Annotated in this window: 99 protein-coding genes, 3 tRNA genes and 1 pseudogene (2 of these 103 running past the window's edge); 61 read left to right on the forward strand and 42 right to left on the reverse strand. The window is 70.7% G+C overall.

From position 1 onward, the window contains the following. Positions 1-1078, reverse strand: the 5' portion of a protein-coding gene (locus KA711_09165) for a zinc-dependent alcohol dehydrogenase family protein (protein MCM0609150.1). 47 nt of this gene lie to the left of the window's left edge; the window shows 1078 of its 1125 coding nt (coding positions 1-1078); its start codon is at positions 1076-1078; its stop codon lies beyond the left edge, outside the window. A 94-nt stretch (positions 1079-1172) separates the two neighbouring features. Here KA711_09165 and KA711_09170 point away from each other — a divergent pair, with 94 nt between their 5' ends. Then, on the forward strand, positions 1173-2051 hold the full coding sequence (locus KA711_09170; GenBank protein MCM0609151.1) for a MaoC family dehydratase N-terminal domain-containing protein: 879 nt from the start codon (positions 1173-1175) through the stop codon (positions 2049-2051). A 204-nt stretch (positions 2052-2255) separates the two neighbouring features. On the opposite strand, the gene KA711_09175 is transcribed toward KA711_09170, so the two are convergent. The 3 genes from KA711_09175 to psd (KA711_09185) are packed head-to-tail and all read right to left on the reverse strand — an operon-like array spanning position 2256 to position 5264. Then, entirely contained in the window at positions 2256-3146 is an 891-nt protein-coding gene (locus KA711_09175; protein ID MCM0609152.1) for a UDP-2,3-diacylglucosamine diphosphatase, read from the reverse strand. 47 nt (positions 3147-3193) lie between these two features. Further along, the gene (locus tag KA711_09180; GenBank protein ID MCM0609153.1) at positions 3194-4375 is read right to left on the reverse strand and encodes a galactosyldiacylglycerol synthase; all 1182 of its coding nucleotides are present in this window, start codon (positions 4373-4375) and stop codon (positions 3194-3196) included. 1 nt (position 4376) lies between these two features. Next, positions 4377-5264 carry a phosphatidylserine decarboxylase gene (gene psd, locus KA711_09185; GenBank protein MCM0609154.1) on the reverse strand — a complete coding sequence of 296 codons (888 nt, stop codon included), beginning with the start codon at positions 5262-5264 and terminating at the stop codon, positions 4377-4379. Between the two features lie 75 nt (positions 5265-5339). Between psd (KA711_09185) and KA711_09190 the strand changes: the two genes are divergently transcribed. Then, on the forward strand, positions 5340-7001 hold the full coding sequence (locus tag KA711_09190; GenBank protein MCM0609155.1) for an aminotransferase class III-fold pyridoxal phosphate-dependent enzyme: 1662 nt from the start codon (positions 5340-5342) through the stop codon (positions 6999-7001). 28 nt (positions 7002-7029) lie between these two features. Here KA711_09190 and KA711_09195 read toward each other — a convergent pair whose 3' ends face one another. Continuing rightward, positions 7030-7650, reverse strand: a complete 621-nt coding sequence (locus tag KA711_09195) for a hypothetical protein (GenBank protein MCM0609156.1) — start codon at positions 7648-7650, stop codon at positions 7030-7032. 136 nt (positions 7651-7786) lie between these two features. Between KA711_09195 and KA711_09200 the strand changes: the two genes are divergently transcribed. Continuing rightward, positions 7787-9019, forward strand: a complete 1233-nt coding sequence (locus tag KA711_09200) for a glycosyltransferase family 1 protein (GenBank protein MCM0609157.1) — start codon at positions 7787-7789, stop codon at positions 9017-9019. Positions 9020-9503: 484 nt separating this feature from the next. On the opposite strand, the gene KA711_09205 is transcribed toward KA711_09200, so the two are convergent. The 9 genes from KA711_09205 to KA711_09245 all read right to left on the reverse strand — a co-directional run bounded on the left by KA711_09205 (position 9504) and on the right by KA711_09245 (position 21423). Next, positions 9504-9695, reverse strand: a complete 192-nt coding sequence (locus tag KA711_09205; protein MCM0609158.1) for a type II toxin-antitoxin system HicA family toxin — start codon at positions 9693-9695, stop codon at positions 9504-9506. Beyond that, positions 9692-9970, reverse strand: coding sequence for a DUF1902 domain-containing protein (locus KA711_09210; protein ID MCM0609159.1), 279 nt, complete (start codon positions 9968-9970; stop codon positions 9692-9694). Before KA711_09210 ends, KA711_09205 begins: the two co-directional genes overlap by 4 nt. Positions 9971-10358: 388 nt before the next feature. Continuing rightward, positions 10359-10433, reverse strand: a tRNA-Arg gene (locus tag KA711_09215). A gap of 8 nt (positions 10434-10441) precedes the next feature. After that, positions 10442-14719, reverse strand: a complete 4278-nt coding sequence (locus KA711_09220) for a translocation/assembly module TamB domain-containing protein (protein ID MCM0609160.1) — start codon at positions 14717-14719, stop codon at positions 10442-10444. A gap of 9 nt (positions 14720-14728) precedes the next feature. Beyond that, positions 14729-16627 carry a BamA/TamA family outer membrane protein gene (locus KA711_09225; GenBank protein ID MCM0609161.1) on the reverse strand — a complete coding sequence of 633 codons (1899 nt, stop codon included), beginning with the start codon at positions 16625-16627 and terminating at the stop codon, positions 14729-14731. Next, entirely contained in the window at positions 16624-17796 is a 1173-nt protein-coding gene (locus tag KA711_09230) for a VWA domain-containing protein (protein ID MCM0609162.1), read from the reverse strand. The genes KA711_09225 and KA711_09230 overlap by 4 nt, the downstream gene beginning before the upstream one ends. Positions 17797-17874: 78 nt before the next feature. Then, complete coding sequence (locus KA711_09235; GenBank protein MCM0609163.1) at positions 17875-19938, reverse strand: S9 family peptidase; 2064 nt, start codon at positions 19936-19938, stop codon at positions 17875-17877. A 25-nt stretch (positions 19939-19963) separates the two neighbouring features. Then, positions 19964-20560: a GNAT family N-acetyltransferase gene (locus KA711_09240; protein ID MCM0609164.1), complete on the reverse strand. Its 597-nt coding sequence runs from the start codon at positions 20558-20560 to the stop codon at positions 19964-19966. An 8-nt stretch (positions 20561-20568) separates the two neighbouring features. Further along, complete coding sequence (locus KA711_09245; GenBank protein MCM0609165.1) at positions 20569-21423, reverse strand: MoxR family ATPase; 855 nt, start codon at positions 21421-21423, stop codon at positions 20569-20571. Positions 21424-21501: 78 nt separating this feature from the next. Between KA711_09245 and KA711_09250 the strand changes: the two genes are divergently transcribed. The 6 genes from KA711_09250 (at position 21502) to KA711_09275 (ending at position 28438) form a co-directional block, all read left to right on the forward strand. Beyond that, entirely contained in the window at positions 21502-22155 is a 654-nt protein-coding gene (locus KA711_09250) for a cytochrome c4 (protein ID MCM0609166.1), read from the forward strand. Between the two features lie 291 nt (positions 22156-22446). Further along, positions 22447-22926 (forward strand): (2Fe-2S)-binding protein, encoded by a 480-nt coding sequence (locus tag KA711_09255; protein ID MCM0609167.1) that lies wholly within the window; start codon positions 22447-22449, stop codon positions 22924-22926. Between the two features lie 40 nt (positions 22927-22966). Next, the gene (locus tag KA711_09260) at positions 22967-25318 is read left to right on the forward strand and encodes a xanthine dehydrogenase family protein molybdopterin-binding subunit (protein ID MCM0609168.1); all 2352 of its coding nucleotides are present in this window, start codon (positions 22967-22969) and stop codon (positions 25316-25318) included. A 31-nt stretch (positions 25319-25349) separates the two neighbouring features. Beyond that, a complete protein-coding gene (locus tag KA711_09265) occupies positions 25350-26129 on the forward strand; it encodes an FAD binding domain-containing protein (protein ID MCM0609169.1) in 780 nt (259 codons plus the stop codon). A gap of 40 nt (positions 26130-26169) precedes the next feature. Next, on the forward strand, positions 26170-27063 hold the full coding sequence (locus tag KA711_09270) for a MoxR family ATPase (GenBank protein MCM0609170.1): 894 nt from the start codon (positions 26170-26172) through the stop codon (positions 27061-27063). Between the two features lie 178 nt (positions 27064-27241). Further along, a complete protein-coding gene (locus KA711_09275; GenBank protein ID MCM0609171.1) occupies positions 27242-28438 on the forward strand; it encodes a VWA domain-containing protein in 1197 nt (398 codons plus the stop codon). Here the strand turns inward: KA711_09275 and KA711_09280 are convergent. Genes KA711_09280 through KA711_09290 form a run of 3 tightly spaced genes read right to left on the reverse strand, consistent with a single transcriptional unit; the run spans position 28430 to position 31307 of the window. Continuing rightward, positions 28430-29314 (reverse strand): DMT family transporter, encoded by an 885-nt coding sequence (locus KA711_09280; GenBank protein ID MCM0609172.1) that lies wholly within the window; start codon positions 29312-29314, stop codon positions 28430-28432. The genes KA711_09275 and KA711_09280 overlap by 9 nt on opposite strands. Then, positions 29311-29841, reverse strand: coding sequence for a methylated-DNA--[protein]-cysteine S-methyltransferase (locus tag KA711_09285; protein MCM0609173.1), 531 nt, complete (start codon positions 29839-29841; stop codon positions 29311-29313). Before KA711_09285 ends, KA711_09280 begins: the two co-directional genes overlap by 4 nt. After that, a complete protein-coding gene (locus KA711_09290) occupies positions 29838-31307 on the reverse strand; it encodes a DNA-3-methyladenine glycosylase 2 family protein (protein MCM0609174.1) in 1470 nt (489 codons plus the stop codon). Before KA711_09290 ends, KA711_09285 begins: the two co-directional genes overlap by 4 nt. 218 nt (positions 31308-31525) lie before the next feature. On the opposite strand from KA711_09290, the gene KA711_09295 reads away from it, so the two are divergent. Beyond that, positions 31526-32929, forward strand: coding sequence for a phosphomannomutase/phosphoglucomutase (locus tag KA711_09295; protein ID MCM0609175.1), 1404 nt, complete (start codon positions 31526-31528; stop codon positions 32927-32929). Between the two features lie 118 nt (positions 32930-33047). Beyond that, the gene (locus KA711_09300; GenBank protein MCM0609176.1) at positions 33048-34322 is read left to right on the forward strand and encodes a 3-deoxy-D-manno-octulosonic acid transferase; all 1275 of its coding nucleotides are present in this window, start codon (positions 33048-33050) and stop codon (positions 34320-34322) included. Positions 34323-34329: 7 nt separating this feature from the next. On the opposite strand, the gene KA711_09305 is transcribed toward KA711_09300, so the two are convergent. From KA711_09305 to KA711_09320, 4 genes are all read right to left on the reverse strand, one after another. Beyond that, positions 34330-35673, reverse strand: a complete 1344-nt coding sequence (locus tag KA711_09305) for a TolC family outer membrane protein (protein MCM0609177.1) — start codon at positions 35671-35673, stop codon at positions 34330-34332. 75 nt (positions 35674-35748) lie between these two features. Then, positions 35749-36078: a sulfurtransferase gene (locus KA711_09310; GenBank protein MCM0609178.1), complete on the reverse strand. Its 330-nt coding sequence runs from the start codon at positions 36076-36078 to the stop codon at positions 35749-35751. A gap of 16 nt (positions 36079-36094) precedes the next feature. Then, on the reverse strand, positions 36095-36769 hold the full coding sequence (locus tag KA711_09315) for a protein-L-isoaspartate O-methyltransferase (GenBank protein MCM0609179.1): 675 nt from the start codon (positions 36767-36769) through the stop codon (positions 36095-36097). 42 nt (positions 36770-36811) lie between these two features. After that, the gene (locus KA711_09320) at positions 36812-37564 is read right to left on the reverse strand and encodes a TetR/AcrR family transcriptional regulator (protein MCM0609180.1); all 753 of its coding nucleotides are present in this window, start codon (positions 37562-37564) and stop codon (positions 36812-36814) included. Between the two features lie 154 nt (positions 37565-37718). On the opposite strand from KA711_09320, the gene KA711_09325 reads away from it, so the two are divergent. After that, positions 37719-38576: an undecaprenyl-diphosphate phosphatase gene (locus KA711_09325; protein MCM0609181.1), complete on the forward strand. Its 858-nt coding sequence runs from the start codon at positions 37719-37721 to the stop codon at positions 38574-38576. Between the two features lie 34 nt (positions 38577-38610). Here KA711_09325 and trmB read toward each other — a convergent pair whose 3' ends face one another. Then, complete coding sequence (gene trmB / locus KA711_09330; protein ID MCM0609182.1) at positions 38611-39330, reverse strand: tRNA (guanosine(46)-N7)-methyltransferase TrmB; 720 nt, start codon at positions 39328-39330, stop codon at positions 38611-38613. A gap of 59 nt (positions 39331-39389) precedes the next feature. Between trmB and KA711_09335 the strand changes: the two genes are divergently transcribed. From KA711_09335 to KA711_09355, 5 genes are all read left to right on the forward strand, one after another. Continuing rightward, positions 39390-39463 (forward strand) — tRNA-Gly (locus KA711_09335). A 97-nt stretch (positions 39464-39560) separates the two neighbouring features. After that, positions 39561-40472, forward strand: a complete 912-nt coding sequence (locus tag KA711_09340; protein ID MCM0609183.1) for a GGDEF domain-containing protein — start codon at positions 39561-39563, stop codon at positions 40470-40472. After that, positions 40469-41329 carry a MipA/OmpV family protein gene (locus tag KA711_09345; GenBank protein ID MCM0609184.1) on the forward strand — a complete coding sequence of 287 codons (861 nt, stop codon included), beginning with the start codon at positions 40469-40471 and terminating at the stop codon, positions 41327-41329. Before KA711_09340 ends, KA711_09345 begins: the two co-directional genes overlap by 4 nt. Further along, positions 41326-42060: a hypothetical protein gene (locus tag KA711_09350; GenBank protein ID MCM0609185.1), complete on the forward strand. Its 735-nt coding sequence runs from the start codon at positions 41326-41328 to the stop codon at positions 42058-42060. The genes KA711_09345 and KA711_09350 overlap by 4 nt, the downstream gene beginning before the upstream one ends. Positions 42061-42118: 58 nt before the next feature. Then, entirely contained in the window at positions 42119-42934 is an 816-nt protein-coding gene (locus tag KA711_09355; protein ID MCM0609186.1) for an HpcH/HpaI aldolase/citrate lyase family protein, read from the forward strand. Positions 42935-43030: 96 nt separating this feature from the next. On the opposite strand, the gene KA711_09360 is transcribed toward KA711_09355, so the two are convergent. Beyond that, positions 43031-44515 (reverse strand): NAD-dependent succinate-semialdehyde dehydrogenase, encoded by a 1485-nt coding sequence (locus KA711_09360; protein MCM0609187.1) that lies wholly within the window; start codon positions 44513-44515, stop codon positions 43031-43033. Between the two features lie 123 nt (positions 44516-44638). On the opposite strand from KA711_09360, the gene KA711_09365 reads away from it, so the two are divergent. From KA711_09365 to KA711_09380, 4 genes are read left to right on the forward strand one after another with little or no spacing between them, the layout of a single operon-like run. Further along, positions 44639-44908, forward strand: a complete 270-nt coding sequence (locus KA711_09365; protein MCM0609188.1) for a type II toxin-antitoxin system prevent-host-death family antitoxin — start codon at positions 44639-44641, stop codon at positions 44906-44908. Next, on the forward strand, positions 44884-45300 hold the full coding sequence (locus KA711_09370) for a type II toxin-antitoxin system VapC family toxin (GenBank protein MCM0609189.1): 417 nt from the start codon (positions 44884-44886) through the stop codon (positions 45298-45300). Before KA711_09365 ends, KA711_09370 begins: the two co-directional genes overlap by 25 nt. A gap of 24 nt (positions 45301-45324) precedes the next feature. After that, positions 45325-47949 (forward strand): alanine--tRNA ligase, encoded by a 2625-nt coding sequence (gene alaS / locus KA711_09375; protein ID MCM0609190.1) that lies wholly within the window; start codon positions 45325-45327, stop codon positions 47947-47949. A gap of 40 nt (positions 47950-47989) precedes the next feature. Then, a complete protein-coding gene (locus KA711_09380) occupies positions 47990-48172 on the forward strand; it encodes a hypothetical protein (GenBank protein MCM0609191.1) in 183 nt (60 codons plus the stop codon). Positions 48173-48229: 57 nt separating this feature from the next. On the opposite strand, the gene KA711_09385 is transcribed toward KA711_09380, so the two are convergent. Further along, positions 48230-51094, reverse strand: a complete 2865-nt coding sequence (locus KA711_09385; protein MCM0609192.1) for an Rne/Rng family ribonuclease — start codon at positions 51092-51094, stop codon at positions 48230-48232. Positions 51095-51836: 742 nt separating this feature from the next. On the opposite strand from KA711_09385, the gene KA711_09390 reads away from it, so the two are divergent. From KA711_09390 to KA711_09415, 6 genes are read left to right on the forward strand one after another with little or no spacing between them, the layout of a single operon-like run. Continuing rightward, the gene (locus tag KA711_09390) at positions 51837-52772 is read left to right on the forward strand and encodes an RluA family pseudouridine synthase (GenBank protein MCM0609193.1); all 936 of its coding nucleotides are present in this window, start codon (positions 51837-51839) and stop codon (positions 52770-52772) included. 9 nt (positions 52773-52781) lie between these two features. Next, positions 52782-53441 carry an HAD-IA family hydrolase gene (locus KA711_09395; protein MCM0609194.1) on the forward strand — a complete coding sequence of 220 codons (660 nt, stop codon included), beginning with the start codon at positions 52782-52784 and terminating at the stop codon, positions 53439-53441. A 20-nt stretch (positions 53442-53461) separates the two neighbouring features. Beyond that, positions 53462-53872: a Rieske (2Fe-2S) protein gene (locus KA711_09400; GenBank protein ID MCM0609195.1), complete on the forward strand. Its 411-nt coding sequence runs from the start codon at positions 53462-53464 to the stop codon at positions 53870-53872. Next, entirely contained in the window at positions 53869-54939 is a 1071-nt protein-coding gene (locus KA711_09405; protein ID MCM0609196.1) for a S49 family peptidase, read from the forward strand. The genes KA711_09400 and KA711_09405 overlap by 4 nt, the downstream gene beginning before the upstream one ends. A 6-nt stretch (positions 54940-54945) precedes the next feature. After that, positions 54946-55833, forward strand: a complete 888-nt coding sequence (gene psd / locus KA711_09410) for a phosphatidylserine decarboxylase (GenBank protein ID MCM0609197.1) — start codon at positions 54946-54948, stop codon at positions 55831-55833. A gap of 10 nt (positions 55834-55843) precedes the next feature. Further along, positions 55844-56743, forward strand: coding sequence for a DMT family transporter (locus KA711_09415; protein ID MCM0609198.1), 900 nt, complete (start codon positions 55844-55846; stop codon positions 56741-56743). Between the two features lie 35 nt (positions 56744-56778). Here KA711_09415 and KA711_09420 read toward each other — a convergent pair whose 3' ends face one another. The 4 genes from KA711_09420 to KA711_09435 all read right to left on the reverse strand — a co-directional run bounded on the left by KA711_09420 (position 56779) and on the right by KA711_09435 (position 61101). Continuing rightward, complete coding sequence (locus tag KA711_09420) at positions 56779-57570, reverse strand: class I SAM-dependent methyltransferase (protein MCM0609199.1); 792 nt, start codon at positions 57568-57570, stop codon at positions 56779-56781. A gap of 41 nt (positions 57571-57611) precedes the next feature. Beyond that, positions 57612-59264: a long-chain-fatty-acid--CoA ligase gene (locus tag KA711_09425; GenBank protein ID MCM0609200.1), complete on the reverse strand. Its 1653-nt coding sequence runs from the start codon at positions 59262-59264 to the stop codon at positions 57612-57614. Between the two features lie 190 nt (positions 59265-59454). Beyond that, positions 59455-60822, reverse strand: coding sequence for an 8-oxoguanine deaminase (locus KA711_09430; GenBank protein MCM0609201.1), 1368 nt, complete (start codon positions 60820-60822; stop codon positions 59455-59457). A gap of 63 nt (positions 60823-60885) precedes the next feature. Beyond that, positions 60886-61101 (reverse strand): 4-oxalocrotonate tautomerase, encoded by a 216-nt coding sequence (locus KA711_09435; protein MCM0609202.1) that lies wholly within the window; start codon positions 61099-61101, stop codon positions 60886-60888. A 301-nt stretch (positions 61102-61402) separates the two neighbouring features. Here KA711_09435 and KA711_09440 point away from each other — a divergent pair, with 301 nt between their 5' ends. From KA711_09440 to KA711_09455, 4 genes are read left to right on the forward strand one after another with little or no spacing between them, the layout of a single operon-like run. Further along, positions 61403-62800, forward strand: coding sequence for an ethanolamine ammonia-lyase subunit EutB (locus KA711_09440; protein MCM0609203.1), 1398 nt, complete (start codon positions 61403-61405; stop codon positions 62798-62800). A gap of 9 nt (positions 62801-62809) precedes the next feature. Beyond that, positions 62810-63616 (forward strand): ethanolamine ammonia-lyase subunit EutC, encoded by an 807-nt coding sequence (gene eutC, locus KA711_09445; GenBank protein ID MCM0609204.1) that lies wholly within the window; start codon positions 62810-62812, stop codon positions 63614-63616. Further along, positions 63613-64548 carry a UDP-3-O-acyl-N-acetylglucosamine deacetylase gene (locus tag KA711_09450; GenBank protein MCM0609205.1) on the forward strand — a complete coding sequence of 312 codons (936 nt, stop codon included), beginning with the start codon at positions 63613-63615 and terminating at the stop codon, positions 64546-64548. Before eutC ends, KA711_09450 begins: the two co-directional genes overlap by 4 nt. 13 nt (positions 64549-64561) lie before the next feature. Beyond that, positions 64562-64747, forward strand: coding sequence for a hypothetical protein (locus KA711_09455; GenBank protein MCM0609206.1), 186 nt, complete (start codon positions 64562-64564; stop codon positions 64745-64747). A gap of 6 nt (positions 64748-64753) precedes the next feature. On the opposite strand, the gene KA711_09460 is transcribed toward KA711_09455, so the two are convergent. Next, positions 64754-65911 carry a trypsin-like peptidase domain-containing protein gene (locus KA711_09460; protein ID MCM0609207.1) on the reverse strand — a complete coding sequence of 386 codons (1158 nt, stop codon included), beginning with the start codon at positions 65909-65911 and terminating at the stop codon, positions 64754-64756. 60 nt (positions 65912-65971) lie between these two features. Here KA711_09460 and KA711_09465 point away from each other — a divergent pair, with 60 nt between their 5' ends. From KA711_09465 to KA711_09500, 8 genes are all read left to right on the forward strand, one after another. Then, the gene (locus KA711_09465) at positions 65972-66721 is read left to right on the forward strand and encodes a Nif3-like dinuclear metal center hexameric protein (GenBank protein MCM0609208.1); all 750 of its coding nucleotides are present in this window, start codon (positions 65972-65974) and stop codon (positions 66719-66721) included. A 23-nt stretch (positions 66722-66744) separates the two neighbouring features. Continuing rightward, positions 66745-67707 carry a 4-hydroxythreonine-4-phosphate dehydrogenase PdxA gene (pdxA, locus tag KA711_09470; protein ID MCM0609209.1) on the forward strand — a complete coding sequence of 321 codons (963 nt, stop codon included), beginning with the start codon at positions 66745-66747 and terminating at the stop codon, positions 67705-67707. A 303-nt stretch (positions 67708-68010) separates the two neighbouring features. Then, entirely contained in the window at positions 68011-68631 is a 621-nt protein-coding gene (gene petA / locus KA711_09475) for a ubiquinol-cytochrome c reductase iron-sulfur subunit (protein MCM0609210.1), read from the forward strand. 65 nt (positions 68632-68696) lie between these two features. After that, positions 68697-70097, forward strand: coding sequence for a cytochrome bc complex cytochrome b subunit (locus KA711_09480; protein MCM0609211.1), 1401 nt, complete (start codon positions 68697-68699; stop codon positions 70095-70097). Positions 70098-70117: 20 nt separating this feature from the next. Continuing rightward, positions 70118-70897 (forward strand): cytochrome c1, encoded by a 780-nt coding sequence (locus KA711_09485; protein ID MCM0609212.1) that lies wholly within the window; start codon positions 70118-70120, stop codon positions 70895-70897. Positions 70898-71056: 159 nt separating this feature from the next. Further along, positions 71057-71668 carry a glutathione S-transferase N-terminal domain-containing protein gene (locus tag KA711_09490; GenBank protein MCM0609213.1) on the forward strand — a complete coding sequence of 204 codons (612 nt, stop codon included), beginning with the start codon at positions 71057-71059 and terminating at the stop codon, positions 71666-71668. A gap of 34 nt (positions 71669-71702) precedes the next feature. Then, positions 71703-72203, forward strand: coding sequence for a ClpXP protease specificity-enhancing factor (locus tag KA711_09495; GenBank protein MCM0609214.1), 501 nt, complete (start codon positions 71703-71705; stop codon positions 72201-72203). Positions 72204-72262: 59 nt separating this feature from the next. Next, positions 72263-72338, forward strand: a tRNA-Thr gene (locus tag KA711_09500). 25 nt (positions 72339-72363) lie between these two features. Here the strand turns inward: KA711_09500 and KA711_09505 are convergent. Next, entirely contained in the window at positions 72364-72642 is a 279-nt protein-coding gene (locus KA711_09505; protein ID MCM0609215.1) for a hypothetical protein, read from the reverse strand. A gap of 72 nt (positions 72643-72714) precedes the next feature. Here KA711_09505 and KA711_09510 point away from each other — a divergent pair, with 72 nt between their 5' ends. The 4 genes from KA711_09510 (at position 72715) to KA711_09525 (ending at position 79341) form a co-directional block, all read left to right on the forward strand. After that, entirely contained in the window at positions 72715-73779 is a 1065-nt protein-coding gene (locus KA711_09510) for a M23 family metallopeptidase (GenBank protein MCM0609216.1), read from the forward strand. 150 nt (positions 73780-73929) lie between these two features. Continuing rightward, a complete protein-coding gene (gene secA, locus KA711_09515) occupies positions 73930-76680 on the forward strand; it encodes a preprotein translocase subunit SecA (GenBank protein ID MCM0609217.1) in 2751 nt (916 codons plus the stop codon). Between the two features lie 10 nt (positions 76681-76690). Further along, the gene (gene argJ, locus KA711_09520; GenBank protein MCM0609218.1) at positions 76691-77920 is read left to right on the forward strand and encodes a bifunctional glutamate N-acetyltransferase/amino-acid acetyltransferase ArgJ; all 1230 of its coding nucleotides are present in this window, start codon (positions 76691-76693) and stop codon (positions 77918-77920) included. A 101-nt stretch (positions 77921-78021) separates the two neighbouring features. Then, positions 78022-79341: an MFS transporter gene (locus tag KA711_09525; protein ID MCM0609219.1), complete on the forward strand. Its 1320-nt coding sequence runs from the start codon at positions 78022-78024 to the stop codon at positions 79339-79341. A gap of 9 nt (positions 79342-79350) precedes the next feature. On the opposite strand, the gene ugpQ is transcribed toward KA711_09525, so the two are convergent. The 5 genes from ugpQ to ugpB all read right to left on the reverse strand — a co-directional run bounded on the left by ugpQ (position 79351) and on the right by ugpB (position 84502). Continuing rightward, positions 79351-80124: a glycerophosphodiester phosphodiesterase gene (gene ugpQ / locus KA711_09530; protein MCM0609220.1), complete on the reverse strand. Its 774-nt coding sequence runs from the start codon at positions 80122-80124 to the stop codon at positions 79351-79353. Continuing rightward, positions 80117-81184 (reverse strand): sn-glycerol-3-phosphate import ATP-binding protein UgpC, encoded by a 1068-nt coding sequence (locus tag KA711_09535; protein MCM0609221.1) that lies wholly within the window; start codon positions 81182-81184, stop codon positions 80117-80119. Before KA711_09535 ends, ugpQ begins: the two co-directional genes overlap by 8 nt. Before the next feature lie 16 nt (positions 81185-81200). Then, a complete protein-coding gene (ugpE, locus tag KA711_09540) occupies positions 81201-82079 on the reverse strand; it encodes a sn-glycerol-3-phosphate ABC transporter permease UgpE (GenBank protein ID MCM0609222.1) in 879 nt (292 codons plus the stop codon). Continuing rightward, positions 82076-82960, reverse strand: coding sequence for a sn-glycerol-3-phosphate ABC transporter permease UgpA (gene ugpA, locus KA711_09545; protein ID MCM0609223.1), 885 nt, complete (start codon positions 82958-82960; stop codon positions 82076-82078). Before ugpA ends, ugpE begins: the two co-directional genes overlap by 4 nt. Before the next feature lie 189 nt (positions 82961-83149). Continuing rightward, positions 83150-84502, reverse strand: a complete 1353-nt coding sequence (gene ugpB, locus KA711_09550) for a sn-glycerol-3-phosphate ABC transporter substrate-binding protein UgpB (GenBank protein ID MCM0609224.1) — start codon at positions 84500-84502, stop codon at positions 83150-83152. A 295-nt stretch (positions 84503-84797) separates the two neighbouring features. Here ugpB and KA711_09555 point away from each other — a divergent pair, with 295 nt between their 5' ends. From KA711_09555 to KA711_09570, 4 genes are all read left to right on the forward strand, one after another. Next, positions 84798-88739, forward strand: a complete 3942-nt coding sequence (locus KA711_09555) for an FAD/FMN-binding oxidoreductase (GenBank protein ID MCM0609225.1) — start codon at positions 84798-84800, stop codon at positions 88737-88739. Between the two features lie 7 nt (positions 88740-88746). Beyond that, positions 88747-89172, forward strand: a complete 426-nt coding sequence (locus KA711_09560) for a DUF971 domain-containing protein (protein MCM0609226.1) — start codon at positions 88747-88749, stop codon at positions 89170-89172. A gap of 20 nt (positions 89173-89192) precedes the next feature. Beyond that, on the forward strand, positions 89193-89948 hold the full coding sequence (locus KA711_09565) for a class I SAM-dependent methyltransferase (GenBank protein MCM0609227.1): 756 nt from the start codon (positions 89193-89195) through the stop codon (positions 89946-89948). A gap of 74 nt (positions 89949-90022) precedes the next feature. Then, positions 90023-90388, forward strand: a complete 366-nt coding sequence (locus KA711_09570; protein MCM0609228.1) for a TIM44-like domain-containing protein — start codon at positions 90023-90025, stop codon at positions 90386-90388. 40 nt (positions 90389-90428) lie between these two features. Here the strand turns inward: KA711_09570 and rfbC are convergent, their stop codons facing one another. The 6 genes from rfbC to galE all read right to left on the reverse strand — a co-directional run bounded on the left by rfbC (position 90429) and on the right by galE (position 96408). Further along, the gene (gene rfbC / locus KA711_09575; protein ID MCM0609229.1) at positions 90429-90998 is read right to left on the reverse strand and encodes a dTDP-4-dehydrorhamnose 3,5-epimerase; all 570 of its coding nucleotides are present in this window, start codon (positions 90996-90998) and stop codon (positions 90429-90431) included. A 2-nt stretch (positions 90999-91000) separates the two neighbouring features. After that, positions 91001-91882, reverse strand: coding sequence for a glucose-1-phosphate thymidylyltransferase RfbA (rfbA, locus tag KA711_09580; GenBank protein ID MCM0609230.1), 882 nt, complete (start codon positions 91880-91882; stop codon positions 91001-91003). A 28-nt stretch (positions 91883-91910) separates the two neighbouring features. Then, positions 91911-92807, reverse strand: a complete 897-nt coding sequence (gene rfbD / locus KA711_09585; GenBank protein ID MCM0609231.1) for a dTDP-4-dehydrorhamnose reductase — start codon at positions 92805-92807, stop codon at positions 91911-91913. A gap of 87 nt (positions 92808-92894) precedes the next feature. Further along, positions 92895-93956: a dTDP-glucose 4,6-dehydratase gene (rfbB, locus tag KA711_09590; GenBank protein ID MCM0609232.1), complete on the reverse strand. Its 1062-nt coding sequence runs from the start codon at positions 93954-93956 to the stop codon at positions 92895-92897. Continuing rightward, complete coding sequence (locus KA711_09595) at positions 93953-95356, reverse strand: mannose-1-phosphate guanylyltransferase/mannose-6-phosphate isomerase (GenBank protein ID MCM0609233.1); 1404 nt, start codon at positions 95354-95356, stop codon at positions 93953-93955. Before KA711_09595 ends, rfbB begins: the two co-directional genes overlap by 4 nt. Before the next feature lie 38 nt (positions 95357-95394). Then, the gene (gene galE, locus KA711_09600) at positions 95395-96408 is read right to left on the reverse strand and encodes a UDP-glucose 4-epimerase GalE (GenBank protein MCM0609234.1); all 1014 of its coding nucleotides are present in this window, start codon (positions 96406-96408) and stop codon (positions 95395-95397) included. Positions 96409-96702: 294 nt separating this feature from the next. Between galE and KA711_09605 the strand changes: the two genes are divergently transcribed. The 12 genes and pseudogenes from KA711_09605 (at position 96703) to KA711_09660 (ending at position 109848) form a co-directional block, all read left to right on the forward strand. Beyond that, positions 96703-97248, forward strand: coding sequence for a hypothetical protein (locus KA711_09605; protein ID MCM0609235.1), 546 nt, complete (start codon positions 96703-96705; stop codon positions 97246-97248). Between the two features lie 33 nt (positions 97249-97281). After that, positions 97282-98832: a ubiquinone biosynthesis regulatory protein kinase UbiB gene (gene ubiB, locus KA711_09610; GenBank protein MCM0609236.1), complete on the forward strand. Its 1551-nt coding sequence runs from the start codon at positions 97282-97284 to the stop codon at positions 98830-98832. Between the two features lie 85 nt (positions 98833-98917). Next, the gene (locus tag KA711_09615) at positions 98918-99301 is read left to right on the forward strand and encodes a zinc ribbon domain-containing protein (GenBank protein MCM0609237.1); all 384 of its coding nucleotides are present in this window, start codon (positions 98918-98920) and stop codon (positions 99299-99301) included. A 15-nt stretch (positions 99302-99316) separates the two neighbouring features. Further along, a complete protein-coding gene (locus tag KA711_09620) occupies positions 99317-99964 on the forward strand; it encodes a DUF502 domain-containing protein (GenBank protein MCM0609238.1) in 648 nt (215 codons plus the stop codon). 138 nt (positions 99965-100102) lie between these two features. After that, positions 100103-101890, forward strand: coding sequence for an aspartate--tRNA ligase (gene aspS, locus KA711_09625; protein ID MCM0609239.1), 1788 nt, complete (start codon positions 100103-100105; stop codon positions 101888-101890). Positions 101891-101908: 18 nt separating this feature from the next. Then, complete coding sequence (nudB, locus tag KA711_09630) at positions 101909-102370, forward strand: dihydroneopterin triphosphate diphosphatase (protein ID MCM0609240.1); 462 nt, start codon at positions 101909-101911, stop codon at positions 102368-102370. A 19-nt stretch (positions 102371-102389) separates the two neighbouring features. Further along, complete coding sequence (locus KA711_09635) at positions 102390-103217, forward strand: endonuclease/exonuclease/phosphatase family protein (GenBank protein MCM0609241.1); 828 nt, start codon at positions 102390-102392, stop codon at positions 103215-103217. Further along, the gene (clsB, locus tag KA711_09640; protein MCM0609242.1) at positions 103214-104506 is read left to right on the forward strand and encodes a cardiolipin synthase ClsB; all 1293 of its coding nucleotides are present in this window, start codon (positions 103214-103216) and stop codon (positions 104504-104506) included. The genes KA711_09635 and clsB overlap by 4 nt, the downstream gene beginning before the upstream one ends. A 36-nt stretch (positions 104507-104542) precedes the next feature. Next, the gene (locus KA711_09645; protein ID MCM0609243.1) at positions 104543-105601 is read left to right on the forward strand and encodes a ligase-associated DNA damage response exonuclease; all 1059 of its coding nucleotides are present in this window, start codon (positions 104543-104545) and stop codon (positions 105599-105601) included. 206 nt (positions 105602-105807) lie between these two features. Further along, positions 105808-107523, forward strand: a pseudogene (locus tag KA711_09650) (cisplatin damage response ATP-dependent DNA ligase). A gap of 176 nt (positions 107524-107699) precedes the next feature. Continuing rightward, positions 107700-108188 carry a Cache 3/Cache 2 fusion domain-containing protein gene (locus tag KA711_09655; GenBank protein MCM0609244.1) on the forward strand — a complete coding sequence of 163 codons (489 nt, stop codon included), beginning with the start codon at positions 107700-107702 and terminating at the stop codon, positions 108186-108188. A 502-nt stretch (positions 108189-108690) separates the two neighbouring features. Next, a complete protein-coding gene (locus KA711_09660; GenBank protein ID MCM0609245.1) occupies positions 108691-109848 on the forward strand; it encodes a cellobiose phosphorylase in 1158 nt (385 codons plus the stop codon). Positions 109849-109862: 14 nt separating this feature from the next. Here the strand turns inward: KA711_09660 and KA711_09665 are convergent, their stop codons facing one another. After that, complete coding sequence (locus KA711_09665; protein ID MCM0609246.1) at positions 109863-110630, reverse strand: MBL fold metallo-hydrolase; 768 nt, start codon at positions 110628-110630, stop codon at positions 109863-109865. A 200-nt stretch (positions 110631-110830) separates the two neighbouring features. On the opposite strand from KA711_09665, the gene KA711_09670 reads away from it, so the two are divergent. Continuing rightward, positions 110831-112693: an acetylglucosamine transferase gene (locus tag KA711_09670; protein ID MCM0609247.1), complete on the forward strand. Its 1863-nt coding sequence runs from the start codon at positions 110831-110833 to the stop codon at positions 112691-112693. A 10-nt stretch (positions 112694-112703) separates the two neighbouring features. Next, positions 112704-113939: the 5' portion of a type I secretion system permease/ATPase gene (locus KA711_09675; protein ID MCM0609248.1), read on the forward strand. 1017 nt of this gene lie beyond the right edge of the window; the window shows 1236 of its 2253 coding nt (coding positions 1-1236); the start codon lies at positions 112704-112706; its stop codon lies beyond the right edge, outside the window.

The following is a 113939-nucleotide window of genomic DNA, read 5'->3' on the forward strand; positions in this document are numbered from 1 at the left end:
CGAGGCCGCGGTTGATGTCGCCGAGCGCGAGCTGCTCGCCCATCAGCCGATGCACCGGCAGCTGGCCGCGGCGGTACATCTCGATGTAGCGCGGCAGGTCGCGCGCGGGCACGCCCGAGCCGAGGTAGCTGCCGCGCAGCGTGCGCTCTTCGGCCACCATCTGCACGGGCGGCAGCGCGAAGCGCCGGTCCGGGTGTGGCAGGCCCGAGCTGATGGTGCTGCCGCCGCGCCGCGTGATGGCCCAGGCCAGCTCCATGGCGGCGATGGCGCCGGCCATCTCGAAGGCGCAGTCGACGCCGCCGTTCGTGGCCGAGCGCACCTGTGCGGCGGCATCGGGGTCGCGCGCGTTCACGGTGAGCGTGGCGCCCAGCTCGCGGGCCAGCGCCAGCTTGTCGTCCGACAGATCCACGGCCACGATCTCGCGCGCGCCGCTGGCCACCGCCGCCAACAGCGCCGAGAAGCCCACGCCGCCGAGTCCGACGACCGCGGCCGTGCTGCCCGCGGGCAGCCGCGCCGTGTTGAACACAGCCCCGGCGCCGGTGAGCACCGCGCAGCCGAAAAGGGCCGCCTCGGCGGGCGACAAGGACGCGTCCACCCGCACGCACGAGCGCCGCGACACCACGCACTCTTCGGCAAAGCAGCTCACGCCGACGTGGTGGTTCAGCGGCTGCCCGTTCAGGCGCAGCCGCCGCATGCCGCCCAGCAGGGTGCCGGCGCCGTTGCTGGCCGCACCGGGCTCGCACAGCGAAGGCCGGCCTTCCTGGCAGGGCAGGCAGCCGCCGCAGCTGGGCATGAAGACCATGACCACGCGGTCTCCCACCGCCAGGTCGTGCACGCCAGGGCCGAGCTGCAGCACCTCGCCGGTCGATTCGTGGCCGATCACCATCGGCAGCGGCCGCGGCCGGTCGCCGTTGATCACCGACAGGTCGCTGTGGCACAGCCCGGCCGCCAGCACGCGCACGCGCACCTCGCCGGGGCCGGGATCGTCGAGCTCGATGTCGCGGATCTTCAACGGCCGGCTCTCGGCATACGGGGCGGGCAGGCCCATGGTCTCGAGCACGGCGGCGCGGATGGTCATGTCGGGTCTCCTGATCGGCTTGTGGCCCGAGTCTAGGCAGGCTTGGCGCGGGCCGGTGGCAAGATGCCGCGCTGCGCTGCGGCGCCCCTCACCCATGACCATCCCGCCATCCACCGACGATCTCGCCACCTCGCTGGCCCACTGGCGCCAGTGGGTGGGCCGCAGCGAACACCGCCACGACACGGTGACGGCCGCCCCCCTGGCCGGCCTGGCTGTGCTGCTGGACCGCGACGATGCCGTGCCGGCCGCCGGCCAGGCCATCGCTTCGCTGGCGCACTGGCTGTACTTCCTGCCGCGGGCCCGCCAGGGCGAGATCGGCCCCGATGGCCATGCCCGCCGCGGCGGCCTGCTGCCGCCCGTGCCCTTGCCGCGCCGCATGTGGGCCGGCGGCCGCTTCGAGTTTCACCAGCCGCTGTGCGTGGGCGACGCGATCACGCGCGAGTCGCGCATCACGCGCGTCGACGCCAAGGCCGGCCGCAGCGGCACGCTGGTGTTCGTGACGGTGCGGCATGAGGTCTCGGGCCCGCGCGGCCTGGCCCTCACCGAAGAGCACGACATCGTCTACCGCGAGTTGCCCGCGCCCGGCTCGCCGCTGCCGCCACCGCAGCCCGCGCCCACCGACGCCACTTTCGAGCGCGAGATCGTGCCCGACCCCGTGCTGCTGTTCCGCTACAGCGCGCTCACTTTCAACGGCCACCGCATCCACTACGACCGCGCCTACGTCACCGGCGTCGAGGGCTACCCGGGCCTCGTCGTGCACGGCCCGCTTGTTGCCACGCTGCTGCTCGATCTGCTGCGGCAAGCGCAGCCCGCCGCGCGCATCACCCGCTTCGCCTTCACCGCCATGCGGCCGCTGTTCGACATCCACCGCTTCCACGTCTGCGGCCGAGCGCTGGCCGATGGCCGCGTGGCGCTGTGGGCTCGCGACTTCGAGGGCGCGCTGGCCATGCAGGCCGAAGCCCACACCGAGTGAGGAGCAGGCCGCTCGACGGCATCACTGTGCCGGCGGCTCGCCGCGCAACTCGGCCCGGGCCTGGCGCCACCCACAACGCGCGGCGATGCGCCGGGTCGACGGCGGGTTCCCTGTGGACGGGGCAGCAGTGGGCTGACATGGCGTGCGGCGTCTCGGGTGCGAGACGCTTGGTGCCTCCGATCGCCCCGCTGCTGCAGCGACGGCTCAAGAAGCCACGATGACCGTCTCAGGCTCGACAGCGCCAGTGGCCACGGGCTCGGCGCCGGCCTTCGCGGCCCGCCCGCGGGCCGACCAGTCGAGGATCTCCAGCCGCCCGTCGCCGTGCTCCACCAGCGCCGTGAGGCTCTCGACCCAGTCGCCGTCGTTGCAGTACAGCACGCCGTCGATCATGCGCATCTCGGCATGGTGGATGTGGCCGCAGACGACGCCGTGCACGCCCTTGGCGCGGGCCTCGCGGGCCACCGCGGTTTCGAAGTCGCCGATGAAGCTGACGGCGCGCTTGACCTTCAGCTTGAGGTACTTGCTCAGGCTCCAGTACGGCAGGCCCAGGCGTGCGCGCAGCGAATTGAAGTGGCGGTTCAGTCGCAGCGTCAGTTCATAGGCCGAGTCGCCCACGTAGGCCAGCCACTTGGCACACTGGATCACGCCGTCGAAGTAGTCGCCGTGGGTCACCCAGAGCTTGCGGCCATCGGCCAGCTCGTGGATGGCCTCTTCGACGACATCGACGCCGCCGAAGTTGTGGTTCAGGTACTTGCGCGCGAACTCGTCGTGGTTGCCCGGCACGAACACCACCCGGGTGCCCTTGCGCGCCTTGCGCAGCAGCTTCTGCACGACGTCGTTGTGCGCCTGCGGCCAATACCAGCTGCGGCGCAGCTGCCAGCCGTCGATGATGTCGCCCACCAGGTACAGCGTCTCGCAGTCCACGGTGCGCAGAAAGTCCAGCAGCGCGGTGGCCTGGCAGCCGGGCGTGCCCAGGTGCACGTCGGAGATCCACGCGGTGCGCACCGAGATCCGTTCGCCGCGGTCGCCGGGTTCGTCGTCCGCTGCGGCGGGCAGGGGCTGGGCGGCGAGGGCGGCAATGTCATCACGGCGCATGCGGGCATGCTGAGGCCTGTGCGCGACGCCGCTGTGACTCGCTCGCGTCAGGCCGATGACGCGGCCTCTCGCGCGGGGGTCGGCGGGGCCTCGCGCAGGATGCGCTCCAGGATCTGCGGCACTTCGAACACGGCTGCGTTTCGCTGCGCCTGCACCCGCTGGCGGTACGCGGGCAGCTCGGCCAGCAGCTGCGGCACGGCCTCGTCGACCTCGGCAAAGCGCCGCAGCACCAGGCCCAGGCCGTGCTGCTGCACCCACTCGGTGTTCCAGCGTTCCTGCGGCATCGTCCAGGCGTTGCGCGTGGTGATGACGGGCAGGCCCTGTGACACCGCCTCGCTCAAGGAACCCGGGCCGGGCTTGCCGATGAAGAAGTCGCAGCGCCGCATCCAGCGCGCCACCTCGGCGGTGAAGCCCACCACCACACGCGGGGCGCGCGCCGGCTGCGCCCGCAGGGCCGCGGCCAGCGATTCGTTGCGGCCGCACATCAGCACCAGCGGCGTGTCGGGCAGGGCGCGGGCGATGCGCGTCATCACACGCGAGCCGGTGCCGCCGAAGAGCACCAGGCCGGTGGGCGTGTGGTTGTCGAGGCCGACCATCGCGCGCTCGGCGCTCCGATCCGAGCTTCGGTCGCCCAGTGGCGCGGCGTGGAACTCGGGCCGCAGCACCATGCCACTGGCGCGGTGCACGCGCCCCGGCGGCAGGCCGGCGGCCAGGGCCTGCTGCACCGCGTGCGCGGTGCCGCACACCAGGTGCTGCGCCACCGTGGGCTCGATCCAGAACGCCGGCGGGTGATCGGCCATATCCGTCATCACCGTCACGAAGGGCACGCCCGGGCGCGCCTGCGCCAGGCTGTCGTGCAGCGCGCGGTTGAAGTTGGGCACCAGCGACACCACCAGGTCGGGTGCGGTGCGGTGCCAGTGCGCGGCCAGGCGTTGCACCAGGGATTGGTGCGCCAGACGGATGCCGGCCTGCAGCAACTTCAGCTCCTGCGCCAAGCCGAGCGTGAAGCCGCTGGCCAGGCGTTTGTTGTACAGGTCCTCGGGCTCGAAGCCGAGCGTGCGGCGGAACAGGGCGGTGGGGTCCAGCACCTCGGTGAGGTTCACGCGCCGCACCGTCCACGGCCGGCCCTGCTCGCGCATCACCTGCTCCAGCGCCAGCGCTGCCGCGCGGTGGCCGCCGCCGGCGTTGAACCAGACGAGGTCGACGCGGGGGGTGGTGTCGGAGTTCATCTCAGTCGCTGCAGGCCGGCAGCGTCATCAGCGCCTGGCCCATGCGCACACGCGCACCCGGCTCCACACCGTCGGCCAGCGCAAAACCCGGGGGCGCGAAGACAATGATCGTGGAGCCGTGTTCGAACCAGCCGAGCTCCTCGCCCTTCTTCACCAGTGCCTGGCAGGGCAGTTCGGCCGGGCCGCCGTAGCGCAGGTGCAGCCGCAGGTTCAGGAAGTGCAGCCGAAGGCTGGCCACCAGGATGGCCGCCACCGGCACCACCGCCAGCCGGTGGCCCTCAGCGCCACCCCCCAGCCGCATGTTCAGCACCGCCCGCTCGTTGCGGCAGAACAGCCGCTCGACGCGCTTGAGCGCAATCGGATTCACGTTCCAGGTGTCGCCGCTGATGTAGCGCACATGCTCGACCAAAGCGTCGGCCGGCGCGTGGAAGCGGTGGTACATCGACGAGGTCAGGCGCAGCGTGAGGTAGCTGCCGCCCTCCCAGGCCGTGGCTTCGGCGGCGCTGCCGAGCAGCTCGTGCAGCGGATAGGGCATGCCCTTGGCCTGCAGCACCTGGCCCTGCTGCACGTGGCCGCAGGCGCCGACGATGGCGTCGCAGGGGCTGGCCAGCACCTCGGAGCGGGTGTCGATGGGGCGTGCGCCGTCCTTCAGTTCGCGCGTGAACACCTCGTGCAGGCTGTTGAAGCGCGTCTTCTTGGCCTCGGCCAGGTCGAGCTCGGTGAACAGGCGCCACACCGCCACCGAGCACTTCACGAGCCAGGGCTGGCGCAGGCCACTGAACCAGCCCATGAAGTGCGTCAGCGCGTGGCGCGGCACGCGGTTGGTGAGCAGGAAGTTGAGGTCTTCCTGCAGCAGCAGTCTGTCGCGGAGTCGTCGTGTGGCGTTCATCGTGTTGTCTTGGCTTCGACACGACCATGCTGCCTGCTGCATTCGACGGGCTCACGACGAAGCCATGACGCCACCATGACCGATCCGCTCACCCTGACCTGGCTCGCCGCCGCCGCCGCCGCCGTGGCTCTGGTGCCACGGGCGCACCGCCGGCTGCAGCTGTCGCTGGCCAAGCACCCGTCGCTCACCGGCCACTCGCGCATGGCGCAGCGTGTGGCGCGGCTGCTGCCGGGTTATGCCTACGACGAGGCGCGCTTCTTCGCCGCCGACGAGGCACCGGCCGAGGTGGTGGCCCAGCGCCGCGCCGGCTTCGGCCACCTGGTGGCCACGCTGAACAGCCGCCATGCGCAGAGCGCGGCGATGACGAAGCGGGCGCGCCCGGCCATCAGCGACCTGCAGTTCACCGGCGCCTACCGCGTGCCCTTCCAGTTCAGCCCCTACCTGCGCGAGCGGCTTGCACTCGGCAGCTTCGTGCAGCGCAGCGACGGCATCACGATCACCGACCTCGACGGCGAGGTCTTCATCGACCTGACCGGGTCCTACGGCGTCAACCTCTTCGGGGCCGACTTCTACAAGGCCTGCATGGCCGAGGGCCTGGCGCGCACGGCCGATCTCGGCCCGGTGCTCGGCCACTACCACCCGGCCGTGGCCTGGAACGCCGAGCAGCTGAAGGCCATCAGCGGGCTCGATGAGGTGAGCTTCCACATGAGCGGCACCGAGGCCGTGATGCAGGCCGCGCGATTGGCGCGTTATCACACCAAGCGCACGCACCTCGTGCGCTTCAGCGGCGCGTACCACGGCTGGTGGGAAGACGTGCAGCCCGGCCCCGGCAACCCGATGCCGCCAAAGAACGTCTACACGCTGAAGGAACGCGACGCCGACACGCTGCGTGTGCTGCGCACCCGCAAGGACATCGCCTGCGTGCTGGTGAACCCGCTGCAGGCGCTGCACCCGAACAAGGCCGCGCCGGGCGACAGCAGCCTCATCGACAGCGGCCGTGCGGCGGCCTACGACAAGGCGGCCACGGTGGCGTGGCTGAAGGAACTGCGCGAGGTGTGCACGGCGCGCGGCATCGTGCTGATCTTCGACGAGGTCTTCATGGGTTTCCGCCTCGGCGTGGGCGGCGCGCAGGCCTACTTTGGCGTGCAGGCCGACATGGTGACCTACGGCAAGACGCTCGGCGGCGGCTTCCCGGTGGGCGTGGTCTGCGGCAAGGCGCACCTGATGAAGCGCTACCGCGAGGAGCGCCCCGCCGACATCTGCTTTGCGCGCGGCACCTTCAACGCCCACCCGGCGGTAATGGGGGCGATGCAGGTGTTCCTGGAGCGGCTGCACAGCGCGCCCGTGAAGGCCATGCTGGCCGACCTGGACGCCACCTGGGACGCGCGCGCTGCCCGGCTGAACGCTCAGCTCGTCGAGGCCGGCGTGCCGGTGCGCGTGGCCAACCTCGCCAGCGTGTTCACCGTGACCTACACCGAGCCCAGCCGCTACAACTGGATGCTGCAGTTCTACCTGCGGCGCGAGCGGCTGCTGCTCAGCTGGGTGGGCAGCGGGCGGCTGATCTTCAGCCACAACTTCAGCGAGGCCGAGTTCGACGAGGTCTGCACGCGCTTCGTGGCGGCGGCGCAGGCCATGCAGGCCGACGGCTGGTGGTGGCGCGGGCCGGCGGCCAGCAACGAGGCCATCCGCCGGAGCGTGCTGCGCGAGGCCCTGGCCCGGCGCCTGAGCAGGGTCTGAGCGCCACGGCCCCAGCGGGCCTGGGCGCTCAGCGCGGGCTGCGCACGTGGTGCATGGGGTCGAGCAGTTCGCCGCGCAGCAGCGCCAGCGGCGCGTGGCGGTAGAGCAAGGCGTCGTGGAAGGGATCGGTGAGGATCTTCGTCGCCCAGGCCAGGCCCTCGGTCACGCTGCTGATGAAGAAGAGCTGCACCGTGCGGAACAGCAGCCCGGCCACGCCCAACGCGAACCAGGCCATGCCCACGTCGCGCAGCCAGCCCTGCCAGCCTTGCTCGGCGGAGGCCGGCTCGATCAGCCCGCCCAGCGAGGGCGTCAGCCACAGCACCACCGGGATCGCCAGCCACGCCGCATGCAGCACCACCTTGCGGCGCAGGTTGTAGCCCACCTTGATGGCCTCCTTGTGCTCGAAGCTGGCGTCATTGACGTGGTCGTGGCCCTTGGGCTCGAAGAAAAAGTGGCCTGACTGACGCGTCGTCATGCCGATGCCCCAGCCGATGAGCGCGGCCAGAGCGGGATCGAAGAACACCACGGCATAGGCGATGAGGAAACTCAGCGCGCTCACGAAGTGCAGTGACTGGTTGATGCGGCTTTGGTGGTAGTAGCGGTGGTCGTCCCAGCGCTGGGTTTTGACGGTGTCGAAGAAAGCACTCATGGCATCGCACTCCAAGTCGGTGGAACGGTGTCGGGATGGTGACCGTCGGTGGTGAAACCGGGGTGACGCTTTGATGTCGGCGAGGCGTCACCCTGCCTGTCATCAGGCTGTTGCGCAAGCGACTCACGATGCGCACATGACAGCGCCCCGCGACGACGAGCTCACCGTGGATGCCTACCTGCCGTCGAGGCGCTCTTTGCGCGTGGCCGTGGTCACCGAGACCTGGCCGCCCGAGGTCAACGGCGTGGCGACGACGGCCGCGCGCGTCGTGGCCGAGCTGCGCGAGCGTGGTCACGAGCTGCAGGTGCTGCGCCCGCGTCAGCAGCTCAGCGACACCGCCGCCGACGAGCCGGGCTACGCCGAGGTGCTGATGCGGGGCCTGCCCATCCCGCGCTACCCGCAACTGAAGATGGGCCTGCCGGCGCGCCGTGCCCTGCTGCGCCAGTGGGGCCTGCGACGGCCCGATGTGGTGCACATCGTCACCGAGGGCCCGCTGGGCTGGAGTGCGCTGCAGGCGGCGATGGCCTTGGGCCTGCCGGTGGTGTCGGACTTCCGAACCAACTTCCAGGCCTACAGCCGCCATTACGGCGTGGCCTGGCTGCAGCGGCCCATCATGGGCTACCTGCGCAAGTTCCACAACCGCACGGCCTGCACGATGGTGCCGACCGAAGCCCTGCGTGCCGAGCTGCTGGCCGAGGGTTACGCGAACCTGCGCGTGGTCTCGCGCGGCGTCGACACCGGCCTCTTCAACCCTGCGCATCGCAGCGAGGACTTGCGGCGGCAATGGGGTGTCGGTCCCCTGGACATGGTGGCCGTGCACGTGGGCCGCATCGCGCCGGAGAAGAACCTGGAGACGCTGCTCGCCGCCCACGCGGCCATGCAGCAGCGCGACCCGCGCGTGAAGCTGGTGTTCGTGGGCGACGGGCCGGCGCGCATGGCGATGCAGCAGCGCTGCCCGCAGGCGCACTTCGCCGGCCTGCAGCGGGGCCTTGCGCTTGCCGCGCACTACGCCAGCGCCGACGTGTTCTTGTTCCCCAGCGTCACCGAGACCTGGGGCAACGTGCTGCCCGAGGCCATGGCCAGCGGCCTGGCGGTCCTGGCCTTCGACTGCGCCGCCGCCGCCCAGCTGGTGCACCACGGCCACAACGGACTCCTGGCGCGTGTCGGCGACGAAGCCGGTTTCTGCGCCACCGCGGCCCGGCTGGCCGGCGCGCTGGGCGAGGCGCGCGCGCTGGGCGCCGGGGCGCGGCAGGCGGCGCTCAAGCTCGACTGGGGCCGCATCGCACGCGAGGTCGAGGCCGAGTACCTGGCGGCCATGGCCGCCGCGCCACAGCCTCGGGCTGCGGCCTTGGCGGCTCGCGCCATCTGAGCCAGCAGCGCCACAAGTTCCGCGGGCATCTTGATCTTTGTGCTCTCCCCGGCAGGGAATGAGGAATCAGTAGAGAACAAGTAAATCAACAACTTGCGCTAGATGTTGTCCCACGGGCGGGCCACAAGTCCCATGAAGTGCCTCTCTTGAATTTCGAGTGGGTGGATTCGGGTGGGTCAAGGGCGGGCGAAGCCCGGCGCAGCGGACCCTTGACGCGGCCGAATCCGCCTCTACGCTCCAGGACTCGGGCCAGGCAAAGCCTTGCGGCGCCTGGCTCCCGAGCCCGTCCGGCGGCGAGGACCCCCCCGCCCTCGGGGGCGGGGCTGGGGGTGGGGGATGTCCATACAGGCGACGTCTTCGGGACTCGGTCGGCCCCCAGGCTACCCACTCAAATCTCAGGAGAGCCTGTAAGGGGCACCAGAAATCGCGGGATTATTCGCGCGCAAAAGCCCGCCGGAGCGGGCTCCGGGCTCGCAGACCAGGGTCAACCGAACTTGTGGTTGATACCAGCCTGCTTCATGATTTCGTTTGCGGTGTGTCTGGACGCGCAGTTAAACGGCACCGTCTGGTTTCGCTTGCCGTTGGTCCAGATTTCGTGAGAGCCCTTGCCATTGCACTTGAAGCGATAGTCGTGGGCCTTTAGCTGCTCAATCACAGCCTTGTAGAACCCATTCATGCAGCACAAAGAACTGAGTCCGACATGCGGATATCAGTCTTTGCGCGGGCATGCTGCCCATCCATTGCTATCTCGAGCAAGTGCGAGGTGGCCCCGATGACTTCTTGCCGCAACTCGTCCAGGGTTGGGGCCTCGACCACGAGGCCATCAAGGTCGCGGCTGCGAGCAACGAAAACGCCCGCCTCGTCGTCCTTCATGACATCAACACGCACCACGACGGTCCCGCCGGCGCGGGCGAACAGCTTCCAGCCTGGAAGGCCAGCCCTGTACTTCATCTGCGTCTCCGGTTAGGGGGTAGAACCACTAGGACCCATCCTGGGGCCTGACGTTCTCTACAGGGCTAGGGACCAGCCCCTAGAGACAGGCGATCCTACACCTCGACACCCTAGGAGCGTGGGGGGGGGACTGTGGTTTCATCCAGGGATCCGCGATGCGCCGGCTGTGCTGGGCAGATGTCAGATGGTCGTCATCTGAACGCTTTCACCGCGCTTGTCCATCATGGCTGAACGTCCGGCTCCGACTTGGTGAGCCTCGGGCACGGAACACTTTGCCAGCAGGCTGGTGATGGCTTCATTGCGCGCGACCTAGCGGTACGGAAGGCTGTCCACCGTCATGGTGTTGGGTATGCGTCCCGGGTGAACAAGATCTCCAGACAGTCAGACATGGTCCCCCCGGCAGGAATCGAACCTGCATCTGGCGCTTAGGAGGCGCCCGTTCTATCCATTGAACTACGGCGGGTTGACGAGCTATGGCACGGCCGGCTGGCGCGGCGTGACGGTGGATTTTCTCATGGCTGCATCGGCCGGCGTCTCCTGGAAGCGCCAGGTCCAGATGGCGTCCAGCGAGTTCTCCAGCCCGCTCTGCGCCCGCAACGTGAAGCGTTGCGCGACGCGGTAGGTGAGCTGCCAGGTGCCGGTGGTGGCGTTGACGCCGCGCTCATAGCCCAGGTACCAGCGCCGCGAGAGCTGTTTGCCGAGGATGATCACCGTCTCGCGCACGTCGCTGTCGCCCTGGCGCAGGCTCAGGTCGTCGATGCCCAGGCGGCTCATCAGCTGATCGGTCGGCGCCGTGCCTTCGCCGGCCAGCAGGGCGACCGCCGCGCGCTGCAGCAGGGCGGTGTCGTTGCGCCCCAGGCCGTCGGGGGCGCGGCCGAGCATCAGCCAGGAGAGCTTCTCGGTCTCGCCCATCTCGGGCTCGGAGAAGAGGCGCACGCGCGGCGCCAGCGCGGTGCCGCTGACGGCCACGCCCACCCGCAAGTCGATGTTGGGCCGCAGCGCCAGGATGTCCAGCCGCGGCTCCTCGGGCGGCCCCGCGAAGCTGAGGATGCCGCGCTCGATCACGAGTTTCTGGCCGTAGGCCGCGTAAGTGCCCTGCTCGGTGCGCACGCTGCCGTTGATGGCCAGCCGGCCTCCCGGCGTGCTGAGCTTAAGTTCGCCGCGCAGCCCGGTGTCGAGGCCGCGGCCGCGCACGCGGAGCCGCTCGCCAAGGTCGAGTTCGAGCTTGAGCGCGAAGTTCCGCCGCACCGTCGCTTCCTCGCCCACTGCCGGCTCCTCGTCACCAGGGCGGCGCACGGTCACATCATCGTCCAGCGAGGGCGCGTCGCGTCGACTGGCGTCGTACAAGCCCTCGTCGAGCCTGAAGCGGCCGTCGAGCTGCCCGCGCTCGTGGGACAGCTGCAGCACGGCGTCACCGCTGACCACGGCGTTGCGGTCGACGCGGCCGATGACGCGGAAACGCCGGGCCTCCACCGCGAGCCGGGCCCGGGGCTGGCGGTTCAGCTCGGCCTCGCCGGTGATGCTGAGCGTGCCTTCGCCGCCTTTCAGGCTGAGCCGATCGATGCGCGCGCGGTCGCCGTCGAGCCGCACGGCCAGAGTGCCGTCGCTGACGCTGACGCCCTGCAGCAGGTTGCTCACGCTGATGCGCTGGCCGCTCATGTCGCCCGTCAGGCGCGGCTGGCCCAGCGTGCCCGACAGGCCCGCCTGCAGACTGAGCTCCCCGGCCAGCCGCCAGCCTGCCGGCACCCAGGGGCCCCAGATGCCGATGTCGGCCACGCGGGCCAGCAGCGTGCCGCTGAGCGCGGCCCAGCCGGGTGGGTGACGGCTCTGCGGCGTGGTCTGCACGACGACGCTGCCCGAGACCTCGCCGAGGCTGCTGCCGCGGAACAGCGGCGTCAGCGTCCAGCGCCCGTCGCGTGCCGTCATGCCCAGGCGCACGTCGGTCAGGCCCAGGCGCAGCAGGCCCTCGCTGCTGTCGATGTGCAGGTCCCCGTCGCGGCGTTCGAACACCAGGTCGGCCTCAAAGCGCTCGCCGGCACGCACGTCGACCGACGCGGACAGGCGCAGGTCACCGTTCCAGGCGATGGTCGGTTCCAGGCGTCGCAGCAGCGGGGCCAGCCGGAAGGCTTCGATGTCAGCACGCAGGCGCAGGTCCTGGCGCCCCGCGCCGAGCAGCAGTTCGAAGGCGTCCCAGCGCAGCGCCAGCGCATCTCCCAGCTGCAGCCGGCCGGCCTCGGCGCGCACGGCCTGCAGCGTGTAGCCGGGGTCAAAATCCAGCGTCGCGTCCAGGCCCGCGGACTGCACCCAGGGGGCCACCAGTGCGCTGTCGGCATCGCTGCCATCCCAGGCACCCAGGGCCAGGCGCTCGATGCGCGCCTGCCAACGCCCGCCGCCGTCGGTGCGCTCGCGCCAGCCGCCCCGCGCCACGAGCTGGGCGCGGGTGCCTGCGTCGCGGCCGGCCCCGATCAGCTTCATCAGCGCAGGTGGCGGCTGCATCGGGGCGGCGGCACGGATGTCGATGCGATGGTCGCTCAGGGTGCCGGCGACGTCGACGCGCAGGGAGTCGGCGCGCTGCAAGCCGGCCGCTGAGCGCAGTTCCAGGCCCGTGAGCTCGGCCCCCGCTGCGATCGATTGTTCCTTGGCGGTATCGAGCTGCCACTGCGCGCGGCCTCGGGCCAAGGTCAGCGGCCCGAGCTGCAGCTGCGACAGGCGTGCGGTGCCCGTCGTGCGCAGTGCGGGCCAACGGCCTTCGGCACCCAGTGTCACCGTCAGGCTGCCCCGTCGCGGCGCCCAGGCCTGGGCGCCGGGCAGAAGTGCAAAAAACGGTGCCAAGGTCGGCAGTGCCTCGGCCCGAAGTTCGGCGTTCCAGCGGTCGTTGCGCCCGTCGCCCAGGGGGTCAAGCCGCCCTTGGAGGCGCAGCTGGTTGCCGCCGGCTCGGAGCTCGGCCCGCAGCAGGGTAGTGCTGGCTTCGGCGCCGCGCCCCTGGTCGAGCGTGACGTCGGCCGTCAGCGGCACGCCGGCCAGCAGCGAGTCCTGCAGGCGCACGCGGCCGCTGCCGGCCAGTCGCTGCATCAGCTCCAGCGCGGGCAGCGCGGCGGCGTCGGCCGGCAGCCGGCCATCGAACTCCCAGCCACCCGACAGCCGGTGCGGGCCGCGGCGCCAGGGTGCGTCAGCGGCGCCCGGCCACCAGATCGTCGGATCAAGGTCGATCGTGCTGCCGGTGGTGGCCAAGGTCCAGTCGGCACGGGGGCCGCTGCGCGACAGCCGCAGCTGGGCATCGGCCTGCGCGGCGCCGGTGGCCGCGCGCAGGCGTTCGATGTCGAGCCGGTTACTGTCGGCCTCGCCGCTGGAGCTCAGGCGCACCGCCTGCGGCGCACCGTCGAGCTGGCCGGTGAGATCGAAGGTCCACCGCACGGCCCGCGGTGTCGGCGCCGCCGCCGCGGCCGGGTCGGGCGAGGGCAGCCCCGACAGGCGCAATTCCAGCGGGCCCGACAGCGTCATCGCCGGGGCGCGCGAGTCCAGCCGGCCAGGCGTGACCTTGTCGAGCTGGGCCTGCAACTCGAGCATCGGGCCTTCCCACAGCGCCTGCAGCTGCACCCGGCCCGAACTGCGGCTGCCATCGTTCAGCAGCGCCTCGGCACGCACCAGTTCCAGGCGGTCGTGGCGGGCGGGGTTGCCGCTCAGATCGGCCGTCAGCTTCGCGATCGGCAGGCGGCTTTGCTGCCAGCTGCCGGGCGCGCTGTTGGTCAACGCGATGCGGGCCGACGCGGGGGCGTCACGGCCGGCCAGCCGCAGCAGCGCCTCGCCGGACAGCCGCGTGCGCGGCGCACGGGCGTGCAGGGCCGAGAGGTCGAGCTCGCGCGTGCTCAGCGCCAGCTGCTCCAGCGGCCAGGCCTTGAGCGGGCGCAGCGTTGCGCTGAGCTGGGCCTCGGGGCCGGGGCGGCTGGCGGTGGCCGGTCCCTGGAGCCGCGCCGACAGGGTGGTGCGGACCACATCCCCACCCAGGCTGATCCGGGCCGTCCACGGCGGCAGGGTGCTGCCCGGGGCCGGCGCCACGGTGGCTTGCACGTCCAGCGGCAGGGGCGCGGCGGTGCCGATGTGGGCACTCAGATCGAGCAGCGTGCCGGCCCAGTTGCCGGTCAGCTGCCCGATGCGGTGGGCGCCACCCGGCTGTGCATCGAGCACCACGCCCTGCAGCGCCAGCGCCGTGGCGGCCGGGTGCGCGTCGACCTGCAGCCTGCCGATGCGCGCGCGCGCGAGCTCCAGCGCCAGCGGCGGCGCGATGTGCGATGGCAGCGTGACAGGCTGCGGCCCCGGCGGACCGGTGGTGATCTGCACCTCGCCTATGGCGAGATCGTCGACGGTCAGCCCCAGCCACGCCTGTGCGCCGGGCCGCCAGCGCCAGTGCAGCGCGCCAGCCTCCAGCCGGCGCAACTCGACGCTGGCGCGACCCTGGCTCCATTCGACGCGCAGCCTCTCGGCGTGCCAGTGCTGGCCCAGAAGTGCACCCTGCCAACCCTCCACCTGCACCCCGGGCAGCTGCTTCAGCAGCCAGCGCGTGCCGGCCTCGCTCTGCAACACCCAGTGCAGGCCGGCGGCGACGCCGCCGAGCACCAGCAGCGTCAGCGCCAGCACCCAGGCCAGCGGCACGCCCAGGGAAGCCGCCGTGAGCCAGGGCCGCGCGTGGCCGCTGGCGCGCAGTGCAGCCGGGTCGCGGGGCGCCTTGGACGTGGGCGGCGCGTCGTTCACGGCATCCCTCTAGAACGCGATGCCGATGCTGAAGTGCAGCCGCGGCTGGCTGCTGCCTTCGGGCCAGGCGAGGTCGACGCGCAGCGGCCCCACCGGGCTGCGCCAGCGCACGCCCAGGCCATAGCCCCACACCGGGTCGAGCTGCGCGAAGCGGCTGGCGGCGTTGCCGCCGTCGATGAACACCGCGCCCCACAGCGAGGGCATGCTGTCCAGGAACGGGCGCGCGATCTCGAGGCTGGTGGTCAGCAGCGCTTCGCCGCCGCCCACGGCGCCATCGACCACCGGGCCCAGCGAGCGGAAGCTGTAGCCGCGCACCGACTCATCCCCACCCGCACGCCAGCGCAGCGACTCCGGCACCACCATGCCGGACCCCAGGAACACACGGCCCAGCTCCAGGCGTGCCTGCGCATACAGGGCGCGGCCGAGCGGTCGGTACACGGTGAGCCTGCCGTAGGCGCGGCCAAAGGTGCCCTTGGTGGCGTTGGTGCCGTCGCTGAGGCCGATGCCGAGCTGGGCCGACAGGGACTCACCGGTGGTGGGCAGCACGATGCTGTCGAGGCCCCGCCAGCCGCCGTGGAAGTTGAGCGACACCGCCGATGCGTCGCTCCGGTCGCCTGCGTCGGTGTGGCGGCTGGAGCGCTCCCACTCGACGAAACCGAGTCGTTCGACGCGCTGCGTGTCCTGCGTGCGGCCGAGTCGTACACGCTGCGACAGCACCACGTCGCTGTCCGATCGGAGCCGTTCGACCGCGGCGCCCAGCAGGTTGCGGTAGAGCTTTTTGTCGGGACGTGTGCTGATCTCGCCGTCCCAGGCCTGCCGCTTGTCACCGACCTCGATGCGCAGCGTGCTCGACAGTGGCAGCCCCAGCGGTCGGCGAAGTTGCTGCTCAACCGAGAAGCGTGCCCCGGTGTTGGCACTGACACCGACGCCGAAGGTGTAGCTCTGCAGCGGCGTCTCGCGCAGGCGCACCGCCACCGTTGCGGCCTCGGCCTGGCCCGGGTCGGTGTCGAGCGTGACGGCCACCGTCTCGAACAGGCCGGACTTCTGCAGGCGCTCCTGGAAGTCCAGCAGCAGGGCCTCGGTGACCGGTGCGCCAAGGGAAGCGAACGCAAGGTTGCGCACGGTGTCGGCATCCTGCGCCACCAGGCCCTCGATCTGCAGCTTGCCCAGGCGGTACAGCGGTCCGCTGTCGGCCACCAGGAACAAGCGCACCTCGTGGCTGTCGGGATTGACGGCCGCACCGGTGCCGGCCCACACCGCGGCGGCGTAGCCGGCGCTGCGCAGGCGTGACAGCGCCACCGCCTTGGCATCGGTCCAGGCGGTGTTGCGGAAGCCGGCGCCAACGGGCAATTCCCAGCCGCTGCGCAGCGCTTGCAGCAGATCCAGGCCCTGGGCGTCACCGGCGCTGGCGGCACGTTCCAGTGCGCCCTCGACCTCGAGCGTGACGCGGGAGATCCGGGCCTGAACGCCGGGCTCGACGCGCATGTGGACGAAGTCGGGCCGACCGCCGTCGGCGCCGGGTGCCCGATCGATGCGCACCACGGGCGCAAAGTAGCCCTCGGTCTGGAGGAGCTCGCGCACCTGGTTCCGGCTGGCGTCGACCAGGCGTGTCCACTCGGTGTCGTCGATCGCCGATCCGGCCAGCGAGCCGAGTCGCACGAGATCGAGGTGGCGTTCCAGCAGCGCCTTCAGCGGCGCCGGTGCGTCGACCTGCGGGCGCGCGCCCACCAGGGGCGACTGCTGCATGTCTTCCTGCCCGGTTCGCGGCACCGCGCCGGCGGTCGGCCCGGCAGCCAGCGGCTCTGCCGGGGTGCTGGCGCACCCGGTGAGCACGAGCGCCGCCAGCACCACGGCCGCGAAGCACCCCAGGCACGACCCGGCGGTCTGGCACCCGCTGGCTGGCCTCATTTGCTCAGCAGGCGCATCGCGCCCTCGAGCCCGGCCAGCGTGAGCGGGAACATGCGCTGGCCCACGAGTTGCTGCACGATGGCGATGCTTTGCCGGTAGCCCCACACGCCTTGCGGCTCGGGGTTGATCCAGGCGTGGTGCGGGAAGGCGTGCGTCAGCCGCTGCAGCCACTCGGCGCCCGGCTCCTCGTTGTTGTATTCGACGCTGCCGCCGGGCTGCAGGATCTCGTAGGGGCTCATCGTCGCGTCGCCCACGAACACCAGCTTCCAGTCGCGGTTGTAGGTGCGCAGCAGATCGTAGGTGGCGGTCTTCTCGCTGAAGCGGCGGCGGTTGTTCTTCCAGACGAAGTCGTAGACGCAGTTGTGGAAGTAGAAGAACTCGATGTGCTTGAACTCGCTCTTGGCGGCGCTGAACAGCTCCTCCACGCGGTGCACGTGCTCGTCCATGGTGCCGCCGACGTCCATCAGCAGCAGCACTTTCACCTTGTTGTGGCGCTCGGGCTGCATGCGGATGTCCAGCCACCCGGCGTTGGCGGCCGTGCCGCGGATGGTGCCGTCGAGGTCGAGTTCCATCTCGGCGCCCTCGCGGGCGAAGCGCCGCAGCCGGCGCAGCGCCACCTTGATGTTGCGCGTGCCGAGTTCCTTGGTGTCGTCATAGTCGCGGTACGCGCGCTGGTCCCACACCTTGACGGCGCTCTTGTTGCGGCTGCCGCCCTGGCCGATGCGGATGCCCTGCGGGTTGTAGCCGTGGGCGCCAAAGGGGCTGGTGCCACCGGTGCCGATCATGCGGTTGCCGCCTTCGTGGCGCTCTTTCTGCTCTTCGAAGCGCTTCTTCAGCGTCTCCATCAGCTCGTCCCAGCCCATCTTCTCGATGGCGGCCTTCTGCTCGGGCGTGAGCTCCAGCTCCAGCGTCTTGCGCAGCCACTCCAGCGGCACGTCCTGCGTGAAGTCGGTGAGCAGCTCCACGCCCTTGAAGTAAGCCGAAAACGCGCGGTCGAACTTGTCGAACTGGGACTCGTCCTTGACGAGCACGGTGCGCGCGAGCACGTAGAACTCGTCGACCGAGGGGCCGATGACGCCGGCCTGCAGCGCCTCAAGCAGCGCGAGGTACTCGGTCACCGACACTTTCAGCCGGGCGGCGCGCAGCGTCTGGAAGAAGTCGATCAGCATGGTCGGGCGTCCGTGAGGCCGATTGTGGGGCAGGGCGCTGGTGCCACAGCGGTGGCGACGCACCCGCGTTGACCCGAATCAGCGTGCGCGCTTCGTCCGCCCGCCGCCGCGGACGTGGCCCGGGTCGTGGGCGGCCAGCCAGCCGAAGAACTCCTCATGCCAAAGCCGGCTGTTGCGCGGCTTGAGGATCCAGTGGTTCTCGTCGGGGAACCACAAGAGCCGGGCGTCCACCCCCAGCGCCTTCAGCGTGTGGTAGTAGGCCAGGCCCTGGGCGTCGGGCACGCGGTAGTCGAGCGCGCCGTGGATCACGAGGGTGGGCGTGCGGAAGTTCTTCGCGAAGGCATGCGGGCTCTGGCCGTGCACGCGGGCCATGTCGTCCCAGTACCAGGCGCCCAGTTCCTTGGCGTGCCAGAGGTAGGCGTCGTCGGCGAACATGCCCACCCAGTCGTAGCAGCCGGCGTGGCACACGTAGGCCTGGTAGCGGCCGGGCTTCACATGGCCGTTCATCCAGGCCACCATGTAACCGCCGTAGCTGCCGCCGCAGGCGAACACGCGCTGGCGGTCGCCCCAGGGCTTCTTCAGCAGCCAGTCGGTGGCGGCCTCGATGTCCTGCAGCTCGAGCTCGCCCCAGCGGTGCGTGATGCTGTCGAGGAAGGCGTTGCCGAAGCCCGAGCTGCCGTGGTAGTTGACGCTGGCCACCACGTAGCCCTGGGCCGCGAAGACCTGCGTGTTCCAGCGGTAGTGCCAGTTGTCGCCAGGGCCGGTGTGCGGGCCGCCGTGGATGTTGTGCATCACCGGGTGCTTCTTCCTGGGGTCGAAGCCCGGCGGGTAGGTGAGCCACATCTGCACCGGATCACCCAGCGCGCCCTGGACCCACACCTCCTCGACCTTGCCGAAGGCCCATTGCGCCAGCCGCTCGTCGTTGAAGCGCTCGAGGCGGCGCGGCGCCTCGCCCGGCACGTGCGCGTGCAGCCGCGCCGGGTGCAGCGCGCTGTCGGCCAGCGTCACCAGCGTGCCGGCGGCCTTGTCGTAGGCGCCCAGCCAGCCGCCGGCCACCACGATCTCGGCGCGGCGGTCGGCGAGGTCGAAGCGCCACAGGTGGCGGCGGCCCTTCTGCTCGGCCGGCAGCAGCACGGCGCTGCCGTCGGCCTCCCAGGTGAGCGGGGCCTGCACGGCGTGGTCCCACTCGGCGCTGACCACGTCCCAGCGCGGTTTCGCACCGCGTTCGAGCACCGCCAGTTGCTCGGGCATCGTGTGCTTGCGGCCCACGTGCTGCGCCGTGAAAGCGACGCGGCGGCCGTCGGGGCTGTAGCGCGGGGCGCCGAAGTCCCAGGCCGCGTCCTGCGCCAGCGTGGCGAAGCGGCCGGTCTTCAGGTCGAGCTCGACGAGCGCGTGGCGGCCGTCGCCGCGCTTCTCGGGCGCCGGGTCGAAGCAGAACACGAGGTGGCGGCCGTCGGGCGAGACGTCAAAGTGGTCGACGTCCGGGTCGGCGCGCGGCAGCTCGTAGGGCGTGCCTTCGAACAGGTCGCGCACGGTGCCCGGCCTGCGGCTGTTTCCATCGGCGCCGAGCGTGAGCAGGTGCAGGTGCACGACGCGGCCCATCGGCATGTTGTGGTCCCAGTGGCGGTACTGGGCCTCGCTGGTGGCGTAGCCGGTTTCCTTGCGTTCGCTGAATGCCTTGTGGCGCGCGGCCTGCGCCTTGGCGCCCTTGAGCCCGGGCCACACCCAGCTCAGGAACACGAGCCGCCGGCCATCGGGCATCCAGCGGAAGCCCTCCACGCCCGTCGCCACGGTGGCGGCGCGGCGTGCCTCGCCGCCGTCGGGTGCGATCACGTACAGCTGTGGCGTGGCGTCCTTGGCCTCTTCCTGCTCGCGCTGCGCGGTGAAGGCGATGAGGTCGCCGCGCGGGCTCCAACGCGGGGCGCCGTCCTTGTCGCCGCAGGCCGTCAGCGGCCGCGGCTCGCCGCCGAGCGTGGACAGCAGCCACAGCTGCGTCGAGCCCTTGTTCTCGTCCATCGAGTAGCGCGTCAGCGAGGCCACGGCCTGCGCGCCGTCGGGGCTCAGGCTGGGGGCGCCGAGGCGCTCGATCTGCCAGAGGTCGTCGACCGTGATCGGCCTGGGCTTCCTGCTCTTGGTGGCCATGGCTGGCTTCGGGGTTGGGGCGCGCTCAGTCGCGCGGCTTGATGAGTTGCCAGTCGAGGTGGGAGCGCACCGTGGGCCACTCGGCCGCGGTGATGCTGTAGACGGCGGTGTCGCGCAGCGTGCCGTCGGGGCCGATCTGGTGCGCGCGCAGGATGCCGTCGAGCTGCGCGCCGAGCCGCTCGATGGCGCGGCGGCTCTGCGTGTTCAGGCGGTGCGTGCGGAACTCCACCGCGATGCAGTGCAGCGTCTCGAAGGCATGGCCCAGCAGCAGCCGCTTGCACTGCGTGTTCAGCGGCGTGCGCTGGGCGCTGCGCGCGGTCCAGGTGCTGCCGATCTCGACGCGGCGGTTCTTCGCGTCGATGTGCATGTAGGTGCTCATGCCCACCACGGTGCCGGCGGCATCGAGCACGGTGTAGGGCCGCATCGAACCGGCCTCGGCCAGCGCCAGGCGGCGCTCGATCTCGGCGGCCATGCCCTCGGGCGAGGGCACGGCGGTGTACCAGAGCCGCCAGAGCTCGCCGTCATGCGCCGCGCGCACCAGCGCGTCGTGGTGCTCGCGCGCCAGCGGCACGAGCGTGGCATGCGGGCCGCCGAGCGTGACCGGTTCAGGCCAGCCTCTCACCGCCTGCCTCAGCGATTGTGTTTCTGCATGAACACGAGCTTCTCGAACAGCGTCAGGTCCTGCTCGTTCTTCAGCAGTGCGCCCACCAGCGGCGGGATGGCCACCTTGTCGTCCGACGACTGCAGTGCCTCGAGCGGGATGTCTTCCGCCACCAGCAGCTTGAGCCAGTCGAGCAGCTCGCTCGTGCTCGGCTTCTTCTTCAGCCCGGGCAGGCCGCGGATGTCGAAGAAGGTCTTCATCGCGCGCGACAGCAGCTCGCGCTTGAGGCCGGGGAAGTGAACGTCGACGATCGCCTGCATCGTCTCGGCGTCGGGGAACTTGATGTAGTGGAAGAAGCAGCGCCGCAGGAAGGCGTCGGGCAGCTCCTTCTCGTTGTTGCTGGTGATGAACACCAGCGGCCGGTGCCTGGCCCGCACGAGCTCGCGCGTCTCGTAGACGTAGAACTCCATGCGGTCGAGCTCGCGCAGCAGATCGTTCGGGAACTCGATGTCGGCCTTGTCGATCTCGTCGATCAGCAGCGCCACGGGCTGCTCGGTCGTGAAGGCCTGCCACAGCACGCCCTGCACGATGTAGTTGCGGATGTCGCGCACCTTGGCGGCACTGTCGGCGTCCGGCAACTGGCTGTCGCGCAGCCGGCTCACGGCGTCGTACTCGTACAGGCCCTGCTGCGCCTTGGTGGTGCTCTTCACATGCCATTGCAGCAGCGGCATGCCCAGCGCCTGCGCCACCTCTTCGGCGAGCATCGTCTTGCCGGTGCCGGGCTCGCCCTTCACCAGCAGCGGCCGCTTCAGCGTGAGGGCGGCGTTGACGGCCAGCATCAGGTCGGGCGTGGCGACGTAGCGTTCGGAGCCTTGGAATCTCATCGGTTCAGTATAGGCGGCCCCCCTATAATCAATGACTGTCCCGAGTCGATCCTTCGCGAAGTACGAGTGCTGCCCGTGATGACCAAGCTTGCCGCCCCCTTCTTGCTGGCCCTGGCCGGTGTGCTCGCCACCTCAGCCCAGGCCCAGGACGTGAAGCGGGGCGAACTGCGCGCCGCGCAGTGCATCGGCTGCCACGGCATCCCGGGCTACCAGTCGAGCTTCCCCGAGGTGCACCGTGTGCCCAAGATCTCGGGCCAGAACGCGGCCTACATCGTCGCCTCGCTGCAGGCTTACGCCAAGGGCGAGCGCCGGCATCCGACGATGCGCGCCATCGCCGGCATGCTCACCGAGCAGGAAATGGCCGACCTCGGCGCCTTCTACGAGCAGCATGGCGCTTCGATGCTCAAGCCCGTCGCCGAGACCCCGGCGCGCCAACCCAGCCCGGCCGTGCAGGCCCTGCTGACCAAGGGTGCCTGCGCGTCGTGCCACGGTGCCAACTTCAACAAGCCGATCAGCGGCGTCACGCCCAAGATCGCCGGTCAGCACGCCGACTTCCTCTACGTGTCGCTGCGCGCCTACACCGTCCAGGATAACCCGAACATCGGCCGTGCCAACGGCATCATGTCCGCGCAAGTCAAGCCCTACACCCGGGCCGAACTGCGGCAGCTGGCCGATTACATCGGGACGCTGCCCGGCGATCTGCGCGTGGTGCCCCAGGCCCGCTTCCGCTGAACCGCGGCGCCGGTTCGGCCCCCCCCCGCGCTTCGCCTGCACGCCGCGCGCCGCCTCCGGGTGGCCACGGCCTTGTCATTTTTCGAGCCGGGCTGGCGCGCTGCTGCGTCGCTCCCGCCCAGCCACGCTGCCGCATGGCATGTTGGTGAAAGCCCTCCTAGGGTAATCGCCAGCGTGACGACACCGCGCGCCATGACGAGTATCGGGCGCTTCGATGGCTCCGGCCAGGGCCTGAAGCGCCCAGGACGGCTGCCGTCGGGCAGACCCACACCACACCAGGAGACGACGCCCATGAGCAGCCCGCTCACCCTTACCGTCAACGGCAGCACCGTCACGCGGGATGTCCCACCCGAGACGCTGCTGGTGGAGTTCATCCGCGAACACCTGCGGCTCACCGGCACCCACGTGGGCTGCGACACCGCCCAGTGCGGCGCCTGCACCGTGCACCTCGACGGGCGCGCGGTCAAGAGCTGCAACATGTTGGCCCACGAGGCCGCCGGCTCCCGGGTCAGCACCATCGAGGGCCTGGAGGCGGCCGACGGCAGCCTGCACCCGATGCAGGCCGCGTTCAAGTCCTGCCACGGCCTGCAGTGTGGCTTCTGCACCCCAGGCATGGTGATGAGCGCTGTGGACCTGGCCACGCACCACGGCTGCCACAGCGAGGGCCAGGTGCGCGAAGCGCTGGAGGGCAACATCTGCCGTTGCACCGGCTACCACAACATCGTCAAGGCGGTCATCAAGGGCGCCGCCGACATGAAGGCCACGGCCTGACACCCACCCCGACACCGCAAGCGACCAGGAGCACCGCACCATGAACGCACGCCAGGGTTTTGTCGGCCAGTCCGTCGAGCGCCGCGAAGACACGCGCTTCCTCACCGGCCGCGGCCAGTACACCGACGACATCACGCTGCCGGGGCAGACGCACGGCGTCTTCCTGCGCAGCCCACATGCGCACGCGCGCATCAAGTCCATCAGCACCGCAGCCGCCGCCAAGGCGCCCGGCGTGGTGGCCGTGTTCACCGGCGAGCCCTTCAAGGGCGTGGGCGGCCTGCCCTGCGGCTGGCTGATCAACAACCTCGACGGCACGCCCATGAAGGAGCCCAAGCACCCGGTGCTGGCCGACGGCAAAGTGCGCTATGTCGGCGACCGCGTGGCGCTCATCGTCGCCGAGACGCTGGCCCAGGCCCAGGCCGCGCGCGACCTGATCGAGGTCGAGTACGAGGTGCTCGCACCGGTGATCGATACCGCCAAGGCCACCGCCATCGCGTCGAACGTGCACGACGAGGCGCCGGGCAACCTTTGCTACCACTGGGGCATCGGCGACAAGGACGGCACGGCGGCGGCGTTCGCCAGTGCGGCGCATGTGACGACCCTCCACTTCCGCAACAACCGGCTCATCCCGAACGCGATGGAGCCGCGCTGCGCCAACGCCAGCTACAACAGCGCCGCCGACGAGTACACGCTGTACGTGAGCAACCAGAACCCGCACGTCGAGCGGCTGCTGATGTGCGCTTTTGTGCTGGGCATCCCCGAGCACAAGATGCGCGTCATCGCCCCTGACGTGGGCGGCGGCTTCGGCAGCAAGATCTACCTCTACGGCGAGGAGACGGCGCTGGTGTGGGCCAGCAAGCAGATCAGGCGCCCGATCAAGTGGACGGCCGAGCGCAGCGAGGCCTTCCTGTCGGATGCCCACGGCCGGGACCACGTCACGACGGCGCAGCTGGCACTCGACAAGGACGGCCACTTCCTGGGTCTGAAGGCCGACACCACCGCCAACATGGGAGCCTACCTGTCCACATTTGCCAGCTGCATCCCGACCATCCTGCACGCCACCCTGCTGGCCGGCCAGTACAAGACGCCCAAGATCTGGTGCGAGGTGAAGGCCGTGTTCACCAACACCGCACCGGTGGATGCCTACCGCGGTGCCGGCCGCCCCGAGGCCACCTACCTGCTCGAGCGCATCGTCGAAACCGCGGCCACCGAGATGGGCATCGACCCGGCCGAGATCCGCCGCCGCAACTTCATCACCAGCTTCCCCTACGCCACCCCGGTAGGCCTCACGTACGACATCGGCGACTACAACGCCACGATGACGCGCGCCATCGAGCTGGCCGACGTGGCCGGCTTCGCGGCGCGCAAGGCCGCGAGCGTGGCCAAGGGCCTGAAGCGCGGCATCGGCTACGCGGCCTACATCGAGGCCTGCGGCATCGCGCCGTCGAGCGTGGCGGGTGCGCTGGGCGCCCGTGCGGGCCTGTTCGAGGCCGGCGAGGTGCGCGTGCACCCCACGGGCAAGGTGACGGTGTTCACCGGCAGCCACAGCCACGGCCAGGGCCACGAGACCACCTTCGCGCAAGTGGTGGCCGATCGCCTGGGCATCCCGATGGAAGACGTGTCCATCGAGCACGGCGACACCGGCAAGATCCTCTTCGGCATGGGCACCTACGGCAGCCGCTCGCTCGCCGTGGGCGGCACCGCCATCGTCAAGGCGCTGGACAAGATCATCGCCAAGGGCAAGAAGATCGCCGCCCACCTGATGGAAGCGTCGGACAGCGACATCGTGTTCGAGGACGGCCTCTTCAAGGTGGCCGGCACCGACAAGAACGTGCCGTTTGCCAGCGTCTCGCTCACGGCCTACGTGCCGCACAACTTCCCGCACGACAAGCTCGAGCCGGGCCTGAACGAAAACGCCTTCTACGACCCGAGCAACTTCACCTACCCCGCCGGCACCTACATCTGCGAAGTCGAGATCGACCCCGCCACCGGCAAGACGACGATCGAGCGCTTCACGGCCGTCGATGACTTCGGCAACGTCGTCAACCCGATGATCGTGGAAGGGCAGGTGCACGGCGGCCTGGCACAGGGCATCGGCCAGGCCATGCTCGAGCACGGCGTGTACGACAACGACAGCGGCCAGCTGCTCAGCGGCAGCTACATGGACTACGCCATGCCGCGTGCCGACGACGTGCCCGGCTTCACCGTCGAAACGGCCAAGGGCACGCCCTGCACGCACAACCCGCTGGGCGTGAAGGGCTGCGGCGAGGCTGGGGCCATCGGCAGCCCGCCGGCGGTGATCAACGCCATCTGCAACGCGCTCGGCGTGAAGGACGTGCCGATGCCGGCCACACCGCACACGGTGTGGAAGGCCGCCCACGGCAAGCTCTGAACGCACCCGCAGCACACAAGGAGAAGACACCATGCAGAGCTTCCAATTCAGCAAGGCGAAGAACGTGGCCGAGGCCAAGGCCGCGGCGGCCTCGGGCGCCAAGATCCTGGCCGGCGGGCAGAGCCTGCTGCCGTCGATGCGCCTGGGCCTGGCGGCACCCGAGGCGCTGGCCAGCCTGGCCGGCATCGCCGAGTTGAAGGGCATCACGGTGGGCGGCGGCGTCGTCAAGATCGGCGCCATGACCACGCACGCCACGGTGGCCGCGAGCGCCGAGGTGCGCGCGGCTATCCCGGCGCTGGCCGACCTGGCCAACCACATCGGCGACCGGCAGGTGCGCAACCGCGGCACCATCGGCGGCAGCCTGGCCAACAACGACCCGGCCGCGTGCTACCCGGCCGCCGTGCTGGGCCTGGGCGCCACCGTGCACACCGACCGCCGCGACATCGCCGCCGACGACTTCTTCGTCGGCCTGTACACCACGGCGCTGGCCGAAGACGAGGTCATCACCGCGGTGAGCTTCCCGGTGCCTGAGAAGGCGGGCTGGCAGAAGTTCAAGCAGCCGGCCTCGCGCTTCTCGATCATCGGCGTGTTCACGAGCAAGGGCCCGAAGGGCGTTCGCGTGGCCGTCACGGGCGGAGGCAACGGTGTGTTCCGCGCCAGCGCGCTCGAGGCCCAGCTGGCTGGCAACTACAGCGCTGCCGCGCTGGCGGGGGCGACGGTCAGCGCCGATGGGCTCAACAGCGATCTGCACGGCTCGGCCGAGTACCGCGCGGCGCTGATCCCGGTGCTGGCGGCACGTGCCGTCGGCTGACGGCAGCTGGACCGGCTCGCCGTTGGCTGAAGCCGCCCCACTGCCGGCCAGCATCGACGAGGTCGGACAGGCGCTCGCCTCGCAGGACTACGTGGCCGACCGCCGGTTGGCCACCGTCGTCTACCTCGCGCTCAAGCTGGGCCGGCCGCTCTTCCTGGAGGGCGAGCCCGGCACCGGCAAGACGGAGATCGCACGCACGCTGGCCGCCGCGCTGGGCCGGCCGCTGATCCGCCTGCAGTGCCACGAGGGCCTGGATCTGGCCGGCGCCGCCTACGAGTGGAACTACGCGCGGCAGATGCTCGAGATCCGCCTCGCCGAGGCCGCGGCAGAAGACCGTGCAGCCCTGGCCGCGCGTCTCTTCACCGACGCCTTCCTCGTCAAGCGCGCGCTGCTCGACGCCATCGACCCCTTGCGCCCGGTGCCCCCGGTGCTGCTGATCGACGAGCTCGACCGCGCCGACGAGCCCTTCGAGGCCTTCCTGCTGGAGGTGCTGGCCGACTTCCAGATCACCATCCCCGAGATGGGCACGGTGAAGGCGATCACGCCGCCCATCGTGGTGCTTACCAGCAACCGCACGCGCGAGGTGCACGACGCCGTGAAGCGGCGCTGCCTGTACCACTGGGTGGGCTTTCCGGATGCCGCACGCGAGCTCGAGATCATCCGCCGCCGCGTGCCCGGCGCGTCCGAGCGCCTCGCGCGCGAGATCGTGGCCTTCGTGCAGCGGCTGCGCGAGATCGAGCTGCACAAGCTGCCGGGGGTGGCCGAGACGATCGAGTGGACACGCGCGCTGCGCGAGCTGGACACCGTCGTGCTCGATCCCGAGGTGGTGCAGAACACCTTGGGACTGCTGCTCAAGTATCAGGATGACATCGCGCGGGTGGGCGCCGACGAGGTGGCGCGGCTGATCGAGCAGGCGCGTACGGCGGCGTCGTGAGGCGTGGCGTGGGCTCCCTTCGACAGGCTCAGGGCGATCGGAAAACCGGGCTCAGCCCGAACGGAGTGGGGTGCGGAGGTGGGGCTTCGACAGGCTCAGCCCGAACGGGGTGGTGTGCAGGCCCTGAACACCCACCGCCGTTCGGACTGAGCTTGTCGAAGTCCCTTCGAGCACCATGATCCCCTCTGGCCAAACCCCCGGCCGCCTGGCCGAGAACGTGATGCACTTCGCGCGCGTGCTGCGCAGCGCCGGCCTCAGCGTGGGCACCGACCGCGTGCAGCTCGCGCTGCAGGCCCTGCCCGTGGCCGGCCTCGAAGGCAAGGCCGACTTCCACGCCGTGCTCTCGGCCTGCTTCGTCAGCCGCCACGAGCAGCAGACCCTCTTCGACCAGGCCTTCACCCTCTACTGGCGCGACCCCGATCTGGCCGGCCGCATGCGCGCGCTGCTGCTGCCGCGCGTCAACACCAACACGCCGCCGCCGGTGAAGGAGAACCGCCGCCTCGGCGACGCGCTCTTTCCCAGCAGCCGCGACGCGCCCGCCAAGGCGCCGCCGCCGGCCGAGATCGAGCTCGAAGCCACGCTGACCTCGAGCGCGCAGGAGCGGCTGCAGAAGGCCGACTTCGAAACCATGAGCACGGATGAATTTCGCGCAGCCCTGCGCCTGCTCACACGCCTGAAGCCGGCGATGGCGCCGCTGCCCACGCGCCGCCGCGAGGCCAGCCCGCGCCCCGGGCGGCTGGACGTGCGCGCCACGCTGCGTGCCGCCGGTCGCGTGGGCGGCGACTACCTGCCGCTGCGCCACAGCGCGGTGCGCGAGGTGGTGCCGCCACTGGTGGTGCTGGCCGACATCTCCGGCTCGATGGCGCGCTACTCGCGCATGCTGCTGCACTTTGCGCATCTGCTCGGCCAGGCCGGGCCGCGCGTGGAGACCTTCGTCTTCGGCACGCGCCTGACGCGCCTCACACCCCTCTTGCGCCAGCGCGACCCCGACGTCGCCGTGGCCCAGTGCACCGCCAACGTCAAGGACTGGTCCGGCGGCACACGCATCGCGCACAGCCTGCACGACTTCAACCGCCTCTGGGCGCGGCGCGTGCTGGGCTCGCGCGCCACCGTGCTGCTGGTCAGCGACGGCCTCGAGCACGAGGCCGCCGACGACCTGGCCTTCGAGATGGAGCGGCTGCACAAGAGCTGCCGCCGCCTGGTGTGGCTGAACCCGCTGCTGCGCTTCGAGGCCTTTCAGCCGCGCGCGCGCGGTATCCGCGCCATGCTGCCGCACGTGGACGACTTCCGCCCGGTGCACAACCTGGCGAGCCTGGCGCAGCTGGTCGATGCCCTGGCCAAGCCGCCGCCCCAGCGGCGCGTGCCTTCAGCGTAGCGGCCAGCGCAGCAGCCCGGTCGCCAGCGCCGTGCCCAGCAGGATGACGGCGCAGCCCACGAGCATGGTGCCGGTGGGCACCTCGCCGAGCGCGAGAAAGCCCCACAGCAAGGCGAAGGCCGGGATCAGGAAGGTCACGCTGGTGGCGGTGGCCGCGCCGGTGCGGGCGATCAGGCGGAAGAACAGCACATAGGCCAGCCCGGTGCACAGCAGCGACAAGGCGATCGCCGCTGCCCAGGCCGTGGCGCCGGGGTTGACCGCCGGCCACCACAGCACGGCCGGCACCACCAGCGCCAGCGTGGCGGCGGCCTGGCTGCCCGCGGCCACGGCCAGTGGCGGCAGGCCTTGCAGCCAGCGCCGCGACATGTTGGCGCCGAGTCCGTACAAGGCAGTCGCGGCCAGGCAGGCCGCCACGCCGATGGCCGCGCTGACGCCGTGCGCGCCGGCGGTGAGGTCGGCCTTGCCCCAGCCCAGCCCCACGACCCCGGCCACGCCGATGGCCAGCCCGAGCCAGCGCGAGGCACTCAGCTGGTCCTTCAGCCACAGCCAGGCGATGAGCGCGCCCCAGATCGGCACCGTGGCGTTGAACACCGACAGCAGCGCCGTCGTCAGCGCCAGCGCCGCCACCGCGTACAGCAGGAAGGGCAACGCCGAGTTGACGATGCCGATGCCGGCGATGGCGCGGCCGTGCGTGCGCCAGGCGCCGCCCTGCTGCTTGAGCAGCATCAGCGGCACCAGCAGCAGCGCCGCACCGGCCACGCGCACGAAGGCCAGCGCCACCGGGCCGAACTCGGCCGCCCCCAGGCGCATGAACAGGAAGCTGGCGCCCCAGATGGCGCCCAGGAGCAGCAGGTCGACGATGTCGCGGCGCGTCATGGGCGGGCTCGTGCAGCGGGTTGAACCGCCACGCCCTCCAGTTGCAGCAGCCAACGCTTGCGCTCCAGCCCGCCGGCGTAGCCCGTGAGCGCGCCGTCGCGGCCCAGCACGCGGTGGCAGGGCACGATCACGCTCAGCGGGTTGCGCCCCACCGCGGCGCCCACCGCGCGCGCCGCCTGCGGCTTGCCCAGGGCGCGCGCGATGGCGCCGTAGTCGGTGCTGCCACCGGCCGGAATGGCCCGCAGCTCACGCCACACCGCCTGCTGCCAGGGCGTGCCGGCGGCGTGCAGCGGCAGCGTGAACTCGCGCAGCTTGCCGGCGAAGTAGGCACTCAGTTGCTCGGTGGCCGCACACAGCCAGCGCTGCCGCCCGTCCACCGGCACGGCCAGCGCGCCGGGGTGGTGGGCCTGGCCGTCGAACCAGGCGCCGGCCAGGCCCTGGGCGGTGGCGGCCAGGGTCAGCGGGCCGAGTGGCGTGGCCAGGCGGCTTTGCGCCTCGAAGGCGTGGGCCAGGTGCTGCGGGTTCATGTCAGGACCTCGATGTCTTGCCACAGCCGCATCACGGCGTAGGCGCGCCAGGGGCGCCAGGGTTCGGCTTGCGCCAGGAGCTCGGCCCGGTCGCGTGTACCAAGGGCGTTCATCAGGCCGATGTCGGCCACCGGCCAGGCATCGGGCCAGGCCAGCGCGCGCATCGCGATCACCTGCGCCGTCCAATCGCCGATGCCGGGCAGGGCGACGAGCGTGGCCAGCGTGTCGTCGACCGAGGCGCCGGGCTCGAGCCGCAGCCGGCCCTCGACCAGCGCCTGCGCCAGCGCCTGCAGTGCCTTCACACGTTGGCGCACGATGCCCAAGGTGCCGATGTCTTCGGCACGGGCCGCGGCGATGGTGGCCGCGCTGGGGAACAGCCGTGTCAGCCCCTCGAAGGGCGTGGCCACCGGCTCGCCGAAGCGCTGCACCAGCCGCGCCGCCAGCGTGCGCGCGGCCTTCACGGTGACCTGCTGGCCGAGGATGACGCGGGCTGCCGTCTCGAAGGCGTCCAGCGTGCCCGGCAGGCGCAGCCCCGGGCGCGGCGGCAGCGGCAGTTGCGCCAGCACGGGGTCGATGCGCGCCGGGTCGGCGTCCAGGTCGAAGGCGTGGCGGACGCGGCGGATCACGGCGCCCAGCACCGGGCTCAGGTTGCTGCTGGTGCGCAGCCGAAGTTCGTCGCGCCCGGGTTGGAGCTGCACCTCGATCCAGCCGTGGCGCGGCGCCGCACCCTCGGCCGCGGGCCAGGCCAGCGTGCGGCGCAGCAGGCCACGCGCCACGTCGACCTGCTCCACGCCTTCGAGCTGGCGCCGTGCAAAGAAGCCGAACAGCGCCTCGGCATCCAGCGGCGGGCGGTAGGCCAGGCGCAGGCCCTGCGCGGTGCCGCCCGCGGGCTGCTCGCGCCGCAGCTGGGTGGGCTGCAGGCGGTAGTGCTCGGCAAACGCCGCATTGAAGCGGCGCAGGCTGGCAAAGCCACTGGCCAGCGCCACCTGCGTGACGGGCAGCGCCGTGTCGGTGAGCAACTGCTTGGCCAGCAGGAGCCGCTGCGTCGTCAGATAGGCCCCCGGCGAGACACCATGTGCGGCGGCGAAGATGCGGCGCAGGTGGCGGTCGGTCACGCCCAGGCGATCGGCCACCTGCGGCAGCCGCATCGGCTCGCCGGCGTGCACGGCGTGCTCGATGGCGCGCGCCGCGGCATCGGCCAGCGTGGCCGAGCTGTCCATGGCCGACAACCCCGGCGCGATCTCGGGCCGGCACTTCAGGCAAGGCCGAAAGGCCGCGGCTTCGGCGCGCTCGCGCGTGGCGAAGAAGCGGCAGTTCTCCAGGCGCGGCGTGCGCACGCGGCACACCGGCCGGCAGTAGATGCCGGTGCTGGTGACGCCCACGAACAAGCGCCCGTCGAAGCGCGCATCGCGGGCCTTGAGCGCGAGGTAGGCCGAGTCGGCGTCGAGGGCGGCGTCTGCAAGCATGACGCCATTGTCGCCACCGGCGCGCCGCCGACTCGCCGTTTCCGGACCTGTCAGCCGATGCCTCGCCAGCCCGCTGCCTGCGTGCCGCCGCCGTTCAGTGCGGCGACAACAGCTTCGGCCCCACGATGCCCAGCACGATGAGCCCCACGCAGCCGATGCGCGCAGGGCCGCCCTTCCTACAATCGTCCGACCCCAGGCCACCAACCCACACCCCGCCCATGCGCATCGACCCGAGCATCTTCAAGGCCTACGACATCCGCGGCATCGTCGGCAGGAACGTCGACGAGGCCTTCGCGGAGCACCTGGGCCGCGCCTTCGGCAGCCAGGCGCGCGCCGCCGGAGAAAAGGCCGTGGCCGTGGGCCGCGACGGGCGCCTGTCAGGCCCCGGGCTGGCCGCGGCGCTGGTGCGCGGGCTGCAGAGCACGGGCCTGGACGTGGTCGACATCGGCCCGGTGACGACACCGATGCTTTACTACGTCGCCGCCACCCGCGGCCGGCACGGCTGCACCAGCGGCATCCAGGTCACGGGCAGCCACAACCCGAAGGACTACAACGGCTTCAAGATGGTGATGGCCGGCCGCGCCATCTACGGGGAAGACATCCAGCAGCTCAAGCGCCGCATCGAGGCCGAGGACTACACCGTGGCCCGGGGCCGCAGTGCGCGCATGGACATCGGCGCCGAGTACGCCGCGCGCATCACCGGCGACTGCCGCCTGGCCCGGCCCATGAAGGTGGTGGTCGACAGCGGCAACGGCATCCCCGGCGCCAGCGCGCCGGGCATCCTGCGCGCCTTGGGCTGCGAAGTGATCGACCTGTACAGCCGGGTCGACGGCGACTTTCCCAACCACCACCCCGATCCCAGCAAGCCCGAGAACCTCGAGATGCTCAAGGCCGTGGTGCACGCCACCGGCGCCGAGATCGGCCTGGCCTTCGACGGCGACGGCGACCGCCTGGGCGTGGTCACCGCCGGCGGCAACATCATCTACCCCGACCGCCAGATCATGCTGTTCGCGCGCGACATCCTGGCGCGGCACCCGGGCGCGCAGATCATCTACGACGTCAAGTGCAGCCAGCGTCTGCCGGCGGCCATCCGCGAGGCCGGCGGCCGGCCGCTGCTGTGGAAGACCGGCCACTCGCTGATCAAGGCCAAGCTCAAGGAGACCGGCGCGCCCTTTGCCGGCGAGATGAGCGGCCACCTGTTCTTCGGCGAGCGCTGGTACGGCTTCGACGATGCGATGTACACCGCGGCGCGGCTGCTGGAGATTCTCTCGCGCCACGCCGACCCCAGCGCCTTCCTCGATGCGCTGCCCACGAGCTACAGCACGCCCGAGCTCAACGTGGCCTGCGCCGAAGGCGAGCACCACGCCGTGGTGGCGGAGCTGCTGGCGCGTGTGGCCGATGGCCGGCTGGCTTTCGCGGGCGGCGAGGTCGGCACCATCGACGGCCTGCGCGTCGACTTCGCCGACGGCTTCGGCCTCATCCGCGCCAGCAACACCACGCCGGTGCTGGTGCTGCGCTTCGAGGGCCATACGCCCGAGGCGCTGCAGCGGATCCAGACCCAGTTCATGCAGGTGCTGCGGAGCGTGAAGCCCGACGCCACCGTGGGCGCCTCGGCGCACTGAACTTGGCTCCCGCTCACACCGGGCCACCCGCAGGGCTGCGCCAGGCTCAGCCCGGACGAGCTGCTTCCGTTCGCCCTGAGCTTGTCGAAGGGCCGCGCTGAGCTTGTCGAAGCGCCCGATGACCGAAGGTCTCGCCCGGGGGTTCTACACCCTGGCCTTGCGGCTGCTCACCCCGGCCTACCTGCTGCGCCTGTGGTGGCGGGGCCGGGCCGAGGCCGGCTACCGCGAGCACCTGGCCGAGCGCCTGGGCTTCGGCCCCGCCGAGCCCGCAGGCCGGCTGTGGCTGCACGCCGTGTCGCTCGGTGAGACCCGGGCCGCCGAGCCCTTGATCGCCGCGCTGCGCGAGCGCGAACCGGGCTTGCGCCTGCTGCTCACGCACGGCACGGCCACCGGCCGCGCCGCTGGCCGGGCGCTGCTGCGCGACGGCGACCTCGCGTGCTGGCAGCCTTGGGACACCCCCGGCGCCGTGCGCCGCTTTCTGGCCCGCCACCGGCCGGCCGCGGGCGTGGTGATGGAGACCGAGGTCTGGCCCGTGCTGCTGCACGAGGCTCGCCGCGCGGGCGTGCCGATGCTGCTGGCCAATGCGCGATTGAGTGAGAAGAGCGCGCGCCGGGGCCGGCGCTTCGCGGCGCTGCTGCACCCGGCGCTGGGCCGCTTCGACGCCGTGCTTGCGCAGACCGAGGCCGACGCGGCGCGGCTGCGCGCCAGTGGCGGCTGCGGCGTGCAGGTGCTGGGAAACCTCAAGTTCGACATCGCGGTGCGCGACGGGCTGGCCGCACGCGGGAGCGCCTGGAAGGCGGCGCTCGGCCGCCCGGTCGTGCTGGCCGCCGTCACGCGCGAGGGCGAGGAGGCGCCGCTGCTGGCGGCCTGGCGCGCCGCCGCGCCGGGCCCGGCGCTGCTCGTCATCGTGCCGCGGCATCCGCAGCGTTTCGACGCGGTCGCGGCGCTGGTGACCGGCGCGGGTTGCACGCTGGCACGCCGCAGCGCCTTTGCCGACGGCGCACCCGCGGCCGACGCGCTGCGCGCCGAGGTCTGGCTCGGCGACAGCCTGGGCGAGATGCCGGCCTGGTACACCATGGCCGACGTGGCACTGCTCGGTGGCAGCTTCGCGCCGCTGGGCGGGCAGAACCTGATCGAGGCCGCGGCCTGTGGCTGCCCGCTGCTGATGGGGCCCCACACCTTCAACTTCGCGCAGGCCGCCGACGGGGCCTTGCAGACCGGCGCGGCGCGGCGCGTGGGCGACCTCGCAACCGCCGTGGCTCAGGCCCTGGCGCTGCTGCACGACAGCGCCGCCCGCCAGGCGATGGCTGCGGCCGGCCGCGCTTTCAGCGCCGCCCACCGCGGCGCGGCGGCGCGCATGGCCGATGCCGTGCTGGCCTTGTGCCGGCGCTGACGGGCTCTCAGGGCGCCAGCAAGCGTGTCAGCGCCTCGACGTCGGCGGTGGCGAGCTGGCCGCTGGCCTGGCGCAAGCTCAGCGTGGCCAGCAGCACGTCGTAGCGCGCCTTGGCCAGGTCGCGCTGAGTCGTTACAAGCTGGCTCTGCGCGTTGAGCACGTCGAGGTTGACTCGAACGCCGACGCGGTAGCCCAGCTGCGTGGACTCCAGCGCCAGCTTGCTGGATGACTCGGCAGCCTCCAGCGCCTTGACCTGCGCCAGCACCGACTGCAGCCCGAAGTAGGCCTGCCGGGTGCCCAGCGCCACGCCGCGGCGCGCGGCGTCGAGCTGGTTGCGCGACTGGTCCTCGAGAGCCAGCGTCTCCTTGATGCGGTTCTGTGTGGCGCCGCCGGTGAACAGCGGCCAGTTGAACTGCAGGCCCGCGCTGGCGACGGTGCTGGTGCCGTTGCTGCGGTTGAGCGCATCCAGGCCGCCGCGGGCATTGGTGCTTCCGACCGAGGCCACCGCATCGAGCGTCGGCTTCTCGGCGGCGCGGGCCTTCTCGGTCTCCAGCGTGGCGACCTCGAGGCCCAGCCGCGCGCGCAACACCGTGGGGTGCACCCGGTCTGCGGCGCTGACCCACTGCTCGGGGTCGGCCGGCTGCGGTGCCTGCAGTTCCACCGGCACGCGCAACGGCTTGGGCTGCACGCCGATCCGGCCCACCAACTGGTCGAGCGCGATGCGCTTGGTGCGCAGGTCGTTCTCGGCGGCGATCTCCTGCGCCACGACGAGATCGAAGCGCGCCTGCGCCTCCCGCGTATCGGTGATGGTGGCGGTGCCGACCTCGAAGTTACGCCGCGCCGACGCCAGCTGCTCGGTGATGAAGACCTTGCTGGCGCGCACCGCGCCAAGCGCATTCTCGGCCGTCAGCACGTCGAAGTAGGACTGCGAGACGCGGATGATCAGGTCCTGCTCGGCGGTGGCGAGGTCGGCCTTGGCCAACTCGAGCGACTTGCGCGCCTGTGCCGTCGTGGCGTCGTTGCTGCGGTTGAACAGCGGGTAGCGGCCGTTCAGCGAGGCCTGCAGCGAGCTGGCCTGCGTCGTGCCGCCGGTGAGGCTGTTGTCAGTGGCCGACGTGCCCGCGCTGGCCGACACCGCGGCCGAGGGGCGGCTCAGGGCCTCACTCTGCGCGGCGCGGAACTCGGCGCTGAGCGCGCCGGCCTGGGCGGCGCGGAAGGTGGCGTCGTAGCCGCGCGCGGCCTCCACCAGCGCGGCCAGGCTTTGCGCCGAGGCCAGGCCCGGCCACGCGGCGAACACGGCAAGGGCGAGCGAGGCCAGGGCAGGGCGCAGGGGCGGGCGGGTGCGGGGCATGCGGTGTTCCTCCGGGATGCGGGTATTGGGGGGGTATCGGGGCCGCGCGACGGGCGGCCGCCGAGGGCGGGGCGTTCAGTAGCGCGGCACGCGCGGGTCGACGAGTGCAGACCAGGCGTCTATGCCGCCGGCCAGGTTGTAGGCGTGGTCGTGGCCTTGGCGCTCCAGGAATGCGACGACCTGCGCGCTGCGGGCGCCATGGTGGCAGATGCAGACGACGGGTTGCGACGGGTCGAGCTCGGAAAGCCGTGCCGGGACTTCGTGCATGGGCAGATGGCGCTGTGCCAGGCCCGGCAGCTCGACGCGGGCGAGTGCCACCTCCCAGGGCTCGCGCACGTCGAGCAACAGCGCACCCGGAGTGATGGCGGCGAAGTCCTTCAACTGACCGACGTTCAGCGAGCGCATGCGTGTGACCGACGTGTCAGAAGCGGAATCCCGTGGGCTCGGAAAAGCCCTCCAGGCGCGGTGCGACGGTGTCGAACAAGTCCGTCTTTGCCCACGCGGCCTCGCCGGTTCGCGTGTACAGGCAGGCGCGCATCACCGGCTCCTGGCCGACGATGGCCACGAGCCGTCCACCCGGCTTGAGTTGATGCAGCAGGGCCGACGGCACCTCAGCCACCGAGCCCGACAGCACGATGACGTCGAACGGGGCCTCGGCCGGCAGGCCACGCCCTCCGTCGGACGCTCGGCACTCGAACACGCGCACGGCCTCGAGTCCGGCCCGCGCCAGGTTCTCGCGCGCACGCCGCGCCAGCAAGGGCCGGCACTCCATGGTCACGACCGTCTGCGCCCGGTGCGCCAGCAATGCGGCCATGAAGCCGCTGCCGCAGCCGATCTCAAGCACCGACTCGTGCTGCTGCACCTGCAGCGCCTGCAGCAGCCGTGCCTCGACCTTGGGCTCCAGCATCGCCGGCCCGCGCGGCTGCCCGGGCAGCAAGGGCACCTGGGTGTCGACGAAGGCCAGCGCCTTGTGCTCCGCCGGCACAAAGTCTTCGCGCTTCACGCGGGCCAGCAGCTCCAGCACCTGCGCATCGAGCACGTCCCAGGGTCTGATCTGTTGCTCGATCATGTTGAAGCGGGCGAGCTCGGTGTTCATTTGAATACGGTGCACGGTGCATTGCCACACGGCCCAGGAATTCTATGCGCGGGCCTTGACGAGGGCCTTGTTCGGCCTGCCGCGGGCCGGTGGCGGCGCCTCCTCGGAGCGCACCTGAAGCCCGCGCAGGACCAGATCGAGGTGGGTCTTCAGCATCAGCTCCGGGTCCATGTCGGTGGTGCCGTCCACCGGGCAGCAGCCAAAGGAGTGGCGATGAACGGCCATGAAGATCAGTGGCGCAATCAGGGCCAGCGAGACCTCATGCGTCGGCATGGGCCTGAACTCGCCGCGCGCCACGCCGCGCTCGACGCACCCGCCGAACAGGCGGTCGGCCGGCGCCATCACTTCGTCGGCGTAGAACTGCGCCAGCTCCGGGAAGTTGCGCACCTCGGCGAGGATCACCTTGTGGATGCCCGCAGCCGGTGTGCTGCCGAAGCGCTGCCACCAGGTCATGATCAGCAGCCCGAGCAGTTCCGAACTGCTGCCCTCGAACGCGCCGGCCAGTTGCTCGCCCTCAGCGATCAGGCTGGCGAGGTTGTGCCGCACCACGGCCTTGAACAGTTCTTCCTTGCTTGGGTAGTAAAGATAGAGCGTGCCCTTGGACACGCCCGCCAGCCGTGCCACCTCTTCGGCGCGTGTGGCGGCAAAGCCCTTTTCGACGAACAGCGTCAGCGCGGCAGCCAGCAGCTCCTGCGGGCGCGTCTCCTTGCGACGCTGGCGCACCCCGGCGTCGGCTGCGGGAGCATGCCCGGCCGTCACCGCGCCGCTGGCCTCGGGGGGGATCTCTTTTGGCATGGCTTACTGACTGACTGGTCAGTAATGGTAGGGCGTGCCGTGGTCAGGGTCAAGGTGAGCCGGCCAGGGCGCGAGCAGCGTGACCGCCCCGGCGGACTTGCTGACTATGATCCGCCGCCCCCCGAGGGCAGCCCCTGTCAACTCCGCACCTCTCTTGGACCCCATCCTGCTCCTCCAGGCCGCCGTCATGGGCGTGGTCGAGGGACTCACCGAGTTCCTGCCGATCTCGTCGACCGGTCACCTGATCATCGTCGGCGACCTCATCGGCTTCACCGGCGAGAAGGCCAAGGTCTTCGGCATCTTCATCCAGACCGGCGCGATGCTGGCGCTGATCTGGGAGTACCGCGAGCGCCTGGGGGCCGCTGTGCGCGGCGTGCGCCAAGAGCCGAAGGCGCAGCGCTTCTGGATCAACATCGCGGTCGCATTCACGCCCGCGGCCGTGCTGGGCTACCTGTTCGGCGGGGCCATCAAGGAGCACCTGCTCAAGCCGGTGCCCGTGGCCATCGCGCTCATCGTGGGCGGCATGATCATCCTGTGGGTCGAGGCCTGGCACCGGCGCCGTTTCGGCGAGCGCGACCTCAAGGGCGTGCGCCGCGCCCGCGTGGAGACTGTGGACGACATGAGCCCGGCCGACGCCTTCAAGCTCGGCTGCCTGCAATGCCTGGCGCTGATTCCCGGCACCAGCCGCTCTGGGGCCACGATCATCGGCGGCATGGTGCTGGGCTTCTCCCGCAAGTGCGCCACCGAGTTCAGCTTCTTTCTCGGCATCCCCACGCTGATGGCGGCAGGTGCCTACTCGCTGTACAAGCAGCGTCACGACCTGAGCCTGGCCGATCTGCCGATGTTCACGGTGGGACTGGTGTTCGCTTTCTTCAGCGCGCTGCTGTGCATCCGCTGGCTGATCCGCTACGTGAGCACCCACGACTTCAGGCTGTTCGCCTGGTACCGCATCGGCTTCGGGCTCATCGTGCTGCTCACGGCCTATGCGGGCCTGGTGAGCTGGTCGGCGTGACCGCGGGCGTGGCTGTCCTCGGCGCCCGGCCGCCTCAACGGCGGCGGAAGATCAGGTCCCACACGCCATGTCCGAGGCGTTCGCCGCGGGCCTCGAAGCGGCTCTTGGTGCGCCAGGCAGGGCGCGGGGCGTAGCCGTCGGTGGTGTTGGCCAGACCGGGTTCGGCGGACAGCACCCGCAGCATCTGCTCGGCGTAGGGCTGCCAGTCGGTGGCCAGGTGCAGGATGCCTCCAGGTTGCAGGTGCGGCACCAGACCGGCCACAAAAGGCGGCTGGATCAGCCGGCGCTTGTGGTGGCGCTTCTTGTGCCAGGGGTCGGGGAACCACAGGTGCACCGCCGCCAGCGCAGACGTCGGGATCATCTCGCGCAGCACCTCCACCGCGTCGTGCATCACGACGCGCACGTTGCCCAGCCGCTGCTCGCCCACGAGCTTGAGCAGCGCGCCGACGCCCGGCGGGTGCACTTCCACGCCCAGCAGATCGTGCCCCGGGTGCTGCGCGGCGTAGGCTGCGGTGGCGTCGCCCATGCCGAAGCCGATTTCCAGCACCCGCGGCGCGCAGCGGCCGAACAGGCCATCCAGGTCCAGCGGTTGTCCGGGTGTGTACGGCAGCACAAGGCGTGGGCCCAGCTCGGCCAGCGCACGCTGCTGCCCCGGTCCCATGCGCCCGGCCCGCACGACGAAGCTGCGGATGGGCAGGTGGCGTCGCGCCTCGGGCGCGGGGGTGTCGGTGTCGAGGTCCAAGGGTGGCGGCATCGGCAGGGGCGCGGATTGTGCCTGCCGGCATCGGCGCGGCGCTAAACTCGCTGCCCGCGGCGGGTGTAGTTCAATGGCAGAACGGCAGCTTCCCAAGCTTCATACGAGGGTTCGATTCCCTTCACCCGCTCCAGTCCCTGCCTCACGCTGAAGGCGGCAGTTGCCCAGCCCCATGTCGGGGCCGCAAGGGCTTGGCGAACGCAGGGCTCACCTTGCGGCATCATCGCCAGATGGTCGATGGTGTAAGCCTTTCCGTTCAGGTCCGAGGCGCCGCCGGCACCGAGAGCTGGTGCAACGAGCGCTTGGCCGCCCTGCGGGCGCAGGGATGGGAGCCTTTTGACGCGGCCTGCCACAGCGGCAGCCCCGACGCCGTGCTCTGGCGAGCCGCTGACGCCGCCGCGCTGGCGTCGCTGCGCGATCATCCGGCACTGGCCACGATGGCCCACGACAGCGCATTGGTGGTCCATGCCGATGGCGAATCGCCCGGCGACGAGACCGCCTTGCTGAAGCTCGGTGCCGAGGCCGTGCTGGCCGGCGACGATGGCGAGGCCCTCGCCCGAGCCCTGCGCCACGCCGTGTGGCGCAAGCGGGTCGAACAGGCTGCACGGCGCGCCTACGCCACCGACCTGGCCACGGGCCTGCCGCACCAGACCCAGTTGATCGAGCACATGACGCAGCTGCTGGCGCTGCGCGAGCGCGAGCCGGCGCCGATGGTGCTGCTGGTGCTGCGGGTGGACGGCTTTGCGCAGGCCGGGCAGCGACTGGGCGCCGAGGCCGGCAACGTGCTGCGCCGCAAGGTGGCGGTGCGGCTGCGCGGCGGGTTGCGCGCCAGCGACGTGGTGGCCTCGCTCACGCCCGAGGCCTTCGGCGTGCTGCTCGGCCGCCTCGAGAGCAAGCACGATGGCGAACGCGTGGCCGCCAAGCTGCTGAAGGCGCTGGCGCTGCCGCTCAGCGTGGCCGGCCAGGCCTGTCGTGTCACGGCGCATGTCGGCCTGTCGGTGTTTCCCGACCACGGCAAGGACGCGCAAACCTTGCTTCAACGCGCCACGGCCCAGGCGGCTTCGGTGGCCACCGTGGGCCCGGAGGGCTTCGGGGCCAGCGTGCACCGCATCGGCGGCCCGGCCGCCAACGATCCGCCATGAATGCCGGGCACGGCCGGGGTTGGCCCTGGCTGGCCGGCGGTGCGCTGCTGCTTGTTTGCCGCGGCGCCGTCGCCCAGACCGAGGCTGTCGCCGAGCCTGCGCCGGCCGACGGCGAGCCGCCGCGCCGCTGGGCGGTGGCCGTGGGGGCGGTCGGCAACGTCGGACCGGAGTTTGCCGGCTCCTCGCAGGTGGGCTTCAAGCTCCAGCCGGGGCTGGCGCTGCGTTGGGGCCGCTTCAGCCTGGCCAGCCGCAGTGCCTTCGCGGTGCGTGGCGAGGGCGGCGCGGCACAAGGCGGCCTGCGCATGGAGCTGGTGCGCAGCGGGCGCTGGCGTTCCAGCCTGGGTCTGCGCTGGGACAGCGGGCGCGACGAGGACAGCAGCGCGCAGCTCGAGGGCCTGGGCGACGTGCGCGGCACCTTGCGCGCGCGTTTGGCTCTGGGCTACAGCTTCGACCACGGCTGGCGCACCGGGGTCTCGCTGACGAGTGACCTGCTCGGCCGCGGCGGCGGCTGGCAAGGTGAATGGAGCGCCGGCCGCGATCTGCGCCTGACGCCGTCCACCACCGCCGGTGCCGGCCTGACGCTGGGTTACGGCGGCCGCCGCTGGCAGCAGACCTACTATGGCATCAGCCCCGAGCAAGCCACGCGCACCCGGTACCCCGTGTACACGCCGGGGGGCGGTCTGCGCGACGTGACCCTGTCGCTGGGAGGACGCACCGAACTGGGCCAGGGCTGGGCGCTCTTCTACGGCACCGGCGTCTCGCGGCTGGTGGACGTGTCGGCGGCCAGCCCGCTGGTCCGGGAGCGCAAGGGCTGGGGCCTCAGCGCGGGTGTCGTCAAGCGCCTGGGGGGAGGGTGAGCTCGACCGAGCCTGGGCCGCCGGCATCCGCCTGGCCCCTGTGGCCGCTGGCGCTGCTGGCCGGCCTGCTGCCGCTGGTGGCCACCGTCGTGGCCACCACCTTGTCGATGCAACAGGGGCTGGTGCCGACCTGCAACCCGTTCTGGGATGGCTGCACTTCGATCAGCCGGGCCGCCCGCCACGACCTGCCGAACCACCTGTTCCGTGCCTTGATGTTGCCGGCGGCCACCCTGCAGGCCGTGGTGTGGCTGCTGACGGCCCGCTGGCTGCTGCAGTGCGGCGCCGTCGGGCGTGGGGTGGCCTGGATCGCGCCGCTGGGCGTGGTGGCCGGCATCGCGCTGGTGGTGTACGGCAGCTTCCTCGGCACCGAGGGCCCCATGTACCGCTGGCTGCGCCAGTACGGCACCGTGGCCTACTTCGGCTTCACCTGTCTGAACCTGCTGCTCACCGGCAATGCCGTGCAGGCGCTGGTGCGAGCGGGCCGCCTGCGCATGCCGCGGGCGCTGGAGTGCGCGATGGTGACCCTGGCCACCACGCTGGTGCTGCTGGGCCTGGGCAACGCCATCGTGGCTGCGGCCTTCGGCGAGCCGCTGAAGGGCCGCGTCGAGAACGTCACCGAGTGGTGGGGCGCGCTGATCTTCGTGCTGGGCTTTGTTGCGCTGGCGCTGATGTGGCGGCGCGAGCGCGTGGTGCTCAGCCTGTCGAGCTTGCTCGGGGTCAGCCCGCGTTGATCACGGCGCGGCGTGCAGGCCCAATGGCAGGCCTTGGTCCGCCGCCGGAGGCTTTGCGATGAACCCGTTCCGCCACCTGCTCAAGGCCCGCGGCGCGCGCGCCCCCACAGGCACCTGGATCTCCAGCGCCAGCCCGCTGGTGGCCGAGGCGCTGGGCCACGCCGGCTTCGACTGGGGCGTGGTCGACATGGAGCACGCCCCGGCCGACCTGATGGAGGTCGTGCACCTGCTGCAGGCCGTGGGCAACACGAAGATGGTGCCCGTGGTGCGCGTGCCCTGGAACGATGCCGTCATTGTCAAGCGCGTGCTCGATGCCGGCGCGCAGACGGTGCTCTTCCCCTTCGTGCAGGACGCCAGCGAGGCCGTGCGGGCGGTGGCCGCCACGCGCTACCCGCCCGAGGGCGTGCGCGGCATGGCCGGCGCGACGCGGGCCTCGCGCTTTGGCACCATGCCCGACTACCTGCGCCAGGCCAACAAGGGCATCGCGGTGATCGTGCAGCTCGAAACGCCCGCTGCGCTGGCGCAGCTCGAGGCCATCGCGGCGGTGCCCGGCGTCGACGCGCTGTTCGTGGGGCCAGCCGACCTGTCGGCGTCGATGGGCCACGTCGGCCACTTCACCCACCCCTCGGTGATGGCCCTGATGACGGACGCCGCCCGCCGCGCCAAGGCGCTGGGCATGCCGATCGGCACCTTGGGCTCGTCGGCCGAGGCGGCCACGCGCTACAGAGCCATGGGCTACGACTTCATGGCGGTGGGCACCGACCTGGGCCTGCTGATGCAGGGCGCGCAGTCGGCCATCCACGCGCTGCGCTCGGCCGACGACGACGCCGGCCACGTGCACACGCTCAGCGAGGGCACGCGCACCAGCGGGTGATGAACCCGGCCAATCACGCCGCGGAGGAACCGGCTTTGCCGGGCCACGCGCGGGCGGCCCCATCGGGGGGTAGCGAGCGCGAGCGAGCTTGGGGGCTCAACGGATATCCCCCAGGCAGAGGTACTTGAGCTCGAGGTACTCCTCGAGCCCCTGGCGCGCGCCCTCGCGGCCCAGGCCGCTCTGCTTGACGCCGCCGAAGGGCACCTCGGCGGCGCTGATGATGCCGGTGTTGATGCCCACCATGCCCGACTCCAGCGCCTCGGCGACGCGGAAGATGCGGCCGATGTCGCGGCTGTAGAAGTAGCTGGCCAGCCCGAACTCGGTGGCGTTGGCCAGTGCGATGGCCTCGGCCTCGGTCTCGAAGCGGAAAACCGGTGCCACCGGGCCGAAGGTCTCTTCCTTGGCGCAACGCATGCCGGGCGTCACGCCGGCCAGCACGGTGGGCGTGAAGAAGCGGCCGGACTGGGCCGCGCCCCCGGTGACCACGCGGGCGCCCTGTGCCAGCGCGTCGGCCACGTGCTCCAGCACCTTGGCCATCGCGGCGTCGTCGATCAGCGGGCCGATGGCCACCCCGGGCTCAAAGCCGTTGCCCACCTTCAGGGCGGCCACGCGGGCAGCGAGCTTCTCGACGAAGGCGTCGTGCACGCCGGCCTGCACGACCAGGCGGTTGGCGCAGACGCAGGTCTGCCCGGCGTTGCGGTACTTGCTGGCCAGCGCGCCGTCGACGGCGCTGTCGAGGTCGGCGTCGTCGAACACGATGAAGGGCGCGTTGCCGCCGAGCTCCAGGCTCAGCTTCTTCACGGTGTTCGCGCTCTGGCGCATCAGGATGCGGCCGACCTCGGTGCTGCCGGTGAAGGACAGGTGGCGCACGACGTCGCTGCTGCACAGCACGGCGCCGATCTCCACGCTGCGCGCGGCATCTGCCGGCAGGATGTTGAGCACGCCGGCCGGCATGCCGGCGCGCTGCGCCAGCTCGGCCGCGGCCAGCGCGGTGAGTGGCGTCTGCTCGGCCGGCTTGATGAGCACCGGGCAGCCCGCGGCCAGCGCCGGCGCCACCTTGCGCGTGATCATCGCGATCGGAAAGTTCCACGGCGTGATGGCCGCGCAGACGCCGATGGGCTGCTTGAGCACCAGCACGCGCTTGCCGGCGTCGGTGGCCGGGATGGTCTCGCCGTAGACGCGCTTGCCTTCCTCGGCGAACCACTCCACGAAGCTGGCCGCGTAGGCCACCTCGCCGCGCGCCTCGGCCAGCGGTTTGCCCTGCTCGGCCGTCATCAGGCGGGCCAGGTCGTCGGCGTGCTGCATCAGCAGCGCAAACCAGCGCTGCAGCACGGCCGCACGTTCCTTGGCCGTTTTGGCGCGCCAGGCCGGCCAGGCGCGCTCGGCGGCGCTGATGGCGGCCGCGGCCTCGACCGGGCCGCAGTTGGCCACCTGGACCAGCTCCTCACCCGTGGCGGGGTCGGTGACGGCGAAGCGCGCGCTGGTGTCGTTGGCCGCCACCCATTCGCCGCCGATCAGCGCCTCGGTGCGCAGCAGGCCGGGATCGGCCAGCAGGGTCAGCGGGGAGGTCTTGGTGTCCATGGAGGGCTCCGGGAAGGCGGGGTTCTGCGGCACTGTAGCGGCCACGCGCGGCGGGGTCGGCGCCTACAATCTGGTTGATTCAACCAACCCGCGCATCCTGACGGGGGACAACGGGAGTCGGCCATGGAGACCGTGGGCCTGTTCGAGGCCAAGACGCATCTGTCGGAACTCATCGCCCGCGCCGAGCGCGGCGAGGAGACCATCATCACGCGCCACAACAAGCCGGTGGCGCGGATCGTGCCCTTCGGCGTGCCGAAGGTGACGCCCGAACTCGTGCGCCAGCGGCTCGAGGCCGTGAAGGGCATGCAGGAGATCGGCCGCCGGATGGAGCAGCGCGGCGGTCCCATCACCACCGAGGAGATCCTCGAGTGGGTGCGCGAGGGCCGGCGTTGATCGTCCTGGATTCGTCCTACGCGATGGCCCTGGTGATGCCCGACGAGGTGCAGCCGCCCAGCATGGCCACGGTGCTGGCCGACGAGCTGACGGCGCCCTTCATCTGGCCGTTGGAGATCGCCAGCGCGATGCGCATGAACCTGCGCCGCGGCCGCCTCACGCCCGACGACTCCGAGGCCCTGTTCAAGCGCATCGCCAGCCTGCGCGTGGAGGTGATGGGGCCGCCGCACGCCCTGCCGCAACGCCACGTCGACGCTGCGCAGGAGCACGAGCTCACGCCCTACGACACCACCTACATCACGATGGCGCTGCAGTTCTCCGCCGCGCTGGCCACGCGCGACCGCGCACTGGCCGCCGCCGCTGCCCGCATCGGCATCCCAACCTACAGCTGAACACGCCCGACCCGAAAGAGAACGATGAAAGCCAACCAGATCCGCGCCACCTTCCTGAGCTTCTTCGAGAGCAAGGGCCACCAGCTCGTGGCCTCCAGCCCCGTGATCCCGGGCGACGACCCGACGCTGCTGTTCACCAACGCGGGCATGAACCAGTTCAAGGACGTGTTCCTGGGCTTCGACAAGCGCCCCTACAGCCGCGCGGCCACGGCGCAGAAGTGCATCCGCGCCGGCGGCAAGCACAACGACCTCGACAACGTGGGCTACACGGCGCGCCACCACACCTTCTTCGAGATGCTGGGCAACTTCAGCTTTGGCGACTACTTCAAGCGTGACGCCATCCGCTACGCCTGGGAGCTGCTCACCGTGCACTTCAAGCTGCCGGCTTCACGGCTCTGGGCCACGGTGTACGCCGAGGACGAGGAGGCCTACGACATCTGGCTCAAGGACATCGGCCTGCCCGCCGAGCGCATCGTGCGCATCGGCGACAACAAGGGCGGTCGCTACATGAGCGACAACTTCTGGATGATGGGCGACACGGGTCCTTGCGGACCCTGCTCGGAGATTTTCTTCGACCACGGGCCCGAGGTGGCGGGCGGCCCGCCCGGCAGTGCGGAGCAGGACGGCGACCGCTACATCGAGATCTGGAACAACGTCTTCATGCAGTTCAACCGCACCGAAGACGGTGTGATGCACAAACTGCCCAAGCCCAGCGTCGATACCGGCATGGGCCTGGAGCGGCTGGCGGCGGTGCTGCAGCACGTGCACAGCAACTACGAGATCGACACGTTTGTGGCGCTGCTGGCGGCGGCCAAGGCCGCGGTCGAAGCCGCCGGTGGCGCGAACGTGGATGGCGGCAGCCCGAGCCTGAAGGTCATCGCCGACCACATCCGCGCCACCACCTTCACGGTGGTCGACGGCGTGATCCCGGGCAACGAGGGTCGCGGCTACGTGCTGCGCCGCATCGCCCGGCGCGCCATCCGCCACGGCTACAAGCTCGGCGCACGCAAGCCCTTCTTCCACACGCTGGTGGCGGCACTCGCCGCCGAGATGGGCGACGCCTACCCCGAGCTCAAGCGCGAACAGGCCCGCGCCACCGAGGTGCTGAAGGTGGAGGAGGAGCGCTTCTTCCAGACCATCTCCAACGGCATGGAGATGCTCGAGGCCACGCTGGCCGCCGGGCAGGGCGTGCCGGGCGACGTGGCCTTCAAGCTGCACGACACCTACGGCTTCCCGCTCGACCTGACGGCCGACGTCTGCCGCGAGCGCGGCGTGAGCGTCGACGAAGCCGGCTTCCAGGCCGCGATGGCGCGCCAGAAGGAGCAGGCGCGCGCCGCGGCCAAGTTCAAGGTCTCCGCAGGCCTGGCCTACAGCGGCAGCGACACCCAGTTCCACGGGCATGAACACCTGGTGTGCGAGACGAGCAAGGTCGTGGCGGTGTACGTGGACGGCTCGCCCGTGGCCAGCGCCCGGGCCGGCGACGACGCCGTGATCGTGCTCGACCACACGCCCTTCTACGCCGAGAGCGGCGGCCAGGTCGGCGACACCGGCGAGCTGCGCAACGCCACCACGCGCGTGGTCGTCGAAGACACGGTCAAGGTGCAGGCCGCGGTGCACGGCCACCAGGGCCGTGTGGTCGAGGGCTCCGTGAGCGTGGGCGACGTCTTCACGGCGCGCGTGGACGGCACGCAGCGCGCGCGCACCATGCGCAACCACAGCGTCACGCACCTCATGCACAAGGCGCTGCGCGAGGTGCTGGGCGCGCATGTGCAACAGAAGGGCTCGCTCGTGAACGCCGAGCGCACGCGCTTCGACTTCAGCCACAACGGGCCGGTGTCGGACGAGCAGATCGCCACCATCGAGCAGATGGTCAACGCCGAGATCCTGGCCAATTCCGCCACGCAGGCCCGCGTGCTGCCGTTGGAGGAGGCGCAGAAGACCGGCGCGATGATGCTGTTCGGCGAGAAGTACGGCGAGACCGTGCGCGTGCTCGACATCGGCTCGAGCCGGGAGCTCTGCGGCGGCACGCACGTGGGCCGCACCGGCGACATCGGCCTGTTCAAGGTGGTGGCCGAAAGCGGGGTGGCTGCGGGTGTGCGCCGCGTCGAGGCCGTGACCGGCGACAACGCGCTGGCCCACATCGGCGAGACCGAGAAGTGCCTGTCGCGCGTGGCCGTTCTGATGAAGGCCGCGCCGGCCGAGGTGCCGGGCCGCGTCGGCGCCGTGCTCGAGCAGGTGCGTGCGCTCGAGAAGGAACTCGAGGCCCTGAAGAGCAAGCTCGCGGCCTCGCAAGGCGACTCGCTGTTGGGCCAGGCCGTCGACATCAAGGGCATCAAGGTGCTCGCCGTCACGCTGCAGGGTGCCGACGCCAAGGCGCTGCGCGAGACCATGGACAAGCTGAAGGACAAGCTCAAGAGTGCCGCCATCGTGCTGGCTGCGGTCGATGGCGGCAAGGTGCAGCTGGCCGCTGGCGTGACGGCCGATCAGGTGGGCAAGCTCAAGGCCGGCGAACTGGTGAGTTTTGTCGCTCAACAGGTGGGCGGCAAGGGCGGCGGCAAGCCCGATCTGGCCATGGCCGGCGGCACCGATGCCGCGGCCTTGCCGGCGGCGCTGGCCTCGGTGGCGGCTTGGGTGAGCGAGCGGGTCTGAAACCGAACGGGGCCAAGCCCCCGCTGAGGAGCGGCCCGCGATGCCTGACGACGGCGATTCCGAACTGTTGTGGGTGCCGCTGGCGGCGCTGGTGGGGGGCGCGAGGGTCTTCCCGGACCCTCACGTCCACGCTCAGCCTGCCGGCGTGAAATCGCCGGCAGTCCTTCGCGAGGCGTTCGGGTCCTTCCGGACCCTCACGTCCACGCTCAGCCTGCCGGCGTGAAATCGCCGGCAGTCCTTCGCGAGGCGTTCGGGTCCTTCCGGACCCTCACGTCCACGCTCAGCCCATGGCCTGGTCGAAGGGCAGCTTGAGCTGACTGAGGTCCTTGCGCGTCTCCACCAGCACCAGAGGGCCGTCGACCACCAGCACGTGGCGCCTGGGTTCGCGCGGCACGTGCACGGGCTTGGGCTCGGCGGCCATCGCGGCCTGCACGGCGGCGATCTTTCCGGCGTCGGACTGCACCCAATCCAGGCCTGCCGACGCAGCCAGCGAGGCCAGCGCTTCGGTGGGCAGCTGGAAGGGCTCGATGCGGATGGGCTCGGCCTTGCGCGGCAGGGCGGGCGGGGCCGCCGCCGGCTCGCCCGGCGCCAACACGGGCAGCGAGGCCGGTGCGGGACGTGCGCGCTCGGGGACTGCGGCCGCGACGTCGTCGCCGCGCGCAGCCGTCAAGGGTTCGGCGGCTTCGGCCCCCACGGCGGGTGGCAGCTCGCCAGCCTCGGTGGCCTCGCGATCGCGGTTGCGACCGCGGCCGCCCCGGCGACGACGGCCCCGCTCGCCGTCGGCATGCTCGCCCTCGGGGCGATCGCCATCCGGTGCGTCGGCGCGTGCGCCAGCCTCGGAGGCCGATTCAGCGGCAGGCGCGGCCTGGGCGGCCTCGGTGCCTTCGGTCAGCGGGCCCTGCGGGGCCTCGTCTGCCGGGCGGCCTTCACCACGGTCGCGGCCACCGCGTCGGCGACGGCGGCGACCACCTTCGCGTGTGTCGCCGTCAGCACCGGCTTCTGTGCCCTCGCTGCCAGGCGGAAAGGACGCGGAGGTCGTTTCGACGACGGGCTGCCCGCTGCCCTTGGCCGACACCTCCTCGGGCCGCGGTGCCCGCTCGGGGCGCGGGCCGCGGCGGTCGCCGTTGCGCTCGCTGCCACGATCGGTGCCCTCGGTGCCGCGTTCGCCGCGTTCGCCACCGCGCTCCTGACGCGGCTCGCCACGGGCCTGTGGCCCATCGCGGCCTCCCTCGCGGCCACCGTCCTTCTGACCACCACGGCCACCGCGACCGCCGCGTTCGCCGCGCTCACCACGACGGCCATCGCGGCGCTCGCCGGCGGGCTTGGCCTCGGCCGCAGATGCGGCCACGGGCGCAGCCGCCGGCGCCGCCACGACCGCTGCCGACGCCTGCGCCGGTGCACCGCCCAAGATCTTCTTCACCCAGCCAAAGAAGCCGCTGCCGGCCGCCGGCACCACCGGCGGCGGCACCGGCACGGCCGGCTCGGGAAGGGGCATGGGTGCCACGGCCACCGGCGCTGGCGGTGGGGGTGGCGGCGGGGCCGGCTGGTCGGGCAGCACGCCCTTGATCACCGGCTCTTGCTTGGCGCGGCCGGTGCGGTCGCGGCGCGTGATGCCCACTTCCTCGTCCGGCTCTTCGATCATGGTGTAGCTGGCCTGCAGGCTCTCCAGACGCGGGTCGTCATGGCGCAGGCGCTCGAGCTTGTAGTTCGGCGTCTCCAGGTGCTTGTTGGGCACCAGCAGCACGGTCAGGCGTTGCTTGAGCTCGATCTTGGTGATCTCGCTGCGCTTCTCATTCAGCAGGAAGCTCGTCACCTCCACCGGCACCTGCACGTGCACGGCGGCGGTGTTCTCCTTCATGGCCTCTTCCTGCACCATGCGCAGGATCTGCAGCGCGCTGCTCTCGGTGTCGCGGATGTGGCCGGTGCCGTTGCAGCGTGGGCAGGTGATGTGGTTGCCCTCGCTGAGCGCCGGGCGCAGGCGCTGGCGGCTCAGCTCAAGCAGCCCGAACTTGCTGATGGAGCTGAACTGCACGCGGGCGCGGTCGTAGCGCAGCGCGTCGCGCAGGCGCTGCTCGACCTCGCGGCGGTTCTTGCTCTCCTCCATGTCGATGAAGTCGACGACGATCAGGCCGCCGAGGTCGCGCAGCCGGCACTGCCGGGCGATCTCGTCGGCGGCCTCGAGGTTGGTGCGGGTGGCCGTCTCCTCGATGTCGCCGCCGCGCGTGGCGCGCGCGGAGTTCACGTCCACGGCCACCAGGGCCTCGGTGTGGTCGATGACGATGGCGCCGCCCGAGGGCAGGTTGACCGTGCGGCTGAAGGCCGTCTCGATCTGGTGCTCGATCTGGAAGCGGCTGAAGAGGGGCGCGTCGTCACGGTAGCGCTTCACGCGGTGCGCCGACTCGGGCATCACGTGCTCCATGAACTGGCGCGCCTGTTCATAGATGTCGTCGGTGTCGATCAGGATCTCGCCGATGTCGGCCGAGAAGTAGTCGCGGATCGCGCGGATGACGAGCGTGCTCTCCTGGTAGATCAGCTCGGGTTTGCTGAGGGCCTTGGCGGCGCCGTCGATGGCGTCCCAGAGCTTGAGCATGTAGTTCAGGTCCCACTGCAGCTCCGCCGCGGTGCGGCCGATGCCGGCGGTGCGGGCGATCAAGCTCATGCCCTTGGGGTACTCGAGCTGGTCCAGCGCTTCCTTGAGCTCCTCGCGCTGCTCGCCCTCGATGCGCCGGCTGACGCCGCCGCCGCGCGGGTTGTTGGGCATCAGCACCAGATAGCGGCCGGCCAGGCTGACGAAGGTGGTCAGCGCCGCGCCTTTGTTGCCACGCTCTTCCTTCTCGACCTGCACGAGCAGGCAATCGCCTTCCTTGACGGCCTCCTTGATGGTGGCGTCTCGTGCACTGACGCCCTCGCGGAAGTAGTTCTTGCTGATTTCCTTGAAGGGCAGGAAGCCGTGGCGGTCTTCGCCGTAATCGACGAAGCAAGCCTCCAGGCTGGGCTCCACGCGGGTGATGACCGCCTTGTAGATGTTGCCCTTGCGCTGCTCGCGGCCCTCGATCTCGGTCTCGAAGTCAAGCAGCTTCTGGCCGTCGACGATCGCCAGGCGCCGCTCTTCGGGCTGCGTGGCGTTGATGAGCATTCTCTTCATGTGCACTCCGGTGCCGCGCTGTGTCCCTGCAAGCCTGCAGGGCGACGGCGCGGGATTCATTCCCGATGCACGAGTCGAACGCGACAGAACCTTGGTGCAACGGCCGAAGCCGGCCCGAATTGCCCTGGACTGCGCGTGTTGCGCCGCTTCGCGGTGGAAGCGGCGGTTCAGGCGCGCAGCGTTGGCGCGTGCGCCGCCGGCCGCCGCGGTGCGCGTGGCCCGCCCCGCACGCCACCGGGCCGCGGCCGCGGATCACGCGGCTGTGCGCTCGCCCCGGCCGCGCCTGCGGCGGCGGTGCCGGGCAGGGGCCACGTGGGGCGAAGGGTGGGTGGGAGGTGGGGGTTCACGGGCGACCGATGGGCTGCCGTCAGCGCGGGTTCCAGACATCCAGCCCGCGAGTGGGCGCGGGCACTGGCGCGTCTGGCGCCCTTCAATCTGTTCGGGGCCCCGTTCCAGTAACGAGGCGGTAGGTTCTCTCACGACGCTCTGCCACCACCCCGGCCGTCGCGCCGTGTCACGTGGGGACACGGCCTCGGCCGCCGGGAGGGCGTTGCATCCGCTCTTGGCCGCGGGCGTCGGACGGATCCGATGCCTCGCTGCCCTGTCACGTTCAACCGCGGTGCCCGCGTAGACTTCCGAAAAATCAAGCACTTACGGCCTGAATGTGACCCTGCGCAGTATACGCGCCAAATCCACGGCAGCACCCTCGAGCCCAGCCCCCAGCGCCGTCCAGTGGCTGACCGTGGACGCCGAAAGCGCCGGCCAGCGGCTCGACAACGTGCTGCTGCGGCTGCTCAAGGGCGTGCCCAAGACGCACGTCTACCGCATCATCCGCAGCGGCGAGGTGCGCCTGAACAAGGGCCGTGCCAGCGCGGACAGCCGCGTCGCCGAGGGCGATGTGGTGCGTGTGCCGCCGCTGCGCCTGCCGGCGGGCCGCGGCGGGTCAGGCGGCGAGCCGCTGGCGGCGACGGCGCCGCCGCGCGAGTTTCCGGTGCTGCTTGAAGATGAGCAGCTCCTGGCCATCGACAAGCCCGCTGGCGTGGCCGTGCACGGTGGCAGCGGCGTGAGTTTCGGCGTCATCGAGCAACTGCGCCGGGCGCGGCCGTCGGGCGGCTTTCTCGAGCTTGTGCACAGGCTCGACAAGGAGACTTCCGGCATCCTGCTGCTGGCCAAGAAGCGCAGTGCACTCAACGCCCTGCAGGACCAGTTCCGTGCCCGCGAGACGGCCAAGGTCTACACGGCACTGGTCTTCGGTGCCTGGCCGGCGAGGCTGAAGGTCATCGACCAGGCGCTGCTCAAGGGCCTTGACGCCGCGGGCGAGCGCCACGTGCGGACCGTGGCGGCCGACGCCGAGGGCGCGCAGCGGTCCATCACCCTGGTGCGCGTGGCAGGCGTCTATGCGGGCGCGACGCTGCTGGACGTGACGCTGAAGACCGGCCGCACGCACCAGATCCGCGTGCACCTGGCCAGCCAGGGCCACCCCATCGTGGGCGACCCGAAGTACGGCGACTTCGCGCGCAACAAGGGCTTCGCGCGGGAGACCGGCTTCGACCGCATGTTCCTGCACGCCTGCGCGCTGGCCTTCGATCACCCGGCCGGCGGCGCGCGCGTGGCGCTGGAGTCGCCCCTGCCCGCACCCTGCCAAGCGCTCTGCGACACACTTCCGGCCCGCGACTGAACTTCTGCCATGCCGCAACGCCGCTTCGACCTCATCGCCTTCGACTGGGACGGCACGCTGTTCGACAGCACGGCACTGATCGTGCGCTGCATCCAGGATGCCTGCCGCGACCTCGACCTTGCGGTGCCCAGCGATGCGGATGCCTCCTACGTCATCGGCCTGGGCCTGCAGGATGCGCTGCGCCACGCCGCGCCGGGACTGCCTGCCGAGCGCTACCCCGAGCTGGGTCTGCGCTATCGCGAGCACTATTGGGCGCACAAGGACGATCTGGTTCTGTTCCCCGGCACACTGGCCATGCTTCAGGCCCTGAAGGTGCGCCATCACCTATTGGCCGTGGCCACCGGCAAGAACCGCCGCGGGCTCGACGACGCGCTGGCACAGGCCGAGCTGCACGGCGTGTTCGACGCCACGCGCACGGCCGACGAGACGGCCGGCAAGCCGCACCCGCTGATGCTGCGGGAGCTGATGGCCGAACTGGGCGTGGCACCTGAGCGCACGTTGATGATCGGCGATACCACGCACGATCTGCTGCTGGCGCGCAATGCCGGCACGGCCAGCGTCGGCGTGAGCTTTGGCGCGCACGAGCCCGAGGCCTTCGACGCTTTCGGCCCGTTGGCGGTGGTGCACAGCACTGGCGAGCTGCACCGCTGGCTGATCGACCACGCGTGAGCGCCGGCATCGCCCCCGAGCTGGCGCGCCTGCCGCTGTGCGCGTCGGCCGAACTGGCAGAGCGTGGCCGCGCGTTCGGCTGGGCCGTGCTCGAGCACGGCCGGCCGCAGCGTGCGTTCGTGCTGCGCATCGATGGCCAAGCACGGGCCTACCTCAACCGCTGCCTGCATGTGCCGGTGGAGATGGACTGGATGCCCGGCGAGTTCCTCGACAGCGAGCGCCGCACCATCATTTGCTCGATCCACGGCGCCGCCTACGACCCGGCACACGGCCAGTGCGTGGGCGGCCCTTGCGGCCGCGGCCGGCTGACGCCGGTGCCCGTGGCCGAGGAGGGCGGGCAGGTGTATTGGTATCCTTCCAAAGACCTCCGGCCGGTGCCCGTTGATGAGCCACCGCCCGCCACCCCCGCGGTCCCACCGCCCGCCCCATGAACGCCCCCGATCCCAGCCCCCCGCCGGCCGCGCCCGCCCCGACGCCCGAGCCATTGAGCGTGACCGCCGCCGCCGCGCTGGCCGACCAGCGCACCGCCGCCAAGGCAGTGCCACCCGGCCCGTCCGGCCTGGAGGCCACCGTCGAACGACTGGGTGCGCAGTGGCTGGCCTACCAGCACAAGGAGCGCCGCTGGCGGCTGTTCTTCCGCTTCACCTGGCTCCTCGTGGTGCTGGTGGCGCTGGTGCTGCTGTTCGGGCAGTCCGCCGGGCCGTCGGCGCCCAGCACGCCGCACACGGCGATGGTCGAGGTTCGGGGCGAGATCGCCATCGGCAGCGAGGCCAGTGCCGATCGCATCATCGCCGGGCTGCGCGACGCCTTCTCTGACACCGGCGCGCAGGCCGTGGTGCTGCGCATCAATTCGCCTGGCGGCAGTCCGGTGCAGGCCGGCATCGTGCACGACGAGATCCTGCGGCTGAAGGCGCTGCACAAGAAGAAGGTTTACGCGGTGGTCGAAGAGATGGGCGCCTCCGGGGCCTACTACATCGCCGTCGCGGCCGACCAGATCTACGTCGACAAGGCCAGCCTCGTGGGCAGCATCGGCGTGCTGATGGACGGCTTCGGCTTCACCGGGCTGATGGACAAGCTCGGTGTCGAGCGCCGGCTGATCACCGCCGGCAGCAACAAGGGCATGCTCGACCCGTTCTCGCCGTTCAACCCGAAGCAGCGTGAGCTGGCGCAGGCCATGCTCACGCAGATCCACCAGCAGTTCATCAAGGTTGTGAGGCAGGGCCGCGGCGAACGTCTCCAGGGTGGCGACGACATCTTCTCGGGGCTCGTGTGGAACGGCGAGGAGGCCGTGAGGATCGGCCTTGCCGACGCGTTGGGCAGCCTGGACCACGTGGCCCGCGAAGTCATCAAGGCCGAGGACATCATCGACTACACGCCGCGCGACAACGTGGCCGAGCGGCTGGCCAAGCGTTTCGGCGCCGAGGTCGGCGCCGGGGCCGTCCGTGCGCTTGGTGCCGCTGGGGCTTTCGATGCCGGTGGTGGCGCGCCGTTGAAGTGAGAAGGTGTGAACGACGGCACTTTCGTCACGCTGCAGCACCTGCTGCCCAAGCACGCGATCACCCGGCTCGCCGGCCTGGCGGCTGGCGCGCGTGGCGGCGCGCTCACCACCGGGGCCATCCGCTGGTTCATCGGCCGTTATGGCGTGAACATGGCCGAGGCTGCCGACCCCGACCCGGCCGCCTACGCCAGCTTCAACGAGTTCTTCACCCGGCCGCTCAAGCCTGGCGCGCGGCCGTTGGCCCATGCCGAGTGGATCTGCCCGGTGGACGGCGCCATCAGCCAGTTCGGCGCCATCGACGGCGACCGCCTCTTCCAGGCCAAGGGCCACACCTACACCACAGCCGCGCTGCTCGGCGGTGATGCGCAACTGGCGCGCCACTTCCAGGGGGGCCACTTCGCCACCCTCTACCTGAGCCCGCGCGACTACCACCGCATCCACATGCCACGCGCCGGCCGGCTGCTGCGCATGCTGCACGTGCCTGGCGCGCTGTACTCCGTGAACCCGGCCACCGCCCGAGGCGTGTCGGGCCTCTTTGCGCGCAACGAGCGCGTGGTGTGCGTTTTTGACGACCCGGTCGCGCCGCCGGGCCAGCGCCTGTGGGTGCTGGTGCTGGTGGGTGCCACGGTGGTTGGCAGCATGGCCACCACCTGGCATGGCATCGTCAACCCTCCCCGACCCGACAGCGTGCGGGACTGGCGTTATGCCGACCAGCGCATCGAGCTCGCCCAAGGCGACGAGATGGGCCGCTTCCTGCTCGGCAGCACGGTGGTGATGCTGATGCCGCCCGGCCCGCTGGCCTGGAACCCGGCCTGGACGCCGGGCGGGGCCCTGCGGCTGGGCGAGCCCATGGCGACGGAGCCGAAGCTGGTGGCGCCTGCCCCGCCCGCGTGAAGCGCCGCCGATGAGCTTTGCCGCGCGCGTGGACGCCCGCGGCTGGGCGCAGCTGCTTCTGTGGGTGGTGCCGCTGCTTTGGAGCAGCAACTACGTCATCGCGCGTGCCGCCGACGGCGTGATCGCGCCGCATGCGCTGGCGGCCGGGCGCTGGCTGGTGGCGGGACTGCTGCTGCTGGTCTTCGTCTGGAAGCCCCTGCGCGAGCACCGCGCGGCGCTGCGCCGCGAGTGGGCGCACCTGCTGGTGCTGGGCCTGCTCGGCATGTACATCTGCGGCGCCTGGGTCTACCAGGCCGGGCGCAGCACCAGCAGCGCCAACATCGCGCTGATCTACGCCGTGACCCCGATGACCATCGCGGCCGCCTCGGCCTGGGCGCTGCGCGAGGCCATCAGCCGCTGGCAGTGGCTGGGCATGGCGCTGGCTCTGGCGGGGCTGCTGTTCATCATCACCAAAGGCGACCCGGCCCGGCTGCTGGCCGTGGAGTTCGTGGCCGGCGACCTGTGGATCACCGCCTGCGCCGTGGCCTGGACGGCCTACTCGGTGCTGCTCAAGCGTTGGCCCTCGGCGCTGCCGCCGCTGGTGCGGCTGGTGACCATCATCTTTGGTGGCCTGGTGGTGCTGCTGCCGGGCGCCGTGCTCGAGGCGCTGCTCGTGCCCACGCCGCCCTGGAGCTGGGCCGCAACGGGCCTGGTGGCTGTGGCGGCACTGCTGCCGGGTGTGCTGAGTTACGGTGCGCACTCGCTGCTGCAGCGCGAGCTGGGCGCCTCGCGCACGGCCATGATGCTCTACCTGGCGCCGGTTTACGGCGCGGCGCTGGCCTGGCTGCTCCTGGGTGAGGTGCCCGGCTGGTACCACGTGGTGGGCGCGGCGACGATCCTGCCGAGCATCTGGATGGCGTCGCGGCGCTGAAGCGCAGGCGCTGCGAGTCCGGCCTCTGGGTGCGCTCAAAAGCAGTTCACGTTCGACCGCCGCAGCGTCACGCCCTGGAACCCGATCGCAGCGACGCCGGACACGCGGCCAAGCCGAAGGGTGTCGGCGGCGAGGCTGCCCACGATGCCTGCCGTCGCCGCCGTGGTCCCGTCGTGAAGGCCCTCGGCGGTGGCGCGTCCGTCGAACACCCATACCGGCGCGGGCTGGCCGCGCCGGAACATCGTCACCGAGACCCGCTGGTAGTGCTGTCGCACGAACACGCCCGCCTCGGGCCCGCACCACCAGCCCGCCAACGGAGCCGGCACCACCCAAAGGTGCACGCTGCTCTTCTTGTCGCGGCCGATGGGCTTGTCCGGCGCGTCGATGACCACGCTGCGGTCGGGCTGCCAGTCGCCCAGATCCCAATCGTGGCTGACGATGCGGGTGCCCGGCCTCGAGGCGAGCAGCCGCTCGCGCAGCTGCAGGTTCACCTGCGGCAGCAGGTACATCGTGATCACGCTGTAGGGCGTGAGATCGAGCGCAAAAAGATCCTGCTCGCGGAACTCGGTGCGCGCGGCCACGCCGGCGGCCTGGGCCGCGGCGCGGCTCCTCGCGACGAGCTCGGGCACGATCTCCACGCCCAGGCCGCGCGCGCCGAAGCGCCGCGCGGCGGTGATGACGATGCGGCCATCGCCCGAGCCCAGGTCCACCAGGTGGTCGGTCGGGCCCACGCCGGCCAGCTCCAGCATCGCCAGCGTCACCGCGTCGGGCGTGGTGATGAAGGGCACCTCGTCCTGTGCCACGGCAGGGCCGGCGAGGGCGGCCAAGCACGGAGCGAAGCCGCCCAGGCGCAGCGCCAACGTGGGCTTCACACGGTGGGCAGCTGGTGCGTCTTGAACTGCTCGCGCAGCTTGTTCTTCTGCATCTTTCCGGTGCCGCCCAGCGGAATCGCGTCGGTGAACACCACATCGTCGGGTGTCCACCATTTCGCGATCTTGCCCTCGTAGAACGCGAGCAGCTCCTCACGCGTGACCGTCATGCCGGGCTTCCTGACCACCACCAGAAGCGGCCGCTCGTCCCACTTCGGGTGGTAGGCGGCGATGCAGGCCGCCATCGCCACCGCCGGGTGCGCCATGGCGATGTTCTCGAGGTCGATCGAGCCGATCCACTCGCCCCCGCTCTTGATGACGTCCTTGCTGCGGTCGGTGATGACCATGTAGCCCTCGGGCGTGATCTTGGCGACGTCGCCGGTGGGGAACCAGCCGTTGCCGTCGGCGTCCCGCACCAGTGGGTTGCCGCCTTCGCCCATGAAGTAGGTGTCGATGATCCAGGGCCCGCGCACGAGGAGATCGCCCGAGGCCTGGCCGTCCCAGGGCAGCTCGGTGCCGTCCTCGCTGGTGATCTTCATGTCCACTCCGTAGAGGGCTCGGCCCTGTGTGCTCCGCACGGCGAGCTGGCCCTCGTCGTCGAGCGCGTGATGAGCTGCCTTGAACGCGGCGGCGGTGCCGATCGGACTCATCTCGGTCATGCCCCAGGCGTGGATCACCTGCACCCCGTAGGCGTCACGGAACTTGCGGATCATCGAAGGCGGGCAGGCCGAGCCGCCGATGGCGCTCTTGCGCATGGTGCTGAAGCGCAGGCTGTTTGCTTCGACGTGCGCCAGCAGGCCCTGCCAGACGGTGGGCACCCCGGCGCTGATGGTGACGCGCTCGCTTTCGAAGAGCTCGTACAGGCTCTTGCCGTCCAGGCCCGGGCCGGGCAACACGAGCTTGGCGCCGGTCATCGGCGCCAGGTACACGATGCCCCAGCTGTTGACATGGAACATCGGCACCACGGGCAGGATGGCGTCCGAAGCGCTGCAGCCCAGGCAGTCGGGCAGCGCCGCGGCCATGGTGTGCAGGACCGTGCTCCGGTGGCTGTAGAGCACGCCTTTGGGGTTGCCCGTGGTGCCGCTGGTGTAGCACAGGCTGCTGGCCGTGTTTTCGTCGAACACCGGCCAGGCGTAGTGGTCGCTGGCCTGCTCGAGCAGCTCTTCGTAACACAGCAGATTGGGCACCTGCGCAGCCTGCTCGGCCGGCGGCATGTGCGCGCGCGCGGTCATCGCCACCCAGTGCTTCACCGTCTTGGTGCGGCCCGCCACGGCCCGGATCAGCGGCCAGAAGCTCATGTCGAAGAACATCACCTGGTCTTCGGCGTGGTCGGCGATGTAGACGATCTGGTCGGGATGCAGGCGCGGGTTCAGGGTGTGCAGCACACGGCCGCTGCCGCTGACGCCGTAGTACAGCTCCATGTGGCGGTGCGTGTTCCAGGCCAGCGTCGCGGCGCGCGCGCCGGGCGCCACGCCCAGCGTCTGCAGCGCGTTGGCCACCCGGCGGGCGCGCGCCCCGAGCTCGCGGTAGCTGATGCGGTGGATGTCGCCTTCGACGCGTCGGGACACCACGAGCTGGTCGCCGTGGTGCCGTTCGGCATGAACGATGAGCGACGAGATCAGCAGCGGCAGCTGCATCATCTGACCGAGCATGGGTGATTTCTCCTGTTGATGGACTTGCGGGGCCGTGCCCGGGTGCCGAAGAACGGCGGCACGTGCAGAACGGAACAAGGCGTCCCGCGGGCTTGAAGACGAGATTGATCGCCCGGGCAGGACAGGGTCCGATTTTCGGAGGAGCCTGCCCCTGCGCAGTCCTTTCGTCGTCGACAAGCGCGCCCGGTGTTTACCCTGAGCAGTGCTGGGTCAGCCTGCGCGCAGCGAGCCGTTGTCGATGCACCAGCGCGTCCAGATCCGCCGTCAGGAGGGCGCCATCGCGCACCACGGGACGGCCGTTCACCACGCTGAAGCCCACACGCGCCACCTGGCACAGCAGCAGCGCGGCCACCGCGTCGTCGGCGCCGGCCAGGGCGACGTCGGTCAGCGGCACACCGATCAGGTCGGAGGCCATGCCTGCTGCCAGCGCCCCCACATCGTCGCGGCCCAGCACGCGCGCGCCGCCGAGCGTGCCGATCTCGAGCATCTCGCGGGCGCTCATGGCATCGGCACCGCGGTCTGCGCGCTGCAGCAGCAGGCCCAGGCGCAGTTCGGCCAGCAGGTGGCCGCTGTCGTTGCTGGCCGAGCCGTCCACCGCAATCGCCACGGGCACACCGGCGTCGCGCATCGCGCGGATGGGCGCAATGCCCGAACCCAGCCGCATGTTGGAGCCGGGGCAGTGGGCGACGCCCGTGCCGGTGGCGGCGAAGCGGCGGATGCCGGCCTCGTCGAGCTTGACGCAGTGCGCATGCCACACGTCGGGGCCCAGCCAGCCGAGCTCGTCGGCGTACTCGGCGGGTGTGCAGTTGAACCGCTCGCGCGTGTAGGCGATGTCGCTGTCGTTCTCGGCCAGGTGGGTATGGAGCTGCACGCCGTGGCGGCGCGCCAGTGCGGCGGCCTCGCGCATCAGCTGCGGGCTCACGCTGAACGGACTGCACGGGGCGACGACGATGCGGCGCATCGAGTAGCGCCGCGCGTCGTGGTGTTGCGCGATAAGCCGCTCGGTGTCGGCGAGGATGGCTTCTTCGTCCTCCACCACCTCGTCGGGCGGCAGGCCGCCGGCGCTGGCGCCCACGCTCATGGCGCCGCGCGCGGCGTGGAAGCGGATGCCGATGTCGGCGGCGGCGTCGAGCGTGTCGTCGAGCCGGCAGCCGTTGGGGAAGAGGTAGAGGTGGTCGCTCGTGGTGGTGCAGCCCGACAGCAGCAGCTCGGCGGCGGCGAGCTGCGTGCTGACGTGCAGCATTTCGGGCGTCAGGCGCGCCCACACCGGGTACAGGCCCTGCAGCCAGGGGAACAGGGTCGCGTCCTGCACCGGGCCCATCGCCCGCGTGAGCGTCTGGTACATGTGGTGGTGGGTGTTCACCAGGCCCGGCAGAACGACGTGGTCGCGCGCGTCAATCACGGTGTCGGCCGTGGACGGCAGGGCCTCGGTGGGGCCGACGGCCTCGATGACACCGCCGCGCACGAAGACGGCGCCATCGGCGATCTCGCGCCGCTGGGTGTCCATCGTCAGCAGCTTCGCGGCGTGGCGGACGAGCAGGGTCGCGGTGGCGGGCACGGCGGTCCTCAGAGTGTGAGAGGCAATCCAATGCGCGGGTGCATTGGATTGCCTCTCACACTCTCAGCTCTCGCGCTTGGGCTGCGGCGCCGGCTGGGGATCGCTCCACAGCCGGCCGGCGGTGGCCCAGTCGCCGCGCTGCACCTCGGTGAAGATGATGTCCACCGACTCCGGCGTGGCGCCGACGGTGCGCACGGCGGCGTCGGTGAGGGCTTGCGCAAAGGCGCGCTTCTGCTCGGCCGTGCGGCCGGCAAACATCGAGACTTGGATCAGGGGCATGGTGTCTGTTCCGGGTGGGCTCAAGGGTTGCGACGGGTGGGGATGTTGACACGCTCTGGCGCCCGCACAGCCCTTTGGCGGGCGGTGCCGACGGCCCAGGTTCGCCAGCGCCTTCCGGCCTCGGGCTAGGAGCGTGGGCGGCAGAAATCCAGCCCCGCGCCGGGGCCGCCAAAGCCGCTGGCGGGTGTTGCGCCGCTGGCGCGGGCGTCAAGCCCGCGCTGCGCGACGGGCCTACGCCAGTGGCTTTGGCCGCCCCGGCGCGGGGCTGGATTTCTGCCGCCCACGCTCCTAGGATTCCCTCATGTCCTGGGCCCACACCGTCGGCGGCACCCGTTACGTCTTCAACGACCTGAAGACCCTTCTCGCCCGCGCCACGCCCGAGCGCAGCGGCGACCAGCTCGCCGGCATCGCCGCCCGCTCCGCCGCCGAGCGCATGGCCGCGCGCTGGGCGCTGGCCGATCTGCCGCTCGCGCACTTCCTCACCGAGGCCGTCGTGCCCTACGAGGCCGACGAGGTGACGCGCCTCATCGTCGACACCCACGACGCCGGCGCTTTCGCCCCGGTGTCGCACCTCACGGTGGGCGGCTTCCGCGACTGGCTGCTTTCCGATGCCGCCGACAGCGCAACGCTTGCCACGCTGGCCCCGGGCCTGACGCCCGAGATGGCCGCCGCGGTCTCCAAGCTGATGCGCTACCAGGACCTGATGCTCGTGGCCAAGAAGTGCCGCGTCGTCACGCGTTTCCGCAACACCCTCGGCCTGCCCGGCCGGCTGGCGGTGCGCCTGCAGCCCAACCATCCCACCGACGACCTGCGCGGCGTGGCTGCCAGCATTCTCGACGGCCTGATGTACGGCTGCGGCGACGCCGTCATCGGCATCAACCCCGCCGGCGACCACCTCGCCGGCATCGGCGCGCTGCTGCGGCTGATCGACGAGCTCATCCAGCGCCACGACATCCCCACCCAGGGTTGCGTGCTCACGCACGTGACGAACACGCTGCAGCTCATCGAGCTGGGCTACCCGGTCGACCTGGTGTTCCAGAGCGTTGCCGGCACCGAGGCCGCCAATGCCGGCTTCGGCATCACGCTGTCGATGCTCGCCGAGGCGCGCGATGCCGCGCTGTCGCAGAACGGCGGCAGGGGGCGCGGCACGCTCGGCGACCACGTGATGTACTTCGAGACCGGCCAGGGCAGCGCGCTCAGCGCCAACGCCCACCACAGCGTCGACCAGCAGACGGTCGAGGCCCGCGCCCAGGCCGTGGCGCGCCACTTCAAGCCCTTGCTGGCCAACACGGTGGTCGGCTTCATCGGGCCGGAGTACCTGGCCGACGGCCGGCAGATCGTGCGCGCCGGCCTCGAAGACCACTTCACCGGCAAGCTGCTGGGCCTGCCCATCGGCTGCGACGTCTGCTACACCAACCACGCCGACGCCGACAGCGACGACATGGACGCACTGATGACGCTGCTGGCTACCGCCGGCGTCACCTTCATCATGGGCGTGCCGGGTGCCGACGACGTGATGCTGAACTACCAGAGCACCAGCTTCCACGACGCGGCCGCGCTGCGCCGGCTGCTGGGCCTGCCGCGCGCGCCGGAGTTCGACGCCTGGCTGGCGCGCGTGGGCATCTGTGCGGCCGACGGCGCGTTGTTGCCGGCCCCCGCGCGGCACGCGCTGCTGGCCGATCTGTCCGACCCTCGCTGAGGCCCCGCGATGATCGCGCCCGATCCCTGGACCGCGCTGCGCCGGCACACCCTGGCGCGCATCGCGCTCGGCCGCACCGGCGCCAGCCTGCCCACGGCCGAGTGGCTGCGCTTCGCCGAGGCCCACGCCCTGGCGCGCGACGCCGTGCACACGCCGCTGGACGTCCCCGCGCTGGTGGCCGCGCTGCACCACCACGGCATCGAGCCGGCCTTGGTGGCCAGTGCGGCGCCCGACCGTGCCACCTACCTGCGCCGGCCTGACCTGGGTCGCCGCCTGGCCGATGCCTCGGCCACGGCGCTGGTGCCATGCCCCGGGGGCCTGACCGTGGTGCTGGCCGACGGGCTGAGCGCGCGCGCCACGCAAGCCCACGCGCTGCCGCTGGTGCTGGCGCTGCGTGCCCACCTGGAGGCCGTGGGTGATGCCGCGGGTGTGGCGCTGGGCGCCGTGGTGGTGGCCACGCAAGCGCGCGTGGCGCTGGGCGACGAGATCGGCGAACGGCTGGGCGCCGACGCCGTGCTGGTGCTGATCGGCGAGCGGCCGGGCCTGTCGAGCCCCGACAGCCTGGGCGCCTACCTCACCTGGGCGCCACGCCGGGGCCGCCGCGACGCCGAGCGCAACTGCGTCAGCAACATCCGCCCCGAGGGCCAGAGCCCAGCCCAGGCCGCGGCGCGACTGGCCTGGCTGCTGGGCGCGGCTCGCCGGCTCGGCGCCACCGGCGTGGCGCTCAAGGACGAGAGCGACGTCGGCGCGGCTGTTGCGGCCATCGAACGTCGCGACGATGCGCCCACACGACTTCCGGGACAATCCGCTGCATGATCCGCCAGCGCACCCTGAAAACGGAGACCCGCGCCGTTGGTGTGGGGGTGCACAGCGGCCTGAAGACCGAACTCGTGCTGCGACCGGCGCCGCCCGACACCGGCGTCGTGTTCACGCGCACCGACCTCGAGCCGCGCACACCGATCCCGGTGAACGCGTTCGCCGTGAGCGACACGCGCATGGCCAGCACCATCAGCCCGGGCGGCGACCCGAGTTTGCCCAAGGTGCAGACCATCGAGCACCTGATGAGCGCCTTGGCGGGCCTCGGCATCGACAACCTGTATGTCGACATCTCCGCCGAGGAGGTGCCCATCCTCGACGGCAGTTCGGCGGCCTTCGTCTACGTGCTGCAGAGCGCCGGCGTGGTGATGCAGGACGCGCCCAAGCGCTTCATCCGCGTGAACAAGCCGGTGCAGGTGCGCGAAGGCGAGGGCGCCACGCTCAAGTGGGCGCGACTCGATCCCTACCACGGCTATGCGCTCAGCTTCGAGATCGAGTTCAACCACCCGGCCGTCGACGCCACCGGCCGCCGCGTGGAGTTCGACTTCTCCACCGGTGTCTACAAGCGCGACATCGCCCGCGCGCGCACCTTCGGCTTTGCCAAGGACGTCGAGATGATGCGCGCCCGCGGCCTCGGCCGCGGCGGCAGCATGGACAACGTCATCGTCGTCGACGAGCAGCGGGTGCTCAACGGCGAGGGCTTGCGTTACGACGACGAGTTCGTGAAGCACAAGCTGCTCGACGCCATCGGCGACCTGCACATCGCCGGCCGCCCGCTGCTGGGGCGCTACACGGCCTACAAGAGCGGCCATGCGCTCAACAACCTGCTGCTGCGCAAGTTGCTCGCAGACGAGACCGCCTTCGAGACCGTCAGCTTCGAGCGCGACGCCGACGCGCCCGCCGGCTTCGCCGAGCTGGCGCCGGCCTGGTGAGGAGAGCGCCGCCATGATGATCTTTCGCCTGGTCTTCGGCCTGCTGCTGGTCAGCGGGCTGCTGTGCTTCGCGGTCTACATCGGCACCGGCAAGGCCGCGTGGAGGCAGCGCGGCATCGTCATCGTCAAGTGGACGGTGATCGCGGCACTGGGTTTCTTCGCCGTGCTGATCCTGGAGCGGCTGCCGCGCCTGCTGTAGCGGCCCTCAGCGCTGCCGGGCGTCGCGGTTTCGGTCGCCCACCTGCACCTTCAGCGTCAGCGCCTGGCCGCCGCGCTGCACCACCAGGGCCGCCGTGCTGCCCGGCTCCAGCGCTGCCACGGCAGCGAAAAGGTCGCTCGCTGTGCGCACCGGGCGTGAGGACACCTGCACCAGCACGTCGCCCGGCCGCAAGCCGGCCTTGGCGGCCGGGCCGTTCTGCAGCACGCCGGCGACCAGCACGCCGGTCTTGACCGGCAGCGCCAGGCTCTCTGCCAGCTCGGGCGTGATCTCGCGCGGCTCCACGCCGATCCAGCCGCGCCGCACCTCGCCGCCCGCGATGATCTTCTCCATCACGCTGCGCGCCGTGTCCACCGGCACCGCGAAGCCTATGCCCATGCTGCCGCCGCTGCGAGAGAAGATGGCGGTGTTGATGCCCACCAGAGAACCGGCCGCGTCGACCAGCGCGCCGCCGGAGTTGCCGGGATTGATGGCGGCGTCGGTTTGGATGAAGTTCTGGAACTGGGAGCCGGCGCCGGTGCGGTCGAGCGCGCTGACGATGCCCGAGGTGACCGTCTGCCCGACGTTGAACGGGTTGCCGATGGCCAGCACCGGATCGCCCACGCGCAGCGCGCGCACGTCGCCCAGGGGAATCACGGGCAGCGCGCCGGGCAGTTCGATCTTCAGCACGGCGATGTCGGTCTCCGGGTCGGAGCCCACCACGGCAGCCGCGGCGCTGCGGCCGTCGACCAACTGCACCTCGATCTGGGTGGCGTTCTCGATGACGTGGTGGTTGGTGAGCAGGTAGCCCTCGGGGGCCACGATGACGCCCGAGCCCAGGCCCAACTGGCGGCGGCTCGGGTTCCCAAAGTACTCCTCGAACCCGGGCACGCCGGCGTGAGGGTCGGCATCGCCGCGCTGGGCCCCTTTGGTGGCCATGATGCTGACCACCGCCGGCGCTGCGCGCGCGGCGGCAGCCGCAAAACTGCCGTGCAGGCCTGCCGCGCTCGACGACGCCAGGGCCGGGGCGGTGGCCTGGATCAGCGTCGGCGCCGGCAAGGGCACGCGGCCACCCGGCAGCCACTCGGGCTTGAAGGTCAGCACCACGAACAGCACCGCCACGGCCACAGTAACGGCCTGGGAGAAGACGAGCCAGCTGCGGCGCATGGAGTGGGGCGGAAGAGGGTGGGACGGGTGCAGCCCGAGCCGCGGCCTCAGAATGGCCGCATGACGACACTCAAGCATCTCGAGGCGCACCTGAACGCGATGCTGTGCCCCGACGCCTTCAAGGATTATGGGCCGAACGGTCTGCAGGTCGAGGGGCGTTCCGAGGTCCGTCGGGTGGTCTCGGGGGTCACCGCGAGCCGGGCGTTCATCGACGCCGCCATTGCCGATGGTGCCGACGCGCTTTTTGTGCACCACGGTCTGTTCTGGCGTGGGCAGGATGGCCGTCTTACCGGCTGGCTGGCCGAACGCGTCAAGCGCCTGATGCGCGCGGACGTGAGCCTGTTCGCCTACCACCTGCCGCTGGATGCCCATGCCGAATACGGCAACAACGCCCAGCTCGGCGGCCGACTGGGCCTGACGGCCGATTCGCGCTTCGGCGAGCAGCAGCTGGGCTTCTTGGGCCCTGCGGCGGCGCACGCCAGCCTGGCCGCGCTGGTGGCCGCGGTGCGCGCCGGCTTGAACCGCGAGCCCGTCGTGGTGCCGGGCGACGGCCGGCGGCTGGCGCGCATCGCCTGGTGCACGGGCGCGGCCCAGGGCTACTTCGAGGACGCCATCGCGGCCGGGGCCGATGTCTTCGTCACCGGCGAGATCAGCGAGCCGCAGGCCCACCTGGCGCGCGAAACCGGTGTGGCCTTCATCGCCGCCGGGCACCACGCCACCGAGTGTTTTGGGGCGCCGGCGCTGGCGGCCGCGGCCTGCGCCGAGCTGGGGCTGGAGCACCGCTTCATCGAGATCGACAATCCGGCATGAGCAACACGCCGCTGCTGGTCACCATGGGCGATGCCGCCGGCATCGGTCCTGAGCTCATCGTGAAGGCCTTCATGCAGGGCGAGTTGACCGACGCCGTGGTGCTGGGCAGCGTCGACGTGATGCGACGCTGCGGCGCGCCGATGACGGCACGCATCGAGGCCCCGGCCGACGTCGCTGCCGTGCCGCGAGGCTGTCTCGCCGTGCTTGAGCCCGCAGGCCTGCCGCCCGGACTGGCGGCGCTGCCCTGGGGGCAGGTCAGCGTGGCGGCCGGGGCCGCCGCCGCACGCTGCATCGAGGCCGCCGCGGCGTGGCTGGGGCGCGGCCAGGGCGCCGCCCTCGTCACGGCGCCGGTCCACAAGGAGGCGCTGGCGGCGGCAGGGGTGCCGTTCCCCGGGCACACCGAGATGCTGCAGGCCCTGGCCACGCCCGCCGGCGCCGTGCCGCCGCCGGTGCGCATGATGCTGGCCAACCCGGAGCTGCGCGTGGTGCTGGTCACCATCCATGTGGCCTTGCGGCGTGCGCTGGATCTGCTGGACCTGCAGACGGTGCTGTCGACGATCCGCATCGCCCATGCGGCGGCGCGGTCCTGGGGCCAGCCGGCGCCTCGCATCGCGGTCGCCGGGCTGAATCCGCATGCCGGCGAGGGAGGGCTGTTCGGCGACGAGGAGATCCGCTTCATCGCGCCGGCTGTGCAGTTGGCCCGCGCCGAGGGCATCGATGCGCAGGGCCCGTTCGCCCCCGACACGGTGTTCATGCGCGCACGGCGCGGGGCCTTTGACCTGGTGGTGGCGATGACGCACGACCACGGCCTGATCCCGGTCAAGTACCTCGGCGTCGAGCAGGGCGTCAACGTCACGCTGGGCCTGCCCTTCGTGCGCACCAGCCCCGATCACGGCACGGCCTTCGATATCGCCGGCCGGGGCCTCGCCGATCCGGCCAGCCTCGTGGCCGCGCTGAGGATGGCGCGGTCGCTGGCGCGCGCTTAGGGGAGCGTGGGCATCGCCCTTCCTGGCTTCGACGAAGGTCGTGGCCGTCTGCCCCGACAAGGCAATGAAGTGGTTGTTGAACTCGAGTCCGCCCATGATCTTGCCGATAAGGGGCATGACCGAAATCTTGCCCGGCTCGGGCGCGATGCCCGCGACGAGACCCTATGCGGCGCGGGCGTGGTGCGTCAACCGAAGCCGGGCCGTGACGCGGAAGCGGCGTCAGGTCGGCGCAGGGTGGTCGGCTAGAATCCCGGGTTGACCCTGTAGACCCATGGCTCCCGAGTGAGCCCCTCGAGGAACAGCATGAGCGGCACCACCACCGAGGCCGTCGCCGGCGGCGACATCGACAAAAGCAAGCGCACCTGGATCGCCATCGCCGGCTGTGCAGGCGCCGTGGGCGGCGTTGCGGTGGCGGTGCCCTTCGCCAGCACCTTTGCCCCGTCGGAGCGCGCACGGGCGGCCGGCGCCCCGGTCGAGGTGGACATTTCCGGGCTTGAGCCTGGGCAGATGCTGCGTGTCGAGTGGCGTGGCAAGCCGGTGTGGGTGGTTCGCCGCACGCCCGAGATGCTGGAGTCGCTCAAGAAGACCGATGGACAGGTCGCCGATCCGCAGTCGGCCCGCACGCAGTACCCGACCCCGGAGTACGCGCGCAACCAGTGGCGTTCAGTCAAGCCTGAGTTCTTTGTCGGCGTCGGCATCTGCACCCATCTGGGCTGTTCACCGAGCGACCGCTTCGCGCCTGGCCCGCAAGCCTCGCTGCCCAACGACTGGCTGGGCGGCTTCTTCTGCCCTTGCCACGGCTCCACCTTCGACCTCGCCGGCCGCGTGTTTCGCAACATGCCCGCGCCGGACAACCTTGAGGTGCCGCCGCACATGTACCTGTCCGACACGCGACTGCTGGTCGGCGAAGACCAGAAGGCCTGACGCCCCGCGCCAACGCCCCGCCCAAGCCACGCACTGCTGCAGCAAATCCGAAGTCCGAGGACACGATGGCTGAATTCAAGGAAGCCCCGGCCGGCGCGCCGATGGGGCAAAAGCTCCTGACCTGGGTCGACAACCGCTTCCCGGCGTCCAAGCTCTACAAAGAGCACCTGTCGGAGTACTACGCCCCGAAGAACTTCAACTGGATGTACTTCTTCGGCTCGCTGGCGATGCTCGTGCTGGTGATCCAGATCGTCACGGGCATCTTTCTGACGATGCACTACAAGCCCGACGCGAACCTGGCTTTCGCCTCGGTCGAGTACATCATGCGCGACGTTCCCTGGGGCTGGCTGGTGCGCTACATGCACTCCACCGGCGCCAGCGCGTTCTTCATCGTCGTGTACCTGCACATGTTCCGCGGCATGCTGTACGGCAGCTACCAGAAGCCGCGCGAGCTGATCTGGATCTTCGGCGTCGCCATTTTCTTGTGCCTGATGGGCGAGGCCTTCATGGGCTACCTGCTGCCCTGGGGCCAGATGTCCTACTGGGGCGCCCAGGTGATCATCAACCTGTTCGCCGCGATTCCCTTCGTCGGCAACGACCTGTCGATCCTGATCCGCGGCGACTACGTCGTCGGCGACGCCACCCTCAACCGCTTCTTTGCGCTGCACGTCATCGCGTTGCCGCTGGTCATCGTGGGGCTGGTGGTGGCGCACATCATCGCGCTGCACGAGGTGGGCTCCAACAACCCTGACGGCGTCGAGATCAAGGCCAAGAAGGACGCCTCCGGCAAGCCGCTGGACGGCATCCCGTTCCACCCGTACTACACGGTGCATGACATCCTCGGCGTCAGCGTGTTCTTGCTGCTTTTCTCGGCCGTGGTGTTCTTCGCGCCGACGATGGGTGGTTTTTTCCTCGAGTTCAACAACTTCAGCCCGGCCGACCCGCTGAAGACCCCGGTGCACATCGCGCCGGTGTGGTACTTCACGCCCTATTACTCGATGCTGCGCGCGGTGACGACGCCGTTCGTCAACGCGCTGGTCGTGCTGGTGCTGGTGGGCGGCGTGGTGGGCTACCTGTTCGCCGGTCTCAAGGGCATGTGGCGATTCGCGCCGATGGCCGCGGCCATCGGCGGAGCCGGCCTGCTGATGGCCTTCGACCCCAAGTTCTGGGGCGTGGTCGTGATGGGTGCGGCGGTGCTGATCCTGTTCCCGCTGCCCTGGCTGGACCGCAGCCCGGTGCGCAGCATCCGCTACCGCCCGACCTGGAACAAGTGGCTTTACGGCGTGTTCGTCGTCAACTTTGTGGTGCTGGGCTATCTGGGCATCCTGCCGCCCACGACGATCGGTACGCTGGTGTCGCAGGGCGGCACACTCTTCTACTTCGGTTTCTTCCTGCTGATGCCGTGGTGGAGCCGCCTGGGCGAGTTCAAGCCCGTGCCCGACCGCGTGGTGTTCCAGCCGCACTGACCCGATCCCGAGCATCCATCATGAAGCGACTACTCCTCGTCCTGCTCGCCGCGTTCACTTGGTCCGGTGCCGCCGTCGCTGCCGGTGCAGGCCTCGTGCCCTGGGACCGGTTCGATACCAAGCGCGTCACCGACGTGGCAGCGCTGCAGCGCGGCGCGCAGCTGTTCGCTAACTACTGCCTGAACTGCCATGCCGCCGGGTTCATGCGCTACAACCGGCTGCGCGACATCGGCCTGACCGACCAGCAGATCAAGGAAAACTTCGTCTTTACTGGCGCCAAGGTCGGCGACCTGATGACGAACTCGATGACCCTGGCCGACGCCAAGGACTGGTTCGGAGCGGCGCCGCCCGATCTGACCTTGATCGCGCGCTCGCGCGCCGGCTTCGGCCAGGGTGCCAACAGCGGTGCCGATTACATCTACACCTTCCTGCGCACCTACTACCGCGACGACACCAAGGCCACCGGCTGGAACAATGCCGTGTTCCCGAACGTCGGCATGCCCTTTCCGCTCTGGGAACTGCAGGGTCAGCAGCGGGCCGTGTTCGAGACGCAGGCCGACCCCCGCGATCCAAGCAGGAAGATCGAGCACCTCAAGGGGTTCGAGATGGCCAAACCCGGCTCGATGACCGAGGCCCAGTACAACGAGGCGGCGGCCGACCTGACCGCCTTCCTGTTCTGGATGGCCGAGCCGGCCGCCACGAGCCGCGTCCGCATCGGCGTGTGGGTGATGCTGTTCCTGGCGGTGTTCATCGTCATCGCCTGGCGTCTGAACGCGGTGTACTGGAAGGACATCAAGTAAGCCGGCTTGGCCCCGCGCGGCGCGCGGGGCTCCTTGCGCAGTGGGGGGCGCCCGGTCACCCACTGCGTTTTGCTTTTTTCCACGAGCGCGTCGCACCCGCCGGCCGGTGCCGCAATCCGACGCACAATCTCGACTGAAGACGATGAAAGGCCCCCAGCCATGATGGTGCTCTACTCCGGAACCACCTGCCCCTACTCGCACCGCTGCCGATTCGTGCTGTTCGAGAAGGGCATGGACTTTGAGATCCGGGACGTCGACATCTTCGCCAAGCCGGAAGACATCGCACTGATGAACCCGTACAACGAGGTGCCCATCCTGGTGGAGCGCGACCTCATCCTGTACGAAAGCCACATCATCAACGAGTACATCGACGAGCGCTTCCCGCACCCGCAGCTGATGCCCGGCGACCCGGTGGCGCGCGCACGGGTTCGCCTCTTCCTGTTCAACTTCGAGAAGGAGTTGTTCAGCAACGTCAACCTGCTCGAGGGCCGTGGCGTCAAGGCCACCGAGAAGCAGCTCGAAAAGGCGCGCGAGCAGATCCGCGACCGCCTGACGCAGCTGGCGCCGATCTTCCTGAAGAACAAGTACATGCTGGGCGACGACTTCAGCATGCTCGACGTGGCCATCGCGCCCCTGTTATGGCGGCTGGACTACTACGGCATCGACCTCAGCAAGAACGCGGTGCCGCTCCTGAAGTACGCCGAGCGCATCTTCTCGCGCCCGGCCTACATCGAGGCGCTGACGCCGTCCGAGAAGGTCATGCGCAAGTGACGGATCGCCTTCGCTGATCTTCCACTCCGAGACCATGGCCGGCCTCACCGACAACCCGGGCAGTTCGACCCGCCCCTATCTCGTGCGTGCGCTGCACGACTGGTGCACGGACAACGGCTTCACGCCCTACATCGCGGTGCACGTGGGGCCCTCGGTGCAGGTGCCGATGGAGTACGTGAAGAACAACGAGATCGTGCTCAACGTCAGCTTCGAGGCGACGTCGAACCTGCGTCTGGGCAACGACTTCATCGAGTTCAAGGCGCGCTTCGGCGGCGTCACGCGAGAGATCATCGTGCCGGTGGAGCACGTCGTGGCCATCTACGCGCGTGAGAATGGTCAGGGCATGGCCTTTCCGGTCCCGGCGGCGGCCGGTGCGGCCTCGGCCTCCGCCGCGGACGAGCCGGTTCCTGCCGAGCCCACGCGTGGTCTTCGTCTGGCCCGCTTCGAGCCGGCGCCGCCTGCCGACCCGGAAGATCCGCCCCCCGCGCCGCCTGGCGGCGAGTCGCCGCGCCCGGCCCTCAAGCGCATCAAGTGACCGCCTGCCACGACGGCGGCGCTTCGCAACCTAGAATCTTCCACAGTCCGGTCGGGCACGCCGGCTTAGCTCAGTTGGCAGAGCACCCGCCTTGTAAGCGGAAGGTCTTCGGTTCGATTCCGAAAGCCGGCACCACCCGTGCCGATGCGGCCCGGGCTGCTCAGCGCGGCGGTGCCAGCTTCACCCGAAGGGTGCGTGGTGCATGCCCAGCATTGGCCAGGGCAGCCTCGAGCTGCGGTACACACTGACGCAGTTTCGCTGCCGCGCCGGCCTGCTTGACGAGCAGGATCCAGGTCGTGTCGTCCAATGGTCCGGCTTCGACCGCATCGCGCAGCCCGAGGGGCAGCACGGGTTGGACACAGGCCAGGCGGGCCCGAGAATCCCGCACCCGCTCCAACAGCGCGCCCAGCGCCTCGTGCCGCGCGAGCGCCGTGCCCACGGCGTGCGTGGCCCACGGGGGGGCTGGCGAACCCGGCAGGTGTGGTGACCGTCCCATGGAGGAAGTCTAGCGATGCAGGTGCTCATCACCCACGGCAGCATGGCCCGGACGCGCGTGCTTCACCTTTCGCGCTGGCAGATCGCGCTGGCCGCCGCTGCGCTCGTGGCTTTGCTTTTGGCCGTGTCCGGCAGCGTCTACCACCTGGTCTTCCTGAAGGCAGCGCGCGAGGGGTGGCCGGTGGTGGCGCCTCTGGTGCGGCTGATCGTGCGCGACGAAATTGCCCAGCGCGAGCGCTTCATGCGCGACAACCTCGACGCCATCGCTCAGCGCGTGGGTGAGATGCAGGCCAAGTTGGTGAAGCTGGAGTCCATGGGCGACCGTGTCGCCGGGCTGGCCGGCCTTCGCAGCGACGAACTGCGTCCGGCGCCAACCCCCGCCGCACCCGGGGCGTCGGCGCCGGCTGCCGCGCCCGCCTCGGCCCGGGGCGGCCCCTTCGTACCGGCGCGGCGGGCCAGTCTCGCGCAACTTCAGCAGGGCGTCGAACTTCTTGGCGAGGCCGCAGACTGGCAGACCGATGTATTCACCTGGTACGAGTCGCGCCTGCAGGAGCGCCGCCTTGCGGCGCTGCTGGTGCCCAGCCAGGAGCCTGTCGATGTGCCGGCGACTTCGGGATTCGGCTTCCGGACCGATCCGTTCAACGGGCGCCTGGCTTTGCACGCGGGGCTGGACTTCCCGGCCGAGCCCGGCACGCCGATCGTGGCCGCTGCCGGCGGCATGGTGGTGGCGCGCGACTGGCACCCGGCCTACGGCAACCTGCTGGAGATCGACCACGGCAGCGGTCTGCTCACACGCTATGCCCATGCGCAGACGCTGGAGGTGCCACTGGGCGCTCTCGTGCGGCGCGGCCAGCGCATCGCCACCGTCGGCAACACCGGCCGATCGACGGGGCCGCACCTGCACTTCGAGGTCCTGGTGGACGGTGTGCCGCAGGACCCGGCGCGCTTCCTGGCCGGCGGCGCCGGCACCCCGGCGCTGCGCATGGCACCAGCGCCGTTCGCCCAACCGCCGCGGCCCCGGCCGCGGTCTGCACCCGCTGCGGCCGCAAGGAAGACAGCCGCAGCAGGCCCTGGGCAATGAACCCCCGGTGATACCATCCGCCGGTTTTGCCGTCGGCAACCCCACGTGGGCTTGCGGGCGGCGCGGGCGTCCCCACCTGATCGGGCCTCGACGACTCACCAGTCCCCGGCGGCCTGCGCGCCCTGGCCCGCCGACGAACCAGCGCCTCCCATGCTCCCCAAGTTCCTGACCCAGATTTTTGGCAGCCGCAACGAACGCCTGCTCAAGACCTACCGGCGCACGGTGGAGCAGATCAATTCCTTGGAAGGCGGCCTGGAGACGCTCTCCGACACAGAACTCGCCGCCAAGACGGTGCAGTTTCGCGAGCGCATCGCGCAGGGTGCGACGCTGGACGACCTGCTGCCCGAGGCCTTCGCCGTCGTGCGCGAGGCCGGCAAGCGCACGTTGAAGATGCGCCACTTCGACGTCCAGATGCTCGGCGGCATGGCGCTGCACCACGGCAAGATTGCCGAGATGCGCACCGGCGAGGGCAAGACACTGATGGCGACGCTGCCGGTGTACCTGAATGCGCTGTCGGGCAAGGGCGTGCATCTCGTCACGGTCAACGATTATCTCGTGCGCCGCGACGCCGAGTGGATGGGCCGCATCTACAGCTTCCTCGGCCTCACCGTCGGCATCAACGTGCCGGGCATGGACCGCGCAGAGAAGCAGCAGGCCTTCTCCGCCGACATCACCTACGGCACCAACAACGAGTTCGGCTTCGACTACCTGCGCGACAACATGGTGCAGGACCTGCGCGACCGCGTCGCCCGCGGGCTGAACTTCGCCATCGTCGACGAAGTCGACTCCATCCTCATCGACGAGGCACGCACGCCGCTCATCATCTCCGGTCAGGCCGAAGACCACACCGAGATGTACATGCGCATCAATGGCATCGTGCCCGCGCTCAAGAGGCAGATCGGCGAGGCCGACCCGCGCACCGGCGAGGGCGTCATCGAGCCGGGCGACTTCACGGTCGACGAGAAGACCCACCAGGTCTACCTCACCGAGAGCGGCCACGAGAAGGCCGAGCAACTGCTCTCCCAGGCCGGGCTGCTGCCCGATGCCGCGAGTCTGTACGACCCCTCGAACATCGCGCTGATGCACCACGTGTACGCGGCGCTGCGTGCCCACCACCTCTACAACCGCGACCAGCACTACGTGGTGCAGGGCGGCGAGGTGATCATCGTCGACGAGTTCACCGGCCGCCTGATGACGGGACGGCGCTGGAGTGACGGCCTGCACCAGGCCGTCGAAGCCAAGGAAGGCGTGCAGATCCAGAACGAGAACCAGACCTTGGCCTCGGTGACCTTCCAGAACTACTTCCGCATGTACACCAAGCTGGCGGGGATGACGGGCACGGCCGACACCGAGGCCTTCGAGTTCCAGGAGATCTACGGCCTGGAAACGGTGGTCATCCCGCCGAACCGGCCGACCATCCGCAAGGACGAGAACGACCTCATCTACAAGACGTCGAAGGAACGCTACGACGCCGTCATCGAGGACATCCGCGACTGCCACGGACGTGGCCAGCCGGTGCTGGTGGGCACGACGAGCATCGAGAACTCCGAGCTCATCAGCGGCCTGCTCGCGAAGGCCGGTCTGCCGCACCAGGTGCTCAATGCCAAGCAGCACGCCAAGGAGGCCGAGATCATCGCCCAGGCCGGCCGGCCGAAGATGGTGACGATCGCCACCAACATGGCGGGTCGCGGCACCGACATCGTGCTGGGCGGCAATGTCGAGAAGCAGATCCAGTTCCTGGAGGCCGACCCGAGCCTGCCGGACGCCGAGAAGCTGGCTCGCGCGCAACAGCTCAAGGACGAATGGCAAAGCCTGCACGAGCAGGTCAAGGCCCTGGGCGGCCTGCGCATCGTGGCCACCGAGCGCCACGAGAGCCGGCGCATCGACAACCAGTTGCGCGGCCGCTCCGGGCGCCAGGGCGACCCCGGCGCCAGCCGCTTCTACCTGAGCCTGGACGATTCGCTGATGCGCATCTTCGCGGGGGACCGCGTGCGCGCGATCATGGACCGGCTCAAGATGCCCGAGGGCGAGGCCATCGAGGCCAGCATCGTCAACCGCAGCATCGAAAACGCGCAGCGCAAGGTGGAGGCCCGCAACTTCGACATTCGCAAGCAGCTGCTCGAGTACGACGATGTCGCCAATGACCAGAGAAAGGTCATCTACCAGCAGCGCAGCGAGATCCTCGAGGCCGCCAACCTGGACAGCACGGTGAGTGGCCTGCGCCACAGTGCACTCGAAGGTGTGGTGCGCCTGCACGTGCCCGTCGAGAGCCTGGAAGAGCAGTGGAACCTGCCCGAGCTCGAGCGTGAGCTGCGCGAGGAATGGCACCTCGAGATCGGGCTGCAGGCCGAGGTCGAGAGCAGCGAGTCCATCACCGACGAGGACATCCTCGCCCGCGTGCTGGCCGCGGCCGACGCTGCGTTCGAGGCCAAAGTCGAGCTGGTGGGTGTCGAGCAGTTCACGCCCTTCATGCGCGCGGTGCTGCTGCAGAGCATCGACAGCCACTGGCGCGAGCACCTCTCAGCGCTGGACTATCTGCGCCAGGGCATCCACCTCCGCGGCTACGCCCAGAAGAACCCCAAGCAGGAATACAAGCGCGAGGCCTTCGAACTGTTCGGCCAACTGCTTGACGTCGTCAAGCGCGACGTCACGCGGCTGCTCATGACGGTGCGCATCCAGAGCCAGGCCGAGGCCGCTTTGGCCGCGCAGGAGCTGGAGCAGCAGGCTGCGCGACTGGCCAACGTCACCTACACCCACCCCGACGAGAGCGGCCAGCCGGTGCAGGAGGCCGATGCCGGCGGCCTGCTCGGTGAAGCCCCGGTGCCGCGAGTCGGTCGCAACGATCCCTGCCCCTGCGGCAGCGGCAAGAAGTACAAGAACTGCCACGGTCGCCTGGCCTGAGCTGCGCGCCATGCCGGTCAACCTGCCACCCCTGGATCCGGTGTCCCTGCACGCCGTGCCCGGTGTTCGCATGGGTGTGGCCATGGCCGGCGTGCGCAAGCCGGGCCGGCGCGATCTGGTGGTGTTCGAACTTGCCGAAGGCAGCGCCGTGGCCGGCGTGTTCACGACCAACCGCTTTTGTGCCGCGCCGGTGCAGATCTGCCAGCAGCGCCTGGCCGAGGGCCGGGCCGTGCGCGCGCTGCTCATCAACACCGGCAACGCCAACGCCGGAACCGGTGCCGACGGCCTGGCGCGCGCGCAGCGCAGCTGCCGGGCGCTGGCCGCCCTGCTGGGTGTCGGTGCCGAGCAGGTGCTGCCGTTTTCCACCGGCGTGATCATGGAGACGCTGCCGGTGGAACGCATCGAGGCCGGCCTGCCCGCGGCCCTGGCAGCACGGCGTGCCGACGGCTGGGCCGAGGCCGCCGCAGGCATCATGACCACCGACACGCTGCCCAAGGCCGCGTCGCGGCAGATCGATATCGATGGCCGCACAGTCACCGTGACCGGCATCGCCAAGGGCGCCGGCATGATCCGGCCCAACATGGCCACGATGCTGGGTTTCGTGGCCACCGATGCCGCCATCGCTCCGGCGGCGCTGCAGCAGCTGGTCCGCGAGGCGGCCGACCTCAGCTTCAACCGCATCACGATCGACGGCGACACCAGCACCAACGACTCGTTCGTGCTGGCGGCCACGCAGCGTGCCGGCCACGCGCCCATCGAGCAGCTTGACAGCGCCTCTGGCCGCGCGCTGCGCGAGGCCGTCGTGGCGGTCTCGCAACAGCTGGCGCAGGCCATCGTGCGCGACGGCGAGGGCGCCACCAAGTTCATCACCGTGCAAGTACAGGGCGGCCGTGACGAGGCTGAGTGCCGGCTGGCGGCCTATGCCATCGCGCACTCGCCGCTGGTGAAGACGGCGTTCTTCGCTTCCGACCCCAACTTGGGCCGCATCCTCGCTGCCGTGGGCTACGCCGGCATCGCCGACCTGGACCAGGGCCTGATCGACCTGCACCTCGACGACGTGCATGTGGTCGAGCGTGGCGGCCGCAAGCCCAGCTACCGCGAAGAGGACGGCCAGCGCGTCATGAAGCAGGCCGAGATCACCATCCGCGTGAACCTGCACCGCGGACCCGCCGAGACGACAGTCTGGACTTGCGACCTCAGCCACGACTACGTCAGCATCAACGCCGACTACAGGTCATGAGCTCCTCTCCGGAGTGCCTGCTGCTGCGCACCGTTCCAGGGGGGCAAGGCCAGCAGCCCGGCATCGGCGGTTCTGCGGCGTCCGCTTGAGGGGGCACCTCGCTGCGCCGTCTGCTGCCTCGACTGCCGCCGGGCGACCTGTTGCGCGACCGGGCTTATGCGCGGCTCTTCGGCTCCATCCTCACCGCCAGCTTCGGAAACCAGGTGATGATGCTGGCGCTGCCGCTGACCGCGGCGGTGCTGTTGAAGGCCACGCCGCTGCAGATGGGGCTGCTCACGGCCATCGAGTTGCTGCCCTTCCTGCTGTTCAGCCTGCCCTCGGGCGTGTGGCTCGACCGCGTCCGCAAGCTGCCCGTGTACGTGGTGGGCGAACTCACCGTGGCCGCTTGTGCCCTGAGCGTGCCGCTGGCCTGGTGGGCAGGTTGGCTGTCCATGCCGTGGCTGTATGTCATCGGCTTCGTCATCGGCAGCGTGCACACGGTATCGGGCTCGGCGGCGCAGATCGTGCTGACGCAGGTGGTGCCGCGCGAGCGCTTGGTGGAGGCCCACGCCAAGAATGCCCTGGCGACATCGGGCTCTGAGGTGATGGGCCCGGGCCTGGCCGGGTTGCTGATCAAGGCCTTTGGCGCGCCGCTGGCGATGATCGTCAACGCCGTGCTGTTGATCGGCTCGGCACTCATCCTCAAGGGCCTCCGCGTGCACGAGCGCCGCGAGCCGCGCCCCGAGGGCAGCGACACGCTGGCGCACTTCTGGCGTGACCTCGTGCTCGGCGTGCGCTTCTGCGCCGGCACGAGGCTGCTGGTGGTGCTGGCCGTGCTGATGGGCGTGTGGCAGATGGCGCACTACGCGGCGCTGGTGGTGCAGATCCTGTTCGCGACGCGCACGCTGGGCTTGAGCGAGCAGGCCGTGGGCCTGTGCTACATGGGCATGGGCGTGGGCACCATCGTCGGCAGCGTGTATGGACGGCGCCTGAGCCATGCGCTGGGACCCGGGCCTTGCCTGGTGGTGGGTTACGCCATCACCGGCAGCGGCTGGCTGATCCTGGCCGTGGCCCCGGCCAACGCCTGGGGCGTGGCGGCGTTTGCGCTGATGCTCATGATGTTCACCACCGGCGCGGTGTTCATCTTCATCAACTTCCTGGCGCTGCGTCAGGCCGTCACGCCCGAGCCGCTGCTGGGCCGCATGACGGCCACGATGCGCTGGCTCACGCTGCTGGCCGCCGGCCCGGGCGCGCTGCTCGGCGGCTGGCTCGGCGAACACGTGGGTCTGCGCGCGGCGCTGGGCTTTGCCGGCGTGACGACGCTGTCGCTGGTGGTGCTGGCCTGGCGCTTGCCCATCATCCGCAGCCTGCGTCATCTGCCCGAGCCCGAGCGCGAGAGCGAGTGGCTGGGCCTGGAGGCCGATGTGCGGCCGGCCGGCTGAGGCCGGCGTTCAGTCGAGCACGAACTCGCCCCCGGCCGCCGGGGAGAAGCGGTCCACCGCATCGGTGATGATGCCGTGCACGCCGAGTGCGACCAGGCGGCGCGCACCGGCGGGGTCGTTGACCGTGTAGCAGAGGGACCGCAACCCGAGGCCGTCGAGCGTTTGCTTCAGCGCGGCGTCCATGACGTGGTGGTTGGTCACCACCGCCACGACGTGCAGCCGGCGGGCCACGGCCTCCCAGCCGTCCCACAGTCTGTCCAGCAGCAGCGCACGCGGCACCGCGGGCGCGGCCTCCAGAGCGCCTTCCAGCGCCTCGGGCTCGAACGAGCTGAACAGCAGCGGGCTGGCGCCGGGCCAGCCGTGCTCGGCGCACCAGGTGCCCACCGTGCGGCCGGTTTCGTGCGCCTGCCCCGGCGTGGGCTTGATCTCGATGTTCAGCGCGTAGGCGTTGCGCTGCACGTAGGCGGCGATGGTGGCCAGGCTGGGCAAGGGCTCGCCCGCGTAGGCGCGCGAGTGCCAGCCGCCGGCATCGATGCGCGACAGCTCGGCCCAGGGCCGGTCGCCTGCGGTGCCGCGCTCGGGCGTGGTGCGTTCCAGCGTGGCGTCGTGCAGCAGGAAGGGCACGCCGTCGGCGCTGAGCTTCACGTCACACTCGAAGGCGCGATAGCCATGCGCAGCACCGACGCGGAAGGCGGCCAGCGTGTTCTCGGGCGCCAGCTTGCCGGCACCGCGGTGTGCGATCCATCGCGGCAACGGCCAGGGCTTGGTCAGGTGCTCAGCCATCGACGCGCTGCCCTGTGGCCGGATCGAACCAGTGCAGCCGCGCCACCGGCGCAGCGAGCTGCAGCACCTGCCCCGTGCGCGGCGGCACCAGCGTGCCGTCGATGCGCAGCGTGAACGCGCTGCCGCCGAGCCGCCCGTACACGAGCCGCTCGGCGCCCAGCATCTCGATCAGCTCCACCTCGAAGGGCCAGCCGTCGTGCTCCACCACCTGCGCGTGTTCGGGCCGCAGGCCCAGCAGCAGCGCGCCTGTGCGAGGCGCCGGGGCGGGCAGGGCCAGCGTGTGCTCGCCGACCATGAAGCGCGCGCCCTCGGCTGTGCCGGCCAGCAGGTTCATCGGCGGGCTGCCGATGAAGCCGGCGACAAACGTGGTCTGCGGCCGGCCGTACACCTCTTCGGGCGTGCCGATCTGCTCGATGCGGCCGGCGTTCATGACGATCATCCGCTCGGCCAGCGTCATCGCCTCGACCTGGTCGTGCGTGACGAAGAGCGAGGTGACGCCCAGCTCTCGGTGCAGCTTCTGGATCTCGAGCCGTGTCTGCGCGCGCAGCTTGGCGTCGAGGTTGGACAGTGGCTCGTCGAACAGGAACACCTGCGGCTGCCGAACGATGGCGCGCCCCATCGCCACGCGCTGGCGCTGGCCGCCCGAGAGCTGCCGCGGCTTGCGGTCGAGCAGGTGCGAGAGCTCCAGCGTCTTGGCGGCCTTCTCGACACGCGCCTTCACCTCGGCCTCGGGCAGCTTGCGGATGCGCAGGCCGTAGGCCATGTTGTCGAAGACCTTGAAGTGCGGGTACAGCGCGTAGTTCTGGAACACCATCGCGATGTCGCGCTCACTCGGCTCGACCCCGTTGACGACGCGGCCACCGATGGCGATCTCGCCGCCGCTGATGGCCTCCAGGCCCGCCACCATGCGCAGCAGCGTGCTCTTGCCGCAGCCGCTGGGGCCAACGATGACGACGAACTCGCCGTCGGCGATCTCGGCGTCCACGCCGTGGATCACGGGGTTGGCGGTGGCCCCGCTGCCGTAGCGCTTGACCACCTGGCGCAGGCTGATCGCTGCCATTCGTGTGTATGCCTTCCTACTTTTCCGAGTCGACCAGGCCCTTGACGAACCAGCGCCGCATCAGCACCACCACCAGCGCAGGCGGCAGCACCGCCAGCAGCGTGGTGCCCATGACCTGCGGCCAGTCGGTGGTGGCATCGCCGGTGCCGATCATCTTGGTGATGCCCACGACGATGGTGTCCAGGCGGTTGTCGGTGGTGATGAGCAGCGGCCAGAGGTACTGGTTCCAGCCGTAGATGAAGAGGATCACCGACAGGGCGGCGATGTTGGTGGCCGACAGCGGCAGCACCACGTCCTTGAAGAAGCGCAAGGGGCCGGCGCCGTCGATGCGCGCGGCCTCCACCAGCTCGTCGGGGATGGTCAGGAAGAACTGCCGGAACAGCAGCGTGCCGGTGGCGCTGGCGATCAGCGGCAGCGTCAGGCCCGTCATGCTGTTGATGAGGCCCAGGTCGCTGACGACCTCGTAGGTGGGCATGATGCGCACCTCCACCGGCAGCATCAGCGTCAGGAAGATCAGCCAGAACGCCAGCATACGGCCGGGGAACTGGAAGAACACGATGGCGTAGGCCGACAGCAGGCTCAAGGCGATCTTGCCGGCGGTGATGATCAGCGCCATCAGCAGGCTGTTCCACATCATCTGCCACACCGGCGGGCTGAGGTAGGTGCCCTGCAGGCCCTGCAGCAGGATGGTGCGGTAGGTGTCGAGGCCGTGCGGGCCGGGCACGATGGGCATCGGTGCCTGGGCCACGTCGGGCGCCGTCAGCGTGCTCGCCACGAACGCGATGTACAGCGGAAAGGCCGTGACCGCGATGCCCAGCCACAGCACGGCGTGCGCCAGCCAGGCCAGGCCGGGGCGCAGCGGGTCGGCAGCGGTGGGTGCTGCGGCGCTGCTCATCCGTAGTGCACCCGCCGCTCGACGAAGCGGAACTGCAGCACCGTCAGCGCCACCACCATCAGCATCAGCACCACGCTCTGTGCGGCGCTGCCGCCGAGGTCGAGGTTGTGCACGCCGTCCTTGTAGACCTTGTAGACCAGCGTTTCGGTGGCCGCGGCCGGCCCGCCCTGCGTGACGGCGCTGATGACGCCGAAGGTGTCGAAGAACGCGTACACCAGCCCGACCACGAGCAGGAAGAAGGTGGTGGGCGACAGCAGCGGGAAGACGATCGTCCAGAAGCGGCGCAGCGGGCGCGCGCCATCGATGGCCGCGGCCTCCAGCAGGCTCTTCGGAATGCTCTGCAGCCCGGCCAGGAAGAACAGGAAGTTGTAGGCCACCTGCTTCCAGGCCGAGGCCAGGATGACGAGCCACATGGCATCAGACCCGTCGAGCGTGGGGTTCCAGTCCACGCCCAGCGCCTTCAGCCACCACGCGAGCACGCCGATGGAGGGGTTGAACATGAAGAGCCACAACACGCCGGCCACCGCGGGCGCGATGGCGTAGGGGATCAGCATCGCGGTGGTGTAGGCCACCGAGCCGCGCACCACGCGGTCGGCCATCACCGCCAGCAGCAGCGCCGGCACCATGGCCAGCACGGTGACCGCGGCCGAGAAGTAAAGCGTGCGCCAGAAGGCCTGCACATAGCCTTCGTCGGCGAACACGGCGCGGAAGTTCTCCAGCCCCACGAATTGCACGCTGGTGCCGAAGGCGTCCTGCTGCAGCACGCTCATGTACAGCGCCTGACCGCCGGGCCAGTAGAAGAACACCAGCGTCACCGCCAGCTGCGGGGCCAGCAGCAGCCAGGGCAGCAGCTTGTGCGGGAAGACAACGCGACGTTGCATGGGCCAGTATTGCCGGCGGGTGTGGCTGGGGCCGGCCGTGTCACGCGGGCCCGCGCACACGGCGCGGGCCCACCCGTTCGCGCTGAGCCTGTCGAAGCGCCCGTGGTCCCTGGGCCTTCGACAAGCTCAGCCCGAACGGGTGGCGGGGCGGCAAAGGGCTTCGAAAGCTGCCGCCTGAGGGCTGCTTCTTCAGCCTGCGGTGCGCTCGAAGGCGCGCAGCAGCGCGTTGCCGCGGCGCTCGGTGTTGCGCAGCGCATCGGCCGGGGTCTGGCGTCCCTGCAGCGCCTTCTCGACCTCTTCGTGGAAGACGTCGCGCACCTCCGTCCAGCGGCCGAAGCGGTAGCCGTTGGTGTTGTCGCCCTTGGCGGCGTTGATCAGGCTGAGGATCGGCACATCGCGGCCCGGGTTCTTGGCGAAGAAGCCCTCGTCCTGCATGGCCTTGAACGCGCTGTTCGTGGCCGGCAGGAAGCCGGTGGTCTTGGCCCACTCCGTCATCACCCGGTCGCTGCGCAGGAAGTTCAGGAACTGCGCGACGCCGCGGTACTCGGCCGCGCTGCGGTTGGGCGCGCTGAACACCCACAGCGAGGCCCCGCCGATCGTCGTGGCGTACGGTGCGCCCTTCACGTCGGGCCAGTGCGGCAGCTGCGCGGTGCCGAAGGCGAACTTGGCGTCGCGTGCGATGGCCCCAAGGCCGCCGGAGCTCTGCGTGAGCATCGCGCACTCACCGCTGATGAACTTGGCCGCGGCGTCGTTGCTGCGACCACCGTAGTCGAAGCTCTTGTCCTTCTGCATGTCGACCAGCGCCTGCAGCTGGCGCTCGAGCAGCTTGTTGTTGGCCAACGTCAGCGACGCGCCGAGGCCGCCGCGGCCGTTGCCCTGGGTGCCGAAGGCGATGTTGTGGCGCGACGCGAACTGCTCCAGCATCACCCAGGCCATCCAGGTGGTGGTGTAGCCGCAGGCGGCGGCGTTGGTGCTGCGGATCTTCTTGGCGGCCTCGATCAGCTGCGGCCAGGTCTGGGGCGGCTTCTCGGGGTCGAGACCGGCCTTCCGGAAGGCGTCCTTGTTGTAGAACAGCACGGTGGTGCTGACGTTGAACGGCATCGACAGCAGATCGCCGTTGGGCATGCCGTAGTAGCCGCGGGCCGGAGCGATGAAGTCGGCCGGGTTGAACTGCAGTCCGGCGCGCTTGAACACCTCGCTCACCGGCACCACGGCACCCTTGGCATGCACCATGTCGCCGCTGCCGGCGTCGAACATCTGCATGATGTGCGGCGGGTTGCCGGCGCGGAACGCGGCCACGGCGGCGGCGCGCTGCTCCGGGTACTGGCCCTTGAACGACACCACGACGCGGTACTCGTTCTGCGTCTTGTTGAAGTCCTCGCCGAAGCGGGTGAGCAGCTCGCCGCCCTGGCCGGTGAGGCCCATCCACATCTGGATCTCGATCGGGCGCTGCTGGGCGGTGGCGGGCAGGGCGACGGCAGCCGCCAACGTGGCCGCCAGGGCGGCACGGCGCAGGGGCAGGAAAGGGTTGTGAACTCGCATCGGGATCTCCTCGTTGGGGCGGTCGGGCGGGCGTCTCGCGGTGCAGCGCGCCGCCACGGCCGGCGCGAGTGTGGGCGCGCCGGATGACAGTTGTGTTTCTCGCGGAGCGCGCCCTTGCCCGCAATCCGGGATAGCCCGTTCGGCACGCACCGGAGACCTTGCCTTCAGTGCGCATCGCCCCGGCGCCGTCATGGCGGGGGCTTCGACTAGCATTAACCCTCGTTGCACTGCACAGACACCAGCCTGGCGGCCGTTTGCCTGTGCGTCAGCTGCGGCCCGCAGCCCCGAGCCCCTCATGAATGCCCCTCAAGCCCTGCCCACCCCCGCTGCGCTCGCCGCTCTCGAATCCGCGCAGACCGCAGACGCCGTCCGGCTGCGCGAGATCCCCTACAACTACACCTCGTTCTCCGACCGCGAGATCGTGATCCGGCTGCTCGGGCGCCGGGCCTGGGAGGTCCTCCAGCAGCTGCGCGAGGAGCGCCGCACCGGCCGCAGCGCGCGCATGCTCTACGAGGTGCTGGGCGACATCTGGGTGGTGCAGCGCAATCCCTACCTCGAGGACGACCTGCTCGAGAACCCGAAGCGCCGGCAACTGCTGATCGACGCCTTGCAGCACCGCCTCGCCGAGGTCGCCAAGCGCCGCACGCCGGCCGACGACGCGGCGCGCGACGCGCGGGTGGGTGAGCTGCTGGACGCCGCGCGCACCGCGGTCGAGGCCTTCTCGGTGCGCTTCCGCGCCGTCTGGGACCTGCGCCGTGCCACGCGCCGCGTGCTCGGTCGCGCCACGGCCAAGGACAACATCAAGTTCGATGGCCTGTCCCGCGTGAGCCACGTGACCGACGCCACCGACTGGCGCGTCGAGGTCCCGTTTGTCGTGCTCACGCCCGACACCGAGGCCGAGATGGCCGCGCTCGTGGCCGGTTGCGTGGAGCTCGGCCTGACGATCATCCCGCGCGGCGGCGGCACGGGCTACACCGGCGGTGCGGTGCCGCTGACGTGGAAGAGCGCCGTCATCAACACCGAAAAGCTCGAGGCCATGAGCGAGGTGGAGATGATCACGCTGCCCGGTGTGTCGCACCCGGTGGCCACGGTGTACAGCGAGGCCGGCGTCGTCACGCAGCGCGTGGCCGATGCCGCCGAACGCGCGGGTTACGTCTTCGCGGTGGACCCCACCAGCGCCGAGGCCAGCTGCATCGGCGGCAACATCGCCATGAACGCCGGCGGCAAGAAGGCCGTGCTCTGGGGCACGGCACTCGACAACCTCGCCAGCTGGAAGATGGTCACGCCGCAGGCCACCTGGCTGGAGGTTGTTCGCCTCGACCACAACCTCGGCAAGATCCATGATGCGCCCGTGGCCCGCTTCGAGCTGCGCCACTACGACGCCACCGGCAAGAAGCTCGAGCGCACCGAGCGGCTCGACATCCCAGGCTCGGTGTTCCGAAAGGAAGGCCTGGGCAAGGACGTCACCGACAAGTTCCTGGCCGGCCTGCCCGGCATCCAGAAAGAGGGCTGCGACGGCCTCATCACCAGCGCGCGCTGGATCGTGCACCGTATGCCGCAGGCCGTGCGCACGGTGTGCCTGGAGTTCTTCGGCAGTGCGCGCGAGGCCGTGCCCAGCATCGTCGAGATCAAGGACTACCTGTTCTCGCTGCGCGAGCAGGGCGTGCTGCTGGCGGGGCTGGAGCACCTGGACGACCGTTACCTCAAGGCCGTGGGCTACGCCACCAAGAGCAAGCGCGTGGTGGGAGCCAACGCCCGCGCCGGCCTGCCCAAGATGGTGCTCATCGGCGACATCGTCGGCGACTCCGAGGACGCCGTGGCCCGCGCCACCAGCGAGGTCGTGCGCATCGCCAACTCGCGCAGCGGCGAGGGCTTCGTGGCCGTGAGCGCCGACGCGCGCAAGAAGTTCTGGCTCGACCGCAAGCGCACGGCGGCCATCGCCCGCCACACCAACGCCTTCAAGATCAACGAGGACGTGGTGATCCCGCTGCCGCGCATGGGCGAGTACACCGAGGGCATCGAGCGCATCAACATCGAGCTGAGCCTGCGCAACAAGCTTGAGCTGGTGGAGGCGCTGGAGGCGCTGTTTCGCCAGGGCAGGCTGCCCCTGGGCCGCAGCGACGACGCGCAGGAGATCCCGGGTGCGGAGCTGCTAGAGGACCGCGTGCAGCAGGCCCTGCAGCTGCTGGCCGAGGTGCGCGGCCTGTGGCAGCAGTGGCTCGACGGTCTGGACGTGCCGCAGCCCAACGGCGACGGCACGCCCGGCGAGACTTTCTTCGCGCAGCTCCAGGACTGGCGCCTTCGCGCCAGCTGGAAGCGCCAGATCCTGCAGCCGCTGCAGCAGATCTTCGCCGGCAGCGCCTTCAAGCCGCTGCTCGACGAGTGCCGGCGCATCCACGGCGAGGTGTTGCGCGGCCGCGTGTGGGTGGCGCTGCACATGCATGCCGGCGACGGCAACGTGCACACCAACATCCCCGTCAACAGTGACAACTACGCCATGCTGCAGACGGCCCACGAGGCCGTGGGCCGCATCATGGCGCTGGCGCGGCGCCTGGGCGGCGTCATCAGCGGCGAGCACGGCATCGGCATCACCAAGCTGGAGTTCCTGACCGACGAGGAACTGGCTTCGTTCGCCGACTACAAGCGCCGCATCGACCCCGAGGGCCGCTTCAACAAGGGCAAGCTGCTGCGCGGTGCGATGGACGGCGCCTGGTCGGCCGACCTCTCGGCCGCCTACACGCCGAGCTTCGGGCTCATGGGCCACGAGTCGCTGATCATGCAGCAGAGCGACATCGGCGCCATCGCCGACAGCATCAAGGACTGCCTGCGCTGCGGCAAGTGCAAGCCGGTGTGCGCCACCCATGTGCCGCGCGCCAACCTGCTGTACAGCCCGCGCAACAAGATCCTGGCGACTTCCCTGCTGATCGAGGCCTTCCTCTACGAGGAGCAGACGCGCCGCGGCGTGAGCATCAAGCACTGGGAGGACTTCGAGGACGTGGCCGACCACTGCACCGTGTGCCACAAGTGCGAGAGCCCGTGCCCGGTGAAGATCGACTTCGGCGATGTGTCCATGAACATGCGCAACCTGCTGCGCAAGATGGGGCAGAAAAGCTTCCGGCCCGCCGCCGCATTCCAGTCCTGGTTCATCGGCACCACCAGCCCGCAGGCCATCCGCATCGGCCATGCGGTGACCGACCTGGGCTTCAAGACCCAGCGCCTGGGTCATGACCTGCTGAAGATCGCGGCGCGGAAGCAGACCAGCGCACCCCCGGCCAGCCTGGGCGCTGCCCCGCTGAAGGAGCAGGTGATCCACTTCATCAACAAGAAGATGCCGGGCGGCCTGCCCAAGAAGACGGCACGGGCGCTGCTGGACATCGAGGATCGCGACTACGTGCCCATCATCCGCAACCCGGCCTCCACCACGGCCGACACGGAGGCGGTGTTCTACTTTCCCGGCTGCGGGAGCGAGCGGCTGTTCAGCCAGGTGGGCCTGGCCACCCAGGCCATGCTGTGGCATGCCGGCGTGCAGACCGTGCTGCCGCCCGGCTACCTGTGCTGCGGCTATCCGCAGCGCGGCAGCGGCGAGTTCGACAAGGCCGAAAAGATCATCACCGACAACCGCGTTCTGTTCCACCGCGTGGCCAACACGCTGAACTACCTCGACATCAAGACGGTGGTGGTGAGCTGCGGCACCTGCTACGACCAGTTGCAGGGCTACCAGTTCGACAAGATCTTTCCCGGCTGCCGGATCGTCGACATCCATGAGTACCTGCTGGAGAAGGGCATCACGCTGCCCGGCAGCGCGGCCGGCGGCTACCTGTACCACGACCCTTGCCACAGCCCGATGAAGCAGCAGGAGCCGATGAAGACGGTGAAGGCCCTGATGGGCGAGCAGGTGCTCGAAAGCAAACGCTGCTGCGGCGAGAGCGGCGGGCTGGCCACCAACCGGCCCGACATCTCCACCCAGATCCGCTTCCGCAAGGAAGAAGAGATCCGCGCCGGCGAGGCCGCGCTGCGCACCCGCGGCGCGGTGGGGGCGCAGGACAACATCAAGGTGCTGACTTCCTGCCCCAGCTGCCTGATGGGCCTGAACCGCTACCAGGACGACCTGAAGTCCGGCCTGCTCGAGGCCGACTACATCGTCGTCGAGATGGCCCGCGTGATCCTGGGGGAAGACTGGCTTCAGGCTTACGTCGCCAGGGCCAATGCCGGCGGCATCGAGCGCGTGCTGGTTTAATCGGGGCATGCAGTACGAGGCCCCCTCCCGTGAAGAACCGGCCGCCCACCCGACGGCCGTCACCGTGCACCAGACCTCACGGGTGCTGGAGGTGGCCTTCGACGACGGCGCTGCGTTCCGCATCCCGTTCGAGCTGATGCGCGTTTACTCGCCCTCGGCCGAAGTGATGGGCCACGGCCCCGGCCAGGAGGTCCTGCAGACGGGCAAGCGCGACGTGCTCATCACCGACATCCAGCCCGTGGGGCACTATGCGGTGCAGCCGCGGTTTTCCGACGGTCACGAAAGCGGCATCTTCACCTGGGCCTACCTGTACCGCCTGGGCCGCGACGAGGCCGCGCTGTGGCGCCAGTACGAACAGCGCCTGGCGGCCGCCGGGCGCGGTCGAGACGCGCCGATGCCGCTGGCCGCCGCAGGCACCTGCGGCCACCACTGACCCCGACCGCTTCCGAACCCATGGCGCAGACGCATTTCGGCTACCAGACCGTCGACGAGGCCGAGAAGGCGACGCGCGTGCGCGGTGTCTTCGACAGCGTTGCGGCCCGGTACGACCTGATGAACGACCTGCTGTCGTTCGGCCTGCACCGCGCCTGGAAGGCCTACGCGGTGGCCGTGGCCGACGTGCGGCCCGGCATGCGCGTGCTCGACATCGCCGGCGGCACCGGCGACCTGGCGCGGGCGTTTGCCCGCCGCGCCGGGCCCAGTGGCCAGGTGGTGCTGACCGACATCAACGAGGCCATGCTGACCGTCGGCCGCGACCGCCTGCTCGACGAGGGGCTGGCGCTGCCGACGATGGTCTGCGATGCAGAGCATCTGCCATTTGCCACCGGTGCGTCCTCGGGCGGCGTCCTGACGGGGTTCGACCTCGTCAGCGTGGCTTTCGGCCTGCGCAACATGACGCACAAGGAGGTCGCCCTGGCCGAGATGGCGCGCGTGCTGCGGCCTGGCGGCCGGCTGCTGGTGCTGGAGTTCTCAAGGCCCACGCCGGTGCTGCAGAAGCCCTACGACGCGTACTCGTTCGGCTTCATGCCGCTGATGGGGAGGTGGGTGACGGGTGATGCCGACAGCTATCGGTATCTCGCCGAGAGCATCCGCATGCACCCGGACCAGGCCACGCTCAAGGGCATGATGGTCGCCGCCGGTTTCGGCCACGTCGACGTGCACAGCCTGGCCGGCGGCATCGTCGCGTTGCACGTGGGGATCAAGTGCTGAGGCGGCTGCGCCGGCGCGTCATCGCGGCCCGCACGGCGGCGCGGGCCTGGCGGCGCTCGCGCCGAGTCCGGCGCATGAAGGGCGTGCCCGAGTTCCTGCAGGTGGCCCGCCAGAGCTTCCTGGAGCTGCAGGCTGCCTGGGACCGCGCCGACTGGCGGGCGCTGCGGCAGCTGGCCACCGAGCCGCTGCTGGCCGACCTGCGTGAGCAGCATGCGATGCGTGGCCCGGGGCCCAACCGCACCGAGGTGCTGGAGCTGCACGCCGAGCTCCTGGCGCTCGAGGAGTTGCGCGAGGCTTTTGTCGCCAGCGTCGAGTTCCGTGGCCTCATCCGCGAGGACAGCGGGTCGACCGCCGCGCCGTTCCGCGAGCTCTGGCTGCTGGCCAACGTCAAGTCGGCCGATCGCGGCTGGAAGCTGGCGCGGGTACAAGCCTTGGCCTGAACCGGGCTGCGCCGGGGCCCGCCGCCCACGCCCCTGGCACTCAGCCCGGCGGCAGCGCGGCTGCCGCCAGCCAGGGCGCCGCGGCATCCTTGGGTGCCAGGCGCGGCGGCGCACCGGTGTCGGGCCAGGCGATGGCGAGTTCGGGGTCGTCCCAGCGGATCGCCCCTTCGCAGTCCCTGGCGTAGACGTCGGTGGTCTTGTAGAGGAAGTGTGTGTCGTCTTCGAGCGCCAGGAAGCCGTGCGCGAAGCCCTCGGGGATCCAGAGCTGCCGGCGGTTCTGGGCGTCCAGCTCCAGCCCGAACCACTCTCCGAAATGCGGCGAGCCACGGCGGATGTCGACCGCCACGTCCCAGGCTCGTCCCTGCACCACGCGCACCAGCTTGCCCTGGGCGTGCGGCGGCAACTGGTAGTGCAGGCCGCGCAGCACGCCGCGCTGGCTGCAGGAATGGTTGTCCTGCACGAAGCGCCGGGGCAGCGGCTCTCCCGCGGCCTCCAGCGCAGCCAGCCACTTGGGCTCGGTGAAGCTCTCCATGAACCAGCCGCGGTCGTCGCCGAACACAGGCGCCTCGACGATCAGCACGCCGGGCAGCGGCGTCTTGGTCAGCTTCATCGTCAGTAGACCTTCTCGTTCAGGACCTGCAGCAGGTATTGCCCGTAGCCGTTTTTGCGCAGCGGTTCGGCCAGCGCCTGGAGTTGCTCGGCGGTGATCCAGCCGGCGCGGAACGCGATCTCCTCCGGGCAGGCCACCTTCAGGCCCTGGCGCTTCTCCAGCGTGGCGATGAACTGGCCGGCCTCGAGCAGGCTGTCGTGCGTGCCGGTGTCCAGCCAGGCGTAGCCCCGACCCATGATCTCCACCTCGAGCTGGCCCTGCCGCAGGTACTGGGCGTTGACCTCGGTGATCTCGAGCTCGCCGCGGGCGCTGGGCTTGATCGAGGCCGCGATGTCGCAGACCTGCTCATCGTAGAAGTAGAGCCCCGTCACGGCGTAGTTGCTCTTCGGTACCTTGGGCTTTTCCTCGATGCTGATGGCGCGGCGCCCGGCGTCGAACTCGACGACGCCGTAGCGCTCGGGGTCGTGGACGTGGTAGGCGAACACCGTGGCGCCGGTGCCTCGGCCGTTTGCCCTGGCCAGCTGCGCTGCCAGGTCGTGGCCATAGAAGATGTTGTCGCCCAGCACCAGTGCGCTCGGCGCACCACCCACGAAATCCCGGCCCAGGATGAAGGCCTGGGCCAGGCCGTCGGGGCTGGGCTGCACGCAGTACTGCAGGTTCATGCCCCACTTCGAGCCGTCGCCCAGCAGGGCCTGGAAGCGCGGCGTGTCCTGCGGCGTGCTGATGACGAGCACCTCGCGCATGCCCGCGAGCATGAGCGTGCTCAGCGGGTAGTAGACCATCGGCTTGTCGTACACCGGCAGCAGTTGCTTGCTCACGGCCAGCGTGGCCGGGTGCAGCCGCGTGCCGGAGCCGCCGGCCAGGATGATGCCCTTGCGGTTCATGGTCAGTGGTCCTCCTCGGGACGGTCGGTCAGCCCAGCACTTCGGTCAGCATGCGGTCCACGCCACGCTGCCACGGCGGCAGCACGATGCCGAAGGTGCGCTGCAGCTTGGCGGTGGCCAGGCGCGAGTTCAGAGGCCGCTGAGCCGGCGTGGGGTAGGCGCTGGTGGGGATGGCATGGATGCGATCGGGCGCCACCTTCACGGCGTGGCCGCGCGCACGCGCCCAATCGATGACGTGGGTGGCGTAGCCGTGCCAGTTCGTCTCGCCGCCGGCCACGCAGTGGTAGGTGCCCGACAGCGCGACGTGGTCGAACAGGCGCGGCAGCATCTGCGCCGTCACGTCGGCCAGCAGGTCGGCGCCGGTGGGTGCTCCCACCTGGTCCTTGATGACATGGAGCTCCTCGCGCTCAGCGGCCAGCCTGAGCATGGTGCGCGCGAAGTTGCCGCCGCGCGCCGCGAAGACCCAGCTTGTGCGCAGGATGGCGTGGTGGCAGCCGCTGGCGCGGATCAGCTCCTCGCCCTGGAGCTTGGTGCGGCCGTAGACGCTGAGCGGGCCGGTGGGCGCACGTTCGTCGCGGGCGTGCGTGCCGCTGCCGTCGAACACGTAGTCGGTGCTGTAGTGCACCAGGCAGAGGTCGCGCCGCTTCGCCTCGCGCGCCAGCACGCCCGGCGCATTGGCGTTGATGGCGCGGGCGAGCTCGGGCTCGGACTCGGCCTTGTCGACCGCCGTATGCGCGGCCGCGTTGACGATGACCTCGGGCTGGACGTGCTCCACCAGCGCCACCAGCGACTCAGGCTGGCTGAAGTCGGCCTTCAGCGGGCCCTCGCTGTCGACGTCGCAGGCCACCACCTCGCCCAGCAGCGCCAGCGAGCGCTGCAGCTCCCAGCCGACCTGGCCGTTTTTGCCCAGCAGCAGGATCTTCATCTCAGCCCCCCGTCCGGTGAGTGCGCCGGCCGATCCCCCAAGGGGATGCGGGCCGCCATGGGACGGTCCGGCGCTCGGCCCTCGAAGTCATCGCACGGCGTAGTGGGTCGCCACCCAGTCGCGGTAGCTGCCGCTTTGCACGCGCGCCACCCAGTCGGCGTGCTCCAGGTACCACTGCACCGTCTTGCGAATGCCGGTGTCGAAGGTCTCGGCCGGGCGCCAGCCGAGTTCGCGCTCGATCTTGCGCGCATCGATGGCGTAGCGGCGATCGTGGCCCGGGCGGTCCTTCACGTAGGTGATGAGCCGCGCATAGGGGCCTTCGGCCGCAGGGCGCAGCGTGTCGAGCAGCGCGCAGACGGTCTTCACGATCTCGAGGTTGGGCTTCTCGTTCCAGCCGCCGACGTTGTAAGTCTCGCCCGGGCGCCCGCCGGCCAGCACGGTGCGGATGGCGCTGCAGTGGTCCTTCACGTAGAGCCAGTCGCGGATCTGCATGCCGTCGCCGTACACGGGCAGCGGCTTGCCGGCCAGCGCGTTGACGATCATCAGCGGGATCAGCTTCTCCGGAAAGTGGTAGGGCCCGTAGTTGTTGCTGCAGTTGGTGGTGAGCACCGGCAGCCCGTAGGTGTGGTGCCAGGCGCGCACCAGGTGGTCGCTGGCGGCCTTGCTGGCGCTGTAGGGGCTGTTGGGCTCGAAGGCGTGCTGCTCCGTGAAGGCGGGGTCGCCCGGGCCCAGGCTGCCATAGACCTCGTCGGTGCTCACGTGCAGAAAGCGGAAGGCCGCCTTCTCGTCGCCGGCCAAGGTGCCCCAGTGCGCGCGCGCGGCCTCCAGCAAGGTGAAGGTGCCCTCGACGTTGGTCTTGATGAAGGCACCGGGGCCGTGGATGCTGCGGTCGACGTGACTCTCGGCCGCGAAGTGCACCAGCGCACGTGGACGGTGCTCGGCGAGCAGCCCGTCCACCAGGGCGCGGTCGCCGATGTCGCCCTGGACAAACACGTGGCGCGCGTCGCCCTGCAGCGAGGCCAGGTTCTCCAGGTTGCCGGCGTAGGTGAGGGCGTCCAGCGTGACGACGCGCTCGTCGCACCCGGCCAGCCAGTCGAGCACGAAGTTGCTGCCGATGAAGCCGGCGCCGCCGGTGACGATGATGGTCATGTCGACACTCTTCCGTAGGTGTCCTCGAAGCGCACGATGTCGTCCTCGCCGAGGTAGCTGCCGCTTTGCACCTCGATCAGCTCCAGCGGCACCTTGCCCGGGTTGCGCAGGCGGTGCTTTTCGCCCAGGGGGATGTAGGTGCTCTGGTTCTCGGCCAGCAGGATGAGCTTGTCGCCCACCGTGACTTCGGCCGTGCCGGTGACGACGATCCAGTGCTCGGCGCGGTGGTGGTGCATCTGCAGGCTCAAGGAAGCGCCCGGCTTGACCATGATGCGCTTGACCTGGTCGCGCGGGCCCTGGTCGATGCTGTCGTACCAGCCCCAGGGGCGGTGCACCTTGCGGTGCAGCGCGTGCTCGCCGCGCTGCTCGCGGCCCAGGTGGGTAACGACGTTCTTGACGTCCTGGCTGCGCTCGCGGCGCGCCACCAGCACGGCGTCGGGCGTCTCCACCACCACCACGTCGTCAAGGCCGATCACGCTGACCAGCCGGCTGGTCGCGTGCACCAGCGTGTTGCGGCAGTCCTGCACGATGGCGTCGCCCACCTGCGCGTTGCCGGCGGCGTCCTTCGGCGTCACCTGCCAGACGGCGTCCCAGGCGCCGAGGTCGTTCCAGCCGGCGGCCAGCGGCTCCATGCGGATGTCGAGCACACCGGGGCACTTCTCGAGCACCGCGTAGTCCACCGACTCCGCCGGCACGGCCGCGAACGCGGCCTTGTCCGGGCGCACGAAGGCGGCGTCGGTGCTGCGGCCGGCGAAGGCGGTGCGGCAGGCTGCCGCAATGTCGGGGCGGAAGCGCTCCAGCGCTGCCATCCACACCGAGGCCTTGAGCACGAACATGCCGGCGTTCCAGTAGTAACCGCCCTGGGCCAGGTACTTCTGCGCCGTGGCGAGGTCGGGCTTCTCGACGAACTGAGCCACCTTCGGACCGTCGGCGCGGATGTAGCCATAGCCCGTCTCGGGCTTGTCGGGCGCGATGCCCAGGATGACCACCGCGCCGTCACCCGCCGCGGCCACGGCGCGGCGCAGCGCGGCCGAGAACGCGGCCTGGTCGGTGACGGTCTGGTCGGCGGACGTCACCACCATCACCGGGTCGACCCCCGCTTCCAGCGCCTGCAACGCTGCCAGCGTCACGGCCGGCGCGGTGTTGCGGCCGACGGGCTCCAGGATCACGGCCTGCGGCTCGGCCCGCATGTCGCGCAGCTGGTCGAGCACCATGAAGCGGTGCTCCTCGTTGCCGACGACCACCGGCCGAGCCACGGCAACGCCGCTTCCGCCCAGCGCCACCAGCCGCGCCACGGCCTGCTGGAACAGGCTCTGCGAGTCATGGCCCAGCACCAGGAACTGCTTCGGGAAGCCACTGCGCGACAGCGGCCAAAGCCGCGTTCCGGAGCCGCCGGCCATGATCACCGGCCAGACGGAGATGGATGTGGTCGGCTGCTTCATTCGTACCCCCTGGGATTGTTCAACTGCCAGCGCCAGGTATCCGCGCACATGCGGCTCAAGTCGAGCCGGGCCTGCCAGCCGAGCAGATCGCGGGCGCGGGCCGGGTCGGCCCAGCAGGCCGCCACGTCGCCCGGACGCCGAGGCTGGATGTCATAGGCTACCGTGCGACCGCTGGCCGCGGCGAAGGCCGCCACCACCTCCAGCACGCTGTGGCCGCGCCCGGTGCCGAGATTGACGGTGAACGAGCCGGGATGCCCGAGCAGCCGTCGCAACGCCGCGACATGGCCCTCGGCGAGATCGACGACGTGGATGTAGTCGCGCACGCCCGTGCCGTCGGGCGTGTCGTAATCCTGGCCCCAGACCGAGAGCTTCTCGCGCCGGCCCACCGCCACCTGGCTGACGTAGGGCATCAGGTTGTTGGGTGTGCCGCGCGGGTCTTCGCCGATGCGGCCGCTGTCGTGCGCACCCACCGGGTTGAAGTAGCGCAGCACGGCGGTCTGCCAGGCCGGGTCGGATGCGCCCAGGGCGGCCAGGATCTGCTCGCCCATCAGCTTGGTGTGGCCGTAGGGGCTGGTGGCGTTGAGCGGGGCATCCTCGGTCAGCGGCAACTGCTGCGGCTCGCCGTAGACGGTGGCGCTGGAGCTGAAGACGAAACGGCCGACACTGTGAGCGCGCATCGTCTCGCACACCGTCAGCAGGCCGTCGATGTTGTTGCGGAAGTAGGCCAGCGGCTGCGCCACCGACTCGCCCACCGCCTTGAGCGCGGCGAAGTGCACCGTGGCTGCAATGCGGTGGCGCGCGAACACCCCGGCCATCGCGGCTGCGTCGCAGACGTCGGCGCGCTCGAACACCGGCGTGCGGCCGCCGAGCCCGGCCAGCCGCTCCAGCACGTGCGGCGAGCTGTTGCGGAAGTCATCCACGCCCACGACGTCGAAGCCCGCCTGCCACAGCGCCAGCCAGGTGTGCGACGCGATGTAGCCGGTGGCGCCAGTGAGCAGGATGGTGGTCATGCGGGGTTCCTGGCGCGCAGGGGCAGTGGGGCGAGGCAGCACGCAAGAGACATCGTGATCGGGGAAACACCCGTTGGACGTTGCGCGTGCCGGGCTGCGTATCCTGGCTCGGGACCAGTTGCGCAGCTGGCAGCGGCGGCGCCCGCGGGCGACGGTCAGGTCGCGGGATGGGCGGGATGGGGAAAGGCCAGGCGGTGGATTCTGGCCCATCCCCGTGCCGCCGCCAGTGGCGCGGCACCGCGCTGTGGGCGGGAACGCGCGGCCCGCGCAAGGGCTGCTGCCTACAATCAGGACATGTTGCACAGTCTCCAGGCGATGCTCGCGCCGGCACTGGCCGAACGGCTGACGCTGCTGCTCAACCACGTGCTCGCGTCGGAGGCCGTGGCGACCGAGCGGCTGCAGCCGCACCGCGGCGCGATGCTGCAGCTCACGCTTGAGCGCTGGCCGGCCCTGCTGCCGCCGCCGCCGGTGCTGTCGTGGCGGATCACGCCGGCCGGGCTGCTGCAGTGGAACGGCGCCGAGGGCCTGGCCCAGGTGGCGGCCGATGTCGCGCAGCTGCACGTCACGATCGACGCGGCCAACCCGGCCCTGCTGGTGGCGCAGGCTGTCGGCGGCGAACCGCCGGCCTTGCGCATCGATGGCGACGCCGCGCTGGCCGCCGACGTGAACTGGCTGCTGCAGAACCTGCGCTGGGACGTCGCAGCAGACCTCGAGCGCCTGTTCGGGCCCCAGGTGGCCGGCGTGCTGCATCCGTTGGGTCGCATGCTCGGGCAAGGGCTGCGCAGCGCGCTGCAGGGCCTCTCGTCGATCGGCGAAAGCCTGCGCACGTCCCGTGGTTGAGCGTTCGGGGCGCGCGTCTCGGGATCGCGGCCGGTGAAGCACCTCGTCCGGCTCGCCTTCATCGTCGTGACAGTGCTGCGCTTCGGCCTGGACGAGGTCGCGCTCAGCGCCTTCCGGCAGGGCTGGGTGCGGGCGCTGGTGCGCCTGGTCACGCTCGGCCGCCGGCTCGACCGCCCGCGCGGTGAGCGCCTGCGCCAGGGCCTGGAGCGCCTGGGGCCCATCTTCGTCAAGTTCGGCCAGGTGCTGTCGACGCGCCGCGACCTCATCCCGCTGGACGTGGCCGACGAGCTCGCCAAGCTGCAGGACCGCGTGCCGCCGTTCCCCGCCGCGCAATCGAAGGCGCTGGTGGAGAAGGCCTTCGGCCGGCCCATCGGCGACGTGTTCGCGCGTTTCGACGCCGAGCCCGTGGCCAGCGCCTCCATCGCCCAGGTCCACTTCGCCGAGCTCAAGGATGGCCGCGAGGTCGCCGTGAAGGTGCTGCGACCGGGCATGCGCGAGGTCATCGACCAGGACCTGGCCCTGCTGCACACCATCGCCGCCTGGGTGGAGCGCCTGAGCGCCGACGGCCGGCGCCTGAAGCCGCGCGAGGTGGTGGCCGAGTTCGACGGCTACCTGCACGACGAGCTCGACCTCGTGCGCGAGGCCGCCAACGCCACGCAGCTGCGCCGCAACATGGATGGCCTGGGCCTGGTGCTGATCCCCGAGATGGTGTGGGAGCTGTGCACCGAGGGCGTGATCGTCATGCAGCGCATGAAGGGTGTGCCCATCAGCCAGATCGAGCGCCTGCGCGAGGCCGGTGTCGACCTGAAGAAGCTCTCGCGCGACGGCGTCACGATCTTCTTCACGCAGGTCTTCCGCGACGGCTACTTCCACGCCGACATGCACCCCGGCAACATCATGGTCAGCCTGGATCCGGCCACCTTCGGCCGCTACATCGCGCTCGACTTCGGGATCATCGGCACGCTCACCGAGACCGACAAGGAATACCTGGCCTACAACTTCATCGCCTTCTTCCGGCGCGACTACAAGCGCGTGGCCGAGCTGCACATCGAGAGCGGCTGGGTGCCGCCCGGCACGCGGGTGGGCGCGCTCGAAGGCGCCATCCGCGCGGTCTGCGAGCCGCAGTTCGACCGCCCGCTGAAGGACATCTCGCTGGGCCAGGTGCTGCTGCGCCTGTTCCAGACCTCACGCCGCTTCAACGTCGAGATCCAGCCCCAGCTCGTGCTGCTGCAGAAGACGCTGCTCAACATCGAGGGCCTGGGCCGCCAGCTCGATCCCGAGCTCGACCTGTGGACGACGGCCAAGCCCTTCCTGGAGCGCTGGATGAACGAGCAGGTCGGCTGGCGCGGGCTCGCCGCGCGCTTGGAGCGCGAGGCGCCGCGCTACGCCCAGCTGTTGCCGGCGCTGCCCCGGCTGGTGCACGAGGTGCTCCGCCGGCAGGCTCAGCCGCCGCAGGACCGGGCCCTGCGCGATCTGGTGGTCGAGCAGCGCCGCATCCGGCGGCTCCTGCAGGCCGTGGTGTGGGGCGCGGCGGGTCTTCTGCTCTTGCTGGCGACCGCGCTGGGTGTGCTGCTCGCCGGCTGAGGCCAGCCAGACCCTGGGGGCTTGCCCGTATCATCGCGGGTTCGGTCGCTCGCGCGGCTGCCCACCTCCTCGCCGGGACGCCCTCATGCCCATCTACGCCTACCGCTGCTCAGACTGCGGCCACGCGCAAGACGTGCTGCAGAAGCTGAGCGACCCCGTGCTCACCACCTGCCCCGTCTGCGGGGCCGAGGCCTACGCCAAGCAGGTCACGGCCGCTGGCTTCCAGCTCAAGGGCTCAGGCTGGTATGTGACCGACTTCCGCAACGGCAATCAGGCCGCGCCCAAGCCCGGCGACGCTGCCAAGACTACGGCCGACGCGGCGCCGGGCGAAGCTGCGCCGGCCGCCGACAAGCCGGCTGCCGACAAGCCGGCTGCCGCGCCGCCGGCCTCCGCGCCGGCCACCGCCGCCAAGCCGGCGTCCTCGCCGGCGGCCTCACCGGCCGCCGCGCCGCCGGCCCCGAACCCCTGACACACGGCGCTCGCCTTGAAGAAATTCATCGTCGCCGGCCTGCTGGTCTGGTTGCCGTTGGCCATCACCATCGCCGTGCTGAGCTGGCTGCTCGGCGCCGTGGATGGGCTGTTCGCGTGGTTGCTCAGGGTGTCTGAGGCCTTGTTGCCCGTCAGCTCGGCAGCCAACATCGAGAGACTGCGCCATGTGCCCGGGCTCAGCGTCGTGGTGCTGGTGGCCGTGCTCGTGCTGACGGGAGTGTTCGTCACCAACATCTTTGGGCAATGGTGGGTGCGTCAGTGGGATCGGCTGATGCATCAGATTCCCATCGTCAAGAGCATCTACAGCTCGGTCAAGCAGGTCTCGGACACGCTGTTCTCGTCCAAGGGCAACGCCTTCCGCGAGGCCGTGCTGGTTCAGTACCCGCGCCCCGGCGCGTGGACCATCGCTTTCGTCACCGGCAAGCCCGGCGGTGAGGTGGCGGGCAAGCTGCCGGCGGACATGGTCAGCGTCTACGTACCCACCACCCCCAACCCGACCTCGGGCTTTTTCCTGATGCTGCCCAGGGGGGACGTTGTCGAATTGTCGATGAGCGTCGACCAGGCGCTGAAGTACGTCATCTCGATGGGCGTGGTCGTGCCCCCGCCACCCGCGGCACCAAGACCGCTGCCGGCACGAAACTGACCGGGCGGGCTGGTTCGGCAACCGGCCCGTCCTGACGGTGACCCGCCGCACCCCAGCGCCTGTCCCGAGCCGCCGGCCCTGCCCGGCCAGCAGCCCGTATCCGTCGAATCCGCTGCATCCGACTTCCGAGAAAACACCATGCGAAGCACCTACTGCGGCCTCGTCAGCGACACGCTGATGGGCCAGACCGTCACCCTCATGGGCTGGGCCCACCGCCGCCGCGACCACGGCGGCGTCATCTTCATCGACCTGCGCGACCGCGAAGGGCTGGTGCAGGTGGTGTGCGACCCCGACCGCCCCGAGATGTTCAAGGCCGCCGAGGGCGTGCGCAACGAGTTCTGCCTGCAGCTCACGGGCGTCGTGCGTGCGCGCCCCGCGGGCACCGAGAACGCCAACCTCACCAGCGGCAGGGTCGAGGTGCTGTGCCACACGCTGGAGGTGCTCAACGCCAGCGTCACGCCGCCCTTCCCGCTGGACGACGAGAACCTCAGCGAGACCGTGCGCCTGACGCACCGCGTGCTCGACCTGCGCCGCCCGCAGATGCAGCGCAACCTGCGCCTGCGCTACAAGGTGGCCATCGAGGTGCGCAAGTTCCTCGACGAGCAGGGCTTCATCGACATCGAGACGCCCATGCTCACCAAGAGCACGCCCGAGGGCGCACGCGACTACCTCGTGCCCAGCCGTGTGCACGACGGCCAGTTCTTCGCGCTGCCGCAGTCGCCCCAGCTCTTCAAGCAGCTGCTGATGGTGGCGGGCTTCGACCGCTACTACCAGATCACCAAGTGCTTCCGCGACGAGGACCTGCGCGCCGACCGCCAGCCCGAGTTCACGCAGATCGACATCGAGACCAGCTTCCTCACCGAGCACGAGATCCGTGCCATCACCGAGGCCATGATCCGCACCGTGTTCCGCAAGACGCTGGGCATGGAGCTGCCGGTCTACGCCGAGATGACGTACGGCGAGGCGATGTTCAAGTACGGCTCCGACAAGCCCGACCTGCGCGTGAAGCTGCAGTTCACCGAGCTGACCGACGTGATGAAGGACGTCGATTTCAAGGTGTTCAGCGGCCCGGCCACCACGCCTGGCGGCCGCGTGGTGGCGCTCATGGTGCCGGGCGGTGGCGAGCTGAGCCGTGGCGAGATCGACGCCTACACCGAGTTCGTGAAGATCTACGGTGCCAAGGGCCTGGCGTGGATCAAGGTCAACGACGCCGGCAAGGGCCGCGACGGCCTGCAGAGCCCGATCGTCAAGAACCTGCACGACGCGGCCATCGCGGAAGTCATCGCGCGCACGGGCTGCAAGAACGGCGATCTCCTCTTCTTCGGCGCCGACAAGGCCAAGGTGGTGAACGACGCCATCGGCGCGCTGCGGCTGAAGGTGGGCCACAGCGAGTTCGGCCGCCAGCACGGCCTGTTCGAGGACAGCTGGAAGCCGCTGTGGGTGGTGGACTTCCCGATGTTCGAGTTCGACGAGGACGGCAAGCGCTGGAACGCCGTGCACCATCCGTTCACCGCGCCCAAGGACGGCCACGATGAGCTGATGAAGACCGACCCCGGCGCCTGCATCGCCAAGGCCTACGACATGGTGCTCAACGGCTGGGAGATCGGCGGCGGCAGCGTGCGCATCCACCGCGCCGACGTGCAGGCCCGGGTCTTCGAGGCGCTGAACATCACGCCCGACGAACAGAAGGTGAAGTTCGGCTTCCTGCTCGATGCGCTGCAGTACGGCGCGCCGCCGCATGGGGGCCTGGCCTTCGGCCTGGACCGCATCGCGACACTGATGACAGGTGCCGAGAGCATCCGCGACGTCATCGCCTTCCCCAAGACGCAGCGCGCGCAGTGCCTGCTGACCGGGGCGCCGAGCATGGTCGACGAAGGGCAGCTGCGCGAGCTGCACATCCGGCTGCGCAACCCCAAGGCGGCCTGAGGCACAGGCGCGGCAGCGATGAGCGAGGCGCGCCCGTTCAAGATCCCGCGTTCGGTGCTGGTGGTGATCCACACGCCGGCGCTGGAGGTGCTGCTGATCGAGCGTGCCGACCGCCCGGGCTTCTGGCAGAGCGTGACGGGCTCGCTCGATGCCGACGACGAGCCACCCGCCAGCGCCGCCTGGCGAGAGGCCGCCGAGGAAACCGGCCTCGGCCGCGGCCAGGGCGGCGTGCTCACCGACTGGCGACACGAGATCGTGTACACGATCTACCCGCAGTGGCGGCACCGCTACGCGCCCGGGGTGAGCACCAACACCGAACACTGGTTCGGGCTGGAGCTGCCTGCGCCGCTGACGCCGGTGCTCAGTCCGCGCGAGCACACGGCCCATGCGTGGCTGCCCTGGGCGCAGGCCGCTGCACGCTGCTTTTCGCCCAGCAACGCCGAGGCCATCCGCACGCTGCCCGGCCGCATCCTGCGTTGAGCGCGCGATGATCGGGGTCATGCGACCTCGCCACACCGGCCCGCTGGCCGGGCACTCGACACTGCAATCCTCGCTGCTGCCTCCGCACACCGGCCACGGTGCCCTGCGCGTGGCCACCTACAACATCCACAAGGGCGTGCGCGGCGTCGGCCCGCGCAAACGGCTGGAGATCCACAACCTCGGCCTCGCGGTGGAGGCCTTCGACGCCGACCTCGTGTTCCTGCAGGAGGTGCGGCTGTTCCACACGCGCGAGGCCCGCCACTTCGAGCGCACACACTTCGGCTGGCCGCAGCAGGGGCAGGCCGAGTACCTGGCGCCCGACGGCTACGAAGTGGCCTACCGGAGCAACGCGGTCACGCGGCACGGCGAGCACGGCAACGCGCTGCTGGCGCGCTGGCCCATGGGTGATGTCGGCCACCACGACGTGAGCGACCACCGCTTCGAGCAGCGTGGTCTGCTGCACGTGCCGGTGGTGTGGGCCGGCACCACGGTGCACGCCGTCGTCGTGCACTTCGGCCTCGTGCACCGCAGCCGCCTGCGCCAGGTGCAGCGGCTGGCGCACTACATCGCCCACCACGTGCCGGTCGACGCGCCGCTGGTGGTGGCCGGCGACTTCAACGACTGGGGCGAACGCCTTGACGGCGTCATGCGCGCCAGCGGCCTGCAGCGCGCCCGCGCCCCGGCCGGTGGGCCCGAGGCCACCTTTCCATCCTTGGCGCCGGTGTTTGCGCTCGACCGCTTCTACCTGCGCGGCCTGGCCTGCGCCGCGACGAGGGTGCCGCGCGGGACGGCCTGGGCGCGCATGTCCGATCACCTGCCGCTGATCGCGGAGCTGGCGCTCGCATGAAGCCGCGTCTGCGCGACACGCTGCGCGAGCTGGCGGGCGTGCCGGTGCCGCGCTTCGTGGGCGGCAACCGCGTGGCGCTGCTGCAGGGCGGCGATGCGCTGTTCCCGCGCATGGTGAAGGCCATCGCGGCGGCCGAGCACGAGGTCTGGCTGGCCACCTACATCTTCCACGACGACCCGGCGGCGCAGGCGGTGGCCGGGGCGCTGATCGCGGCGGCGGCGCGTGGCGTGCGGGTGCGCGTGGTGGTCGACGGCTTCGGCAGCATCAAGTCGCTGCCCGCGGTCCGTGCGCGCTTTGCCGGCAGCGCGGTGCAACTGGAGGTGTTCCGCCCGCTCGACCGCTGGTGGGCCTGGCTGCAGCCGGGACAGCTGCGGCGGCTGCACCAGAAGCTGTGCGTCTGCGACGTGCCGGGCGGCAGCGGGCTGGTGGCCTTCGTCGGCGGCATCAACCTGATCGACGATCGCCATGACCTGAACCACGGCTGGGCCGACCAACCCCGGCTCGACTTTGCGGTCGAGCTGCAGGGGCCGCTGGCGGCCCAGGCCCGCGCCACGACCCGCGCAATGTGGGCCCGCGCCCACCTGGCCCGCCACTGGCGCCGTGAGTTCCGCGAGGCTGCCGCCAGCGAACGCCCGGTGGGCGAAACGGTGGCGCTGCTGCAGCAGCTGCGGGGCCCGCTGGCGCTGGAACGTGAGGACGGCGCCGACGACCCGCGCCCCGTCCGCGCCGCCTTCCTGGTGCGTGACAACCTGCGCCAGCGCCGCGTCATCGAACGCAGCTTCGTCGATGCCATACGGCGTGCACGTGTTTCGGTGGATATCGCCGTGCCCTATTTCTACCCGGGGCACCGCTTTCGGCGCGCACTGCGCCAGGCGGCACAGCGCGGCGTGCACGTGCGCCTGTTGCTGCAGGGCAAGGTCGACTACCGCATCGCGGCGCTGGCCGCGCAGGCCGTGTGCGACGAACTGCGTGCCCACGGCGTGCGCATCTTCGAGTACACGCCCGCCTTCCTGCACGCCAAGCTGGCGCGGGTGGACGACGACTGGGCCACGGTGGGAAGCAGCAACATCGATCCACTGAGCCTGCTGCTCAACCTGGAGGCCAACGTGGTGGTGCGCGACGCCGGCTTTGCCAGCGAGGTGGCGGCGTGCTTCGAACAGGCTTTCGCGCAGAGCACCGAGGTCGACGTGCCCATGCGCGGCGGACTGCGCGGCTGGCTGACGCGCCTGGTGGTGGCCTTTGCGGCCACCTTGTACCTGCGGGTGGCGGGCATCACCGGGCGCTACTGAACACGCAAGAGCATCGTCCCGAGCAGCCCAGCGCCCATGTACGCCGCCGACTCCGAACTCGTCGTCCTGCGCCCCGAAGGCCTGTACTGCCCGCCGGGCGGCTTCTACATCGATCCTTGGCGGCCAGTGGAGCGCGCCGTCATCACGCACGCCCACGCCGACCACGCCCGCCGCGGCCACGCCGCCTACCTGGCCACCGCGGTGAGCGAGGGCGTGCTGCGCGCCCGGCTGGGCTCGATCACGCTGCAGGGCCTGGCCTATGGCGAGACCGTGGTGATCGACGGCGTGCGCCTGAGCCTGCACCCCGCAGGCCACGTGCTCGGCTCGGCGCAGGTGCGGCTGGAGCACCGAGGCCGTGTCTGGGTGGCCTCGGGCGATTACTACTACAGCGGCCACGAGGCCGACGCCAACCCCACCTGCACGCCCTTCGAACCGGTGCGTTGCGACTGCTTCATCACCGAGAGCACCTTCGGCCTGCCGGTGTACCGCTGGCGCCCGCAAGCCGAGTTGGCGGCGGAGATCAACGCCTGGTGGGCCATGAATGCGGCGGCCGGGCGTGCCAGCCTGCTGATGGGCTACAGCTTCGGCAAGGCGCAGCGGCTGCTGGCCGCGCTGGACCCGACCATCGGCCCCATCGCCGTGCACGGCGCGGTGGCGCCCTTGAACGAGGCCTACCGCGCGGCCGGCGTGGCGCTCCCCGCGACGACGACGCTGGAAGCGCTGGCCACCGACCGCGCCGCGCTGGCGCGCGCCATCGCCATCGCTCCGCCGGCCGTGCACGGCAGCGCCTGGGCGCGGCGGCTGGGCGAGCATGCCGATGCCTTCGCCAGTGGCTGGATGCAACTGCGCGGCGCGCGCCGCCGCCAGGGCGTGGACCGCGGCTTTGTGCTCAGTGACCACGCCGACTGGCCGGGTCTGCAGCGCGCCATCGCCGCCACGGGTGCCCGCCGGGTGATCGTGACACACGGCTACGAGGCGGTCATGGTGCGCTGGCTGGAGCAGCAGGGTCTGCAGGCCGGCAGCTTCCGCACCGAGTACGGCGACGAGCGCGCGGCCGAGGACGCGCCCAAGGCAGCCCCCAGGGCTGGCCCCTGAGGAGGATCGAGTCGCGCGCATGGGGTGCGCGCTGGGGGGCCGCCCGCCACCTCACCGGAGTGCCGATGATGTGCCCCAAGCAGCCGCTGTTCGTCCTGCTGCTCGGGCGATCGCCCGTGCCTTCGACAAGCAGCCCGAGCATTTGCGGGGCCACCCAACCCCGGCGCACCGCTTGCCGGCGGGGCGCTGCCGGGCATCATCGGCACATGCAGGACTTCGCGGCGCTGTACGCCGAGCTCGACGCCAGCACCGGCACCGGCCGACAAGGTCGAGGCGCTGGTGCGCTCACTTCGCGCGCGCCGCGCCCGAGCCCGACGCGCCGCCTGGGCGGTGTACTTCCTGGCCGGCGGCAAGCCGCGCCAGGGCGTGCCCACGGCGGTGCTGCGCGAGGCCGCGTGCCGAGCAGGCCGGCATCGACCCCTGGCTGTTCGAGGCGTGCTACCAGGCCGTCGGCGACCTTGCCGAGACCATCGCCAACCTGCTGCCCGCCGGGCGTGCCCGGTCCGCCCGGCGCGGCCTGGCCGGCGTGGATGCACGACCAGCGTGCTGCCGCTGCGCGGCCTGCCGCCGACCGAGCAGCAGGCGCGGCTGGCCGCGGCCTGGGCGCGGGCTCGACGCGGCGCGGGCGCTTCCTGTTCGTCAAGCTCATCGGCGGGGGCTTTCGCGTCGGCGTGAGCCGGCTGCTCGTGCAGCGCGCGCTGGCGCCGACACACCGGCCTCGACGCGCAGCTGCTCGCGCAGCGCCTCGTCGGCTGGACCGACGCGCGCGCGCTGCCCGAGGCGGCGCGCTGGCTCGCGCTGGTGGCGCCGCCGGGGCAGGGCAGCGGCGCCGGCCGGGCAGCCGTACCCGTTCTTCCTGGCCCACCCGCTGCAGGCCGGGCCGGCCGCCCTGGGCGACCCGGCCGACTGGCTGGTGGAGTGGAAGTACGACGGCATCCGCGCCCAGGTGGTGCGGCGCGGCGGGCGGCTGCTGGATCTGGTCGCGCGGCGAGGAGCTCGTCACCGAGCGCTTCCCGGAGGTCAGTGGCCGCCGCTGCCGCCTGGCCCGAGGGCACCGTGCTCGACGGCGAGCTGCTGGTCTGGCCCGATGCCGGCGCCGACCGCCCGGCGCCGTTCCAGGCGCTGCAGTCAGCGCCTGAACCGCAAGACCCTGCCGAAGAAGCTGCTGTCTGAGGCGCCGGTCGCGTTCGTGGCCTACGACCTGCTGGAAAGCGACGCCATCGACCGTCGCGCCGAGCCGCTGAGCAGCGCGCCGGGATCGCGGCTGGACGCGCTCCAGGCGGCGGCGCCCGGCGCTGCGCGTGTCGCCGCTCGTCGAGTGCCCGCCCGCGCCTGGGCCGGCGTTGGCAGTGCCGCGCGCGCCCGCGCGCGTGAGCGCGGCGTCGAGGGCCTGATGCTCAAGGACCGCGCGGCCTCGCGCTACGGCAGCGGGCGCACCAGGCCGATGCCGGCATGTGGTGGAAGTGGAAGACCGAGCCGATGTCGCGTGGACGCGGTGCTGGTGTATGCACAGGCCGGCCATGGCCGCCGCGCCAGCGTCTACACCGACTACACCTTCGCGGTCTGGAGCCGCCCGCCGGCCGATGCCGCCGAGGCCGCCGCCGCGCTGGAGGCCGTGTCGCGGCGCGAGGCGCCACCCCAGGCTCGAGGCGGCACCGACAGCGGCGCGCTGCAGCTGCTGACCTTTGCCAAGGCCTACTCGGGCCTGAGCGACGCCGAGTTCAAGGCCGTCGACCGCGTGATCCGCGCCACCACCGTGAACCAGTTCGGCCCCGTGCGCAGCGTGCGGCCGACGCTGGTGTTCGAGATCGGCTTCGAGGGCATCGGTGCGAGCCCGCGCCACAAGAGCGGCGTGGCCGTGCGTTTCCCGCGCATGCTTGCGTCTGCGCCCCGACAAGCCGCTGCACGAGGCCGACACGCTCGGCGGCGCTGCAGGCCCTGATCGGCTAGCGGCGCGTTATCGGCAGCTCCGGCCGCCGCTTGAGCAGGTCTTCAACGGCGCCTTGATGGGCCTCAAGTCGGTGCGGGCATGGGCCGATACCCCGGGAGCCCGGGCCCAGACCCGGCTCCATCCACCCGATCGGCCCGGAGACCCGCCATGCACACCTTCGCCCGCCTCGCCCTCGCCGCCACCGTCGTGATGGCCGGTGCCGCCCACGCCAACGACCCCAAGGCCACGATCGCCGACCTCGACGCCCGACTGGCCAAGATCGGCGCGCCCAAGATCGACGGCACCGAGGTTGTGGCCGGCAAGACCGTGCCCGCCATCTTCTTCGGCGAGCGCAAGATCAACAACAACTACGACGTCGTCGACGCCGTGCGCAAGGCCCACAACGCCACCGCCACCGTGTTCGTGAAGGACGGCGACGAGTTCGTGCGCGTCTCGACCAACGTGCTCACGCCCGAGGGCAAGCGCGGTGTCGGCACGCAGCTGGCCCGCAATGCCGCCTATGCCGCCGTGGCCGCCGGCAAGCAGTACTGCGGCCCGATCGACGTGCTCGGCACGGCCTTCGACGCTTGCTACAACCCCATCAAGGACGCCAGCGGCAAGATCATCGGCGTCAGCTACATCGGCCACAAGAAGTGAGTTCGGGCCGGCTCGCCGGCATCTGTCTTCCACTGCTCTTGACCCGAGGCCCGAGATGAACAACAAGATCCGCTCCCGCAACCCCGTTTCCGCCGTCGCGGCACTACTCAATCGCCTGCCCGTCGGGCGGCAGCTGGCCCTGGCCTTTGGCCTGTTGCTGCTGCTGTCGCTGGTGATCGGTGGCTTTGCGCTGCACAGCATGCAGCAGGAGAGTGCGCGCACGCACGCGCTCGGCGAGAAGTGGCTGGCCAGCGCCGGCCACGTGGCGACGCTGCGTGAGTCGCTGCTGGCCATGCGCGAGCAGGAGGTGAAGCACAGCCGGGCCACCGACAAGAGCTACCACGGCGAGTACGAGGAGAAGATCACGGCCTCGGCCAAGTCGGTCGACGACGCCATCGCTGCGCTGAAGCCGCTGATGGAGGGCGAGCAGGAACTCGGGCTGATGAGCAAGCTCAAGGCCGGGTGGGCCGCCTACCGCAAGGCCGCCGACCAGGTGATCAAGATGGGCCGCGGCGGGCAGCAGACGGATGCCGCCGACATCTCCGACGGCGCCGCATCGATGGCCGTCGAGGAAGCGCTGCACCCGTTGGGCGTTTTCGGCACGTACGTGTTCGACCGCGCCCGCGAGTCCGTCGAGGTGTCCGACGCGGCGTTCAAGCGGGGTGCCTCGGTGATGGCGGGCCTGGTGGCTGCATCGCTGCTGATCGGCGCGGCGCTCGCGACCTTCATCACGCGGGCGCTGATGCGCCAGCTGGGTGGCGAGCCGCGTGTGGCCGCCGAGGTGGCGCGGGCAGTGGCGGCCGGCGATCTGTCCGGCCGCATCGTCGTGCGCCCCGGCGACGGCACCAGCCTGATGGCCAGCCTCGACGCGATGCAGCGTTCGCTGTCGGACGCCGTGCGCAAGGTGCGCGACGGCTCGGAGCAGGTGGCCACGGCCAGCATCGAGATCGCCCAGGGCAACAGCGACCTGAGCTCGCGCACCGAGCAGCAGGCCAGCAGCCTGCAGCAGACGGCAGCGACGATGGAGGAGCTCGGCACCACCGTGCGCCACAACGCCGACAGCGCGCGCCAGGCCGACCAGCTGGCCAAGGGTGCGGCGCAGGTGGCGTCGCAGGGCGGCAGCGTGGTTGGCGAGGTGGTGGCCACGATGCAGGGCATCCAGGCCTCCAGCCGCAAGATCAGCGAGATCATCGCCGTCATCGACGGCATCGCGTTCCAGACCAACATCCTGGCGCTGAACGCCGCGGTGGAAGCCGCGCGAGCCGGCGAGCAGGGCCGTGGGTTCGCGGTGGTGGCCAGCGAAGTGCGCAGCCTGGCGCAGCGCAGCGCCGAGGCCGCACGCCAGATCAAGGGCCTCATCGGCGACAGCGTCTCTCGCGTCGAGCAGGGCACGGCGCTGGTGGACCGGGCCGGCCAGACGATGCAGGAGATCGTGGCCGCCATCGGCCGCGTGAGCGACATCGTCTCCGAGATCAGCTCGGCCAGCGCCGAGCAGAGCTCGGGCGTCAGCCAGGTCAGTCAGGCCGTGACGCAGATGGACCAGACGACGCAGCAGAACGCCGCGCTCGTGGAAGAGAGCGCCGCCGCGGCAGAGAGCCTGCGCCAGCAGGCGCAGCAACTGGTGCAGGCGGTGGCGGTGTTCCGCGTCGCGGCAGCCTGAGTCCCGGCGCCGGCTCAGGCCGGCACGCGGTAGTCCTGCTGAGTCATCAGGTCGACGCCGAATTCCAGCGTCTCGACCCAGGCGATGAAGTCCGGCACGGCCTGCCCCGCCAGGGGTGCGCCGTGCTGCGGCACGATCATGCGGATCGGCAGTGTGCGCACCATCTGCGCCCAGAGCTTGAGGATGCGGCCGCTGGCCATGTAGCGGCGGTGGAAACCGCGCATCGCAGGCAGGTGCGGTGCCAGATCCGTGACCACCCCGCGAGGGTCGACGCCGATCGAGACGCCCAGGTCGCCCGAGAACAGGATGCCCGAGGTGGCGTCCCAGAACTGGAAGTTGCCCTCGGCGTGCAGAAAGTGCGCCGGCAGCGCCACCAGCTCGCTGCGGCCCACGGCGATGCGCAGGCCGGCGTCCGGGATGCCCTTGATGCGGCCCTCGGTCTTGCCGGGCTTGCAGAAGTGCGGGATGAAGCGCTCCCACACGGTGGAGATGTAGACCGGCGCGGTGGTGCTCGTCATCCAGCGGTCGAGGCTGGCGATGATGTCGGGGTCGGCATGCGAGGCGATCAGTGCGCACAGGCGCTGTGGCGCCAGGTGGCGGCCGATCAGCAGCTGCAGCTCGTTGTAGGCGAGGTTGCCGCCGGGGTCGATGACGGCGCCGGTCTCGCCGTCGACGACGAGGAACTGGTTGGCCTGCACGGCCTGGCCGGCGCCGGCGTGGTCGCTCAGGTCGCTCACCATCAGGCAGCGGTGGTGGCCATCGTCGAAGAGCGTCGTGAACATGGGGCGCGGGCCGTGCAGGCACGGCGGTTCGGTCAAGGCCCGCATGCTCGCGGTTCCCGGCTGGCGGGGCTTGACGGCCATCAAGCCAGCCGCGGGTGGTGACGCTGAACAGCGGGGTGCCCACCCCGCTTCTCCGCGGCTTCTTGCGCGGGGCGCTGCCTACGATCGGTTCGTATCTGCATCCCCGTGGAGGAAGCCGGATGGACTCCGCCATCGCTGAACCGACTGTTGCCGCCGACGCCCGCCTGAGCACCGCCATCCGTGACGGCAGCGCCACGCTGCAGCAGCTGATGGACGAGGCCACGCGCCTGCAGTCCGCCGGCGACGCGGCCACCGCCGCGCGCGCCTACGAGACCTGGCTGGCCACCACGCGCCAGCCGCTGCAGCACCTGGCCTGCTTCAACTGGGGCACGCTGCTGTCGGGCCAGGGCGACGAGGCCGGCGCCGAGCGCGCCTACCGCCGTGCGCTCGACATCGAGCCCGGCTTCGCGCCAGCGCTGCTGAACCTGGGCCACCTGATGGAGCGCCGCAGCGACGCCGACGCCGCCGTCGCCACCTGGCGCCAGGTGATCGACGCGGCTGTCGCGCCCGCCCTGGAGCACCGCCTGCACGCGCTGAACAACAGCGCGCGGCTGCTGGAGACGCAGCGCCGCTACCCCGAGGCCGAGGCGCTGATGGCCGCCAGCCTGGCGCTGAAGGCAGCGCAGCCCGACGTCATCCAGCACTACGTGCACATCCGCCAGAAGCAGTGCGCCTGGCCGCACGACAAGCCGGCGGGTGAGGTGACGCCGAATCAGTTCCTCACCGGCACCTCGCTCCTGGCGATGATGGGCCTCACCGACGACCCGGCGCTGCAACTGCTCGCGGCGCAGCGCTTCGTGCACGAGAAGGTTCCCAAGCCGGCGGGTGTGCCGCTCTTCCTGCGCACACCGGCGCCCACCGGCCGCATCCGCGTGGGTTACCTGAGCGGCGATCTGCACATGCATGCGGTGGGGCTGCTGGCGGCCGAGCTTTTCGAACTGCACGACCGCAGCCGCTTCGAGGTCAGCGCCTTCTGCTGGACGCCGGAGTCCGCCACGCCGCTGCGCCAGCGCATCCTCAAGGCCTTCGACAAGGTGCTGCGCATCGGCGGTGTCGACGACACCACCGCGGCCAAGCAGATCGCGCTGTCGAGCGTGGACGTGCTGGTCGACCTGCAGGGTCTGACGGCCGGCGCGCGCCCGGGCATCCTGGTGCAGCGGCCGGCGCCGGTGCAGGTGAGCTACCTCGGGTTGCCGGGTACCTCGGCCATCCCGGGGCTGGACTGGATGATCGCCGACGACTACACGATGCCGCCGGAGCTGGAGCGCTTCTGCACCGAGCGGCCGCTGCGACTGAGCGGCTGCTACCAGGTGAGCGACCGCCAGCGCGAGGTGGCGCCCCTGGCCGACCGAGCCGAGGGCCGCGCCCGCTACGGCCTGCCGAGCGACGCCTTCGTCTACTGCAGCTTCAACAACAACCACAAGTTCACCGCCGAGGTCTTCAGCAGCTGGATGCGCATCCTGGCCGCCGTGCCCGGCAGCGTGCTGTGGCTGCTGGCCGACAACGACACGGCGCGCGCCAACATGCTGGCCTGCGCCGCGGCGCATGGCGTCACGCCCGAGCGGCTGGTGTTCGCGCCGCGCGTGGCGCCGCCGGAGTACCTGGCGCGCTTCACGCTGGCCGACCTGATGCTCGACACCTTCCCGTACAACGCCGGCACCACGGCGTCCGATGCGCTGTGGATGGGCCTGCCCATCGTCACGCGCAGCGGCCGCACCATCATCAGCCGCATGGCCGGCAGCCTGCTCACCGCGGTGGGCCTGCCGGACCTCATCACCGACAACCAGGCCGACTACGAGCGGCTCGCCATCACGCTGGGCCGCACGCCGGCGCGCGTGGCCAGCCACCGCCGCTACCTGGCCGAGCATGGCCGGCAGTCGCCCCTCTTCGACGTGCCGCGCATCGTGCGCGACATCGAGGCTGCCTTCGAACGCCTGGCGCTGCGCTCGCGCGAGAAGCGTGCCGCCGGCCCGCTGAGCTGACCCACCCGCCGTGGACGCTGCCTGGGACCTGGACAACGACGCGCTGGCGCACGCCATCGCGTGGTTGACGCGTCACCACGGCCGCGAGCGCAGCCCCGAGTCGCTGCTGGCCACGCTGCCCGTGCAGGGCCGGTTGGCGCCGGACCAGGCCCTGCGCGCGCTCGCCGAGGCCGGCTTCAGCGCGGGCCTGGTGCAGCGCGCGATTCCGGAGCTCAACGAGCTGCTGCTGCCGGCGGTGCTGCTGCTGAAGGAGGGCGACGCCTGCATCGTCGTGGCGCGGCATCCCCAGACCCCGGGTGAAGGCAGCCGCTACGACATCGTCATGCCCGGCCGCGAGCACCACGCCTGCCAGGCCACCGAGGCCGAGCTGGCGGCCGAATACACCGGCGTGGCGCTGGTGGCCACGCCACGCCCGCAGGTCCACGCCGGCACCACGGAAGGCGACGCCAGGCTGCTGGCCGACCCCGCGCAGCACTGGCTCTGGGGCACCATCCGCCGCTTCGTGCCCTACTACCGCAGCGCGCTGCTGGCGGCGCTGCTGTCCAACGTGCTGATGCTGGTGACGGGCCTCGTCACCTCGGTCATCTTCGACAAGGTGATTCCGCACCAGGCCTTCGTCACGCTGTGGGCGCTGGCCATCGGCGGTGCTTTGGCGCTGGTGTTCGACCTCACTGCGCGGCAGCTGCGCACGCACCTCATCGACCTGGCCGGCCGCAAGGCCGACCTGCTGGTGGGCAGCATCCTCTTCCGCCAGACGCTGGCGCTGCGCATGGAGCAGCGGCCGCAGTCGGCGGGCGCCTACGCGCACCACCTGGCGCAGGTGGAGCAGGTGCGCGAGTTCTTCGCCTCGGCCACGCTGACGGCGATCTCCGACCTGCCCTTCATCGTTGTCTTCGTGGCCATGGTCTTCGTGGTGGGCGGGCCCCTGGGTTGGGTGCTGGTGACCGCGATCCCGCTGCTGCTGCTGGGTGCGGCGCTGCTGCAGGGCGGCCTGCGCCGCGCGACGATGGCGCAGATGCACCAGACCGCCGACCTGCACGGCGTGCTGGTGGAGGCCGTGGACGGCATCGAGGACCTCAAGGCTGCGGGCGCGCAGGGCCGCTTCCTGCGCCAGTACGAAGACGCCACCGCGATGCAGGCCAGCAGCCAGCTGCAGATGCGCCGGCTTCAGGCCCTGACCATGAACGTGGCCGCCGTCGTGCAGCAGGCCGTGACCTTGGTGCTGCTGGTGTGGGGCGTGTACCTC

This window comes from Ideonella sp. WA131b (assembly GCA_023657425.1).
GTDB lineage: Bacteria > Pseudomonadota > Gammaproteobacteria > Burkholderiales > Burkholderiaceae_C > Rubrivivax.

Bases quoted from the DNA above. Each gene is read 5' to 3' on its own strand.
- KA711_09170 (MCM0609151.1), top strand. From the start codon at position 1,173: ATGACCATCCCGCCATCCACCGACGATCTCGCCACCTCGCTGGCCCAC.
- KA711_09175 (MCM0609152.1), bottom strand. From the start codon at position 3,146: ATGCGCCGTGATGACATTGCCGCCCTCGCCGCCCAGCCCCTGCCCGCC.
- KA711_09180 (MCM0609153.1), bottom strand. From the start codon at position 4,375: ATGAACTCCGACACCACCCCCCGCGTCGACCTCGTCTGGTTCAACGCC.
- psd (MCM0609154.1), bottom strand. From the start codon at position 5,264: ATGAACGCCACACGACGACTCCGCGACAGACTGCTGCTGCAGGAAGAC.
- KA711_09190 (MCM0609155.1), top strand. From the start codon at position 5,340: ATGACCGATCCGCTCACCCTGACCTGGCTCGCCGCCGCCGCCGCCGCC.
- KA711_09195 (MCM0609156.1), bottom strand. From the start codon at position 7,650: ATGAGTGCTTTCTTCGACACCGTCAAAACCCAGCGCTGGGACGACCAC.
- KA711_09200 (MCM0609157.1), top strand. From the start codon at position 7,787: ATGACAGCGCCCCGCGACGACGAGCTCACCGTGGATGCCTACCTGCCG.
- KA711_09205 (MCM0609158.1), bottom strand. From the start codon at position 9,695: ATGAATGGGTTCTACAAGGCTGTGATTGAGCAGCTAAAGGCCCACGAC.
- KA711_09210 (MCM0609159.1), bottom strand. From the start codon at position 9,970: ATGAAGTACAGGGCTGGCCTTCCAGGCTGGAAGCTGTTCGCCCGCGCC.
- KA711_09225 (MCM0609161.1), bottom strand. From the start codon at position 16,627: ATGAGGCCAGCCAGCGGGTGCCAGACCGCCGGGTCGTGCCTGGGGTGC.
- KA711_09230 (MCM0609162.1), bottom strand. From the start codon at position 17,796: ATGCTGATCGACTTCTTCCAGACGCTGCGCGCCGCCCGGCTGAAAGTG.
- KA711_09235 (MCM0609163.1), bottom strand. From the start codon at position 19,938: ATGGCCACCAAGAGCAGGAAGCCCAGGCCGATCACGGTCGACGACCTC.
- KA711_09245 (MCM0609165.1), bottom strand. From the start codon at position 21,423: ATGAGATTCCAAGGCTCCGAACGCTACGTCGCCACGCCCGACCTGATG.
- KA711_09250 (MCM0609166.1), top strand. From the start codon at position 21,502: ATGACCAAGCTTGCCGCCCCCTTCTTGCTGGCCCTGGCCGGTGTGCTC.
- KA711_09255 (MCM0609167.1), top strand. From the start codon at position 22,447: ATGAGCAGCCCGCTCACCCTTACCGTCAACGGCAGCACCGTCACGCGG.
- KA711_09260 (MCM0609168.1), top strand. From the start codon at position 22,967: ATGAACGCACGCCAGGGTTTTGTCGGCCAGTCCGTCGAGCGCCGCGAA.
- KA711_09265 (MCM0609169.1), top strand. From the start codon at position 25,350: ATGCAGAGCTTCCAATTCAGCAAGGCGAAGAACGTGGCCGAGGCCAAG.
- KA711_09280 (MCM0609172.1), bottom strand. From the start codon at position 29,314: ATGACGCGCCGCGACATCGTCGACCTGCTGCTCCTGGGCGCCATCTGG.
- KA711_09285 (MCM0609173.1), bottom strand. From the start codon at position 29,841: ATGAACCCGCAGCACCTGGCCCACGCCTTCGAGGCGCAAAGCCGCCTG.
- KA711_09290 (MCM0609174.1), bottom strand. From the start codon at position 31,307: ATGCTTGCAGACGCCGCCCTCGACGCCGACTCGGCCTACCTCGCGCTC.
- KA711_09295 (MCM0609175.1), top strand. From the start codon at position 31,526: ATGCGCATCGACCCGAGCATCTTCAAGGCCTACGACATCCGCGGCATC.
- KA711_09300 (MCM0609176.1), top strand. From the start codon at position 33,048: ATGACCGAAGGTCTCGCCCGGGGGTTCTACACCCTGGCCTTGCGGCTG.
- KA711_09305 (MCM0609177.1), bottom strand. From the start codon at position 35,673: ATGCCCCGCACCCGCCCGCCCCTGCGCCCTGCCCTGGCCTCGCTCGCC.
- KA711_09310 (MCM0609178.1), bottom strand. From the start codon at position 36,078: ATGCGCTCGCTGAACGTCGGTCAGTTGAAGGACTTCGCCGCCATCACT.
- KA711_09315 (MCM0609179.1), bottom strand. From the start codon at position 36,769: ATGAACACCGAGCTCGCCCGCTTCAACATGATCGAGCAACAGATCAGA.
- KA711_09320 (MCM0609180.1), bottom strand. From the start codon at position 37,564: ATGCCAAAAGAGATCCCCCCCGAGGCCAGCGGCGCGGTGACGGCCGGG.
- trmB (MCM0609182.1), bottom strand. From the start codon at position 39,330: ATGCCGCCACCCTTGGACCTCGACACCGACACCCCCGCGCCCGAGGCG.
- KA711_09340 (MCM0609183.1), top strand. From the start codon at position 39,561: ATGGTCGATGGTGTAAGCCTTTCCGTTCAGGTCCGAGGCGCCGCCGGC.
- KA711_09345 (MCM0609184.1), top strand. From the start codon at position 40,469: ATGAATGCCGGGCACGGCCGGGGTTGGCCCTGGCTGGCCGGCGGTGCG.
- KA711_09355 (MCM0609186.1), top strand. From the start codon at position 42,119: ATGAACCCGTTCCGCCACCTGCTCAAGGCCCGCGGCGCGCGCGCCCCC.
- KA711_09360 (MCM0609187.1), bottom strand. From the start codon at position 44,515: ATGGACACCAAGACCTCCCCGCTGACCCTGCTGGCCGATCCCGGCCTG.
- KA711_09365 (MCM0609188.1), top strand. From the start codon at position 44,639: ATGGAGACCGTGGGCCTGTTCGAGGCCAAGACGCATCTGTCGGAACTC.
- alaS (MCM0609190.1), top strand. From the start codon at position 45,325: ATGAAAGCCAACCAGATCCGCGCCACCTTCCTGAGCTTCTTCGAGAGC.
- KA711_09380 (MCM0609191.1), top strand. From the start codon at position 47,990: ATGCCTGACGACGGCGATTCCGAACTGTTGTGGGTGCCGCTGGCGGCG.
- KA711_09385 (MCM0609192.1), bottom strand. From the start codon at position 51,094: ATGAAGAGAATGCTCATCAACGCCACGCAGCCCGAAGAGCGGCGCCTG.
- KA711_09395 (MCM0609194.1), top strand. From the start codon at position 52,782: ATGCCGCAACGCCGCTTCGACCTCATCGCCTTCGACTGGGACGGCACG.
- KA711_09405 (MCM0609196.1), top strand. From the start codon at position 53,869: ATGAACGCCCCCGATCCCAGCCCCCCGCCGGCCGCGCCCGCCCCGACG.
- KA711_09415 (MCM0609198.1), top strand. From the start codon at position 55,844: ATGAGCTTTGCCGCGCGCGTGGACGCCCGCGGCTGGGCGCAGCTGCTT.
- KA711_09425 (MCM0609200.1), bottom strand. From the start codon at position 59,264: ATGCTCGGTCAGATGATGCAGCTGCCGCTGCTGATCTCGTCGCTCATC.
- KA711_09435 (MCM0609202.1), bottom strand. From the start codon at position 61,101: ATGCCCCTGATCCAAGTCTCGATGTTTGCCGGCCGCACGGCCGAGCAG.
- KA711_09440 (MCM0609203.1), top strand. From the start codon at position 61,403: ATGTCCTGGGCCCACACCGTCGGCGGCACCCGTTACGTCTTCAACGAC.
- eutC (MCM0609204.1), top strand. From the start codon at position 62,810: ATGATCGCGCCCGATCCCTGGACCGCGCTGCGCCGGCACACCCTGGCG.
- KA711_09450 (MCM0609205.1), top strand. From the start codon at position 63,613: ATGATCCGCCAGCGCACCCTGAAAACGGAGACCCGCGCCGTTGGTGTG.
- KA711_09455 (MCM0609206.1), top strand. From the start codon at position 64,562: ATGATGATCTTTCGCCTGGTCTTCGGCCTGCTGCTGGTCAGCGGGCTG.
- KA711_09460 (MCM0609207.1), bottom strand. From the start codon at position 65,911: ATGCGCCGCAGCTGGCTCGTCTTCTCCCAGGCCGTTACTGTGGCCGTG.
- KA711_09465 (MCM0609208.1), top strand. From the start codon at position 65,972: ATGACGACACTCAAGCATCTCGAGGCGCACCTGAACGCGATGCTGTGC.
- pdxA (MCM0609209.1), top strand. From the start codon at position 66,745: ATGGGCGATGCCGCCGGCATCGGTCCTGAGCTCATCGTGAAGGCCTTC.
- petA (MCM0609210.1), top strand. From the start codon at position 68,011: ATGAGCGGCACCACCACCGAGGCCGTCGCCGGCGGCGACATCGACAAA.
- KA711_09480 (MCM0609211.1), top strand. From the start codon at position 68,697: ATGGCTGAATTCAAGGAAGCCCCGGCCGGCGCGCCGATGGGGCAAAAG.
- KA711_09485 (MCM0609212.1), top strand. From the start codon at position 70,118: ATGAAGCGACTACTCCTCGTCCTGCTCGCCGCGTTCACTTGGTCCGGT.
- KA711_09490 (MCM0609213.1), top strand. From the start codon at position 71,057: ATGATGGTGCTCTACTCCGGAACCACCTGCCCCTACTCGCACCGCTGC.
- KA711_09495 (MCM0609214.1), top strand. From the start codon at position 71,703: ATGGCCGGCCTCACCGACAACCCGGGCAGTTCGACCCGCCCCTATCTC.
- KA711_09510 (MCM0609216.1), top strand. From the start codon at position 72,715: ATGCAGGTGCTCATCACCCACGGCAGCATGGCCCGGACGCGCGTGCTT.
- secA (MCM0609217.1), top strand. From the start codon at position 73,930: ATGCTCCCCAAGTTCCTGACCCAGATTTTTGGCAGCCGCAACGAACGC.
- argJ (MCM0609218.1), top strand. From the start codon at position 76,691: ATGCCGGTCAACCTGCCACCCCTGGATCCGGTGTCCCTGCACGCCGTG.
- ugpQ (MCM0609220.1), bottom strand. From the start codon at position 80,124: ATGGCTGAGCACCTGACCAAGCCCTGGCCGTTGCCGCGATGGATCGCA.
- KA711_09535 (MCM0609221.1), bottom strand. From the start codon at position 81,184: ATGGCAGCGATCAGCCTGCGCCAGGTGGTCAAGCGCTACGGCAGCGGG.
- ugpE (MCM0609222.1), bottom strand. From the start codon at position 82,079: ATGAGCAGCGCCGCAGCACCCACCGCTGCCGACCCGCTGCGCCCCGGC.
- ugpA (MCM0609223.1), bottom strand. From the start codon at position 82,960: ATGCAACGTCGCGTTGTCTTCCCGCACAAGCTGCTGCCCTGGCTGCTG.
- ugpB (MCM0609224.1), bottom strand. From the start codon at position 84,502: ATGCGAGTTCACAACCCTTTCCTGCCCCTGCGCCGTGCCGCCCTGGCG.
- KA711_09555 (MCM0609225.1), top strand. From the start codon at position 84,798: ATGAATGCCCCTCAAGCCCTGCCCACCCCCGCTGCGCTCGCCGCTCTC.
- KA711_09560 (MCM0609226.1), top strand. From the start codon at position 88,747: ATGCAGTACGAGGCCCCCTCCCGTGAAGAACCGGCCGCCCACCCGACG.
- KA711_09565 (MCM0609227.1), top strand. From the start codon at position 89,193: ATGGCGCAGACGCATTTCGGCTACCAGACCGTCGACGAGGCCGAGAAG.
- KA711_09570 (MCM0609228.1), top strand. From the start codon at position 90,023: ATGAAGGGCGTGCCCGAGTTCCTGCAGGTGGCCCGCCAGAGCTTCCTG.
- rfbC (MCM0609229.1), bottom strand. From the start codon at position 90,998: ATGAAGCTGACCAAGACGCCGCTGCCCGGCGTGCTGATCGTCGAGGCG.
- rfbA (MCM0609230.1), bottom strand. From the start codon at position 91,882: ATGAACCGCAAGGGCATCATCCTGGCCGGCGGCTCCGGCACGCGGCTG.
- rfbD (MCM0609231.1), bottom strand. From the start codon at position 92,807: ATGAAGATCCTGCTGCTGGGCAAAAACGGCCAGGTCGGCTGGGAGCTG.
- rfbB (MCM0609232.1), bottom strand. From the start codon at position 93,956: ATGACCATCATCGTCACCGGCGGCGCCGGCTTCATCGGCAGCAACTTC.
- KA711_09595 (MCM0609233.1), bottom strand. From the start codon at position 95,356: ATGGCCGGCGGCTCCGGAACGCGGCTTTGGCCGCTGTCGCGCAGTGGC.
- galE (MCM0609234.1), bottom strand. From the start codon at position 96,408: ATGACCACCATCCTGCTCACTGGCGCCACCGGCTACATCGCGTCGCAC.
- KA711_09605 (MCM0609235.1), top strand. From the start codon at position 96,703: ATGTTGCACAGTCTCCAGGCGATGCTCGCGCCGGCACTGGCCGAACGG.
- KA711_09615 (MCM0609237.1), top strand. From the start codon at position 98,918: ATGCCCATCTACGCCTACCGCTGCTCAGACTGCGGCCACGCGCAAGAC.
- aspS (MCM0609239.1), top strand. From the start codon at position 100,103: ATGCGAAGCACCTACTGCGGCCTCGTCAGCGACACGCTGATGGGCCAG.
- nudB (MCM0609240.1), top strand. From the start codon at position 101,909: ATGAGCGAGGCGCGCCCGTTCAAGATCCCGCGTTCGGTGCTGGTGGTG.
- KA711_09635 (MCM0609241.1), top strand. From the start codon at position 102,390: ATGCGACCTCGCCACACCGGCCCGCTGGCCGGGCACTCGACACTGCAA.
- clsB (MCM0609242.1), top strand. From the start codon at position 103,214: ATGAAGCCGCGTCTGCGCGACACGCTGCGCGAGCTGGCGGGCGTGCCG.
- KA711_09645 (MCM0609243.1), top strand. From the start codon at position 104,543: ATGTACGCCGCCGACTCCGAACTCGTCGTCCTGCGCCCCGAAGGCCTG.
- KA711_09655 (MCM0609244.1), top strand. From the start codon at position 107,700: ATGCACACCTTCGCCCGCCTCGCCCTCGCCGCCACCGTCGTGATGGCC.
- KA711_09660 (MCM0609245.1), top strand. From the start codon at position 108,691: ATGGGCCGCGGCGGGCAGCAGACGGATGCCGCCGACATCTCCGACGGC.
- KA711_09665 (MCM0609246.1), bottom strand. From the start codon at position 110,630: ATGTTCACGACGCTCTTCGACGATGGCCACCACCGCTGCCTGATGGTG.
- KA711_09670 (MCM0609247.1), top strand. From the start codon at position 110,831: ATGGACTCCGCCATCGCTGAACCGACTGTTGCCGCCGACGCCCGCCTG.